This is a genomic window from Mycolicibacterium doricum (assembly GCF_010728155.1).
Classification (GTDB): domain Bacteria; phylum Actinomycetota; class Actinomycetes; order Mycobacteriales; family Mycobacteriaceae; genus Mycobacterium; species Mycobacterium doricum.
Genome location: NZ_AP022605.1, coordinates 510828 through 626170, shown reverse-complemented (window position 1 = coordinate 626170; position 115343 = coordinate 510828). Strand labels below are relative to the sequence as shown.

Annotated in this window: 110 protein-coding genes and 4 pseudogenes (2 of these 114 cut by a window edge); 51 read left to right on the top strand and 63 right to left on the bottom strand. The window is 65.8% G+C overall.

The window, feature by feature from the left end:
- The 6 genes from mftF to mftA form a co-directional block, all read right to left on the bottom strand.
- Positions 1 to 353, bottom strand: partial view of a mycofactocin biosynthesis glycosyltransferase MftF gene (gene mftF / locus G6N07_RS03145; RefSeq protein WP_085192416.1) — the 5' end (the start) only. Its footprint begins 1057 nt before the window's first position; the window shows 353 of its 1410 coding nt (coding positions 1-353); its start codon is at positions 351 to 353; its stop codon lies beyond the left edge, outside the window.
- Positions 350 to 1081: a mycofactocin biosynthesis peptidyl-dipeptidase MftE gene (gene mftE, locus G6N07_RS03140; protein ID WP_165756776.1), complete on the bottom strand. Its 732-nt coding sequence runs from the start codon at positions 1079 to 1081 to the stop codon at positions 350 to 352. Before mftE ends, mftF begins: the two co-directional genes overlap by 4 nt.
- 93 nt (positions 1082 to 1174) lie before the next feature.
- Positions 1175 to 2368, bottom strand: a complete 1194-nt coding sequence (gene mftD / locus G6N07_RS03135) for a pre-mycofactocin synthase MftD (RefSeq protein WP_085192417.1) — start codon at positions 2366 to 2368, stop codon at positions 1175 to 1177.
- Between the two features lie 2 nt (positions 2369 to 2370).
- On the bottom strand, positions 2371 to 3576 hold the full coding sequence (gene mftC, locus G6N07_RS03130) for a mycofactocin radical SAM maturase (protein ID WP_085192418.1): 1206 nt from the start codon (positions 3574 to 3576) through the stop codon (positions 2371 to 2373).
- Entirely contained in the window at positions 3573 to 3866 is a 294-nt protein-coding gene (gene mftB, locus G6N07_RS03125) for a mycofactocin biosynthesis chaperone MftB (protein ID WP_085192419.1), read from the bottom strand. Before mftB ends, mftC begins: the two co-directional genes overlap by 4 nt.
- 2 nt (positions 3867 to 3868) lie before the next feature.
- Positions 3869 to 4027, bottom strand: coding sequence for a mycofactocin precursor MftA (gene mftA / locus G6N07_RS21140; protein ID WP_085192420.1), 159 nt, complete (start codon positions 4025 to 4027; stop codon positions 3869 to 3871).
- 92 nt (positions 4028 to 4119) lie between these two features.
- On the opposite strand from mftA, the gene mftR reads away from it, so the two are divergent.
- The 3 genes from mftR to G6N07_RS03105 are packed head-to-tail and all read left to right on the top strand — an operon-like array spanning position 4120 to position 6551.
- Complete coding sequence (gene mftR / locus G6N07_RS03115; protein ID WP_085192421.1) at positions 4120 to 4719, top strand: mycofactocin system transcriptional regulator MftR; 600 nt, start codon at positions 4120 to 4122, stop codon at positions 4717 to 4719.
- Between the two features lie 45 nt (positions 4720 to 4764).
- Complete coding sequence (locus G6N07_RS03110) at positions 4765 to 5283, top strand: RNA polymerase sigma factor (protein WP_179959942.1); 519 nt, start codon at positions 4765 to 4767, stop codon at positions 5281 to 5283.
- Positions 5280 to 6551 (top strand): VOC family protein, encoded by a 1272-nt coding sequence (locus G6N07_RS03105; protein WP_085192423.1) that lies wholly within the window; start codon positions 5280 to 5282, stop codon positions 6549 to 6551. Before G6N07_RS03110 ends, G6N07_RS03105 begins: the two co-directional genes overlap by 4 nt.
- 29 nt (positions 6552 to 6580) lie before the next feature.
- On the opposite strand, the gene G6N07_RS03100 is transcribed toward G6N07_RS03105, so the two are convergent.
- Positions 6581 to 7801, bottom strand: coding sequence for an NAD(P)/FAD-dependent oxidoreductase (locus tag G6N07_RS03100; protein ID WP_179959941.1), 1221 nt, complete (start codon positions 7799 to 7801; stop codon positions 6581 to 6583).
- Between the two features lie 232 nt (positions 7802 to 8033).
- On the opposite strand from G6N07_RS03100, the gene G6N07_RS03095 reads away from it, so the two are divergent.
- Positions 8034 to 8867, top strand: a complete 834-nt coding sequence (locus tag G6N07_RS03095) for a universal stress protein (RefSeq protein WP_085192425.1) — start codon at positions 8034 to 8036, stop codon at positions 8865 to 8867.
- A 191-nt stretch (positions 8868 to 9058) separates the two neighbouring features.
- Here the strand turns inward: G6N07_RS03095 and tuf are convergent, their stop codons facing one another.
- From tuf to rpsL, 4 genes are all read right to left on the bottom strand, one after another.
- Positions 9059 to 10249: an elongation factor Tu gene (gene tuf / locus G6N07_RS03090; protein WP_011558404.1), complete on the bottom strand. Its 1191-nt coding sequence runs from the start codon at positions 10247 to 10249 to the stop codon at positions 9059 to 9061.
- 178 nt (positions 10250 to 10427) lie between these two features.
- The gene (gene fusA / locus G6N07_RS03085; protein ID WP_085192426.1) at positions 10428 to 12542 is read right to left on the bottom strand and encodes an elongation factor G; all 2115 of its coding nucleotides are present in this window, start codon (positions 12540 to 12542) and stop codon (positions 10428 to 10430) included.
- Between the two features lie 86 nt (positions 12543 to 12628).
- Positions 12629 to 13099 (bottom strand): 30S ribosomal protein S7, encoded by a 471-nt coding sequence (rpsG, locus tag G6N07_RS03080; RefSeq protein ID WP_011558402.1) that lies wholly within the window; start codon positions 13097 to 13099, stop codon positions 12629 to 12631.
- Positions 13099 to 13473, bottom strand: a complete 375-nt coding sequence (rpsL, locus tag G6N07_RS03075; protein WP_011558401.1) for a 30S ribosomal protein S12 — start codon at positions 13471 to 13473, stop codon at positions 13099 to 13101. Before rpsL ends, rpsG begins: the two co-directional genes overlap by 1 nt.
- A gap of 677 nt (positions 13474 to 14150) precedes the next feature.
- Between rpsL and G6N07_RS03070 the strand changes: the two genes are divergently transcribed.
- Complete coding sequence (locus G6N07_RS03070; protein ID WP_085192427.1) at positions 14151 to 14567, top strand: DUF3060 domain-containing protein; 417 nt, start codon at positions 14151 to 14153, stop codon at positions 14565 to 14567.
- A gap of 12 nt (positions 14568 to 14579) precedes the next feature.
- Here the strand turns inward: G6N07_RS03070 and G6N07_RS03065 are convergent, their stop codons facing one another.
- The 16 genes from G6N07_RS03065 to G6N07_RS02995 all read right to left on the bottom strand — a co-directional run bounded on the left by G6N07_RS03065 (position 14580) and on the right by G6N07_RS02995 (position 35432).
- A complete protein-coding gene (locus G6N07_RS03065) occupies positions 14580 to 15746 on the bottom strand; it encodes an iron-containing alcohol dehydrogenase (RefSeq protein WP_085192428.1) in 1167 nt (388 codons plus the stop codon).
- 88 nt (positions 15747 to 15834) lie between these two features.
- Complete coding sequence (locus G6N07_RS03060) at positions 15835 to 16599, bottom strand: crotonase/enoyl-CoA hydratase family protein (protein ID WP_085192429.1); 765 nt, start codon at positions 16597 to 16599, stop codon at positions 15835 to 15837.
- Positions 16596 to 17342: a PaaX family transcriptional regulator C-terminal domain-containing protein gene (locus G6N07_RS03055; protein WP_085192430.1), complete on the bottom strand. Its 747-nt coding sequence runs from the start codon at positions 17340 to 17342 to the stop codon at positions 16596 to 16598. Before G6N07_RS03055 ends, G6N07_RS03060 begins: the two co-directional genes overlap by 4 nt.
- 2 nt (positions 17343 to 17344) lie before the next feature.
- Entirely contained in the window at positions 17345 to 18283 is a 939-nt protein-coding gene (locus tag G6N07_RS03050) for a crotonase/enoyl-CoA hydratase family protein (RefSeq protein ID WP_085192431.1), read from the bottom strand.
- A 45-nt stretch (positions 18284 to 18328) separates the two neighbouring features.
- A complete protein-coding gene (locus G6N07_RS03045) occupies positions 18329 to 19957 on the bottom strand; it encodes an acyl-CoA dehydrogenase family protein (protein ID WP_085192432.1) in 1629 nt (542 codons plus the stop codon).
- 103 nt (positions 19958 to 20060) lie between these two features.
- Positions 20061 to 20897: a CE1 family esterase gene (locus G6N07_RS03040; protein ID WP_085192433.1), complete on the bottom strand. Its 837-nt coding sequence runs from the start codon at positions 20895 to 20897 to the stop codon at positions 20061 to 20063.
- A complete protein-coding gene (locus G6N07_RS03035) occupies positions 20873 to 21970 on the bottom strand; it encodes a phosphatase PAP2 family protein (RefSeq protein WP_085192434.1) in 1098 nt (365 codons plus the stop codon). Before G6N07_RS03035 ends, G6N07_RS03040 begins: the two co-directional genes overlap by 25 nt.
- 96 nt (positions 21971 to 22066) lie before the next feature.
- On the bottom strand, positions 22067 to 22816 hold the full coding sequence (locus G6N07_RS03030; RefSeq protein ID WP_085192435.1) for a deoxyribonuclease IV: 750 nt from the start codon (positions 22814 to 22816) through the stop codon (positions 22067 to 22069).
- A 141-nt stretch (positions 22817 to 22957) separates the two neighbouring features.
- Positions 22958 to 23776, bottom strand: a complete 819-nt coding sequence (locus G6N07_RS03025; protein WP_235849922.1) for a type IV toxin-antitoxin system AbiEi family antitoxin — start codon at positions 23774 to 23776, stop codon at positions 22958 to 22960.
- A 203-nt stretch (positions 23777 to 23979) separates the two neighbouring features.
- Positions 23980 to 27957: a DNA-directed RNA polymerase subunit beta' gene (locus tag G6N07_RS03020; RefSeq protein WP_085192436.1), complete on the bottom strand. Its 3978-nt coding sequence runs from the start codon at positions 27955 to 27957 to the stop codon at positions 23980 to 23982.
- 84 nt (positions 27958 to 28041) lie between these two features.
- Entirely contained in the window at positions 28042 to 31575 is a 3534-nt protein-coding gene (gene rpoB / locus G6N07_RS03015; protein WP_085192437.1) for a DNA-directed RNA polymerase subunit beta, read from the bottom strand.
- Between the two features lie 385 nt (positions 31576 to 31960).
- A complete protein-coding gene (locus G6N07_RS03010; protein ID WP_085192438.1) occupies positions 31961 to 33043 on the bottom strand; it encodes an ABC transporter ATP-binding protein in 1083 nt (360 codons plus the stop codon).
- A 172-nt stretch (positions 33044 to 33215) separates the two neighbouring features.
- The gene (gene rplL, locus G6N07_RS03005; RefSeq protein WP_085192439.1) at positions 33216 to 33605 is read right to left on the bottom strand and encodes a 50S ribosomal protein L7/L12; all 390 of its coding nucleotides are present in this window, start codon (positions 33603 to 33605) and stop codon (positions 33216 to 33218) included.
- 50 nt (positions 33606 to 33655) lie between these two features.
- Complete coding sequence (gene rplJ / locus G6N07_RS03000) at positions 33656 to 34183, bottom strand: 50S ribosomal protein L10 (RefSeq protein ID WP_085192467.1); 528 nt, start codon at positions 34181 to 34183, stop codon at positions 33656 to 33658.
- 277 nt (positions 34184 to 34460) lie between these two features.
- On the bottom strand, positions 34461 to 34601 hold the full coding sequence (locus G6N07_RS19675; RefSeq protein WP_165756777.1) for a hypothetical protein: 141 nt from the start codon (positions 34599 to 34601) through the stop codon (positions 34461 to 34463).
- A gap of 63 nt (positions 34602 to 34664) precedes the next feature.
- Positions 34665 to 35432, bottom strand: coding sequence for an endonuclease/exonuclease/phosphatase family protein (locus G6N07_RS02995; protein WP_085192440.1), 768 nt, complete (start codon positions 35430 to 35432; stop codon positions 34665 to 34667).
- Positions 35433 to 35485: 53 nt separating this feature from the next.
- Between G6N07_RS02995 and G6N07_RS02990 the strand changes: the two genes are divergently transcribed.
- The 14 genes from G6N07_RS02990 (at position 35486) to G6N07_RS02930 (ending at position 44829) form a co-directional block, all read left to right on the top strand.
- Positions 35486 to 36037: a nucleotidyltransferase family protein gene (locus tag G6N07_RS02990; RefSeq protein WP_085192441.1), complete on the top strand. Its 552-nt coding sequence runs from the start codon at positions 35486 to 35488 to the stop codon at positions 36035 to 36037.
- A gap of 62 nt (positions 36038 to 36099) precedes the next feature.
- Positions 36100 to 36699, top strand: coding sequence for a DinB family protein (locus G6N07_RS02985; RefSeq protein ID WP_085192468.1), 600 nt, complete (start codon positions 36100 to 36102; stop codon positions 36697 to 36699).
- Between the two features lie 199 nt (positions 36700 to 36898).
- On the top strand, positions 36899 to 37891 hold the full coding sequence (locus G6N07_RS02975) for an oxygenase MpaB family protein (RefSeq protein WP_085192442.1): 993 nt from the start codon (positions 36899 to 36901) through the stop codon (positions 37889 to 37891).
- A 124-nt stretch (positions 37892 to 38015) separates the two neighbouring features.
- Complete coding sequence (locus G6N07_RS02970; RefSeq protein ID WP_085192443.1) at positions 38016 to 38321, top strand: WXG100 family type VII secretion target; 306 nt, start codon at positions 38016 to 38018, stop codon at positions 38319 to 38321.
- Positions 38322 to 38343: 22 nt separating this feature from the next.
- The gene (locus G6N07_RS02965) at positions 38344 to 38895 is read left to right on the top strand and encodes an Rv0964c family protein (RefSeq protein ID WP_133055569.1); all 552 of its coding nucleotides are present in this window, start codon (positions 38344 to 38346) and stop codon (positions 38893 to 38895) included.
- 387 nt (positions 38896 to 39282) lie between these two features.
- Positions 39283 to 39783 (top strand): lantibiotic dehydratase, encoded by a 501-nt coding sequence (locus tag G6N07_RS02960; protein WP_109749326.1) that lies wholly within the window; start codon positions 39283 to 39285, stop codon positions 39781 to 39783.
- A 275-nt stretch (positions 39784 to 40058) separates the two neighbouring features.
- Entirely contained in the window at positions 40059 to 40181 is a 123-nt protein-coding gene (locus G6N07_RS20650) for a hypothetical protein (protein ID WP_263858019.1), read from the top strand.
- Between the two features lie 6 nt (positions 40182 to 40187).
- On the top strand, positions 40188 to 40841 hold the full coding sequence (locus G6N07_RS02955; protein ID WP_133055570.1) for a hypothetical protein: 654 nt from the start codon (positions 40188 to 40190) through the stop codon (positions 40839 to 40841).
- A complete protein-coding gene (locus G6N07_RS02950; protein WP_197913008.1) occupies positions 40838 to 41476 on the top strand; it encodes a DUF6973 domain-containing protein in 639 nt (212 codons plus the stop codon). The genes G6N07_RS02955 and G6N07_RS02950 overlap by 4 nt, the downstream gene beginning before the upstream one ends.
- A gap of 290 nt (positions 41477 to 41766) precedes the next feature.
- Positions 41767 to 41925 carry a helix-turn-helix domain-containing protein gene (locus tag G6N07_RS02945; RefSeq protein WP_163784073.1) on the top strand — a complete coding sequence of 53 codons (159 nt, stop codon included), beginning with the start codon at positions 41767 to 41769 and terminating at the stop codon, positions 41923 to 41925.
- Entirely contained in the window at positions 41906 to 42208 is a 303-nt protein-coding gene (locus tag G6N07_RS20085) for a hypothetical protein (RefSeq protein WP_244949038.1), read from the top strand. The genes G6N07_RS02945 and G6N07_RS20085 overlap by 20 nt, the downstream gene beginning before the upstream one ends.
- Positions 42205 to 43797, top strand: coding sequence for an IS21 family transposase (istA, locus tag G6N07_RS02940; RefSeq protein WP_244949037.1), 1593 nt, complete (start codon positions 42205 to 42207; stop codon positions 43795 to 43797). The genes G6N07_RS20085 and istA overlap by 4 nt, the downstream gene beginning before the upstream one ends.
- Positions 43785 to 44045 carry an ATP-binding protein gene (locus G6N07_RS02935; protein ID WP_163784069.1) on the top strand — a complete coding sequence of 87 codons (261 nt, stop codon included), beginning with the start codon at positions 43785 to 43787 and terminating at the stop codon, positions 44043 to 44045. Before istA ends, G6N07_RS02935 begins: the two co-directional genes overlap by 13 nt.
- A gap of 199 nt (positions 44046 to 44244) precedes the next feature.
- Complete coding sequence (locus G6N07_RS02930; protein WP_133055565.1) at positions 44245 to 44829, top strand: hypothetical protein; 585 nt, start codon at positions 44245 to 44247, stop codon at positions 44827 to 44829.
- Positions 44830 to 44850: 21 nt separating this feature from the next.
- Here the strand turns inward: G6N07_RS02930 and G6N07_RS02925 are convergent.
- Positions 44851 to 45168 (bottom strand): annotated as a pseudogene (locus tag G6N07_RS02925) (transposase); the annotation flags it as partial.
- Positions 45169 to 45349: 181 nt separating this feature from the next.
- Positions 45350 to 45670, bottom strand: a complete 321-nt coding sequence (locus G6N07_RS02920) for a hypothetical protein (RefSeq protein ID WP_085192229.1) — start codon at positions 45668 to 45670, stop codon at positions 45350 to 45352.
- A 242-nt stretch (positions 45671 to 45912) separates the two neighbouring features.
- Between G6N07_RS02920 and G6N07_RS02915 the strand changes: the two genes are divergently transcribed.
- The 5 genes from G6N07_RS02915 to G6N07_RS02895 all read left to right on the top strand — a co-directional run bounded on the left by G6N07_RS02915 (position 45913) and on the right by G6N07_RS02895 (position 51599).
- Positions 45913 to 47139 carry an acyltransferase family protein gene (locus G6N07_RS02915; RefSeq protein ID WP_085192228.1) on the top strand — a complete coding sequence of 409 codons (1227 nt, stop codon included), beginning with the start codon at positions 45913 to 45915 and terminating at the stop codon, positions 47137 to 47139.
- A 52-nt stretch (positions 47140 to 47191) separates the two neighbouring features.
- Positions 47192 to 48580, top strand: a complete 1389-nt coding sequence (locus tag G6N07_RS02910; RefSeq protein WP_085192227.1) for an ABC1 kinase family protein — start codon at positions 47192 to 47194, stop codon at positions 48578 to 48580.
- Between the two features lies 1 nt (position 48581).
- On the top strand, positions 48582 to 49523 hold the full coding sequence (locus G6N07_RS02905) for an alpha/beta fold hydrolase (RefSeq protein ID WP_085192226.1): 942 nt from the start codon (positions 48582 to 48584) through the stop codon (positions 49521 to 49523).
- 133 nt (positions 49524 to 49656) lie between these two features.
- Complete coding sequence (locus G6N07_RS02900; RefSeq protein WP_085192231.1) at positions 49657 to 50526, top strand: cyclopropane mycolic acid synthase family methyltransferase; 870 nt, start codon at positions 49657 to 49659, stop codon at positions 50524 to 50526.
- Between the two features lie 173 nt (positions 50527 to 50699).
- On the top strand, positions 50700 to 51599 hold the full coding sequence (locus G6N07_RS02895) for a cyclopropane mycolic acid synthase family methyltransferase (protein ID WP_085192225.1): 900 nt from the start codon (positions 50700 to 50702) through the stop codon (positions 51597 to 51599).
- 67 nt (positions 51600 to 51666) lie between these two features.
- Here G6N07_RS02895 and G6N07_RS20080 read toward each other — a convergent pair whose 3' ends face one another.
- The gene (locus G6N07_RS20080; protein WP_263858052.1) at positions 51667 to 51888 is read right to left on the bottom strand and encodes a PASTA domain-containing protein; all 222 of its coding nucleotides are present in this window, start codon (positions 51886 to 51888) and stop codon (positions 51667 to 51669) included.
- Between the two features lie 250 nt (positions 51889 to 52138).
- Between G6N07_RS20080 and G6N07_RS02885 the strand changes: the two genes are divergently transcribed.
- On the top strand, positions 52139 to 53461 hold the full coding sequence (locus G6N07_RS02885) for a DUF1800 domain-containing protein (RefSeq protein ID WP_085192223.1): 1323 nt from the start codon (positions 52139 to 52141) through the stop codon (positions 53459 to 53461).
- Between the two features lie 14 nt (positions 53462 to 53475).
- A complete protein-coding gene (locus G6N07_RS02880) occupies positions 53476 to 54696 on the top strand; it encodes a DUF1501 domain-containing protein (protein ID WP_085192222.1) in 1221 nt (406 codons plus the stop codon).
- Positions 54697 to 54724: 28 nt separating this feature from the next.
- Here the strand turns inward: G6N07_RS02880 and G6N07_RS02875 are convergent, their stop codons facing one another.
- Positions 54725 to 54964, bottom strand: coding sequence for a hypothetical protein (locus G6N07_RS02875; protein WP_235849897.1), 240 nt, complete (start codon positions 54962 to 54964; stop codon positions 54725 to 54727).
- A gap of 313 nt (positions 54965 to 55277) precedes the next feature.
- Here G6N07_RS02875 and G6N07_RS02870 point away from each other — a divergent pair, with 313 nt between their 5' ends.
- Entirely contained in the window at positions 55278 to 56024 is a 747-nt protein-coding gene (locus G6N07_RS02870; protein WP_197913007.1) for an integrase core domain-containing protein, read from the top strand.
- Positions 56025 to 56038: 14 nt separating this feature from the next.
- On the opposite strand, the gene G6N07_RS02865 is transcribed toward G6N07_RS02870, so the two are convergent.
- Positions 56039 to 57355: an O-antigen ligase family protein gene (locus tag G6N07_RS02865; protein WP_085186970.1), complete on the bottom strand. Its 1317-nt coding sequence runs from the start codon at positions 57353 to 57355 to the stop codon at positions 56039 to 56041.
- Between the two features lie 569 nt (positions 57356 to 57924).
- Here G6N07_RS02865 and G6N07_RS20855 point away from each other — a divergent pair.
- From G6N07_RS20855 to G6N07_RS20845, 5 genes and pseudogenes are all read left to right on the top strand, one after another.
- Positions 57925 to 58692, top strand: coding sequence for a WecB/TagA/CpsF family glycosyltransferase (locus G6N07_RS20855; RefSeq protein WP_085186974.1), 768 nt, complete (start codon positions 57925 to 57927; stop codon positions 58690 to 58692).
- Between the two features lie 274 nt (positions 58693 to 58966).
- Entirely contained in the window at positions 58967 to 59230 is a 264-nt protein-coding gene (locus tag G6N07_RS02855) for a hypothetical protein (protein ID WP_099050095.1), read from the top strand.
- On the top strand, positions 59227 to 59961 hold the full coding sequence (locus tag G6N07_RS02850) for a DDE-type integrase/transposase/recombinase (RefSeq protein WP_099050096.1): 735 nt from the start codon (positions 59227 to 59229) through the stop codon (positions 59959 to 59961). Before G6N07_RS02855 ends, G6N07_RS02850 begins: the two co-directional genes overlap by 4 nt.
- Positions 59936 to 60421 (top strand): hypothetical protein, encoded by a 486-nt coding sequence (locus G6N07_RS20850; protein WP_372507541.1) that lies wholly within the window; start codon positions 59936 to 59938, stop codon positions 60419 to 60421. Before G6N07_RS02850 ends, G6N07_RS20850 begins: the two co-directional genes overlap by 26 nt.
- Before the next feature lie 51 nt (positions 60422 to 60472).
- A pseudogene (locus G6N07_RS20845) lies at positions 60473 to 61661 on the top strand (IS3 family transposase).
- Positions 61662 to 61903: 242 nt separating this feature from the next.
- Here G6N07_RS20845 and G6N07_RS02825 read toward each other — a convergent pair.
- From G6N07_RS02825 to G6N07_RS21135, 8 genes and pseudogenes are all read right to left on the bottom strand, one after another.
- Positions 61904 to 62872, bottom strand: coding sequence for a transposase (locus tag G6N07_RS02825; protein WP_263858018.1), 969 nt, complete (start codon positions 62870 to 62872; stop codon positions 61904 to 61906).
- The gene (locus G6N07_RS20645; protein ID WP_263858017.1) at positions 62869 to 63300 is read right to left on the bottom strand and encodes a transposase; all 432 of its coding nucleotides are present in this window, start codon (positions 63298 to 63300) and stop codon (positions 62869 to 62871) included. The genes G6N07_RS02825 and G6N07_RS20645 overlap by 4 nt, the downstream gene beginning before the upstream one ends.
- Before the next feature lie 155 nt (positions 63301 to 63455).
- Entirely contained in the window at positions 63456 to 64448 is a 993-nt protein-coding gene (locus G6N07_RS02820; protein ID WP_085192581.1) for a glycosyltransferase family 2 protein, read from the bottom strand.
- Positions 64445 to 65542 (bottom strand): polysaccharide pyruvyl transferase family protein, encoded by a 1098-nt coding sequence (locus G6N07_RS02815; RefSeq protein ID WP_163784060.1) that lies wholly within the window; start codon positions 65540 to 65542, stop codon positions 64445 to 64447. Before G6N07_RS02815 ends, G6N07_RS02820 begins: the two co-directional genes overlap by 4 nt.
- Positions 65539 to 66678, bottom strand: coding sequence for a hypothetical protein (locus tag G6N07_RS02810; RefSeq protein WP_133055579.1), 1140 nt, complete (start codon positions 66676 to 66678; stop codon positions 65539 to 65541). Before G6N07_RS02810 ends, G6N07_RS02815 begins: the two co-directional genes overlap by 4 nt.
- Positions 66679 to 66856: 178 nt before the next feature.
- Positions 66857 to 68257, bottom strand: a complete 1401-nt coding sequence (locus tag G6N07_RS02805; protein WP_133055578.1) for a lipopolysaccharide biosynthesis protein — start codon at positions 68255 to 68257, stop codon at positions 66857 to 66859.
- A 504-nt stretch (positions 68258 to 68761) separates the two neighbouring features.
- Positions 68762 to 69208, bottom strand: coding sequence for a hypothetical protein (locus G6N07_RS02800; RefSeq protein WP_133055577.1), 447 nt, complete (start codon positions 69206 to 69208; stop codon positions 68762 to 68764).
- Positions 69209 to 69453: 245 nt separating this feature from the next.
- Positions 69454 to 69605: pseudogene (locus G6N07_RS21135) on the bottom strand (IS1380 family transposase); the annotation flags it as partial.
- Positions 69606 to 69959: 354 nt separating this feature from the next.
- On the opposite strand from G6N07_RS21135, the gene G6N07_RS02795 reads away from it, so the two are divergent.
- Positions 69960 to 70892: a class I SAM-dependent methyltransferase gene (locus G6N07_RS02795; protein WP_085192578.1), complete on the top strand. Its 933-nt coding sequence runs from the start codon at positions 69960 to 69962 to the stop codon at positions 70890 to 70892.
- 174 nt (positions 70893 to 71066) lie between these two features.
- On the opposite strand, the pseudogene G6N07_RS02790 reads toward G6N07_RS02795, so the two are convergent.
- Both G6N07_RS02790 and G6N07_RS02780 read right to left on the bottom strand, forming a co-directional pair.
- A pseudogene (locus G6N07_RS02790) lies at positions 71067 to 71366 on the bottom strand (integrase core domain-containing protein); the annotation flags it as partial.
- 710 nt (positions 71367 to 72076) lie between these two features.
- Positions 72077 to 73384: an ISL3 family transposase gene (locus tag G6N07_RS02780; RefSeq protein ID WP_085192575.1), complete on the bottom strand. Its 1308-nt coding sequence runs from the start codon at positions 73382 to 73384 to the stop codon at positions 72077 to 72079.
- 210 nt (positions 73385 to 73594) lie between these two features.
- On the opposite strand from G6N07_RS02780, the gene G6N07_RS02775 reads away from it, so the two are divergent.
- Positions 73595 to 75016 carry a tyrosine-protein kinase domain-containing protein gene (locus tag G6N07_RS02775; protein WP_085190442.1) on the top strand — a complete coding sequence of 474 codons (1422 nt, stop codon included), beginning with the start codon at positions 73595 to 73597 and terminating at the stop codon, positions 75014 to 75016.
- A 132-nt stretch (positions 75017 to 75148) separates the two neighbouring features.
- On the top strand, positions 75149 to 75664 hold the full coding sequence (locus tag G6N07_RS02770) for an arsenate reductase/protein-tyrosine-phosphatase family protein (protein ID WP_085190323.1): 516 nt from the start codon (positions 75149 to 75151) through the stop codon (positions 75662 to 75664).
- A gap of 51 nt (positions 75665 to 75715) precedes the next feature.
- On the opposite strand, the gene G6N07_RS02765 is transcribed toward G6N07_RS02770, so the two are convergent.
- Entirely contained in the window at positions 75716 to 77482 is a 1767-nt protein-coding gene (locus tag G6N07_RS02765) for a DUF4012 domain-containing protein (protein WP_085190444.1), read from the bottom strand.
- A 460-nt stretch (positions 77483 to 77942) separates the two neighbouring features.
- On the opposite strand from G6N07_RS02765, the gene G6N07_RS02760 reads away from it, so the two are divergent.
- The gene (locus tag G6N07_RS02760) at positions 77943 to 78128 is read left to right on the top strand and encodes a hypothetical protein (protein ID WP_165756761.1); all 186 of its coding nucleotides are present in this window, start codon (positions 77943 to 77945) and stop codon (positions 78126 to 78128) included.
- A gap of 19 nt (positions 78129 to 78147) precedes the next feature.
- Here G6N07_RS02760 and G6N07_RS02755 read toward each other — a convergent pair whose 3' ends face one another.
- From G6N07_RS02755 to G6N07_RS02715, 9 genes are all read right to left on the bottom strand, one after another.
- Positions 78148 to 78609, bottom strand: coding sequence for an Hsp20/alpha crystallin family protein (locus G6N07_RS02755; protein ID WP_085190446.1), 462 nt, complete (start codon positions 78607 to 78609; stop codon positions 78148 to 78150).
- A 51-nt stretch (positions 78610 to 78660) separates the two neighbouring features.
- Positions 78661 to 81285, bottom strand: coding sequence for an ATP-dependent chaperone ClpB (gene clpB / locus G6N07_RS02750; protein ID WP_085190327.1), 2625 nt, complete (start codon positions 81283 to 81285; stop codon positions 78661 to 78663).
- The gene (locus G6N07_RS02745) at positions 81267 to 81599 is read right to left on the bottom strand and encodes a chaperone modulator CbpM (RefSeq protein WP_085190329.1); all 333 of its coding nucleotides are present in this window, start codon (positions 81597 to 81599) and stop codon (positions 81267 to 81269) included. Before G6N07_RS02745 ends, clpB begins: the two co-directional genes overlap by 19 nt.
- Positions 81596 to 82513, bottom strand: coding sequence for a DnaJ C-terminal domain-containing protein (locus tag G6N07_RS02740; RefSeq protein WP_085190331.1), 918 nt, complete (start codon positions 82511 to 82513; stop codon positions 81596 to 81598). The genes G6N07_RS02745 and G6N07_RS02740 overlap by 4 nt, the downstream gene beginning before the upstream one ends.
- Before the next feature lie 6 nt (positions 82514 to 82519).
- Positions 82520 to 83089, bottom strand: coding sequence for a nucleotide exchange factor GrpE (locus G6N07_RS02735; protein WP_085190333.1), 570 nt, complete (start codon positions 83087 to 83089; stop codon positions 82520 to 82522).
- Positions 83090 to 83092: 3 nt separating this feature from the next.
- Positions 83093 to 84970 (bottom strand): molecular chaperone DnaK, encoded by a 1878-nt coding sequence (dnaK, locus tag G6N07_RS02730; RefSeq protein WP_085190335.1) that lies wholly within the window; start codon positions 84968 to 84970, stop codon positions 83093 to 83095.
- A gap of 2 nt (positions 84971 to 84972) precedes the next feature.
- Positions 84973 to 85419 (bottom strand): YflT domain-containing protein, encoded by a 447-nt coding sequence (locus tag G6N07_RS02725; RefSeq protein WP_179960015.1) that lies wholly within the window; start codon positions 85417 to 85419, stop codon positions 84973 to 84975.
- A gap of 80 nt (positions 85420 to 85499) precedes the next feature.
- Complete coding sequence (locus tag G6N07_RS02720; protein WP_085190339.1) at positions 85500 to 85910, bottom strand: Hsp20/alpha crystallin family protein; 411 nt, start codon at positions 85908 to 85910, stop codon at positions 85500 to 85502.
- Positions 85911 to 86106: 196 nt separating this feature from the next.
- Entirely contained in the window at positions 86107 to 86829 is a 723-nt protein-coding gene (locus G6N07_RS02715; protein WP_085190448.1) for a GAF and ANTAR domain-containing protein, read from the bottom strand.
- Between the two features lie 161 nt (positions 86830 to 86990).
- Here G6N07_RS02715 and G6N07_RS02710 point away from each other — a divergent pair, with 161 nt between their 5' ends.
- From G6N07_RS02710 to G6N07_RS02680, 7 genes are all read left to right on the top strand, one after another.
- Complete coding sequence (locus G6N07_RS02710; RefSeq protein ID WP_085190341.1) at positions 86991 to 87215, top strand: DUF2905 domain-containing protein; 225 nt, start codon at positions 86991 to 86993, stop codon at positions 87213 to 87215.
- A gap of 407 nt (positions 87216 to 87622) precedes the next feature.
- Complete coding sequence (locus G6N07_RS02705; protein WP_085190450.1) at positions 87623 to 88960, top strand: PucR family transcriptional regulator; 1338 nt, start codon at positions 87623 to 87625, stop codon at positions 88958 to 88960.
- Positions 88961 to 89122: 162 nt separating this feature from the next.
- The gene (locus G6N07_RS02700) at positions 89123 to 89503 is read left to right on the top strand and encodes a hypothetical protein (protein ID WP_085190343.1); all 381 of its coding nucleotides are present in this window, start codon (positions 89123 to 89125) and stop codon (positions 89501 to 89503) included.
- Positions 89493 to 89765, top strand: coding sequence for a cold-shock protein (locus tag G6N07_RS02695; RefSeq protein ID WP_085190344.1), 273 nt, complete (start codon positions 89493 to 89495; stop codon positions 89763 to 89765). The genes G6N07_RS02700 and G6N07_RS02695 overlap by 11 nt, the downstream gene beginning before the upstream one ends.
- Positions 89762 to 90850, top strand: a complete 1089-nt coding sequence (locus G6N07_RS02690; protein WP_235849713.1) for a glycosyltransferase family 4 protein — start codon at positions 89762 to 89764, stop codon at positions 90848 to 90850. Before G6N07_RS02695 ends, G6N07_RS02690 begins: the two co-directional genes overlap by 4 nt.
- 145 nt (positions 90851 to 90995) lie before the next feature.
- Complete coding sequence (locus tag G6N07_RS02685; protein ID WP_085190454.1) at positions 90996 to 91718, top strand: peroxiredoxin; 723 nt, start codon at positions 90996 to 90998, stop codon at positions 91716 to 91718.
- A 16-nt stretch (positions 91719 to 91734) separates the two neighbouring features.
- A complete protein-coding gene (locus G6N07_RS02680; protein ID WP_197913005.1) occupies positions 91735 to 92034 on the top strand; it encodes a glutaredoxin family protein in 300 nt (99 codons plus the stop codon).
- A gap of 110 nt (positions 92035 to 92144) precedes the next feature.
- On the opposite strand, the gene G6N07_RS02675 is transcribed toward G6N07_RS02680, so the two are convergent.
- From G6N07_RS02675 to G6N07_RS02660, 4 genes are all read right to left on the bottom strand, one after another.
- Complete coding sequence (locus G6N07_RS02675; protein ID WP_099050204.1) at positions 92145 to 92522, bottom strand: STAS domain-containing protein; 378 nt, start codon at positions 92520 to 92522, stop codon at positions 92145 to 92147.
- Positions 92523 to 92698: 176 nt separating this feature from the next.
- Positions 92699 to 93442: a GAF and ANTAR domain-containing protein gene (locus G6N07_RS02670; protein WP_085190345.1), complete on the bottom strand. Its 744-nt coding sequence runs from the start codon at positions 93440 to 93442 to the stop codon at positions 92699 to 92701.
- A 128-nt stretch (positions 93443 to 93570) separates the two neighbouring features.
- Entirely contained in the window at positions 93571 to 93870 is a 300-nt protein-coding gene (locus G6N07_RS02665; RefSeq protein ID WP_085190347.1) for a DUF4193 domain-containing protein, read from the bottom strand.
- Positions 93871 to 93942: 72 nt separating this feature from the next.
- A complete protein-coding gene (locus G6N07_RS02660; RefSeq protein ID WP_085190350.1) occupies positions 93943 to 94206 on the bottom strand; it encodes a YbbN family protein in 264 nt (87 codons plus the stop codon).
- Positions 94207 to 94645: 439 nt separating this feature from the next.
- Here G6N07_RS02660 and ftsH point away from each other — a divergent pair, with 439 nt between their 5' ends.
- Positions 94646 to 96616: an ATP-dependent zinc metalloprotease FtsH gene (gene ftsH / locus G6N07_RS02655; RefSeq protein WP_085190352.1), complete on the top strand. Its 1971-nt coding sequence runs from the start codon at positions 94646 to 94648 to the stop codon at positions 96614 to 96616.
- Between the two features lie 85 nt (positions 96617 to 96701).
- Here ftsH and G6N07_RS02650 read toward each other — a convergent pair whose 3' ends face one another.
- The gene (locus tag G6N07_RS02650) at positions 96702 to 97688 is read right to left on the bottom strand and encodes an endonuclease/exonuclease/phosphatase family protein (RefSeq protein ID WP_235849715.1); all 987 of its coding nucleotides are present in this window, start codon (positions 97686 to 97688) and stop codon (positions 96702 to 96704) included.
- Positions 97689 to 97887: 199 nt separating this feature from the next.
- Here G6N07_RS02650 and vapB point away from each other — a divergent pair, with 199 nt between their 5' ends.
- The 6 genes from vapB to G6N07_RS02620 all read left to right on the top strand — a co-directional run bounded on the left by vapB (position 97888) and on the right by G6N07_RS02620 (position 102658).
- A complete protein-coding gene (gene vapB, locus G6N07_RS02645) occupies positions 97888 to 98112 on the top strand; it encodes a type II toxin-antitoxin system VapB family antitoxin (RefSeq protein ID WP_085190354.1) in 225 nt (74 codons plus the stop codon).
- Positions 98109 to 98540, top strand: a complete 432-nt coding sequence (locus tag G6N07_RS02640; RefSeq protein WP_085190356.1) for a PIN domain nuclease — start codon at positions 98109 to 98111, stop codon at positions 98538 to 98540. The genes vapB and G6N07_RS02640 overlap by 4 nt, the downstream gene beginning before the upstream one ends.
- Before the next feature lie 219 nt (positions 98541 to 98759).
- On the top strand, positions 98760 to 99380 hold the full coding sequence (locus G6N07_RS02635; RefSeq protein ID WP_235849716.1) for a Uma2 family endonuclease: 621 nt from the start codon (positions 98760 to 98762) through the stop codon (positions 99378 to 99380).
- 277 nt (positions 99381 to 99657) lie between these two features.
- Positions 99658 to 100191: a hypothetical protein gene (locus G6N07_RS02630; protein ID WP_085190359.1), complete on the top strand. Its 534-nt coding sequence runs from the start codon at positions 99658 to 99660 to the stop codon at positions 100189 to 100191.
- A gap of 595 nt (positions 100192 to 100786) precedes the next feature.
- Positions 100787 to 102148: a hypothetical protein gene (locus tag G6N07_RS02625; RefSeq protein ID WP_085190361.1), complete on the top strand. Its 1362-nt coding sequence runs from the start codon at positions 100787 to 100789 to the stop codon at positions 102146 to 102148.
- Between the two features lie 123 nt (positions 102149 to 102271).
- The gene (locus G6N07_RS02620) at positions 102272 to 102658 is read left to right on the top strand and encodes a hypothetical protein (protein WP_235849721.1); all 387 of its coding nucleotides are present in this window, start codon (positions 102272 to 102274) and stop codon (positions 102656 to 102658) included.
- A gap of 103 nt (positions 102659 to 102761) precedes the next feature.
- Here G6N07_RS02620 and car read toward each other — a convergent pair whose 3' ends face one another.
- On the bottom strand, positions 102762 to 106247 hold the full coding sequence (car, locus tag G6N07_RS02615; RefSeq protein ID WP_085190463.1) for a carboxylic acid reductase: 3486 nt from the start codon (positions 106245 to 106247) through the stop codon (positions 102762 to 102764).
- 179 nt (positions 106248 to 106426) lie between these two features.
- Here car and G6N07_RS02610 point away from each other — a divergent pair, with 179 nt between their 5' ends.
- Positions 106427 to 109027, top strand: coding sequence for an SEC-C metal-binding domain-containing protein (locus G6N07_RS02610; RefSeq protein ID WP_085190365.1), 2601 nt, complete (start codon positions 106427 to 106429; stop codon positions 109025 to 109027).
- 17 nt (positions 109028 to 109044) lie between these two features.
- On the opposite strand, the gene G6N07_RS02605 is transcribed toward G6N07_RS02610, so the two are convergent.
- From G6N07_RS02605 to rplK, 5 genes are all read right to left on the bottom strand, one after another.
- Complete coding sequence (locus G6N07_RS02605; protein WP_085190366.1) at positions 109045 to 110949, bottom strand: hypothetical protein; 1905 nt, start codon at positions 110947 to 110949, stop codon at positions 109045 to 109047.
- Positions 110946 to 112655 carry a DEAD/DEAH box helicase gene (locus G6N07_RS02600; protein ID WP_133055531.1) on the bottom strand — a complete coding sequence of 570 codons (1710 nt, stop codon included), beginning with the start codon at positions 112653 to 112655 and terminating at the stop codon, positions 110946 to 110948. The genes G6N07_RS02605 and G6N07_RS02600 overlap by 4 nt, the downstream gene beginning before the upstream one ends.
- Positions 112656 to 112920: 265 nt before the next feature.
- On the bottom strand, positions 112921 to 114249 hold the full coding sequence (locus G6N07_RS02595) for a UDP-glucose dehydrogenase family protein (RefSeq protein ID WP_085190370.1): 1329 nt from the start codon (positions 114247 to 114249) through the stop codon (positions 112921 to 112923).
- A 64-nt stretch (positions 114250 to 114313) separates the two neighbouring features.
- Positions 114314 to 115021, bottom strand: coding sequence for a 50S ribosomal protein L1 (rplA, locus tag G6N07_RS02590; RefSeq protein WP_085190372.1), 708 nt, complete (start codon positions 115019 to 115021; stop codon positions 114314 to 114316).
- Between the two features lie 137 nt (positions 115022 to 115158).
- Positions 115159 to 115343 carry the 3' portion of a 50S ribosomal protein L11 gene (gene rplK, locus G6N07_RS02585; protein WP_085190374.1) on the bottom strand. It continues 244 nt past the right edge of the window, so the window shows 185 of its 429 coding nt (coding positions 245-429); its start codon lies beyond the right edge, outside the window; it ends in the stop codon at positions 115159 to 115161.

Below are 115343 nucleotides of genomic sequence, written 5' to 3'. Positions count from 1 at the left end.
ACCGCAGATCCGTCGTCGACGACGATGACGCGCAGACCACGCAACGAACCGAGAAGGCGCCGCAAACCGAATAGGTTGTCGCGCACCGGGACCACGACCGTGACGTCACGGTGTGAGGGTCCGCTCGCGGGGCGCGGGTGCGCGACGGTGGCATCGAGGAGTGTGCGCGCCAACTGGGCGCTCTTGGCGTCGCGCACCTCGAGCCGGCCGCCGCTGAGCATCGTCTGGGCGGCAGGCGCCAGCCGCAGCAGCCGGGTGGGTGAACCGCCCAGCAGCGCCGCGCCCTCAGCGAGCACCCTGACCCGCCGGTCCACCTGCACGGCAAACCCGTCGGGCAGCCGGGGCCCGGTCATCGCAGCATCCCGTGGTGGTCGGGCACCCAGCGCGTGATCCGGTCGGCGCAGTGCCGGACCATCCGGCCGAACAACTCGGCGCCGTCGACCCCGGTGGCCGTCGTGGGGTCGCCGAGCACACCGACCTCGCTGACCGCCGCGACGCCACCCTGACGCAGTTGCGGCATCAGGTCGCGCAGTGCTGTGGTGTTGCCGCGCTGCCAGTGGTCGGCGTGCACGTCGTCGGGCGAGATGTGCAGCAGTACAGACGTTTCGGTATGGCCGGCGTGCGCGTCTGCATCTTCGGTGAGGCACGGACACCAGGCGACGTCGCGCTCCTCGTATCGCAGCAGCGCGGTTGCACCGGCGAGGGCCTCGGTGTTGCCGCCGTGGCCGTTGACGAACACCACCCGAGATGCCCAGTTGGTGGCCGACCTGCCGAACTCGACCAGCAGCAGGCGTAGCGCGGCGGTGCCGATGGAGATGGTGCCGGGGAAGCTCTCGTGTTCACCGCTGGCGCCGTAACCGACGGCAGGTGCCAGAGACCAGTACGGCCCCAGCGTGGCCGCCACCTCTCGGGCCACCGCCGTGGCGATGCGGGTGTCGGTGTCCAGCGGAAGGTGAGGTCCATGCTGCTCGGTGGAGCCTACCGGAACGATCAACGCCGCAGACATGCTGCGCAGCTGCCTCGACGTCGAGTTCCCAAGCTCGCTGGGAAACGCCACCCCGCGATCGTAAGCCGCATTCACCTGGCGTGCACCGGTCGTTGTGCAGCGAATTCGATTGATTTCATCCCGGAAGCACCGTATGCCCCGTGCGTCACAGCAAGTGGTTGTTGCCGATCACGTCTGGTCGGCGGTCGGCACGCCGAGCGCGCGGGTGAAGCCGTCGGGCACGAGGATGTCGTCGGGCCCCAGGTCGTGGATCGAGGCGCGTCCGAGTCCCATGAGCGCGGAGTCGATGCCGCCTCGGAGGATGTCGAGGACGTTCTCGACGCCGGCCTGGCCGTTGGCGGCCAGACCCCACAGGTAGGCCCGGCCGATCATCACCGCGCGGGCGCCAAGCGCCAGTGCCTTGACGACATCGCTGCCGCGGCGGATACCACCGTCGAGCAGGACCTCGACCTGGTCGCCGACCGCATCGGCCACCGCGGGCAGGCATCGGATGGTGGCCGGAGTGCCGTCGAGGTTGTTGCCGCCGTGATTGGACACCGAGATGGCCGAAACACCGGCGTCGACAGCGCGTCGGGCGTCGTCCACCCGCACAATGCCCTTGAGCATGAAGGGGCCGTCCCACCGCTCGCGCAACCACGCGATGTCCTCCCAGGTCGGCGGCGGCGTGTTCATCCACTCGCCGTAGACCTGGAAGAACGCCGGTCCCGGTTCACCGCGGCGGGCCTGGTTGGGGACCCGCAGGTCGGGCGGGCTGAGCGTCTTGCCGAAACCCCACAGCCAGCGCGGCTTGGTGATCACCTCCGGCGACATTCTGAACATCGTCCTGAGGTTCATCTGTTCGGGGATCTTCGGGCTGCCCCAGTCCCGGCCGTGCGAGAAGCTCCAGTCGGTTGTGACAATCAACCCCACCGCACCGGCCTCCTTGGCCCGCTGCACCCTCTCCAGGATCGTCTCGCGGCCGCCCAGCCAGTAGATCTGGAAGAAAACCTTCGGGTTGGCAGCGACCACCTCTTCGATGGGCTTGCTCGCGAACGAGGACAATCCCATCGCGGTGCCGCGGGCCGCCGCCGCGCGGGCGACCGCGACCTCGCCGTCGGGGTCGACGGCCTGCACGCCGGTCGGCGAGATCATGACCGGCATCGAAAGCTCTTGTCCCATCACGGTTGTCGACAGGTCACGCTTCTCGGGGGCACCGACGACATGCGGGGCGAAGCCGAGTTCGGAGAAGGACTCCACGTTGTCGGAGACCGTCAGTCCCTTCTCGCTGGCGGAGATCAGCGAGGAGTACACGGATTTGGGCAGCCGCTTCTTCGCCCGCTGCTGGGCGATGGCGACGGTTTCGAACCACTTGTCGCGGGCCACGTCTACACCGGACTTTCGTCACACAGCCGAGCGGGCGGCTTGGTCAGCAGTTTCAAGGGGATCGGGCCCTGCTGCCCGGTCCCCCGGGAGTGGTCGCCGCTGGGCTTGGGCTTGACCCGATCGAGTTCCAGGGCGGGCGCGCCGTAACCCTGCACGCATTCGGGGTCGGGCCCGTCGAGCGGGAGGCCGGTGAAGAACTTGGCGGCCATGCAGCCGCCGCGGCAGGCGTCGTAGTGCCCGCAGCCACTGCAGGCTCCCGCCGACTGCGGCTCGCGCAGTTCGCGGAACAGTGCAGAATTCTGCCACACGCTCTTGAAGCCGTTGTCCGACAGGATGTTCCCGGCGAGGAACTTGTCATGGATGGCGAACGGGCAGGCGTACACGTCGCCCACCGGGTCGATCAGGCAAACCACGCGTCCGGCACCGCACAGGTTGAGCCCGGCCAGCGCCCCCGGCTCCCCGAGCCCCGAGAGGTGGAAGAACGAATCGCCGGTCAGCACCCGCTCACCCTTGGCGACGAGCCAGTCGTAGAGCTCGACCTGCTGCTCGGCGGTGGGGTGCAGGTCGTCCCACACGTCGGCGCCGCGGCCGGAGGGGCGCAGCCGCGTGATGCGCAGGGTGGCGCCGTAACGGCTCGCCAACGCAGCGAAGTCGTCGAGTTGTCCGACGTTGTGCCGGGTCACGACGACGGAGATCTTGGCGTCGGTGAACCCCGCGGCGGCGAGGTTTTCCAGGGCGCGCTCGGCCATCGCGAAGGATCCGGGGCCGCGGACCGCGTCGTTGATCTCAGCGGTCGCGCCGTCTAGCGAGATCTGCACGTCGACGTAATCACTGGCGGCGAGTTTGGCCGCCACCTCTCCGGTGATGCGCACGCCGTTGGTGGAGAACTTCACCCCGACGTGGTGGGCGGTCGCGTAGTCGACCAGCTCCCAGAAGTCCGGGCGCACAGTGGGTTCGCCGCCACCGATGTTGACATAGAACACCTGCATGCGTTCGAGCTCGTCAATGATGTCCTTGCACTGCTGCGTGGACAGTTCGCGTGGATCGCGCTTGCCCGACGAGGACAGGCAGTGCACGCACGCCAGGTTGCAGGCGTAGGTGAGTTCCCACGTCAGACAGATCGGCGCGTCCAGGCCGTGCTCGAACTGCTCGACCAAGCGCGGCACGGGCGCCCCGCCCGGCGCGGGCGCCGGAACGACGGAAGTCATGATGCGGGTTCCTCCTCGCAGACAAGCATCTTGGATTGGACGAGTACGCCGAGGGCGTGCAGGTACGGCGCCTGTTGCCGGTCGTCGATACCCGCTGCGCGGCAAGCAGAGCGGGCGTCGCGATGATCAGCCAGGGAGTTCACCACGTCGACGATCGTGGTGTTCTTCAGGAAGGACAGCTTGCGCGTCCCGAAGTGGTACAGCAGCGCCCCGAACGGTTCGGGCCGCACCGCCACCTGGTGGTGCAGCCGCCAGCGCAGATCCGGGTCGAACGCAACAGGCGCCGCCACGGTCAGTAGACCCCGCACATCCCGTCGATCGAGACCTCTTCGACCAGCGTCTCGGTGACCAGTTCATTCTCCGATGTCGCCGCGTCCGATGTCGCCGCGTCCGATGTCGCTGCCTGGGCGGCTCCGGCGGCGCCTTCGATGACGTGCTGATTGGGCTCCATGACCACTGCCTTTCGTCGCGTAGGGTCACTGAGTGTGACCCAGGTCGCTTAGGATATTGCATCGAGTGCCAGAACGGAAGGGGTGGGTTCTCATGCGTCAGGATTCCGCGCCTCGCGTGGGCCGGCGTCGCTCCACCACCCGCGACCACATCACCGACGTCGCTCTCGAACTGTTCGCCGCCCGCGGTTTCGACGAGGTCAGCGTCGACGACGTGGCCGCCGCCGCAGGTATCGCCCGCCGCACGCTGTTCCGCTACTACTCGTCCAAGAGCGCGATCCCGTGGGGGCACTTCGACGCACACCTCGATCACATGCGGCACCTGTTCGACGACCTCGACCCCACCGTTCCCGTCGACGAGGCGCTGCGGGGCGCCCTGCTGGCGTTCAACCACTTCGGCCCCGAGGAGACGACCAGACACCGCCAGCGCATGCGTGTCATCCTGGAAACCGACGCGCTGCAGGCCTATTCGATGACGATGTATGCCGGGTGGCGGGCCGTGATCGCGCAGTTCGTGGCCGCCCGGACCGGGGTCAAGGCCCAAGACCTCGTGCCGCAGACGGTGGCGTGGACGATGCTCGGGGTGGCGCTGTCGGCCTACGAGCAGTGGCTGGCCGACGAGGCGGTGTCGCTGGCCCAGGCGCTCGGCGACGCCTTCGACACCGTACGCGACGGTCTGCGCGCCGTGCATTAGCAATATCGGCGTCGGAGTTCGGGCCGCAACGGCGACGATATGGGTGTGAGCGCCGAACCGGATGGTGAAGACGCTTCGCGGGCTCTGCTGGCGCTCTACGACGACGCCCTGCCGACGGTGTACGGCTACTTCGTCAGGCGCTGTCCGGACCGCGGAACCGCCGAGGACCTGACGTCAGAGACCTTCCTGGCGGCGATGGACGCTGCCCGGCGGGGCGCATCCGTGCCGATCAGCGTGCCGTGGCTGATCGGGGTGGCCCGACACAAACTGGCCGACCACTACCGCCGTGGATCCCACCGGCACGCCGTTGCGGTCGCCGACCTGCCCGAACCCGGTGAGCCCGTCGACGGCTGGGACGCCGAACTGGACCGGATCGTCGCCGAAAGCGTGCTGGCACAACTGCCCGAACACCACCGGACCGTGCTCGCGCTGCGCTACCTCGACGGCTGTTCGGTCCCCGAATGCGCCGAGCTCATCGGCCGGACAGTGCACGCCACCGAGGCGCTGCTGACGCGGGCCCGTCGCGCATTTCGCTCGCACTACCCGGAAGGAGGCAGGCCGTGAACGACCACACGGATCCGCTGTGGGTGCTGCACGGTGACGACCTTCCGGTCCCTCCCGACCCGGCGTTCGCTGCACGGTTGCGCGCTCGCCTGCAGTCGGCGCTCAGGTTGCCCGATCACACCGAACCCGATCACACCGAAGGAGTCGAGATGAGCCGAACCGATACCGCACTGGCCGCCGTGGTTGCGCGCCCCGCGGCGCTGCCGTACCTTGCCGTCGCAGACGCGCGCGCGGCCATCGACTGGTACGTCGACGCACTGGGCGCGACGCCGGCCGGTGAACCGATGATGATGGACGACGGCCGCATCGGCCACGCCGAACTCACCCTGTCCGGCGGCGTGCTGTACCTGGCCGACGAGTTCCCCGAACTCGGACTGAAAGCGCCTGCCCCCGAACATGTCTCGGTCAGCCTGCTGCTTCAGGTGGCCGACACCGACGCGGCGTTGCGGCGGGCCCACGACCACGGCGCCCACGTCCAGCGCGAACCGTACGACGCCCACGGGTCACGCACCGCGGCGATCATCGACCCGTTCGGGCACCGCTGGATGTTGTCGGGCCCCGTCACCGGTGCCGGCACACCGATCCGGCACGGCGACGTCGGTTACGTGTCGCTGTGGACCCGCGACACCGAGCGGGCCGCCGCGTTCTACGGCCACGTCCTGGGCTGGACCTACGATGCGGCCACCCACGAGGTCACCAACACCGCCCTGCCCACCGGGATCTTCGCCGGCGACGGACCCGCCACGCTGTTCTGCTGCTACGCCGTTGACGACCTCGACCGCGCACGGCAGTCGATCGTCGCCGCGGGCGGAACCCTGGGCGAGACAACCGGACACGACTTCGGGACGACACAGGACGCCACCGATCCGCTGGGCAACCGGTTCGCGGTGTTCACGCCGTCACGGCCGACGCCGCGCCCCGCGCTCAACGGCACCGGACCAGGTGCCCTGTCCTACATCACCTACGAGGTGGGCGACTCCGCACTGTTCCGGGAGTTCTACGGCCGGGTGCTGTCCTGGACCTTCGACCCGGGTCGCATCGCCGACGGCTGGCAGGTGAACGAGAGCCATCCCATGGCCGGGGTGGCGGGCGGCAGCGCGCGCTCGGCGACCGTGCCGATGTGGACCGTGGCCGATGTCGACGATGCGGTGCGACGGGTCCGGGAGGCTGGCGGTTCGGTTTTGCAGCAACCGCACCGCCAGCCCTACGGGTTGATGGCCGAATGCGTCGACGACCAGGGCGCCCGCTTCTACCTCGGCCAGTTCTGATATCTCGGCCAGTTCTGATATTTGGGGACTCAGCCGAGAACCTCGGCGATCGGCGCGCTGTTGGCGATCTTGCTACGGGTCTTCATGACCTTGGCGGGCATGCCACCGCCGACCACGCCGGCCACCACGCCGTCGCGTTCGTAGTACGCCAGGAACTTGCGGCCGTCGTCCTCGACGATGTGCACGGTGTCGTCGGCCTCCGGCTTGCCGAGGCACTGGATCTTCACGTCGTACTGGTCGCTCCAGAAGTACGGCACCGAGACGACGCCGGGGACCCCCTGGCCGAGCATCGCGGGCACCAGCACCCGCGCCTGGTCGGCGACGTTGCTCCAGTGTTCCACGCGCACTTGGTTCCCGACGGTGTCGCGCCACGACGCCACGTCGCCGATGGCCCAGACGTGCGGTGCGCTCGAGCGTCCCTCGGCGTCACACACCACACCGTTGTCCAGCGCGATACCGCTGCCCTCGAGCCAGTCGGTGGCTGGGCGGGAGCCGATGCCGACCACCACGATGTCGGCCTGGACCTCGGTGCCGTCGGACAGCACCACCGACCGCACCTTCTGTTGCCCGTCGACGTCCTGCCCCTTGACCTCGGCGACACCGACACCGCAGCGCACGTCGACGCCTTCGGCGCGGTGGAGCCGGGCGACGAGTCCACCGATCTGCCGGCCGAGCACCGACGCCAGCGGAGCAGGCTGCGGTTCGACCAGGACCACCTCGACGCCGAGTTTGCGCAGGCTCGCCGCGACCTCGCAGCCGATGAACCCAGCGCCGATCACCACCGCCCGCCGCGCGGATCCGGCCTCTTGCCGTAGCTTCAAGCTCTGGTCGAAGTTGCGCAGGACGTGGATGCCGGTGAGGTCGGGGAAGGACGGAATCCGCTTGGGCACGAGTCCGGTCGCGATCACCAGTTCGTCGTAGCCGATCTCGCGGCCGTCGGTCAGCGTGATCTTTCGGCCTGCGGTGTCGACGGTGGCCGCACCGGTGCCGAGCAGCACGGTGATGTCCTTCTCCCGGTAGAACTCCGCAGGCTTGAGCGTGACGTCGTCGGTCTCACTGCGCAGCACTTCCTTCGACAGGGGCGGCCGGTCGTACGGCAGGTGGTCCTCCTCGCTGACGATGGTGACCGGTCCCGGATAATTCGAACGCCGCAGCTGCTCGGCCGTGCGGGCCGCTGCGAGACCGCCGCCGACGATGACGATGCCTCCTGAAGTGCTCACCTGGTGGTTGTACACGATGGGTCGCCGCATCGGTACGCCACCCTGTGATTCGGCTGACTCAGGGCAGCGCCCGCTCCGATGAGGTTCGACAGCGACGCCAACCCGGCTCCACCGGCCAGCGGGCCGTCAACTGCGCTGACCGGCGCTGCTTTCGATCGCCACTGCGAAAGGCCGACAGCGGAACTGCAACGCGTTCCGGCAACCTTGCGTGACGGCTGGGCCCGTGGCGCATACGATCGGTCGGAATCAAGGGAGGTTCCCCATGCCGCTCGGCGTGCTGATCGGATACGACGGTTCACCCGCCGCCACCGCGGCGATCGAGGTGGGCGGACGCCTGCTGCCTCGGGCGCACGCCTGGGTGGCGCAGCTGTGGACGCCACCGTTCGCCAGCGAGCCGCTGCGCCGACGCCTGCGAGCCGTCGTGGGTAGCGCCAGCGAACTGGTCGAGCGCACGGAGCTGGAGGGTGAACGCGAGGCCCAGCGCATCGCGGCGGCCGGCACCACCCTCGCCCGGGCCGCCGGCCTGGACGCCGAACCGCTGGTGAAGAGGTCCTGGGGCGGTGAGGGTTTGGTGCTCGCGCAGCTGGCCGAGCAGGTCTCGGCCGATCTGGTCCTGGTCGGTTCACGCGGGCTCGGCGGTGCGCAGGCTCTGATGGGCAGTGTGTCGGACATGGCCGTGCACTACGCCTCACGGCCGACGCTAGTGGCGCCGGCACCCATGCTGACCCAGGAGTACGACGCGCTGACCGAAGGGCCCGTGGTCGTCGGGTGGGACGGATCCGGTGGGGCCCGCACCGCGCTGGCGGCCGCCCAACACCTTTTCCCCGACCGCGAGATCGTCGTGGTGTCCGTCGGGCAGGGCATCACCGAGACGCCGCCCGAAGGCTTGGCGGCCGAACACGTCGACGCACCGGCGGGTGCCGGGGAGCACCTCGTCGCCGACGCGTTGACCGGCTTGGCCGCGCACCGTAGGGCGTCGGCGATCGTGGTGGGTTCGCGCGGCCAGTCCGCGATGTGCCAGGTGCTGCTCGGCAGCGTCGCCCGGGCGACGTTGCGCGCGGCGCACCGTCCGGTGCTGGTGGTTCCCGGGCCCTGACTACGGGGCTTCGATGATCTGCTGAGGTTTCGCGGTGCACTCGGCGTCGGTGATCGCGCCCGTACGCCGAGATCGACGAAATGGCGACATCCACTCGTACTTCCGCGCCCATTTGTTCGTTTGGGCGCGCCCCGCAGACAACGCGAAGCGGCGCCCACCAAACAGGTGAGCGCCGCTTCGGCGTACTGGTCTTACTTGTGGATCTTCGTCACGCGGCCGGCGCCGACGGTGCGGCCACCCTCACGGATGGCGAACCGCAGGCCCTCGTCCATGGCGACGGGCTGGATCAGCTTGACGGAGATGTCGGTGTTGTCACCGGGCATCACCATCTCGGTGCCCTCGGGCAGGGTCACCACGCCGGTCACGTCGGTGGTCCGGAAGTAGAACTGCGGACGGTAGTTGTTGAAGAACGGCGTGTGGCGGCCACCCTCGTCCTTGGACAGGATGTAGACCTGGCCGTCGAACTCGGTGTGCGGGGTGGTGGTGCCGGGCTTGACCACGACCTGGCCGCGCTCGACGTCCTCACGCTTGATACCGCGCAGCAGCAGACCGACGTTGTCGCCGGCCTGACCCTGGTCGAGCAGCTTGCGGAACATCTCGACACCGGTGACCGTGGTCTTGGTGGTGCCGGGGCGGATGCCGACGATCTCGACTTCCTCGTTCACGTTGACCACGCCGCGCTCCACACGACCGGTGACCACGGTGCCGCGGCCGGTGATCGTGAAGACGTCCTCGACGGGCATCAGGAACGGACGGTCGGTGTCGCGCACCGGGTCCGGGATCGACTCGTCGACCGCGTCCATGAGCTCCTCGACGGACTTGACCCATTTCTCGTCGCCCTCGAGCGCCTTGAGCGCCGAGACACGCACCACCGGGGCGTCCTCGTCGAAGTCCTGGGCGGCCAGCAGTTCGCGGACCTCCATCTCGACGAGCTCGATGAGCTCCTCGTCGTCGACCGCGTCGGCCTTGTTCAGCGCCACCAGGATGTAGGGGACGCCGACCTGGCGGGCCAGCAGCACGTGCTCACGGGTCTGCGGCATCGGGCCGTCGGTGGCGGCGACCACCAGGATCGCGCCGTCCATCTGGGCGGCACCGGTGATCATGTTCTTGATGTAGTCAGCGTGACCGGGGGCGTCGACGTGCGCGTAGTGACGCTTCTCGGTCTGGTACTCCACGTGGGAGATGTTGATCGTGATGCCGCGCTGACGCTCCTCAGGCGCATTGTCGATCTGGTCGAATGCGCGCGACTCGTTCAACTCGGGGTACTTGTCGTGCAGAACCTTGGTGATTGCTGCGGTCAGCGTGGTCTTGCCGTGGTCAACGTGACCGATGGTCCCGATGTTGACGTGCGGCTTCGTCCGCTCGAACTTCGCCTTCGCCACTTCTGTGTCCTCCTGGACTTGTTGGTGCTCTGTTACTGCAGGTATGTAGAGCAAGGATGGTTTGTTCAGTTGTGCGGCCCGAAGGCCCCGGTCAGGCTACTGGCCCGTCGCCTTCGCGATGCTCATTGCTCGGCTTCGGCTCAGTGGCGCGCCTCGGCCGCAAGCGGCCGTCGGAGCTCTACTGACCCGTCGCCTTCGCGATGATCTCCTTCGACACATTCGCCGGAACCTCGGCGTACGAGTCGAACACCATGGAGTAGTTCGCCCGGCCCTGGGTCTTCGACCGAAGGTCGCCGACGTAGCCGAACATCTCCGACAACGGCACTTGCGCCCTGACGACGCGCGCACCGGCCCGCTCCTCCATGGCCTGGATCTGACCACGGCGGGAGTTCAAATCGCCGATCACTTCACCCATGTAGTCCTCGGGTGTGGTCACCTCGACGGCCATGATCGGCTCCAGGATCACCGGCTGAGCCGCCTGCGCCGCCTTCTTCAAGGCCTGCGAACCGGCGACCTTGAACGCCATCTCCGACGAGTCCACCTCGTGGTAGGCGCCGTCGAGCAGGGTGACCTTGATGTTCACCAGCGGGTAGCCGGCGAGCACGCCGTACTGCATGGCGTCCTGCGCACCGGCATCCACCGACGGGATGTACTCGCGCGGGATGCGGCCACCGGTGACCTTGTTCTCGAACTCGTAGGTGGCACCGTCCTCGCCGTGGAACGGCTCGAGGTTGATGATGACCTTCGCGAACTGGCCCGAGCCACCCGTCTGCTTCTTGTGGGTGAACTCGACCTTCTCCACCGGACGGCGGATGGTCTCGCGGTAGGCGACCTGCGGCTTGCCGACGTTGGCCTCGACCTTGAACTCCCGGCGCATCCGGTCCACCAGGATGTCGAGGTGCAGCTCGCCCATGCCGCCGATGACGGTCTGGCCGGTCTCGTCGTCCTGGTGCACCTTGAACGTCGGGTCCTCTTCGGCGAGCTTCTGGATCGCCGTGCCGAGCTTCTCCTGGTCGCTCTTGGTCTTGGGCTCGATGGCCACCTCGATCACCGGGTCGGGGAAGGTCATCGACTCGAGCACGATCTGCTGGTTCGGATCGCTCAGGGTGTCACCGGTGGTGGTGTCCTTGAGCCCGATCACGGCGTAGATGTGGCCGGCCGAGGCCCGCTCCACCGGGTTCTCCTTGTTGGAGTGCATCTGGAACAGCTTGCCCAGCCGCTCCTTCTTGCCCTTGGTGGCGTTGATGACCTGGCTGCCGGACTCGACGGTGCCGGAGTACACCCGGACGTAGGTCAGCTTGCCGAAGAACGGGTGCGTGGCGACCTTGAACGCCAGCGCCGAGAACGGCTCGTCGACCGACGGGTTACGCGTGATCACCTCGTCCTCCTTGCCGGGCGGGTGGCCTTCGGCAGGCGGGACGTCCAGCGGGGAGGGCAGGTAGTCGATGACCGCGTCCAGCATCGGCTGCACGCCCTTGTTCTTAAACGCGCTACCGCACAGCACCAGGTAGGCCTCGGAGCTGATCGTCAGCTTGCGCAGCGCACCCTTGATCTCCTCGACGGTGAGTTCCTCGCCGCCCAGGTATTTCTCCAGCAGCGCCTCGTCGGTCTCGGCGGCGGCCTCGATCAGCTTCAGCCGGTACTCCTCGGCACGCTCCTGCAGGTCCGAGGGGAGGCTCGACAGTTCCAGGACGTCGTACTTCTCCCCGAGCTTGGCCTCGGCGCTCCATACCTTGGCCTTCATCTCGACCAGGTCGACGACGCCGGCGAAGTCGCCTTCGGAGCCGATCGGCAGCTGGATCGGGATGACGTTGGCGCCCAGGCGCTCCTCCATGGTGCGCACGGAGAAGTAGAAGTCCGCGCCCAGCTTGTCCATCTTGTTGACGAAGCAGATACGCGGGACGTTGTACTTGTCGGCCTGGCGCCAGACCTGCTCGGACTGCGGCTCCACGCCTTCCTTGCCGTCGAAGACGGCGACGGCGCCGTCGAGCACCCGCAGGCTGCGCTCCACCTCGACGGTGAAGTCGACGTGCCCGGGGGTGTCGATCAGGTTGATCTGGTTGTCGTTCCAGAAGCACGTCGTGGCCGCGGAGGTGATGGTGATCCCCCGCTCCTGCTCCTGCTCCATCCAGTCCATGGTGGCGGCGCCATCGTGGACCTCACCGATCTTGTAGCTGATACCGGTGTAGTAGAGGATGCGCTCGGTCGTCGTTGTCTTACCGGCGTCGATGTGCGCCATGATGCCGATGTTGCGGACCTTGTTCAGGTCGGTCAACACGTCCTTCTGTGCCACAGAAGTCTTCCCACTCTCGCTTGCTCGATTGCTGTTGTCAGCCGCTACCGCACGCGCCGCCCGCTACTCTGCCGCCGGCGCGGTGATCACCAGCGGTAGTGCGCGAAGGCGCGGTTGGCCTCGGCCATCTTGTGGGTGTCCTCGCGCCGTTTGACCGCGGCACCCAGGCCATTGCTGGCATCGAGGATCTCGTTGGCCAGCCGCTCGACCATGGTCTTCTCCCGACGCGCCTTCGAGAAGCTCACCAGCCACCGCAGGGCGAGCGTCACGGAACGGTCGGGGCGAACCTCGACCGGCACCTGATAGGTGGCGCCACCGACGCGGCGGCTGCGCACCTCCAGGGCGGGCTTGACGTTGTCGAGAGCGCGCTTGAGGGTGACCACCGGATCGGTGCCCGTCTTGTCGCGGGCCTGTTCGAGCGCACCATAGACAATGCGTTCGGCCAGCGATTTCTTCCCGTCCAGCAGCACTTTGTTGACCAACTGGGTGACCAGCTGCGACCCGTAGACCGGATCGTTGACCAGCGGACGCTTGGGTGCGGGGCCCTTGCGCGGCATCAGCTCTTCTCCTTCTTGGCGCCGTAGCGGCTGCGCGCCTGCTTGCGGTTCTTCACACCCTGGGTGTCGAGCGAACCGCGGATGATCTTGTAACGCACACCGGGGAGGTCTTTCACACGACCACCGCGCACCAGCACCATCGAGTGCTCCTGCAGGTTGTGGCCCTCACCGGGGATGTATGCGGTGACCTCGACCTGGCTGGTCAGCTTCACGCGCGCGACCTTGCGAAGCGCCGAGTTCGGCTTCTTCGGGGTGGTGGTGTACACGCGGGTGCACACGCCACGGCGCTGCGGGCTGCCCTTGAGGGCCGCGGTCTTCACCTTGGCGATCTTGTCGCGGCGACCCTTGCGGACCAGCTGGTTGATGGTTGGCATGTACCGGCTTCCTGTGTTTCTTGAACTGTGTTGCTCTTGAACTGTGTTGCTCTTGAACTGTGTTGCTCTTGAACTGTGTTGCTTGACGTTGCTTGACGTTGGTGCTTCTCGTCTGTGGTGCTTGTCTGTACTGCTTCTTCGGTGCTACTCAAGTCTCTGTACTGCTGTTACGGCCCGGCCGCGTCCCCCGCGTCCGGGCGTGTCGCACGCGCGCCCCTCGAAGCGATTCCGCTGCGTGGTAGACATGCGAATTTGCCCGGCATGTGGGCATGCTGTCTGGTTGTCACCCCGTCGCATGCGCCTCGACGGCCAGGCACGATCCCCCACAATACCAGGATGGCCCCGTCGCTCCAAAAGTCGTCGCACCCGGGACGCGCAGTGCCCTGACCGGCGCTCAGCGCAGGTCAGCACCCACGCCGGCGAAGCGGCGTTCGTAGTCGCGGTCCGGGTCCGGGGACCGCGCCGTGCTGCGCGGACAGGCCGACGCATTGCCACCCACGGCACCCAGCGGCCGGCGGGTTCAGCCACCGGAGCGCACCACGCCCCAGTCGCCGAACCCGCAGAAGGCCCCGCGGCCTTGCCGGGCCACGTACGCTGCTTCCATCAGGTGAGCGCGACGAAGGGATGCGACGGTGCGATCTATCGCGGTAACCCGCTGCCTGACGGCCGAAGCCGCCGTGGTGCCGGCCCATCCCCCGGTCCGTACCGCGTTCGCGGCCCTCGCCGCGGCGGCCGCATTCACACTCGCCGGTTGCGGTGCGGAAAGCGACGACACCAATACCCCGACCGCGACGGCGGGCTCGTCGGGCGCGCAGGTGGAAATCGGCAACACGATCAACTACGGCTCGGTCGGGACCACCGCCGAGGTGGACTGCGCCGACGGCAAGTCGCTCAACGTCGGCGGCTCCAACAACACGATCACGGTGACCGGGACGTGCGCGAACGTCAACATCGGCGGCACCGACAACACGATCACCTTCGACCGGGTCGACAAGGAGATCTCGGTCGTCGGGTTGAACAACACGATCACCTACGCCGACGGCGATCCGAACATCGAAGACCTCGGCTCCAACAACACGATCACCAAGGGCTGACGCCTCGCCGAGTCAGGGGCGTTCGAAGATCTCGCGGTACAGGGTCACGATCTCGCCGTGCGTCGGGACGCGCGGATTGTTGGCCGGCGACCCGGACGCCAACGCCTGGTCGGCCATGGTGACCAACCGGTCCTCCCACTGCGCCCGGTCGATCCCGTAGGAACCCGGTGTCGGCACCTCCACGTCGGCGCACAGCTGCGTCAGCTCGTCCACCAGAGCGTCGGCCGCCGCGCGACTGGCGGTGGTGTCGTCGACCACCCCCATCGCCTTGGCGCAGTCGGCGTACCTGTCGACCGCCGCGTCGACGGAGAATTTCGTGACCGCGGGCAGCAGCATGGCGTTGGACAGCCCGTGGGCGACGTGGAAGTGTCCGCCGATCGGCCGGCTCATCCCGTGCACCAGGGCCACGCTCGAGTTCGAGAACGCCATCCCGGCCTGCGTCGCCGCCAGCATCATCGATTCGCGGGCCTCCCGGTCGGCACCGTCGGCGTAGGCGCGGCGCAGATGACGCGAGATCGCCGTCATGGCCGCCAACGCGAGCGCATCGGAGAACGGGCTGGCGCGCCGGCTCACATACGCCTCGATGGCATGGGTGAGCGCGTCGACGCCCGTGTCGGCGGTGAGCCGGGGCGGCATGGACAGCGTCAGCTCGAAGTCCACCACGATCGCGATCGGCAGGAACGACAGGCCGGGGCACAGCATCTTCTCGTCGGTCTCGTCGTCGGTGATGACGGTGAACTGCGTCGAGTCCGAACCGCTTCCGGCGGTGGTGGGGACGGCGACAACCGGCAGCGCGGGACCGGCGTAGCTGCCGGGCGCCCTGTACTCGCTGATCGATCCCCCGTTGGCCGACAGCACCGCCAACGCCTTGGCGGTGTCCATCGGGCTGCCGCCGCCGAAGCCGATGACACCGTCGGCGTCGTGTCCCCGGACGACGTCGAGGCCGGCGGTCAGCGACGAGGCGGTCGGATCGGGCACCGCGCCGGAGAACACGGCGGTATCGGCGCCCTCGGCCTGCAGGATCTTGACCAGCCGTTCGGCCTGACCGGTCTCGTCCAGGTACCGGTCGGTGACCAGCACCGGCCTGCGGATACCGAGCTGCGCGACCACCGATCCCAGCTCGGTGATCGCGCCGGCGCCGATCTTGGCCAGGCGTGGCAGTGCGATGTCGGCGACCATTGGTTCGTCCTCACATGTCGGCGGAAAGTTCGGGTTACCTGCCCACCAGCGTCGCGGTCATCACCGCGACGGTCAACAGCGCACCCGATCAGGCACTCGCCCCGTGTCGACCCGCTCCGGCGGCGAAGCGCCCCGCACCCTCGAGCGCCTCGTGTTTGACCCGCGAGATGCTGGCGAACTCCTGATCGATCGCCTCGGCCTCGGGCAGCCCCCACTGGCCCAGCGCCGCGAGCCGGTCGCTGCGCAAGCACTGCTGCGGGAAGCGGGCGATCTCGGCCGCCAACTCCTCGGCCTGCTGGCGCGCCCGGCCTTTCGGCACCACACGGTTGGCCAGGCCGATCGCGTGGGCTTCGGCGGCGTCGACGGCTCGGCCGGTGAGGATCAGGTCCATCGCCCGGCTCTGCCCGATCAGTCGGGGCAGCCGCACGGTGCCGCCGTCGATCAACGGCACGCCCCAGCGACGGCAGAACACCCCGAGCACCGCGTCCTGCTCGACGACCCGCAGATCGCACCACAGCGCGAGTTCGAGTCCGCCCGCGACGGCGTAACCACTGATCGCGGCGATCACCGGTTTGGACAGCACCATGCGTGTCGGCCCCATCGGCCCCGGCCCGCTGCGGTGTACGGCGTTGGCGTCGGGGGTGCCGAACGCCTTGAGGTCGGCGCCGGCGCAGAAGGTGCCGTGGTCACCCCACAGGACGGCCACCGATGCCGAGTCGTCGCGGTCGAAGTCGTCGAAGGCCTCGTGGAGCGCCTCGGCGGTGGGGCGGTTGACGGCGTTGCGGGCGTCGGGCCGGTCGATGATCACGGTGGTCACCGTGCCGGTGCGCTCGACGCGGACGGGTCCTGTCATGTCGCCTCCATCAGTTGAGCATCGCTGAGTCGGGCATCGCTCAGTCGGGCATCGCGCCGCTCGACGAGTTCGGCGGCGAAACCGGTGTAGGCCGTGCGCAGTTCGTCGCCGGGCCACCTTTCGGGCAGCAGTTCGGCGGGGAGCACCGGGTCGGTGAGCAGGTGCCGGACGATCGCCGCGGCGGTGACGAACCGTGCCGGGATGTCGCGCGCCGCCTCCATGTCGTCGAGGAGTCGGCGGCCGCGGTCGGCCCAGCCGGTCAGGTCCCAGAGGTGGGCGGCCAGCCCGTGCGGGTCGTCGTCGCGCGCGTGCAGGACCCGTGCGCGGTCGGCGACGTCGTCGGGCAACCCCGCGTCGAGGTTGTCCGGGCGCAACCACACCCCTTCGCGCAGTTCGGCGAAACGCTTGTCCTGCAGCGCGTTTCGCAGGGCGGCACGGGTGCGGGCGTCGGTGCCGACACTGGTGATCACCAGCATGGTCCAGGTGCCGTCCCACGGGCGCAGCCGCGGGTTGATCGCCTCGTCCTGGCGGCGCTGCCGGGAAAGCAGCCGCTCGGAGAGCCGGTAGCCGTCGGCGGAGCGCACCAGGTCACCGGCGCCCACCATGCGCGTCAGCGCCACCCGCACGGTCGGTTCCCGGATGCCGAAATCAGCGGTGAGACTGAACAGTTCGCTCGCGGTCGCCCAGGCCGGATGTGCGCCCAGCAGTACCGACAACACCACCGAACGCGCCGTCAACCGCACGGCTACACCCCGGAGGCTCGTCGGCCGTGGTCGCCGAACGGCTCGTCGCGCTGCCGCACCGCCTCCCGGAAGCCATGTTCGCGTGACTGTGCGACGAACGCGTGACCTTCCGGGGTATGCCGGGCGATGCCGTCGAACACCGTGCTCACCATCCGGCTGGTCGCCACACCCTGCTGCAGCAGCGCGGAGTTCATCGCGAGTTTGACCATGATCAGCTGGTTGACCGGAACGGCGGCGATGCGCTCGACGAGGCGTTCGGTGCGTTCGTCGAGGTCCTCGGGTTCGGGCGCCTCCACGGCCAGACCCCATTCGGCGGCCTGCCTGCCGGTGAGGCAGTCCCCGGTCAGCAGAAGGCGCTTGGCGCGCTGATCGCCGAGCCGGTGGGCCCACATGCCCGCCGCCGGAACCCCCCACACGCGGGTGGGCGGATAGCCGATCTTCGCGTCGGCGGCGGCGATCACCTGGTCGGCGTGCAGGGCGATGTCGGTGCCACCGGCCACGCAGTAGCCGTGGATCTTCACCACCGTCGGCTTGTCGCAGTGCAGCAGGCTGGAGAACCCGCGCACGAAGCGGCTCATCATCTGGTAGTCGACCATCGGGTCCCACGGTCGGTCGGGCAGATGGTTGATCGCCTGCGTCCTGCCCGACAGCACGGTGTCGCGGTACGGGCTGCCGCCCCCGGCCGACGACGACCCTTCGGCGTAGGCGCTCAGGTCGAATCCGGCGCAGAATCCCTCGCCCCTTCCGGACAGCAGGATCACGTGCACGTCGGGGTCGAGGTCGGCCCGTTCGACGAGCGCGGACAGTTCCAGCGGGGTGTCGGCGACAATCGCGTTGCCCTTCTCGGGCCGGTTGAAGGTGATCCGGGCCACCCGGCCGGTGACCTCGTACGTCATGGTCTTGAGGTCGTCGAAGTCGACCGGCCGGATCGCGTGCGTCACCGGATCACCTCGGTCCGCCAGAACTGCATTGGCGCCGGAAACCCGTCACACCGCGACCAGCGCGCGCTCGAGGATCGGGTCGAGGTCCAGCCCGGCCGGCAGCGTGCCGAACGCCCCGCCCCACCGGCGGTCCAACCGCGTCGCCAGGAACGCCTCGGCCACCGCCGGATGTCCATGGCGCACCAGCAGCGCCCCCTGCAGTGCCAGGCAGATGTCCTCGGCGACCTTGCGAGCCCGGTACTGGATGGTCTCGACGTCGCCCAGCGCCTGCTTGAGCCCGTCGACGTGCACGCCGAGGCGCGGGTCTGCACCGGAGACCTGCGCAAGTTCGTCGAACAGCACCTCGACACTGTCCGGGCGAGTCATCATGGCGCGCAACGTATCGAGCGCGCTGACGTTGCCCGAACCCTCCCAGATGCCCATCAGCGGCGCCTCGCGGTACAGCCGCGGCATCCCCGAGTCCTCGACATAGCCGTTGCCGCCCAGGCATTCCATCGCCTCGGCCGCATGCGGGGTGGCGCGTTTGCACACCCAGTACTTCGCCGACGCCAGGCCGATCCGGCGCAGCAGCGCTTCGCGGGAGTCGCCGCGCACGGCGCGGTCGGTGGCGCCGGCCATCCGCATCGCGACCATCGTGGCGGCCTCGCCCTCGACGGCCAGGTCGGCCAAGACGTTGCGCATCAGCGGCTGGTCGATCAGGTACTCGCCGAAGGCCTTGCGGTGCTGCGCGTGGTGGATGGCCCGGGTGAGCCCGCTGCGCATGCTGGTCGCCGATCCCAGCGTGCAGTCCAGCCGGGTCAGGTTGACCATCTCGATGATGGTCGGCACGCCGCGGCCCTCCTCGCCGACCAGCCAGGCGGTGGCACCGTCGTACTCCACTTCCGAAGAGGCGTTGGCGTGGTTGCCGAGCTTGTCCTTGAGGCGCTGCAGCAACATTCGGTTCCGCGCGCCGTCGGGCAGGATGCGCGGCAGCAAGAAGCACGACAGGCCACCGGGCGCCTGGGCGAGCACCAGGAAGATGTCGCACATCGGCGCCGAGGTGAACCACTTGTGACCGGTCAGCGAGTAGCTGCCGTCGCCGTTCGGCACTGCCTGTGTGGTGCCGGCGCGCACGTCGGAGCCGCCCTGCTTTTCCGTCATCGACATCCCCGCGGTGATGCCGGCCTTCGTGGCGGGCACCTTGAGCTCGGGGTCGTACACCCGGCTGGTCAGCAGCGGTTCGTAGACGGCCGCCAGGTCGGGGTTGAACCGCAGCGCGGGCACGACGGCATAGGTCATCGAGATCGGGCAGATGTGCCCGGGTTCCGGCGTCCACACCGACGTCTTGGCGGCGCGCACGACATGTGCCCCGGCGCGGTCGTCGGCCCACGGCGCGGCGTGCAGCCCGTGGCCGATCGCGGTGCGCATCAACTCGTGGTAGGCGGGGTCGTACTCCACTTCGTCGATGCGGTGGCCGACGCGGTCGTGGGTGTGCAGGACGGGCCGGTTGCGGTCGGCGAGCTCACCCCACCGCTGCGCCTGCGCGCTGCCGGAGAGTGCGCCCAGCTCGGTGACCTCGCCGAGGCCCCACTCCCCGCCCTCGCGGATCAGCGCCTCGGTGAGCACCGGCGAGGCCGCCGGGTTGTGGTCCACGAGCGGTGGGACCTGGTTGGTGACGACGTGCGTGTCCGGCATACCTGCAGTGTTACACCTCACCAGACAGCCGCACAAGAGTCGTAATACTGCGCTAGCCCGGAGACGTGGCACGATTCTCTACAACGCTCGCGGGGAATGGTCGTCAGTGGGCCGCGAAGAACTCCCAGATCGTCCCCGTGGCGAACGGCGGCCACTCGTGTCCACCGCCGTCGACGGTGACCAGTGTGACACCGCGGCCGTCCGGACAGGAGGCGATCGACGTCGTGACCGGCCCGTCCGCCGTGGTCTCGGGCGTTGCGCAGTGGTCGACGTTGCGCCAGAACGCGTTGAGATCCGCAACGGCCGGGCCGTCGATGCGCGCCACCCCCGCCCCCGGCTGGCCGTCATAGCGGATCAGCTGGTCGTCCGTGCCGTGGATGTGGATCACCGACGTGGGCCGAGGAGCGGGGCACGGGTCGAGTTGCGTGGCTGCGTCCGGACCGATGGCCGCGAACACAGCCGTATTGCACGCCAACGCGTACGACATCATCCCGCCGTTGCTGATGCCGGTGGCGAAGACGCGTTCGGCATCGACGCTGATGTTGGCACTGATGTCGTTGACGACCGCTGTGATGAACCCGACGTCGTCGATGCCCTGCCTGGCGGGAAGCCCACAGCACCCGCCGTTGGCGTTCCAGGCGTGGGTGATGCCGTCGGGATAGGCGACGACGAACTTCGCGCTGTCCGCCAGTTGATTCCAGCCATAGGCTCTTTCGGCCTGCGCGGCGCTGCCGAAGCCACCGTGCAGCATCACCACCAACGGTGCAGGCGATGCCACGCCGTCAGGAATGTAGAGACTGTAGGCGCGGTCCAGCCCGGCGAACCCCATCGTGTGCACGGTGCTTCCGACGGAGAAACCCTGCGGTTGAGCCGAACCCGCTGCGACACATCCGGCCGCGACCAGCAACACGCCGATCAGCGCCAGGAGCCGAGCAACCACTGCACCATACTAAGCGTTCCGTTGTTGGGCGACTGTTGGGCGACCGCCTCGTAGCGGTTCACCGCGAAGACCGCGACCGCGGCGAACGCCCACCCCAGCAGGATGTCGACGACGTAGTGCTCGGCGGTGTACACCAGCGTGAACGCCATCACGAGTACGTAGGCGACCAGCACCGGGCGCCATCCGCGGTGCACGCGGTGCCACAGGAACGCCGCCATCGCCGCGGTCATCCCGGCGTGCAGCGACGGGATGGCCGCCACCAGGTTCACGCTCGCCTGTCCGGCGTCGAGCAACGCCGTCGCCGAGTGCAGGTTCAACTTGCCCCACCCGCGCCCGACGATCCGCTCGATCCACTGGTTCGCGCCGTCCTGACTGAACTGCATCGAGCCGAGCACCCCGCCGTCGGGCACCCCGCGGGCAGACCGGAACATGCACCGCGGACCGGACGGGCCGCCCTCCACATCGGCAGCACTACACCGGGCCGCCGCCCACGGCGGCGCGGCGGGGAACAACGCGTAGACCATCAGCGCGGCCACGTTCAGGCCGACGAACAACCGCACGAACGCCTTCCACTCCTCGCGGTTGCGCAGCCACAGCACGCCGGCGATCGCGTACGGCAGGACGAAGAACGACATGTAGACGCTGCTGATGCCGATCTCCCACCACGGCGGAGTCGGCTGTTTGAGCCGTTCCTGCAGCCACACGGTCGGCATCGCCCCGAAGAAGAGCCAGCGGTCGGCGTCGGCCTGCCAGTGCCACAGGGTGGGCCGGCCGATCAGCGTGGCCGCACCGCGGCTCAGGTCGTAGGCCAGCAGGACCAGCGCGAACGGCAGCCAGTCGCGGATCACGAAGAGCATCCGGCGGCCGCGACCGATGCTGGCGGCCATCAGTCCGGTGGCGATATAGAGCAGCACGAGTTCGCGGTTGAACGCGAAACCGTCGGTGGCCGTGCGGTACACCACGACCACGGCCCATAGTGCGATCGCCGCCCAGCGCACCAAGGTCAGCCGACGCCTCCCCGACATCACGTCAGGTGGCGTCAGCGCAATCGACGACTGGTCAACCGCGGACACATCGGCCTTTCGAAGTCGGTGCTGGCCCGACTCAGCCTAGTTAACCACTTGGCAACCCGCCGTTCGACGTCCGTTTGCGATCGATCTGTGACCCGCTCAGACGTGTTCGCGCAGGAACGCGATGTCGTCCTTGCGGCCGTCGTCGGACGTCTCGCAGATGACCGGCGCGTCGGCGGCCTGCACCACCGCGACGAGCAGCTGAGGGTCGATCTGACCAGTGCCGACGTTGGCGTGCCGGTCGGCACCCGAACCCGCCGCATCGCGGGAGTCGTTGCAGTGCACGAGGTCGATTCGGCCGGTGATGCGCTTGATCCGCGACACCGCGTCCACCAGCGCCTCGCCGGCCGCCCACGCGTGGCAGGTGTCGAGGCAGAAACCGATGCCGTGGTCGCCGATGTGGTCCCACAGCCGGCCGATGGTGTCGAAGTGGCGTGCCATGGCGTGCACACCACCGGCGGTGTTCTCCAGGTAGACGGGCACCGTCGTCTCGAGCCGGTCGAGCGCCTTGACCCACCGCTGGAAACCGGCCTCCATGTCCTGGTCGTCGGCGTGCCCGCCGTGCACGATCACGGCGGTGGCGCCCACCTCGGCCGCCGCATCGCAGGTGTCCTGCAGGATCTTGCGCGACGGGATGCGCACGCGGTTGTTGGCCGACGCCACGTTGATCAGGTACGGCGCGTGGACATAGCGCGGAATGCTGGAGGCCTTCAGCGCTTCGGCGTCCTCGCGGGGCTTGGGTTTCTTCCAGCTCTGCGGGTCGCCGAGGAAGAACTGCACCACGTCGGCGCCGTCGGCTTCGGCAGCGGCCAGGGGGTCGTCGTTGCGGACGTGTGAACCGATGAGCACGCCGTCGAGTCTAGGGCGCACTTTTGTGTCCCTCACCAGCTCGCCGTGCCCCCACCACCAGCTCGGCGAGCAGACGCAAATGTCCCCGACACGCCGGGCGCGTGGGGACATATGTGTCTGCTCGCGGTCGGAGCCGACACCTCACCCGGCCATATCCGCGCGCTCGAGGTATGCGGCGATTCGCGCGACCAGATCGAGTGGATATCGGCGCACGTCGTCGACGACGAGCGGAATGACGGTCCACCCACACTCCTGCAACCGCGCGGTTTTCATGCGGTCGTGGCGCAGCGCGACAGCATTCGCATGCCACTCCATGGAGTCGTACTCGGCGAGAACCCTGGCTTCCGGCCAGGCGAAGTCGGCCCGCCACAGCTGGCCGCAGCGGTCGACGATCTCGTACTGCAGTTCCGGCTTCGGTAGCCCACCGTCGATGAACACCAGCCGTGCCTCACTTTCCATGGGGGATTCGGCGCGACTGTCGATATGAGTGAGCAGGGCACGCACGTTGACGATGCCGCGACGGCCCTTCTGCTCGTCAACGGCCCGCGCGACGTCGGCGGGCCCACACGCCTGGACATGCAGTGCGGCGTCGAGCGTGGCAAGCGCACGGGGCCGGCTCAGCGTCCGGGCAATCTCGACCGCCGTCCACGCCGGTGTCGTCACCAGTCGACCGGCCGCCACACGTTGCAGCGGGGCGCCGACGCGTTGATGCACCATCAGACCGACCGTGGGACGCATGCGGATGCCGGGGTCGAGGATGTGCACAGGGCCGGAAGCCTCGGTGCGAAAGCCGTGAAGGTCGGCCGCGGTGTGCAGGCACGCGACGACAGGGCGGCCCACCAGGACGTCCAGGGCCGCCAATTTGGTCAGAGTGTCGGGCGGCCCGAGCGAGTAGACGCCGTGCCACACGCGGACGATCGCGCCCGCCCGCAGCTGAGCCGCCAAAGTCTTGCGCGACATGACTGCACTCAGCGCTCGGGCAGTGGCGACTCCTCCGTGCGCCGCGAAAATCTCGTCGATGAACACGCCACCATGCTGGCGTCGCAGCGCGCCTACGCCCACTGCGTAACGGCCGCGCCTGGGGATAACCCGCCCACCAGACGCAAATGTCCCCGACACGCCGGGCGTGTGGGGACATTTGCGTCTGCTCGCGCAGAGAACAGTTAGCGGTAGTCGCTGTACCCGTAGTCGTCCAGCGGCACCGCAGCGCCGGTCGCCTGGCCGAAGTCGGGGCTGTAGTACTGATCCTCGTACGACGGGATCGTGTACGCCGCGGCCCGCGCCTCTTCGGTGGGCTGCACCTGGATGTTGCGGTAGCGGTTGATACCGGTACCGGCCGGGATCAGCTTGCCGATGATCACGTTCTCCTTCAGACCCTGCAGCTTGTCGCTGCGGCAGTTGATCGCCGCATCGGTCAGCACGCGGGTGGTCTCCTGGAACGACGCCGCCGACAGCCACGAATCGGTGGCCAGCGACGCCTTCGTGATACCCATCAGCACCGGGCGGCCGGCGGCGGGCTCGCCACCTTCCGCGACGACGCGACGGTTCTCCGACTCGAACTCCGCACGCTCGGTCAGCGAGCCGGGCAGGAACTCCGTCGCACCCGAATCGATGATCGTGACGCGACGCAGCATCTGCCGGACGATGACCTCGATGTGCTTGTCGTGGATCGACACACCCTGGGCCCGGTAGACCTCCTGGACCTCGTGGACCAGGTGGATCTGCACCTCACGCGGACCCTGCACCCGCAGGACCTCGTGCGGATCGGCCGAACCCTCCATGAGCTGGTCGCCGACCTCGACGTGATCGCCGTCGGACAGCACGCCTTCGGTGCCGTCCTCGTGCTTGATCACGCGCAGCCGCTGACGCTTGGAGAGCTTGTCGTAGACCACTTCCTCGCCACCGTCGTCCGGGACGATGGTGATCTTGTAGAAGCGCTCACCCTCCTCGAGCTGCACCCGGCCGGAGACGTCGGCGATCGGCGCCTTGTTACGCGGCACGCGGGCCTCGAACAGCTCCTGCACGCGGGGCAGACCACCGGTGATGTCCTCACCCACACCACCCTGGTGGAAGGTGCGCATGGTCAGCTGGGTGCCTGGCTCGCCGATGGACTGCGCGGCCACGATGCCTACGGCCTCGCCGATGTCGACCAGCTTGCCGGTCGCCATCGAACGGCCGTAGCACATGGCGCACACGCCGGAGGCCGACGCACAGGTCAGCACCGAACGCACCTTGACGTGGTCGATACCGGACGCCAACAGCTTGTCGATGGCCGGGTCGCCCAGGTCGTGCCCACGCTGGATGACGACGTTGCCGTCGGCGTCCACCGCGTCGGTGGCCAGGGTGCGGGCGAACGCCGAGGTCTCGACGTGCGGATCGCGGATCAGCGCCGCCCCACCATCGAGCGTGGCAGCCCGCTCGGCCAGCGTGACGTTGATGCCACGCTCGGTCTCGCAGTCGTGCTCGCGGACGATGACGTCCTGGCTGACGTCGACCAGACGACGGGTCAGGTAACCCGAGTCGGCGGTGCGAAGAGCGGTGTCCGCCAAACCCTTACGGGCGCCGTGGGTGTTGATGAAGTACTCCAGCACCGTCAGGCCCTCGCGGAACGAGGACTTGATCGGCCGCGGGATGAACTCACCCTTCGGGTTGGTCACCAGACCCTTCATGCCGGCCAGCGTCCTGGTCTGGGTGAAGTTACCCGTGGCGCCCGACTTCACGATCGTGATGATCGGGTTGTCCGATGGGTAGTGCTCCTCCAAGGCCTTACCGACCTCTTCGGTGGCGTCCTGCCAGATCTTGACCAGCGAGTCGTTGCGCTCCTTGTGGTTGAGGGCGCCACGCTGGTACTTGCGCTCGATCCCGTCGGCTTCCTTCTCGTACCGGTCGAGGATCTCCTGCTTCTGCGGTGGAACCAACACATCAGCCATCGACACGGTGACACCCGAACGGGTGGCCCAGTAGAAGCCGGCGTCCTTGAGCTTGTCCACGGTCTGCGCGACGACGATCATCGGGAAGCGCTCGGCCAGGTCGTTGATGATCCGGGCCTGCACCTTCTTGTGCATCTGCTCGTTGATGAACGGATACGAGATCGGCAGCAGCTCGTTGAACATCACCCGACCGAGCGTGGTTTCGGCGGTCCAGGCGTCGCCCGGGCGCCACCCGCCCGCCGATTCCCCGTCGCTGGGGAACAGCTGGGCCTCCAGGGCGGCCGGCGGCCGCAGCTGGGTCAGCCGCACCTTGATCTTCGCGCGCACGCTCAACGCACCGCGGTCCATCGCCATGATCGCCTCGGCGGGCGAGCTGTACACGCCCGACTCCGGCTGATCGGTGGACGGGGCCCGGTACTCGCCCTTGTCGCCCTCGATCATCGTCGTCAGGAAGTAGAGCCCGGTGACCATGTCCAGACGCGGCATGGCCAGCGGCTTACCCGACGCGGGCGACAGGATGTTGTTCGAGGACAGCATCAGGATGCGGGCCTCGGCCTGCGCCTCCGCGCTCAGCGGAAGGTGCACGGCCATCTGGTCGCCGTCGAAGTCGGCGTTGAACGCCTCACAGACCAGCGGGTGCAGCTGGATGGCCTTGCCCTCCACCAGCTGGGGCTCGAAGGCCTGGATACCGAGGCGGTGCAGCGTTGGTGCGCGGTTCAGCAGCACCGGGTGCTCGGAGATGACCTCTTCGAGGACGTCCCACACCTGCGGACGCTGACGCTCGACCATGCGCTTGGCGCTCTTGATGTTCTGCGCGTGGTTCAGGTCGACCAGTCGCTTCATCACGAACGGCTTGAACAGCTCGAGCGCCATCAGTTTCGGCAGACCGCACTGGTGCAGCTTGAGCTGCGGGCCGACGACGATGACGGAGCGGCCCGAGTAGTCGACGCGCTTACCGAGCAGGTTCTGACGGAACCGGCCCTGCTTGCCCTTGAGCAGGTCGCTCAGCGACTTCAGCGGACGGTTGCCGGGCCCGGTGACGGGCCGGCCGCGACGGCCGTTGTCGAACAGCGCGTCCACCGACTCCTGGAGCATGCGCTTCTCGTTGTTGACGATGATCTCGGGCGCGCCGAGGTCGATCAGTCGCTTCAACCGGTTGTTGCGGTTGATGACGCGGCGGTACAGGTCGTTGAGGTCGGAGGTGGCGAACCGGCCACCGTCGAGCTGAACCATCGGGCGCAGTTCCGGCGGGATCACCGGAACGGCGTCGAGCACCATGCCCATGGGCGAGTTGGCGTTGCTCTGGAACGCCGCGACGACCTTGAGCCGCTTGAGCGCGCGGAGCTTCTTCTGACCCTTGCCACTGCGGATGGTCTCGCGCAGGTTCTCGGCCTCGGCCTCGATGTCGAAGTTCTCGATGAGCTTCTTGATCGACTCCGCGCCCATGGCGCCGGTGAAGTACTCGCCGTAGCGGTCGACGAGTTCGCGGTAGAGCACCTCGTCGACGATGAGCTGCTTGGGGGCCAGCTTGGTGAAGGTTGTCCAGATCTCGTCGAGCCGGTCCAGCTCACGCTGGGCCCGGTCGCGGAGCTGGCGCATCTCCCGCTCGCCGCCGTCGCGCACCTTGCGGCGCACGTCGCTCTTGGCGCCTTCGGCCTCGAGCTCGGCCAGGTCGGCTTCGAGCTTCTGGGCCCGGGCCTCCAGGTCGGCGTCGCGCTGATCCTCGACGGCCTTGCGCTCGACGACCATCTCGGCCTCCAGCGTCGAGAGCTCGTTGTGGCGCATCTCGTCGTTGACGTCGGTGATGACGTAGGCCGCGAAGTAGATGATCTTCTCGAGATCCTTCGGGGCCAGGTCGAGCAGGTAGCCCAAGCGCGACGGGACACCCTTGAAGTACCAGATATGCGTGACGGGTGCGGCCAGCTCGATGTGGCCCATCCGCTCACGGCGCACCTTGGCGCGGGTCACCTCGACGCCGCAGCGCTCACAGATGATGCCCTTGAAGCGGACGCGCTTGTACTTGCCGCAGTAGCACTCCCAGTCGCGAGTCGGTCCGAAGATCTTCTCGCAGAACAGGCCATCCTTCTCCGGCTTGAGCGTGCGGTAGTTGATGGTCTCCGGCTTCTTGACCTCGCCGTAGGACCACTGACGAATGTCGTCGGCGGTGGCGAGGCCGATCCGGAGCTCATCGAAGAAGTTGACGTCTAGCACGTAACTCCCTTTCCCCTTTCGGGATTAGTGACTATCTGGTGGCTGCTGACTGCGCAGCCGGTCAGCGCCGCGGCTCCGCCGCGATCACGCCAAGTCCTCGACGGATGCGGATTCGTTGCGGGACAGGTTGATCCCGAGGTTGGCAGCGGCACGCTCCAGGTCCTCGTCGTCACTGTCCCGCATCTCGATCGCGGCACCGTCAGAAGACAACACCTCGACGTTGAGGCACAGCGACTGCAGTTCCTTGAGAAGCACCTTGAACGACTCCGGGATGCCCGGTTCGGGGATGTTCTCGCCCTTGACGATGGCCTCGTACACCTTGACGCGACCGACGGTGTCGTCGGACTTGATGGTCAGCAACTCCTGCAGCGTGTAGGCGGCGCCGTAGGCCTGCATGGCCCAGCACTCCATCTCGCCGAACCGCTGACCACCGAACTGCGCCTTACCGCCCAGCGGCTGCTGGGTGATCATCGAGTACGGACCGGTCGAGCGGGCGTGGATCTTGTCGTCCACCAGGTGGTGCAGTTTCAGGATGTACATGTAGCCGACCGTCACCGGGTAGGGGAACGGTTCGCCACTGCGTCCGTCGAACAACTCGGCCTTGCCGTCCTCGTTGACCATGACGTCGCCGTCGCGGTTGGGCAGCGTGGAGCCGAGCAGCCCCGACAGCTCGTTTTCGCGGGCACCGTCGAACACCGGGGTGGCGACGATGCTGTCCGACGGCGCCGAGTACAGCTCCTCGGGGAGCTTCTCGGCCCAGTCGGGCACTGTCGAAGCTGTGGAAGCCCCGCCGTTCGCCAGCTGGATGTTCCAGCCGGCCTTGGCCACCCACCCGAGGTGCGTCTCCAGGATCTGGCCGATGTTCATCCGGCGCGGCACACCGTGGGTGTTGAGGATGATGTCCACGGGCGTGCCGTCCGGCAGGAACGGCATGTCCTCGATGGGCAGGATCTTGCCGATGACGCCCTTGTTGCCGTGGCGTCCGGCGAGCTTGTCGCCGTCGGAGATCTTGCGTTTCTGGGCGACGTACACCCGGACCAGCTCGTTGACGCCGGCGGGTAGCTCGTCGTCGTCCTCGCGGGAGAACACCCGGATGCCGATGACCTTGCCGGACTCACCGTGCGGCACCTTGAGCGACGTGTCGCGGACCTCGCGCGCCTTCTCGCCGAAGATCGCGCGGAGCAGCCGCTCCTCCGGGGTCAGCTCGGTCTCGCCCTTCGGGGTGACCTTGCCGACCAGGATGTCGCCGTCGCGGACCTCGGCGCCGATGCGGACGATGCCGCGCTCGTCGAGGTCAGCGAGCACCTCGTCGGAGACGTTCGGGATGTCCCGGGTGATCTCCTCGGCGCCCAGTTTGGTGTCGCGGGCATCGATTTCGTGCTCTTCGATGTGGATCGAGGTGAGCACGTCCTCTTCGACCAGGCGGTTGGAGAGGATGATCGCGTCCTCGTAGTTGTGACCCTCCCACGGCATGATCGCCACCAGCAGGTTCTTGCCCAGGGCCATTTCACCGTTCTCGGTGCAGGGGCCGTCGGCGACCACCTGACCCGCCTCGACCCGCTGGCCGGCGTCCACGATCGGACGCTGGTTGGCACAGGTGCCGTGGTTGGAGCGGGCGAACTTGCGCATCCGGTAGGTGTGCCGGGTGCCGTCGTCGGCCATCACGGTGATGTAGTCGGCGCTGACCTCTTCGACCACGCCCGCCTTCTCGCTGACGACGACGTCGCCGGCGTCGATCGCGGCGCGCAGCTCCATCCCGGTGCCGACCAGCGGGGCCTCGCTGCGGACCAGCGGAACCGCCTGGCGCTGCATGTTGGCACCCATGAGGGCACGGTTGGCGTCGTCGTGCTCGAGGAACGGGATCATCGCCGTCGCGACCGACACCATCTGGCGCGGCGAGACGTCCATGTAGTCCACGTCGTTCGCGGAGACGAACTCGACTTCGCCGCCCTTGCGGCGGACCAGGATGCGGTTCTCGACGAACCGGCCGTCGTCGTCGATCGGCGAGTTGGCCTGCGCCACGACGTGGCGGTCCTCCTCGTCGGCGGTGAGGTAGTCGATCTGGTCGGTGACCACACCGTTGACGACCTTGCGGTACGGCGTCTCGATGAAGCCGAACGGGTTGACCCGCGCGTACACCGACAGCGAACCGATCAGGCCGATGTTGGGACCCTCAGGGGTCTCGATCGGGCACATGCGGCCGTAGTGGCTGGAGTGCACGTCGCGGACCTCGAGGCCGGCGCGCTCACGGGACAGACCGCCGGGGCCCAGCGCCGACAGCCGGCGCTTATGGGTCAGACCCGACAGCGGGTTGTTCTGGTCCATGAACTGCGACAGCTGCGACGTGCCGAAGAACTCCTTGATCGCCGCCACGACGGGCCGGATGTTGATCAGGGTCTGCGGCGTGATCGCCTCGACGTCCTGGGTGGTCATCCGCTCGCGGACGACACGTTCCATCCGCGAGAGGCCGACCCGGATCTGGTTCTGGATCAGCTCGCCCACGGTGCGCAGACGACGGTTGCCGAAGTGGTCGATGTCGTCTACTTCGACAGGGACCTCGACTCCCCCGGGAACCGTCATCACCGTGTCGCCCTGGTGCAGGCGCACCAGGTACTCGATGGTGGCGACGACGTCCTCTTCGGTCAGCGTCGAGCTGGTGATCGGCTGGCCGGTGTTGAGGCCGAGCTTCTTGTTCACCTTGTAGCGGCCGACGCGGGCCAGGTCGTAGCGCTTCTCCTTGAAGAACAGGTTCTCCAGCAGGGTCTGCGCGGACTCCTTGGTCGGCGGCTCGCCCGGACGCAGTTTCCGGTAGATGTCGAGCAGCGCCTCGTCGGTGCCTGCGGTGTTGTCCTTCTCCAGCGTGCTCATCATGATCTCGCTGAAGCCGAACCGCTCGGCGATCTGCTCGCTGGTCCAGCCCAGGGCCTTGAGCAGCACGGTGACCGGCTGACGGCGCTTGCGGTCGATGCGGACGCCGACGGTGTCGCGCTTGTCGACGTCGAACTCCAGCCATGCACCGCGGCCGGGGATCACCTTGACGCTGTGCAGCGTCTTCTCGGTGGACTTGTCGATGCTCTCGTCGAAGTACACACCCGGCGAGCGGACCAGCTGGCTCACCACGACCCGCTCGGTGCCGTTGATGATGAAGGTGCCCTTCTCGGTCATCATCGGGAAGTCACCCATGAAGACCGTCTGGCTCTTGATCTCACCGGTGTTGTTGTTGATGAACTCGGCGGTGACGAACAGCGGGGCCGCGTACGTCATGTCCTTGTCTTTGCACTCGTCGACGGGTGCCTTGACCTCGTCGAAGCGCGGATCGGAGAAGGACAGCGACATCGAGCCGGAGAAGTCCTCGATCGGTGAGAGCTCGGTCAGCACCTCTTCGAGGCCACCGGTCGGGTTCACGTCGCCGCGGGCGACGGCCCGCTGGCGCCAGCTGTCGGCGCCGATCAGCCAGTCGAACGATTCCGTCTGCACGTCGAGCAGCCCCGGAACCTCGAGAGGCTCGCGAAGCTTGGCGAAGGAGATGCGATTTGGTGCTCCGGGAACGGAGTTATTGGTGATAGTTTTTGCTGACTTGCTCTGGCTAGAGACTGCCAAGATGCATCCTTCCAGCACCTCAAGCGACTGTGGGGGCCGGGGAACCGGACCTTGCGCCGCGTATCTGCGTCGGTTCGGCTGGCATAGCAGCCTGTCCGGTCTCTCCGAAGCGGCACACGCCTAGATCACTGAGCAGAGTTCGGGCTCAGGCTAGGACCACGGTGTCGGGTGCAGGTGAGGTGGGCAGGACGCAGCCAGCGCAACGTCCAACAATAGCGCACGTCCGCCTAATTCTCAATCAGCGTCCTCGGCAGCCATACATCGGCCGTACGACACGACCGGTCAGGCGCTGGCTGGCGTCCTCAATCGGTGCATACATGCTGCCCAACAGACTGGCCCGTCAAACGGTGTCCGTCAAGAGATAACGTGATCTTGTCTGTGGAAATCTCAGGATCGACGGGGGTCAGACTTCGCGTCCCACGGGGATCGACGCCGTAGGCGCGTCCTCCTCGTGGTGGCGCTGATGGGTCGTCGACTCGTCCGGATAGTCGGCGCTCTGGTAGCCGCTCGTGTTCTCGAGGTCTTCGCGGATCGCCTGCTGCGCCGCGGGCGGCAGGGTGTGCAGGATCTCGCGGACGCGGGCCTGGCGTCGCGCGACCGCACGACGCTCGGGCATACCCGGGGTTGCCTGGATCTGCGGCGGCACACCCTCGATCTCCTCGACACCACCATCGTGGTGACCGGCATCGACCATGGCCTGCTCTTCGGCCATCGTCGACTCGTCCTTCTCCTCCGACATACCGATCGGCCCGATACGACGGCCATTGAGGAATTGGCGCACCACCGGCTCATCGGAGGTCAGCAGCACCTCGCGCGGCCCGAACATGACCAGGTGCTTGCGGAACAGCATCCCCATGTTGTCGGGGACCGTACGGGCGATGTTGATGTTGTGCGTCACGATCAGGATCGTGCAGTCGATTTGGGCGTTGATGTCGATCAACAGCTGCGAGAGGTACGCGGTACGCACGGGATCCAGACCGGAGTCGGGCTCGTCGCAGAGGATGATCTGCGGATCCAGCACCAGCGACCGGGCCAGGCCGGCACGCTTGCGCATACCGCCGGAGATCTCGCCGGGGAACTTGTTCTCGTCGCCGCCGAGGCCGACGAGTTCCAACTTCTCCATGACGATCTTGCGGATCTCGCTTTCCTTCTTCTTGGTGTGCTCACGCAAAGGGAAAGCGGTGTTGTCGTACAGGCTCATCGAGCCGAACAGCGCACCGTCCTGGAACATGACACCGAACAGGGTGCGGATCTCGTAGAGCTCTTTGGCCGAGCACTCGATGATGTTGGTGCCGTCGACGATGATCTTGCCGCGCTCGGGACGAAGCAGCCCGATCAGCGACTTCAGGAACACCGATTTGCCGGTGCCGGACGGGCCAAGCAGCACGCTGACCTCGCCGGGGGGCACCTCAAGGGTGACGTCTTCCCAGATTCGCGCCGACCCGAAGGACTTGGTCAGCCCCTCGACCTCAATGCCAATGCCCACGCGCGGTCCTTCCCAGAGTGCTTTTGCCACCTCTGCCTGCCCTGTGGCTTGTGTCACTGTATCGCACACCGCGTGGAGCTTTGGCGTCTGTGCCGAACCCGGCGGCAGGGTGGCCAATACGACGCAACCGCCCGGGATCGGTAGATCCCGGGCGGTTGCGTGTAGTCGTGGACTACTTGACGGTGACCGTCGCGCCGGCGGCTTCGAGCTTGGCCTTGGCGGCGTCGGCGGCGTCCTTGGCAGCCTTCTCCAGGATCGGCTTCGGCGCGCTGTCGACCAGGTCCTTGGCCTCCTTGAGGCCCAGGCCGGAGACGATCTCGCGGACCACCTTGATGACGCCGATCTTCTTCTCGCCGGCGCTCTCGAGGATGACGTCGAACTCCGACTGCTCTTCGGCAGCCTCGGCGGGGGCGCCACCGGCGGGGCCGGCAGCGGCGACCGCGACCGGCGCGGCGGCGGTGACCTCGAAGGTCTCCTCGAACTGCTTGACGAACTCGGAGAGCTCCAGCAGCGTCATTTCCTTGAACGCGTCGAGCAATTCGTCAGTGGACAGCTTGGCCATGATTTGGTCCTTCCTAGTTTTCTTCTGCTTGCGGGGTGGTGATGAAGCTTCTACGCAGCTTCCTCAGCGGACTTCTTCTCCTGCAGCGCCGCGGCGAGGCGGGCGACCTGCGAAGCGGGGGCGTTGAACAGCCCGGCGGCCTTGGCGAGGTTGCCCTTCATCGCGCCGGCCAGCTTGGCGAGCAGCACTTCGCGCGACTCCAGGTCGGCGATCCGGTTGACCTCGTCCAAGGAGAGCGCGCGGCCCTCCATGTAGCCGCCCTTGATGACGAGCGCCTTGTGGTCCTTGGCGAAGGTCTTGATCGCCTTGGCGGCGTCGACCGGCTCACCCTTGACGAACGCGATCGCGGTGGGGCCGGTGAACAGCTCGTCGAGGCCGTCGATGCCGGCTTCGGCGGCGGCGCGCTTGACCAGCGTGTTCTTTGCGACGGTGTAGGTGGCGGACTCCCCGAGCGATCGACGCAGCTGCGCGAGGTTGGCCACCGTGAGGCCGCGGTACTCGGTGACGACGGTGGCCGTCGCCTCCTTGAACTGCTCGGCGATGTCGGCAACCGCCGTGGCCTTGTCAGCCTTGGCCATGCAGACCTCCCTGTGGTCGGTGTTGGGAATGGTGGAAATCGGATGCACCACCGAAGCGAAGGAAAGGCCGAAACGACGAACGCCCCGACGCAGACAGGTCGGGGCGCAAACAGATCACGTGCCTCGTCCTCCTGCGTGGGCCGCCCGGACTGATCCGGGACCTTCAACCGAGTTGCTCTCGCTACGTGCTCTTCGCGCAAGCGCTCATCGGTGACCGACGGTCTTCGGTGGAACGAGACAAAGAATAGCGGACGAAGCCGCGATCAGCCAAAACGCGCTATTCGGGCGAGAGCCGCTCGGGGGCCTCGTCGGGTGTCAGCCGCTCGGGCGTCTCGGCGGGGGTGAGTCGTTCGGGGGTTTCGCTCGGCGTGCCGGGGTTGGGTGTCTGGTCGGGCTGGGGTTCGGACGGAGCGGTCATGCCGGTGGCGTACCCGGTGCGCTCGTCGGGCAACCGCGAGCGCCGCGGCGCCCGGGTCGGTCATCAGTCGCGGGTGATGTCGACGACGAGCGCGCGGTGATCGGAGATCGGCAGGCTCACCGCCTCACAGTGTTCGACGCGTAACCGCGAATCGTCGGTGAGCACGTGGTCGAGTTGGCGGTCGGGCGCGTCGGCGGGGAACGTCAGCGCCTCGCCGAGCGGGCGCATCCGCGCCCACCGGGCCGGGGTCGGCGGGCTCATGTTCAGGTCGCCGACGAGCATCCGCGGCCCGCCAAACCCACGCAGGTCCCGTACGAGGTGGCGCAGCTGCACGCGGTTCCAGCCGGGCACGAAGGACAGGTGGGTGTTGGCGACGGTTAGCGGTCCCAGCGGGGTGCCGAAGCTGCCGACCATCGCGGCGCGGGGTTCCTCGTTGACGACCTGCACGCGGTTCGGTCCGGGCAGGTACATCGGAAAGCGCACCGGGATCCGGGGTAACCGCACCACCTGCCAGGTCTCGGCCGGGAAACGGGACAGCAGCGCGATGCCGTAGGCCGCGGTCCCGGGCTGCTCGCGGCCGGTCGCGGCCATCCAGGTCGCCCCCGGCGTCCCGGAGATCGCGGCGACGAACCGGTGGCTGACCGCACGCATCGCCTCGGCCGCGACGGCGGTCAGGTCGGCCTGGCCGGAGCGCGGTTGGTCGAGGTCCACCTCCTGCAGCGCGAGGATGTCCGCGTCGAGCTCGCCGATGGACTCGGCCAACCGGTCGAGGTTGACGTCGCCGTCGTGCATGCTGCGCCCGTGCAGAATGTTGAATGTCGCGACCCGCATGGGGTAACGGGTACCCGCCCCGACGACGTACCGACACGTGTGAAAGGAGGCCGATGTCCGCCCGTAACGACGCGCTGCGCGATGCGCTGCGCCGCTCGGCCTCCGCGCTGCGCGCGCACGGCCCCGACTTCGCGCTGGCCGGCAGCTATGCGCTGTGGGCGTACGGGGGTCCCGAACCGGTGCACGACGTGGACTTCGTCGTCGCCGAGGAGGACGCCGAGTCCGCGGCGCTGACGCTGGAGAAAGCCGGGTTCCGTATCGAGCGCACCCCGGAAGACTGGCTGTTCAAGGCGTGCGTGGGTGAGGACTTCGTGATCGACGTGCTGCACGCGCTCAACGGCACACCGGTGACGGCGCAGGACGTGGCCGCCGCCAACGAACTCGACGTGCTGGCAATCCGGATGCGGGTGCTGCCGCCCACCCACGTCATGACCGAGAAGCTCAACTCGCTCAACGAGCACCAGTGTGACTATTCGGCGCTGCTGCCCGCCGCGCGGGCCGTGCGGGAGTGCGTCGACTGGGCGAAAGTGCGCGCCGACACCGCCGAAAACCCCTTTGCCAGTACGTTTTTGGTGCTCACCGACCGGCTCGGCATCACGGCCTGACGGCGATTGTGGCCGACGAACCATGTGGTAAACGTTCACACCACCTCGAAGGAGAACCGCTGATGCCCGGTATGCCCCCGCCCGCCGCCGACGAACGCCAGAGTCTGGTCGAATTCCTCGCGTTCAACCAGAACGCGTTCTTCTCCGTCGCCTATGGGTTGACCGACGAGCAGGCCCGTTCGGCGCCGTCGGTCAGCGCACTGTCGATCGGCGGGTTGGTCAAACACGCCGCCGGTGTGCAGCAGGGGTGGACGCAGCGGGCGGCCAGCGCGCCGGAGTTCCCGCCGCCGGACCCGCGGCCGGTCGAGGAGCAGATGCGCGACTACCAGGACCAGTACGTCATGCGGGACGACGAGACGCTCGAGGAACTGCTCGATGCTCTGCGCGTACAGAACGCCGAGACGTTGCGGGTGTTCGGCGGGGCCGACCTCGACACCCCGGTCCCGGTGCCGCACGAGGTGCCGTGGTTCCCGAAGGACGTCGACCACTGGTCGGTGCGCTGGGTGGCGCTGCACCTCGTCGAGGAGTTGACGCGTCACGCCGGGCACGCCGACATCATCCGCGAGTCGATCGACCAAGCGACGATGTACGAGTTGATGGCCGCCAACGAAGGGTGGCCTGAGACGGACTTCGTCCGGCGCTGGCGGCCGACAACGGTGTAACGGGCGCCTTTTCCCCGCGAGCAGACGCAAATGTACCCGAATTGCGGGTTTTGCAGCACATTTGCGTCTGCTCGGCACAGGGAATCAGCGGTCGAACAGCCGCAACGCCGCGTCGATCAACAGCGCGCGGCGTTCGGCGCGCCGGTCGCCAAGCGGTACGGTGGATACAGCCGTCGCCACACCGGACCCGGAGGCCACCGTGGACATGCCGCACGAGATCCTCACCGAGTGGTTGCGCGGACGCATCGACTACGGCGGTATGCGGCGCAACTACTTCCGCGGCATGGAGTTCGCAACCCCGGCCGGCGACCCGGGCTGGTTCGGCCCGAAAAGCGCTGTGTGGCGGGTTCATTCGCATATGGAGGCGCTGATCTTCGGCCTGCAGTGCGCGGCGTACATGGAGCGCCTGGACCCGAGCATCTTCTGGATGGGCATGCACCATTCCCGCCTGGTCGAGCGCGACGAGAGCGGCACCGCCACCGGCCGCCTCGACCCCGCCGGCGCGATGGCGCGGCTCGGGCATTCGGTGGCGTTCTTCATCGGCACGGCCTACGGGTCGACGGACACCGCCGAGCGGCTGGCCACCACCGTCAGGTCCATGCACCACACCGTCAAGGGGGTGCGCCCCGACGGGCTGCGCTATGACGCCGATGATCCCGACTGGCTGCGCTGGAACTACGCCACCGTCGTGTGGGGTATCGCGACCGCGCACGAGCTTTACCACCCCAACCCGTTGAGCGGCAGAGAGATCGACCGCTACTACGGCGAGTTCGTCCGCATCGGTCACGCGCTCGGCGGTACCGACCTGCCCGCCACCAAGGCCGACACCGCCGAGTGCCTCAAGTCGTACCTGCCCAGGCTCGCGGTCACCCACGGCACGGCGATGGCCACCGGCCCGAACGTCGCGCTGCCGCACAGCATCCTCGACTGGGCGATCCGCGACACCATGCCGAAGTGGGCCAAGCAGCTGATCCAGCACAGCGACCCCAACATCGTCGAGCGCACCGCCCGGCGCGCCGCGGTGTGGGGTGTGATCAACGGCCTGCACGCCGCGGCCGGACCGGCGCCCGAATTCCAGCAGGCGCACGCTCGGGTCAAGGGCGGCACCACCGTCCCGCACACCGTGCCGACGTATGTCCTCGGGTCAGATCCGAAGCTCAGCCGCGACGAGATCGAGCGCAGCTTCGCCTGAGCGGCCCACTCGCAGCCGTTGAGCCGCGAGCCCGATGGTTGGTGCCGGTCGGGTGCGTTTGCCGCGGGTAAGGTGAACGAATCGAAGGACGCCGACAGGGTGTACGGGCGCTGGAGGGTGATGCATGGGTGAGCTGAGGGTAAACCCGTCGGAGGTTCACCGGTCGGCCGTCGAGGTCGGTGACATCGCCACGACCGTGAAGTCCGCTCTCTCTGACAGCGACACCCACATTGCTTCGGCTCAGTCCGGTTGGGTGGGCAAGTCGGCCGATGCGTTGGCGTCGATGGCAGCCGAATGGCAAGAGGCGACGAATACTCTGGCCGAGATTCTCATCGAGCACGGAAACAACTTCACCGCGGCGGCAAATCAGTACGGTTTGGTCGACGAGTCGGGCGCGGATTCGGTGCGTCAAGCCGCCGAGAACATGTGATAAGGGCGATTATTCGGTGGGCTTGTCAATATCGGATATCGATCAGTGGAGTCCCGAGTCGATCAGTGCAGTCAGTGCGGCGCTCGCAGATCGCGCGGGGGCAGCCGAGCAGGCCAGTTCGCGGTTGAAGGGTTTATCGGCGTTCGACAGCTGGCAAGGTGCCGGCGCCGATGCCGCGCAGGCGCGTACGCAGGTGCTGGCAGTTGGTATTGATCAGCACGGTCAGGCTGTGGCGACGGTCAGCAAGGCCGCCACGATTGCGGCTGATGAGGTTCGGCAGATCAAGGCCCACCTTGCGCGGCTGAGGTCGACACTCGGGCAGTACGGCATCATCGTCGACGCCGCCAACAGCCGTGTGGTGCCGCCGCCGAACGTGTCGTCGCTGTCACCGGCCCACCGCAAGTTGGTGGAGGACGTCGCCCTCATAGGGCAGCACAGCGTGGACAAGATCCGGCATGCGGCCGATCTGGCCGATGGACACCTCGCAAACGCCATGCAGGGCAAGCGCGACGATTTCGACTTGGATACGCAATACGCGCGCCCACAGGGATCGAAAGGCAAGCATTGCAAATAGGAGTCGATCAAGAACTTGCGCACTGCGACGAGTACAGGTGGGACGACGAGTACAGGTAGGACGGAGCCATGTTCGAGGATATGGGTGACTACTGGTGGATCCTGGCGTTACTGGCGTATTGCGTGCTGCTCGTGTTTTTGACCCGTCGTGGGACGTGGGTATGACATGGACCCAAAATCGTATTGGCGATCGATTGCGCCATTATTCTGAGCATTCCATTCATGGACCGCCCCTATAGCTACGTCGCGTCGGTAACCATCGTGCTCAGTCTGGTGATTTTGTTCAGGAGTTCTTTCAAGGCTGAGGCGCCTTCGGGACCCGTACATCGATGACGCAGGCAAGGTCCCCGCCTTGATTTCGATTTCGCTTTGTCATGAATGTGCGTGAATGACCGCAATACCCGGGCAACATCCTCACCCGGACTCGGCGGCATTATCCGACACCGTGGTCGTGCGGTGTTCGCTGGGGAAGGTCGCCGACTATCCCGATGATCCCGTCGAGTGTGGTGACCTCGACGCCATCGCGCGGCTGTGGTCGGGCGATGGGATCCGTGAGGCGGTGCTGCTCGCCAGCCCGGTGCTGGCGGCCCAGGTCGAAAAGCTCCTGGCGCCCTCGGGTACCGACACGCCCGTGAAGAAGCGCAAGCGCCTGCACAAGGCACTGCTGAAGTACGCGATACGCCTGAGCACCAGGCGCACGCGGTTCGGCATGTGCGCCGAAAACCGGGGACGGTTCAATGCAATCATCGGACTATCGGTTGGCCCTCCAGTCGTGGAATGGGTTCGGGATCTCTGCTTGCGCGTCGGCGCCGGCGACATAAGCGCCGACGCGGCCGTGGATACCGTCGTCGATTACTACCGGAGCTCATACCCCGATGCGTTCGCCTAGCGCTGCTGCGGCGCGCACCGAGGCCGCACGTTGTCATGGGATCCGTCCATACGCCGCGCAGGTGCCGCAGGCGACCACGAATTCAACCTCTAGAATGCTCGCTATGGGTTTGCTGGGGGTCAACACCGACGAGCTTGGTGTGCTCGCCGCTGAGAGCGATTCGATGGCTGGTCAGCTCGTCGGCTTGGCCGCACCTGCCGGTATCGGGTCGGCGGTTCAGGCCACCAGCGCTGCGGTGAGTGCGGGTTCACTCGGACGCTGCCGTGATCACGTCTATGGCTGTGGCACGGGTACACGCGACGGCCTCGAAGCTCGCTTCCGCCGGCACCGTCTACAACGACCGGGACGCGAGCGCGGCAGAGGATCTGCACATCGCCGGACAGGCCCTGGAGGCGTAGGTGGCCTTGGCAGTGGCCTCATCTGTGCCGACCCTGTCGCAGATCGAAGCCTGGGATGTCACCCACCTACACGAAGCCGCGGAACACTGGACCACCGTCGCCGATGCGTGGCTGCAGACTTTCACCGGGGTTCGCGAGCAACTCGCAGCCTCTGGGTGGGAGGGGCAAGCGCGCGATGCCGCGGTGGATCGAGCCGACGGCGATCTTATGCAGATGCGCGGGGCGGCCTGGCGGTTGCGGGACGCGGCTACGGTTGCCCGTGCCGGAGCAAGCGACCTGACCGCCGCCAAGCAGCGGGTCCTCAGTGCCGTTGATGACGCGCGCGCGGCGGGATTCGAGGTACGCGAAGACCTCACAGTGAATGCTTACGTGCGGGGAAGGCCGGTCGCGCAAGCGATGGCCCTACAGCCTCAGGCGAATGCGCTCACTGCCGAGATCCGCGCCGCCGCTGCCGGTTTGGCCGAACTTGACCAACAAGTCGCCACCAAGATCACCAGCGCCACCGCTGGCGTGCATGGCTTCACGTTCCCACCAGAGGCACCCGACCACGCCCCATATCCCGAGGAGCCCGACGTAATCCAGGCAGTCGACTTCAAGCAATCACCAGAAGATGGAGATCGGAAACCGACCCTGGAGGGATCCTCGAGCGGTATCAGGTGACAGAAGATCCCGATGGCATGGTCGACTGGGAGCCGCCATGGCCGGCGAGCATTTTCACAGATGCGCAAAGCGTCACCGCCGGCGAGGCGCGGATGCTCGACGATCTCGGATTATTGGGGCAGCGCGACATGCAGCAGATCAAGGAGGCCGCGCGGGCCGAGGCCAACTCGCGGTTTGCTCCACCCAGCGGTAACGAGGTCAACAACCACAACGACGCCTTTCGACACGCCTACTGGAACGCCCTGATGACCCAGCGGTTCGGGGAAGAGTGGACGGGCCAATTCACGACAGCGCACGAGCGACTCCCTGACAACAACGCCTCCAACGAGGCGATGGACTTATGGAATAACGAGGTCGGGCGTCGAATCGCGGCCGCCAATCCAGATGCCTCTCCTGAGCAGCTCGCCGGCATGGTCGAGCAGGCGGTGCGCAATGGCGAGACGGTCGTGATCCGCCCCGATGGACAAGGCGTGATTTGGAGCAATGAAATCCCAGTGGGTGGCCCCACAGGTGATTCCAGCGGCAGCGTTCCGGTTGCGGGCAATGCACCCGGTCCAGTGCCGATCCCCCATCCGCGAGGAGGCTACGACCCCGGACAACCGGGTGGATACGGCACGACGGCAGGGGGATACTGACCATTCCGACGAACACGGACATCAATCGGTCATCGGTCTGCGTTGCCGCGCGTTCGGGGTTGCGTCCTGTGAACGCCGAGCATGCGACTTGCTGAATGCGAAGACGGTGAGTTACTGGATATTACGGCTGGTTAGGGCCATTGTTCCGGGGTTGGGTGAGCCATCGTTCCGTTGCGGGGTGAGCCACTATGCCGGTGGCGGATGAGCCGTGGTGCCGCTGATGTTGTGGGTGCGACCGTTCGTCGGTCCGCGTCATTGGGACGCGGACGTGACGAAAGGGGTCGCCTTCGATGGTCGACTACAAACAGATCCTGCGGCTACGTGCAGAAGGGGTGAGTCAGCGCGGTATCGCCGATGTGCTGGGCTGCTCGCGCAACACCGTGGCGTCGGTGTTCGCAGCCGCAACTGCGGCCGGCGTGGGCTTGGGAGGTGGCGGACCTCGCTGCTGACGAGGTCCGCCACCGGTTGTTGCCCGCACCGATCAGGCCGGACTCAGACCGTGTGGCGCCGGATTTCGAGCATGTGCACCGCGAACTCGGGCGCCCGTCGGTGACGCTGTTGCTGTTGTGGAATGAGTACGTCGCGGCGTGCCGGGCCAGCGGTGGAGTGCCGTATCGGTACTCGTTCTTCAACGAACAGTACCGCCGCTGGGTGGCCGCGACGGGGGCATCGATGCGCATCGTGCGCACCCGGGCGAATCCATCGAGGTCGACTGGGCCGGTGATGCGATGAGCTTCGCCGACCCGCTGACCGGTGCGGCGACCGAGGCGTGGCTGTTCGTGGCCGCGCTGTCGTTTTCGGCTTTCACGTATGTGGAGGCGTTCACCGATATGACGCTGGTGTCGTGGATCGATGCGCATGTGCACGCATTCGAGGCTTTTGGCGGCACGGCCCGACTGCTGGTCCCGGACAACCTTCGCACCGGCGTATCGCGGGCCGACCGCTACGAACCGGCGCTGAACCCGGCTTATGCCGGGCTGGCCGAGCATTACGGCACCGCGATCATCCCGGCCAGGGTCAAGCGGCCGCGCGACAAGCCGGTCGTGGAAGGCAGCGTGCGGTTCGTCGCCAACCAGGTCGCCGCGGTGCTGCGTGATCGCAGGTTCGTGGGCCTGGCCGAGTTGAACGAGGCCCTCTTCGATGTGGTCGAGGCGATCAATGCGCGGCCATTTCAGAAGCGGGAGGACTCCAGGCAGATCGTATTCCTACGAGACGAGCAGCCACTGCTGCATCCCTTGCCGCCGGTGCGGTTCGAGTTAGCGGATCTACGAAAAGCCAAGGCAGGACCGAACTATCACATTCAAGTGGACCGCAATTTCTACTCAGTGCCATCGACGCTGATCGGGCAGAGTCTGGATGTGCGCCTGACCTCAGGCACCGTGGAGGTCTTCGTCGGCACCGAACGCGTGGCCTGCCATGTCCGGTTCAAAGGTGTTCGCGGCCGGTATGCCACCGTGGCCGAGCACATGCCTGCCGGGCATCGACACCGACTGGCCGACTGGAGCCCGGCCCGCTTCGAGCAGTGGGCGGCAACCATCGGCCCGAACACCATGGCGTCGATCCAGACGATCCTGGCCTCCCGCACGATCGTCGAGCAGTCCTACCGGTCGTGTTTGGGGGTGATGGCATTGGCCAAACGCCAAGGCGGTGCGGCTCGGCTCGAAGACACCTGTGGCCGGGCGCTGGGCGCGACACCGGCACCGTCCTACACGCTGATCAGAAGCTATGGGCCACGTGGGAACCTGCCGATCCACCACCGGTGGCGTCCCTCGGTGACGCCGGCTTCGTGCGCGGCGCCGACTACTACGGCCAGGGCGGGGCCAATCATGATCGACGTGCAGACCTTGGACAGGCTCAAGGCGATGCGCCTGTCAGGCATGGCCGAGTACTTCGAGAACCTCGCCGCCGTCACCGGTGCGCAACCGCCCACCGGCCCGGAGATGGTCAAGATGGCCGTCGACTGGGAATACGAACGCCGCCGCAACAGCAAGCTGCACCGACTGCGCCGACACGCAGCACTGGCCCAACCCGCCGCCGACATCGCTGACATCAAAGCCATGCCCGGCCGCAACGTGGATGCCGAGCTGATCGCCCGCCTCGCCGTCGGCAACTACCTGCAAAACCGTCAGGACGTCATCCTGCAGGGCCCGACCGGCGCCGGGAAGACCTATGTAGCCTGCGCGCTGGGCAACAAGGCCTGCCAGCAATACCGCAGTGTGCTGTACTTGCCGGCCGGTGAACTGTTCGACCGGCTCACCATCGCCGAACGCACCGGGGGCGCAAACGCTGCCTGGACACCCTGGTCAAGGTGGAGTTGTTGATCATCGATGACTGGTTCCTCACCACGCCGAGCCGCCAGCAGATTCAGCAGCTGCACACCTTGATCGATCGACGGCATAAGACGGCATCGACGATCTACTGCACCCAGCTGCCGCCCGGCCAGTGGCACGACCGCATGGAGGAGAAGATCCTCGCCGACGCGATTATCGATCGCATCACCACCAACGCCCATGCCACCGTGCTGACCTGCGACGAATCAATGCGCAAGCACTTCGGCCTGCCCGGCTGACCAGCCGCCGGTGGGGCGGACCACCAGCTGGCCCGTCCCACCGGCACTACCCCAAGCCCAAGACGCACGCGGCTCGCCCCACACCGGAGCAGCGGCCCACCAATCAGCGGCGCGATGGCTCACCGACCAACGGAACAGTGGCCTTCACTGAGCGTGATATCCAGTTACCAGGGAAACCGATGAGGATGTGAGGCAGAACTTGGCGAGCGATACCGTGAGCTATCGGTTCCGTACAGCTGCGGTTGTTGTGGCAGTGCTCGGTGTGCTGCTGTGGGTGCTAGCGGTTGCCGGGCTGTTGGTGAACGACTACTACCAGTTGCGCCCTTGGCTGCACCATCCATTCATCTTCGGTACAGCCGGCTGTGCCTCGCTTGCGATCGCGTGGGGGGTGGGCATCCGGCATCGGGTGCTCAAGCCCGTCGGCATGGTCCTGTTCGTGATGGCGGGCGTTGTTGTGGTCGGCCTGGCATACCTCGCCATGGCCTTTGGCGAGAACCCTGACGAGCTGTCGCGTCACCCCTCACCTGACGGCAGCATGGAAGTGATCGTTTACGAGGGCCAGAACATTATCGACCCCACGCGGGAGTTGAGTGTTCGTACCCAGAACGGACTGTTGTCGCGCGGGAAAGATCTTGGCTGCGTCAACCTCGACAGCAACAGGCTCGAAGGGATCGAATGGGTCGGGCCGAGGACTGTGCGCGTGCATCTAGGCCGTGGCGAGCGGATAGACGTCACCGTGGACGAAAGCGGCCGCCCCGACCAGACGATTCACTTGGGCTGTTAGTTAGACGGTATGAGGGGCTGGGGCCCCGAAGAAACTCGCTGCCCGCTTCAGAATCTCGTTGGCACGCTTGAGTTCTCGGTTCTCTTGCTCGAGTTCCTTGACCCGGGCCGACTCTGCGGTCGATACCCCTGGAGCTAATCCTTCATCGATATCTGCCTGGCGCACCCACATCCGTACCGACTCGACACCGTAGCCCAGCTGGCGGGCTACCCGTTGCACGGTTCCCTGCTCGGTACCCAACTCGGTCCGCAACGCCCGCACCATCCGAACCGCGGCGGCCTTCTCCTCCGAGCTGTATCTACGTGTCGTCGGCTTCCCAGGCGACTGTTCCTTCGGCATGACTCCATCCTCGTTTCCAAGGTCAGGAGCCTCCAGCATTTCCAGGGCGATTCACTGCAGAGCGCCAGCCACCTGCTGTGCATTCGGCTGGGCCTGCAGCGGCACGAGGAGTTCGCCGCCATGTGGCTGATCAAGACTGAATGGAACCGACTCGAGCGGTGCAACACCCGATCGGGCGTCGCTAGCAGCCGTTGAGGCGCGCGACCTCGAGTTCCGGCGGCTCCTCGGCGGAGAACTCGTCGCCTTCTGACGGCGACTGCTCGCACACCACCCAGTTCGTCAGGTTGATTTGCTCATAGGGCGTCCCGTCGGCGGCGGCGGTATCGGGAACCACAGCCCCGTCGGTCGTCGACACGATCTCGTCCCAGGCTTCCTGGAGGATCATCCCTTCGACGTCCGGCATCTCCCACGACGATGCCGCTGCCGCCGGGGCAGCCAACCCGATGGTGCCGGCGATCAGCAAGGTCGCTGCGCCGACGGTTCCTGCTACACGCTTCGTCATCTCGACACCTGATCTTTCTTCGGAGAGCCGGGACACCGGCCACCCGGGGGAACCCGGGCTACCCCTCAACCTGGTGGGTTTCTCCGACACGGCGGTGAACCTTTCCCCAGCTGTGCATGAACAGCTACCGCACGTCACACCGCAGATGCATAACCGTCTCGGCTCTGCGATGATCTTTCCGGCGGTCAAAGTCGCCCTGTGATCTGCGGCCACGCTTTGCGGCAATCGTTCAGGGGGGTTTCATGGCGACGATCGTGGACCGGTACCGCGATGCCGCGCGGCGGCGGCGGCGCCGCGCTGAGCGCGCGAACCAGCGCCTCGACATCCAGGGACTCCGGATGGTCGCGGTGCTCGCGGTGTTCGCCCATCACCTCTGGGACTGGCCGCGGTCAGGGTTCGTCGGCATCGACGTCTTCTTCGTGGTCTCCGGCTTCCTGGTCACCACCAGCCTGCTGACCTCCGACACGCCCGCCACACTGACGTCGTTCTACTGGAACCGGCTGCGCCGCATCGTGCCGGTCGCGGCCGTCGTCCTGCTGGCCACCTACGTCGCCTCGGCGCTCGTTCTCACGCCGGCCCAAGCGCGGGCCACCGGCACCGACGCCGTGTTCGCGTTCTTCGGGGTGGCGAACTGGCGCTTCGCGGTCGACGGCACCGGCGCGTCACCGGTCGCGCACTTCTGGGCCCTGTCGGTCGCCGAACAGTTCTGGCTTGTCTGGCCGCTGCTGCTCCTGGCGGTCGGCGTGCTCGCCGCCCGGAAGGCCCACATCACCACGGCGGCCGTCCTCACCGTCGCCTCCTTCGGCTGGGCGCTGTACCAAACGGCGAGCGATCCCGCCCTCGCCTACCTCGACACCTTCGCCCGCCTATGGGAACTCGGCGTCGGCGCGCTGCTTGCCATGGCGGCCGCGCAGCTCGCCAGGGTTCCGCCCGCCGTGAAGCCGCTGCTGTCCTGGGCGGGCCTGCTGCTGGTCGGCGCCAGCGTGTTCGTCGTGCCCGCCGCGGGCTTCCCGGCGCCGTGGGCGCTGCTGCCGGTTGCCGGCGCCGCGCTGGTCCTCGCGGCCGGGGTCGGGGGTGAACCGCGGTTCCAGCCGCTGCTCGACAACCGGGTGAGCACCTACGTCGGCGACCTGTCCTACGCGTTGTTCCTGGTGCACTGGCCGGTGATCGTCATCCTCGCGGCGCTGATGGACCGCGGCCCGTACTTCGACATCTGCGTGCTGGCGTTCGCGTTCGGTCTCGCCGTCGCCTGTCACCACTTCGTCGAAACGCCCTTGCGGCGCGCGAGCAAGGAAGCCTTCCGCCAGGCGCGCAAAGACCTGCAGCATGGGGTGTTCCAGGTGGAGCACCGAACGAAGGCCGCGGCCGTCGGCGCGCTGGTCCTGATCGCGGTCGGGTTGTGCGCCTTCGCGGCCCGCCCCGACGCCTACGCACCGCACACCACCACCGTCGTCTCCGAGGGATTGTGACGCGGGGCACACCTTTTCTCGCCGCCCCGTGCACTTTGCCACACTGGAAACCATGAGTGCCACGCGAAAGACCCAGCACCGAGAGGTGCCCAGGCTGGACCGGGTGCCGCTACCGCTCGAAGCCGCCCGCATCGGCGTGACGGGGTGGCAGGTCACCCGCACCGGCGCCCGCGTCCTGACCACGCTCGGCGGACGCGGCAACCTGGCGCAGAAGGTCGTCAAACAGGTCCCGCAGACCTTCGCCGATCTCGGACCCACCTACGTCAAGTTCGGGCAGATCATCGCGTCGAGTCCGGGTGCGTTCGGCGAATCGCTGTCCCGGGAGTTCCGCAGCCTCCTCGACCGGGTGCCGCCGGCCGACCCCAAAGCTGTTCACCAACTGTTCAAAGACGAGCTCGGCGACGATCCGGAGAGCCTCTACAAGTCCTTCGACGACAAGCCGTTCGCCTCGGCGTCCATCGCGCAGGTGCACTACGCGACCCTGCACAGCGGTGAAGAGGTCGTCGTCAAGATCCAGCGCCCGGGCATCCGCCGCCGCGTCGCCGCCGATCTGCAGATCCTCAAGCGCGGCGCCCGCATCGTCGAGTTCGCCAAGCTCGGTCAGCGCCTCTCGGCCCAGGACGTGGTGGCCGACTTCGCCGACAACCTCGCCGAGGAGCTCGACTTCCGCCTCGAGGCGCAGTCGATGGATGCGTGGGTGTCGCACATGCACGCCTCGCCGCTGGGCCGCAACATCCGGGTGCCGCAGGTGTACTGGGACTTGACGAGCGAGAAGGTGCTCACCATGGAGCGGGTGTCGGGCGTGCGCATCGACGACGCCGCCGCGCTCCGCAAGAAGGGCTTCGACGGCACCGAGCTGGTCAAGGCGCTGCTGTTCAGCCTGTTCGAAGGGGGGCTGCGGCACGGGTTGTTCCACGGTGACCTGCACGCCGGCAACCTCTACGTCGACGACGACGGCAAGATCGTGTTCTTCGACTTCGGCATCATGGGCCGCATCGACCCGCGCACCCGCTGGCTGCTGCGCGAGCTGGTGTACGCGCTGCTGGTGACCAAGGACCACGCCGCGGCGGGCAAGATCGTGGTGATGATGGGCGCGGTCGGCACGGTCAAGCCGGAGGCCGAGGCCGCCAGGGACCTGGAGAAGTTCACCACCCCGCTGACCATGTCGACGCTGGGCGACATGAGCTACGCCCAGATCGGCAGGCAGCTCTCGGCGCTGGCCGACGCCTACGACGTGAAGTTGCCCCGCGAGCTGGTGCTGATCGGCAAGCAGTTCCTCTACGTCGAGCGGTACATGAAGCTGCTGGCGCCGAAGTGGCAGATGATGAGTGACCCGCAGCTGACCGGGTATTTCGCGAACTTCATGGTCGACATCAGCCGTGAGCACAAGGAACACGAATACAAGGAACACGCCGACGAAGACGAAGAGCTGGAGGTCTAGGGTGCAGGTCCGGGAAGGCAAGGCCTCCGTCGGAGGGCAGGAGCGCAGCGACCGGGGAAATGGCCCCGGTGAGCTGCAGATCCACTACGAGGACATGGGTGATCCCAGCGACCCGGCCGTGCTGCTCATCATGGGCCTCGGCGCGCAGCTGACGTTCTGGCGCGAAGGCTTCTGCCGCAAGCTCGTCGACCAGGGGCTGCGGGTGATCCGCTTCGACAACCGCGACGTCGGGCTGTCCACCCATCTGGACGGGCAGCACACCTTGGGCTCGCAGGTCGGCAACATGGTGCGCTCGCTGCTGGGCCTCAAGAGCCCGGCGGTGTACACGCTGGAGGACATGGCCGACGACGCCGTCGCGGTGCTCGACCATCTCGGTGTCGACAAGGCGCACATCGTGGGCGGTTCGATGGGCGGGATGATCGCGCAGATTGTCGCGGCGCGCCACGCCGAGCGCACGAAGACCCTGGGGGTGATTTTCTCGTCGAACAACCAGCCGTTGCTGCCGCCGCCGGGGCCGCGTCAGCTGCTGGCGGTCATCAGGGGCCCGTCGCCGGACGCCCCGCGCGAGGTGATCATCGAGAACTCGATCCGCGTCAGCAAGATCATCGGCAGCCCCGGCTATCCGTTGAGCGACGAGGCGCTGCGCGCCGACGCGGTCGCGTTCTACGAGCGGTCGTATTACCCGCAGGGCATCGCGCGGCAGTTCAACGCGATCACCGGCAGCGGCAGCCTGCGCCACTACAACAAGCAGACCACGGCGCCGACGGTCGTGATCCACGGCAAGGCCGACAAGCTGATGCGACCGTCGGGCGGCAAGGCGATCGCCAAGGCGATCCCGAACGCCCGGCTGGTGCTGTACGACGGGATGGGTCACGAGTTGCCCGAGCCGCTGTGGGACGACGTCGTCGGAGAACTCAAGACCACGTTCGCCGAACGGCCCTGACCCGGGGAAAGATTTTCGTAATTGGGCTGTGGCGCCTGATCGGCTAGCATCCCCAGTCGAGTGCAGGTGGGCCGATGTGGGCAGTCGACCGGTGACGCCGACGCGAGCCTCACTCGCCGGGAAGGGCATCACCATGGCACGATCGGGCAAGCTGAAGCCGCATTTCGAAGACGTCCAGGCCCATTACGACCTGTCCGACGACTTCTTCCGGCTGTTCCTCGACCCGTCGCAGATGTACAGCTGCGCGTACTTCGAGCGCGACGACATGACGCTGGAGGAGGCCCAGCGGGCCAAGGTCGACCTCGCGTTGGGCAAGCTGGGCCTGCAGCCCGGGATGACGCTGCTCGACGTCGGCTGCGGCTGGGGCTACACCATGATGCGGGCGGTGGAGAAGTACGACGTCAACGTCATGGGACTGACGCTGAGCAAGAATCAGCACGCCCATGTCGAGAGGGTGTTCGCCGCGTCGGACAGCCCGCGCAGCAAGCAGGTGCTGCTGCAGGGTTGGGAGGACTTCGACCAGCCCGTCGACCGGATCGTGTCGATCGGCGCGTTCGAGCACTTCGGCCGCGACCGTTGGGACGACTTCTTCACCACCGCCTACCGGGTGCTGCCGGACGACGGGGTGATGCTGCTGCACACCATCACGGCGCTGACCATCCCGCAGATGATCGACAAGGGCCTGCCGCTGACGTTCTCGGTCGCGCGGTTCATCAAGTTCATCCTCACCGAGATCTTTCCCGGTGGTTACCTGCCGACGATCGAACTGGTGGGCGAGCACGCCGGCAAGGCTGGGTTCACGTTGACGCGCGAGCAGTCGCTGCAGCCGCACTACGCCAAGACGCTCGACCACTGGGCGGCGGCGCTGGAGGCCAATAAGGACGAGGCCATCAAGGTGCAGTCCCAGGAGGTCTATGACCGCTACATGCACTACCTGACCGGGTGCGCCGACGCGTTCCGCACGGGCTACACCGACGTCAACCAGTTCACCCTGGTGAAGTAGCCGCAGCGGGCAGCAAAGCTCCGAACTTTCGCGGGCGTCAAACAGCCGGCGGCCGGGTTGACCGACACGTGCCGCGGTGGCCTTGAGGCCACCCGGCGGCGGGTAGGGTGCGGGCAACGAAACAATGGGAGAACGACGATTTGACGTGTCGCGAGGAAGGCGAACTGCGGACTATGTCTGACAAGACAACCGGTGCCGAGGAGTTGCGGCCGCACTTCGAGGAGATCCAGGCGCACTACGACCTGTCGGACGATTTCTTCGGGCTCTTCCAGGATTCGACGCGGAAGTACAGCTGCGCGTACTTCACGGGGCCGAATGTCACGCTGTCCGAAGCGCAGGTCGCCAACGTCGACCAGCACCTGGACCGCCTGGACCTCAAGCCGGGGATGACGCTGCTGGAGGTGGGATGCGGGTGGGGGCTGACCCTGCAGCGGGCCATGGAGAAATACGACGTCAACGTCATCGGGCTGACGCTGAGCAGGAACCAGCAGGCCTACTGCAATCAGCTGCTGTCGCAGGTGGAGACCGGGCGCACCTTCGATGTGCGGCTGGAGGGCTGGGAGCAGTTCCACTCCCCCGTCGACCGGATCGTGTCGATCGAGGCGTTCGAGCACTTCGGTTTCGAGCGCTACGACGACTTCTTCAAGACGTGCTTCGAGATCATGCCCGACGACGGCCGCATGACGATCCAGAGCAGCTGCGCGTACCACCCGGATAATCTGCAGGCCCGCGGCAAGAAGATCACCTTCGAACTCGCGCGTTTCGCGAAGTTCATCATGGACGAGATCTTTCCGGGCGGGCGGCTGCCGAGCACCGAGATGATGGTCGAGCGCGGCGAGAAAGCCGGTTTCGTGGTGCCCGAGACGCTGTCGCTGCGCAACCACTACATCAAGACCTTGGGCATCTGGGCGGCTCGGCTGGAGAATCACAAGGACGAGGCGATCGCCGCCGCGGGCGAGGAGAACTACAACCGCTACATGAAGTACCTGACCGGCTGCCAGTACTACTTCGTCGACGAGGCGCTCGACGTGAGCCTGGTGACCTACCTGAAGCCGGGCGCTGCCGCGGCGTAGGGCTTACTGGCGAAGTCGCCCCGCCACTCTCGCCGTGGCGGGGTAACTTTTCGCTGTGGTGCTGCGGTCAGCAGTTGTTCGGGCGGTTGACGCCGACGGCTGGCTTCGACTTCGCCGTCAGCTTCCCGTCCGCCTTCGGTGACTGCGAGCAGACGGTCCAGTTGGTCAGATTGATGACCTCCCCAGGTCCGGATCGATTCACGGGCGTGAGCACCAGTCCACTGCCTTCTGTCGCCGCATTGAAGGCCTCCGCCGCTGCGTCGAGGTTCATCCCACGGACGTCCGGCATTTCCCACGTTGTCGGCGCCGCGATGGCCGGCGGAGCGCTGAGCGCCAGTGACGTTGCAAATACGACCGCGCCGACAGCAATGCGATATTTCATTCAATCCCCTCTACGAGTGCCTGCGGACAGGGTAGCTGATGGTCGTTTGATCGCCGGCGAGAATGGTGGACTGTGTCCGGGGTGGCTCGTTGGATCAGGGAAGCAATGAGCTCTACCCTTACAAAGGGCGCGTTCGTGCGTGGGAGGAGAATCGCCGGTGTCTACACAATCGACCGAGTGGATCGATGCAGCACGAGTCCTGCGCCGCAGCGGCTTTGGCACGACCGGTGCGGCTGTCGACACGGTTCTGAAGACCAAAGACCTCGCAACCTACATCGACGAGGCGCTGAGCATCGACGCAAGTAAAGATCCCGGTTGGGCTGCCACTCCCCTTCCAGATCTTGAGATCAAGGCAGCCAAGCCCGAAAAGAAGACCACGACAGCGATCCGCAAGGCCTACAACAAGGACATCGCAGAACGCCGTACGGACCTCATGGGTTGGTGGCTGCAGCGGCTGGTCAGCGTCGAGCAGCCTCTCGTCGAAAAGCTGACCTTGTTGTGGCACAACCACTTTGCTACGTCGCTCGACAAAGTCCGATATCCAGCGTTCATGGCGGCTCAGAACGAGAAGATTCGGTCGCTGTGCCTCGGCGACTTCCGCGACTTGGCGCTCGCGATGTTGACCGACGGCGCCATGGTGCGGTGGCTGGACGGGCAGACGAACCGCGTGGGATCGCCAAACGAAAATCTCGCCCGCGAATTTTTAGAACTGTTCGCGTTAGGGCACGGTAACGGGTATTCGGAGAAGGACGTTCGTGAGGGCGCACGTGCCCTCACGGGTTGGACGGTCGATGATGACGGCACCACGGCTCTGGTGGCTGAACGACAAGACGTCAAATTAAAGACGGTCCTGGGCACGAAGGGGAGTCTCGACACGGTCAAGTTCTGTGACGCAGTGCTTTCTCACCCGAACTCCCCGCGTTTCATCGCCGGCAGGCTGTGGCAACAACTGGCGTCCGACTCGAAGCCGAAGAGCGCGACGCTGAAGCGCCTGATGGCTGCGTACGGTCCTGACCGCAACCTGCGGACGCTCACCAAGGCGGTACTGACCGATCCTGCATTCTTCGACCGCGACACTACGGTGGTCATCGGTCCGGTGGAGTGGCTTATCGGGCTGCACCGCGCGTTGAACGCGCCGATCGATGATTCGAAACGGGTGAAGAGGGCCACCAAGACTCTGAAGTCGTTGGGGCAGCTACCCTTCTATCCACCGAGCGTCGGCGGGTGGGCCGGGGGGCAAAGTTGGTTGTCCGCCGCGGCGGCCGGCATCAGATTGCGTTCCGCCGCCGAAGTAGTTCGAGACGGCGACATCAGCGTCGTTGAGAATGCGTCAGCCAGCGATCGACTCGATGCTGTCGGATATCTCCTCGGTATCGGGGCGTGGTCGAACGGCACCGCCGAAGCGTTGAAGCCGCTGCGTGCGAATGCCCCCGCACTGGTTGCCTCCGCGGCCAATACGCCCGAGTACTTGGTGTCTTAACTTAAGGAGTCCCATTGGCCAACTTCAGTCGCAGGAGCTTCTTAGCCGGCTGCGCGGGCGTCGGCGCCGCAGGCGTGCTCACCGCGACGACGAGCTTCACGTGGCCAGAACTGCTGCAAGCCGCCAGGGCGGACCCCCTGCCTCATGGCAGCGGCATCCTCGTCTTGGTCACCCTGTACGGCGGAAACGACGGCATCAACACACTGGTTCCGCTGACCGACGATGCCTATCACGACGCCCGCCCGGAACTTGCATACTCGCCGGACGAGTTGGTCTCGCTGGACGAGGATTACGGCCTCAATCCCGAGATGACCGGCATGGCCGAGATGTTCAAGTCCAAGTCGCTGGCGATCATCCGTGGGGTCGGTTATCCGGAGCCGGACCGGAGCCACTTTCGCTCCATGGACATCTGGCAGAGCGGGTCCATCGACAACGCCGTCACCACCGGCTGGATCGGCCGTTGGCTCGACGCGGGTGACGGCGACCCATTGCGCGCACTGAACATCGGTACGGTGCTGCCGAGACTCACTGTGGGAGAGAAGAGTAGCGCCGCGGCCTTCTCGCCGCAAGTAATTCCGCCGAAGAACTCTGCCAAGTTCATTAGGGCGCTCGGAAGGAGAGATCCCGATGACACCCCGGCGATGGCGCTGGTTCGGGATTCCTACCGCGCGGTGCCCACCGTCGCCGACACACTGTCACCATTGTTCGCGGACACCGACGACGGTGCGCCGGTCAGCGAGACGGGCGAAGGCAGCAATGGCCTCGACGTCCAACTCAACGCCGTCGCGCAGTGCATTTCAGAAGGCCTGCCGACGAGGGTCTACAGCGTATCCCTCGGTGGGTTTGATACGCATTCCGAACAGCGCGACGATCATCGTCGGCTGATTGGTATTCTGGATAAGGCCGTCGCACGCTTCGTGAAGAGAATGCGCGACGACCGGTACGGGAAGAATGTCGTCGTCATCGCGTACTCAGAGTTTGGCCGACGGGTTGAGGCCAATGCTTCCGACGGGACGGACCACGGCACAGCCGGCCCGGTTTTCATAGCAGGCAGAAATGTGCGCGGTGGGTTCTACGGCGACGAGCCGAGCCTCACAGATCTTGATGACGGAAACCTCAAGATCACGACCGACTTCCGCGACATCTACGGCGAACTCCTGTCGAAAACGCTCGAGTCCGATCCCGAACCTGTAATCGGGTCAAGCAAGAAGGACATGGGCTTCCTCAAGAGCTAAGCCGTCTCGCCCGTAAGTCCGTCGGGGGTCAGGTCCAGGCGGTCGGATCGCCGAGATAGAGACCGCAGGCGGTGTCGAGCGCGTCCTCCGGTGTGCCAGCGAACTGGCCGGTGGATAGAACAGAATCCTGGTACCGTCCTTGCTGGCCAGGTACATGGGCGAACCCCCAGCGTGCGGCGGATCCGCCGAAGCGCCGCCGCATCAGCGGCATGGTCTCGCCGTCGGGCAGGCGTCCGGTGCCATAAGCGAACGCACCGCGAAAGCGCACGTCGACGCCGTCGAGTTTGGGGCCATCGTTGGTGGGCGCGGGCGGTCAGCCGTTGCTGTAGTGAGGTTTTCGTCGATGCGGGCGGGGCGGCCATGGTCTGTGATCGTGCCCGACGGCGTGTCGCTGAGCAACAAACCAGGCGTGAGGAGTGAGGCTGAAGTGACCACTGTGAGCTTCGCCTTCTTGGAGTAGACGCCGATGCATGGGCTGCTCGACGCCGAAGCTGCCGAGATCCTGGCCCTGTTCGACGAGTGGGGCGAGACCGACCGCAGCCATCGTAAGCTGGCCCACCGCGGCTCCTATCCTGCACCCGGTGTGGGTGTCGCCGTCGAGTGTGCGCCGTGTTCTGTTCCTGGCGGACAAGCATTTCCGGCCGCTGCCCAGACCGGGCCGCTCGCAGCGCAAACCGTTTCCGGACTGGGTGGACTACAAGCCCAACTCGATCTGGATCTACGACACGACCCATTTCACCAGGGCGGGGATGGCGGTGCTGATCATCCAGGACCTCGTCTCGCGCAAGTGGATCACCGAGGTCGTCTCCGTCGAGGAAACCTCCACCCAGGTAGAGGTCGGGTTCACCGACGCACTCGACGCCGAGGGACTGCTGGAAGCCATCGAGCGACGCCAAGACGGGCTCGTCGACATTGCTGCCGACGACGAGCCTCGGCCGATCCTGCTTGCGGTGTCCGATAACGGCCCGCAGATGACGTCGGGCTCCACCCGGGAGTTCATGGCGCTGTGCGCGATCGCCCAGCACTTCGGGCGGCCCGCAACGCCGACCGATCAGGCCTGGATCGAGAGCTTCAACGGGCACCTCAAAGCCGAGTTCCCGCACCTGCTCGCCATCGAGGACCCCGCCACCCTGCGCGCCGAACTGGCCGTCACCCGCGAGTTCTGGAATTCGGTCCGACTGCACGCCGGCATCGGATACGTCACACCCAACGACGAACACGAAGGACGAGGAGGCCCCTGGTATGACCGCGGTGAGGGTCTGCGCCGGTGGACTACACAAGGCAAGGTCCCCCTCCAATCTTCGGGTCGCGCGAAAAAATTGAGGTAGGCGACTCAACTATGTCAAGCTGCCGACCCGATGCGACGCTTTCTCCTGGCCGTTCGACTCGAGCCGTGAGGTTTCAGGACATACGACGGCGCACCACTAACGTCGCCTTCTCTACGTAGTCGATTGACGCGCCTAAGGGAAAAGAACAAGAGCATTAGAAGGAAGGTACCGAAATGGTTATAGTTGAAGAAAATGAACATCGCCATCGCAGCAATAATCATCAGAATTGTAACGGCAAAACTGAAGGCACCTACCGACGTATTGACGGTCACGCCGTACCGATAAGACGCAATGAGCGTATACATGAGCAGCCCCACGAGAACTGCCGCCCCGACGGCACCCAAATCTACCGCCGTTTGGATGAATGACTGATGGAAATGGGGAATATCCCACTCTCCATATGGATTGAACAGGCGGGTCGCCGATCCGGAGAATGACGACTCTAGATAAGCGTTGAATCCCCATCCCAGCAATGGTCGTTCAAGCCACGCATCGATGCCAATATTCCACAGCGTCGTGCGCCCTGTGAGCGTGCTGTCGCGCGCCAACACGCCGAGCAACTGTTGCCAGTACATCACCGCCGCAGATAGCACAATAAAAGCGGCCGCGCCGCCGCCGACGAGCATTCCTGTTTTCCCGACTCGTCTAGCGAAGGCATACCTGACAGCGACATAAACGGGAGTCGCCAGCAGGAACAAGACGATGCCGATCACCGAACTCGTCAATGCGACGCAGAGCGCGAGTACGGACATACATGCGACTCTCGCCACGCCACGCATTGTCGCTAGAATAGCTACCACACCGAGCGAAGCGTAAAGCCCCGCCAATATTTTGTGCGCAGTGAAGCCCCGAAAGGGCTGCCCACCGAAGATATTGGGACGCTGATGGACATCAAAGTAATAGACCGGTCCAAACTTCAGGAAGTAAGCGATGACGCCTAACAAGCTCGTGACAAATAAGACGCGTGCGAGGAAGGAAACTATTTCCTCTAAGGAGAGTTCACTCGCCATCAGGTGTGCCACCAAGACGTTCCCAACCATCATGCTGCCGTACAGGAGGGTGTATGTCGGCGCCACCGACCAGATCGCAGAGACGAGGATGAAAGTACCTACCAACACGACGAACATCAGGTTGCGGGAATCTTGCCGTCTCAGCAGCGACAAGAGAACCAACAGAGAAAGTATGTGGAGCGCCACCCAACTCACAGAGAAAAGTCGGTTGCTTTCGACATGGCCCATGGCCGTCCGTGGGATCAAGATCGACGCGTTGGCACCAATGATGCACGCTACGTACACGTAGTAGAACACCAGCCGGAAGGAACGACCGTTCATTGGCCGCTCATCTGAAGACGCTCCCCGAGAACGACCTGTCACAGTGGACAATCTGAAGACTCCTCGAGGGGAAGACGGCAGCAACGCTGCAACTGGGGTTTGAGACAGACTATCGACGGACTGGCGCGCGATTGCAGTCGCCCCGTGGATTCGACCATACCGGCTCTCCGCATCGAGGCGCGGCCCGTGAAACGTCCGAGTGTCATAGCGAACAGAACTGTCCGATAGGCACTCGGCCTGAGCCTATTGATGTGCCACGGCAAGTTGAACCACTACGCGGCAGTACACTAACTGCAGTTTCCGCCAGAGCCAGACAGCCGTTGGGAGTTGTACCAATACCGCTGAAACGAGCTAGAGTCGGGTGCGGACAGAGTCATCTTCGGGACGTCCAAACGGGTTGGCCTCGCGGTTCTGCGTGGGGCCTGACAAGGTTTGTATGCACCAACCGGTGCCTAACTGATTCTGAAGGAGGAGGCTGTGCACAAATACAGTGTAGGGAGCGCCATCTCCGACCGGGATCGCGGCGAAGCGCCCCCCAGGAGCTTCGTCAGCATGAGCAGCCGGTAGCTATGAGCGCGGACGGAGAATTCGCGTGTGGCACAAAGCCTCAAGAGCGCGTAGAGATCCGCTTTCTGAGGATCGCGGTGACACCGCTCACCGCGTCAGAGGTCGCTACCGCGGCAGCAAGAGCCGATGGTAAGCGACTTCTCCTCAACCACAATCTGCACAGTGCTTACTTTCACGACACTGATGAAGCGTTTCGCGAGCTGTATCGACGGGCGGACTGGATTGTCGTAGACGGAACACCCGTGCGCTGGCTCGCCGCGCTTAGCGCGGGAAGAAAGTTAACATCCAACTACCGCATTGGGTCGACAGATTGGATAGGAGCACTACCACAGCTAAACGTAGCCCGAAGGCTATTTGTATATGGAGCCAGTGTCGAATCGAATGCGCGAGCGGTCGAAAGTCTGCGCGCCATGCTCCCCCAATGGACAGTCTCAGGTGTCGACGGCTACGTGTCGAGCGACATAGCCTTAACTCGAATTATCGATTTTGACCCCGACCTTGTGCTCGTCGGCCTCGGCATGCCTCGTCAAGAACTCTTTCTCCTATCTCACCTAGCCCAGCTACCGGACGCCACATACGCCACCGTAGGTGGCGCGATCGATTACCTTGCCGGCACCACACGCCTCGCCCCGAGGTGGCTTGGACGATTCGGACTCGAGTGGGTCTGGAGGCTTGTCAACCAGCCGAGACGGCTCGCTCACCGCTATCTAGTTGAACCACTCCTTCTCCTCATTAGGGTGCTCTGCGCTTCTTTTCGTGAACGCGGCTAACCCGCCGGGTGGCCCCGGTGGGCTCTGCGTGTCAGGGTGAGTTGAGTCCAGTGGTTCATAGCAAATCGGCCTGACGCAGGGCGAGATATGGATCGGCACATCATGACGAGCTCCACGATTATCCCGGTGAACGACAATGAACGGATGGATCCGACTCACCCGAGAGCTGACGGGCCGCGGCGGCGTCGCGTGTTCACAGCGTCCGAGAAGCTGGCCCATTTGCAGGGCTACGAGCAGGCGTGCGAGCACGGCGACGGCGGTGCCTATTTGCGGCGTGAGGGGTTGGTATTCGTCGTTGATCTGCGCGTGGCGCAAGCAGCGCGACGCCGGGGTGCTGGCAGGCAAGAAGCCCGGTGAAAAGGTCGGCAGACTCACCGCCGAGCAGGCCGAGATGGCTCGGCTGCGGCGGGAGAACGCCCGAATGAGCAAGCGGTTGAGCACCACCGAAGCCGCCCTGGACATCATGGGAAAAGCGCACGCTCTCTTGGAGACTCTCTCCGAGAGAGCGGATTCCGACGAGCAGCGCAAGAAGCGATGACCGAAACCTACGTGTTGCTGATCGCCGGCGGTGTGCCCACGAGACGGGCAGCGGGGTTGACCGGGATGGTGCGTTCGACGGCGCACCGGCGGCGCACCGCCGCTACCGCGCCCACTCCCGCGGTGGCGGCCCAACCAGCGCCCGATCCGGTCAACAAGCTGACCGAGCTGGAACGGCGGCGGGTCCTTGAGGTGCTCACCAGCGACCGGTTCGTCGATCTCGCGCCGTTGCAGATCTACGCCCAGCTGCTCGACGAGGGCACCTACCTGTGTTCGGTGTCCACGATGTACCGGGTACTACGCGAGAACAAGCAAGTCGCTGAACGCCGCCGGCTGGCGCGGCACCCGGCCAAGGTGTGCCCGGAGCTGGTCGCGACCGCTCCGTGGCAGGTGTACAGCTGGGACATCACCAAACTCGCTGGGCCGGTGAAGGGCACCTACTTCGATGCCTACGTGATGATCGACATCTACTCCCGCTACATCGTCGGTGTCGATGTTCATGCCCACGAATCCGGGGTGCTGGCCAAGGAACTGATGGAGCAGATCTTCACGGGGCATGGTGTACCGCAGATCGTGCACGCCGACCGGGGAACGTCGATGACCAGCAAGACCGTCGCCGCGCTGCTCGCCGATCTGGAGGTCATCCGGTCGCATTCGCGGCCACGGGTCCAACGACAACCCGTACTCGGAGTCGCTGTTCAAGACATTGAAGTACGGGCCGCAATTTCCTGAACGCTTCGGGTCAGTCAGTGGGGCAAGGCGATTCATGAACACCTTCACCAACTGGTACAACCACGAGCATCGGCACACCGGCGTCGTCCTCGACGATCGCCGCAGCCGCGCCGACCGGGCGGGCATTCCGCGGCGTCAGCGGAAGCGGCGGCTGCGCGGTCATCACGGCCATCGTCCACCAACCCCAGATCGCCAGCAACAGCTATCCATTATTTCGCACGAGGCCCGGGACCACGACACGACACAGCCGGAAACTCGCAGATCAAACCACAAAAATACCGACCGGGACCCGGACTCCATGTCGGGAGTCCTGGGCATCGGAAGACCTCCACCCCTACCCCCGCAGCGACTTGTCGACCACCTCTACACCCTCAACTGCGAAAAGCCATACCGGCAAACCAGGTGGTCCCATGACGGTGCAAACCACCTCAAACGGTCCCATGATGGGGTTGACCCCTGAAGGTGGACATCTGATCGCGGGACTGCTGGTCCTGCGGGGGAGGATGTTCCCGTGTCGGGAAACCGCAAGAAGTACACCCCGGAGTGTCGCGAGCAGGCCGTGCGTCTGGTCGTCGATACCGGACGCCCGATCGCGCACGTCGCCGCGAAGATCGGCGTTGGAGAACAATTGCTCGGCCGGTGGGTCGCGGCGGCCAAAGCGCGCTTGGCAGCCGATAATCCCGAGGTGCTCGATGACGATGAACGCGCAGAGCTGCACCGCTTGCGCAAGGAGAATGCTGAATTACGTTTGGACAGGGCGTTTTTGAAAAAAGCCGCGGCCTTCTTCGCCTCCGAACAGAACCGGTAGAGATGTACCGGCTGATCGAGGCGGAGAAGGCCGAGTTCACGGTGATCGGCATGACTGCACTGTTGGAGGTGTCGCGGTCGGGCTTCTACAAGTGGCGCGCGGCGCAGGTGGCGGGGCCCTCGCCGGCCCAGCAGCGCCGTGAGGTCATCGACGCGAAGGTCAAGGGGTTCCACGACGCCTCCGATCAGGTGTACGGCTCACCGCGGATCCTGGCCGATCTGCGCGACGACGGAGAAGTGATCTCACGCAAGACGGTGGCGGCCTCGATGCGCCGCGCCAGCAGATCGCCGGGATCACCCCCGCGGCAGTTCACCCCGGTCACCACGGTCGTCGACCTGGACGCGCATCGACCCAAGGACCTGGTGGATCGCCGATTCGACCGCGGTGAGCTCGACAAGGTCTGGACGTCGGACATCACCTACCTGGCCGCCGATGAGGGCTGGCTGTTCTGTGCGCGGTCCGCGACGGGTGCTCGCGGCGGGTCCTGGGCTGGGCGGTGGAGGATCACCTGCGCACCGATCTGGTGGAGTCCGCGCTGTCAATGGCGGTCACCATGCGCGGGCACTTACCAGGGCAGGTCATCTTCCATGCCGATCGCGGCACCCAGTACACCTCCGGGCAGCTCGCCCGGTTCGCCCGCGCTCACGACATCGCCCAATAGGTCGGCCGGACCGGGGTGTGTTGGGACAACGCTCAGGCCGAATCTTTCTGGAGCACAATGAAATCAGAGTTCTACAACCGCTACACCTGGCCGACCAAGGCTGCTGCTAGGCTGGCGGTCGGCGACTGGATCGAACGGGTCTACAACCGCCGACGACGGCACTCGAAGATCGGCATGATCAGCCCAGTCGAGTTCGAGGACCGCCACAATCAGACGGCACAAGCCGCCTGACCCCGTGTCCACCATCAGGGGTCAACCTCAATGAACGCGGCAATCGACCTCAGAATTTCACGGTAGGCCGGGTTGGACGGTGGCGGTTGCTGACCGGCCGTCTTGATCTTGATTTCATGGTTCCGGGTATGTCTCGGCGCCGCGTGTCGTGCGGTGGCGCCGGGTTCCACGGTCCCGGTGGGTGGTTCGCTCCTTACTTTGGGGTCGTCACTTTGGGGTCGTCGTGACAACGGCGCGGTGCGTCAGGGGATGGCCAGGACGCGGTTGAACGCGTCGGCGAATTCCTGCGCCCAGGGCCAGGTTTCGGGGATCCGCAGGATCAGTTTGCGGGAGTGGGAGACGAGCCGGGCGGCGGCGTGCAGTAGCCGGTAACGCAGCGTGTGCGGCTCGGCCTTGACCAGCGGCCCGTCGAGGAGCAGCAGCCGGGTCCAGCACAGCAGGTCGATCACGATGGCGGCGGCGGTGACCCAGGCGGTGTTGATGGCGAATGACGCCGACGGCCACCTGGCGAGACCGGTCGCCTTGCCGTTGCGGATGAACCCCTCGACGCGGGCGTGCACCCGGTGGCGGGCCTGCAACCGCTGCACCTGCCCGCCGCGGGTGGCCGTGGCAGTCACCTGGTAGCGGTATCCGTTGAGTTGTTCGAACAGCGACAGTTGGGTGCCGTGCTCGATCTTCTCCCGCCGCACCAGGATCCGCATGTCGGTGGGCCAGCCATCCAACCGGTCCCCGCCGGCGGAGTCCCGCAGCAGCCCGGTCAGCTCGGCCACCTGAGCGTCCTCGCGCGGATCGCCGGCCGGGTCGAGCGCCGGTGAGCACACATCCTCGGGGGTGTGGCCGATCGCGGTGCGGGCCCGCTCGTCCAGATCGAACCCGACCGAATAGGCCACCGACCAGCCCGGCCGGTTGTTCAGCGCGGTGAGGTGCTCGATGACGGCGTGGCTGGACCCGGCGCCGTCGATGGTGACCAGCAGGTTGGGCCGCCACCGCGCCGGGATTGCCGCGACCGCGGCGTCGATGATCGCGACGTGGTCTTCGGCGGTGTTCGACCCGGCGTTTCCCTTCCGCGCGATGATCGCCAGCAGTTCCCCGGTGTTGTCACACCACGCCGTCAACGGGTGGAAACCGTAGCCACCCTTGAAGTTCCCGGCCGCGCACTCCTTGTCCGAGTGCGCGGTGACCAGGGTGGCGTCGATGCGGATCACGATCACCGGCCCCAGATCCCCGTAGCAGGTGCGCGGGCGGGATCCGGCCGTGCCGTGCCGCGATCAGCTCCACACCCGTTCCGGGTCTTGTTGCGCGCCGTCGCGATCCGCGCCAGCGCCGCGTGGTCGAGTTCGTTCAGCGACCGCCACATCGTCGGGATCGACGCGACCGGCCCGAACAGTCGCCCCTGATCCCGCAGCACCGCGGACCCGGCCAGGTTCTCCGCGCCGCCGGCGATCGCGACCGCCACGTCGCGCCACACCGCGCCCCGGTCGTGGGTCACCTCCGGCCGCGACACCGCCGCCGACAACGCCTCGGTAAGTCCGGTCGCGTCGGCGAGCATCCGCGGAATCACGTTCCCGGCATGCCCGACCACATCGCCGCCGCGCACCTCCACACGCAGACTCTTCGACCAATCACTGTTATCGTGCATCTGTCAGGTGCGCTCCCTTCTCGGATAGCTACGGCATGGAAACCATGATTATCCTTGAGGCAGCGCACCTTTCACATTCACGACACCCATCGACTGCCAATTACGTGAAAGATCCAGGTCGACAAGCAGACTCGCCGAATCCGCCGCGCCGTGACTCAACAAGACTGCGCCGACCGTCTGTTCAGGATCGGTGAAACGGAGTGGTCGTCGAGGGCCCTGCCGCGAAGCCTGACGACAAGGTCGACCAGTCGTCGGTATACCGATCGCGGTAGAGCAAAGCGAAGTGATTGGCGCAAAGTCACTCGGATCGGAACCCTCGCGATCAACATGCCGAGAATCAAGTCTCGAGCGACGACTGGAAACTGCCATTTAGGACGGAACACTGCTACGACAGTCGCGCGGTACCCAAGAAAGGCTTTTCGAGTGAGTAGCGACTGATTTTTGTCCAGCCAGACAAGGAGCCCGGAGGCGCCGGAATGCCGTGAGGTTCGCCCGATCTCCGTAGCGTCACGCCAGATAATAAGTGGCTCATCAATCATGGTGAAGCGCACATTCGCTGCATGCGCACGTACGCAGAAGTCGAGATCCTGACCTTTGCGCAGAGTCGGATCAAACATGACTCTCCTCGCAACCTCCGTCGTTACTACGATCGTCGATGTCTGTACAACTTGGTTGGAGACGAAGAGATACTCACCCATATCCTCGTTGGAGCGTATGCCTCGGTCGGGCTTGAGCCATAGGCTTCCCGGAACACCGCGATCGACATAGGCGAGGGAGTACGCGGCTTCACATCCGGTTTCTTCCAGGAAACTTCGAACGCGCTCGAGTTTCTGAGGAAGAAAAACGTCGTCTGAATCCAGGAAGGCAATGTAGCGCCCTCGAGCTAGCTTGATGCCGGTATTTCGCGCGGCACCGCCGCCCTGGTTGGATTGGCGAACATACCGGAAGCGAGAGTCATCTAGGGACTTCACCGTGTCCCACAACTGTTGCGCATCGGTCGAACCGTCATCGACGACTATGCACTCGAAGCTTTCTTCGATGGTCTGCGCACGTATCGAGTGCAGGGTATGTTTCACTTCGGCTGATCTATTGAAGCAAGGAACAACCACTGAGAACAAGGGAAGAATCACGTCAGCATCTCCGGTCATACAGCCTCCGATACGTTGTTGCAGAAGACGGCCGAGAAAGCCTTGTGCAGAGCTCTCTCCTGTGACGCCACGATTGAAGAAATTTGCACGCTTCCTAGATTGCCTGCTTGAGAGAGGCTACGTCCCAAACCTTCAGGGATATCCGTACTTCGAACAGGCCGAATGCCTAATAGATCAAAGATGCCAACTACCTTCCGATTCACCGTCTCGTCGACGCATGGGATGGGCTCACACCCAGCAATCATGCCAAATAAAAGTACGTGAAGGCGGTTGGACAAAACGTACTTGCAGCCTGCGTATGCGTCCAACGCTTCGTCAGCGTCGGAGAAAGTAGCGCGGAATGACGAAGACCTTCCTGATGGATACTTGCGCATAGCGAGCTCATGCATGAAGGGTGCATCCCGTTGAACCTGCGCAATGAACTTGAAATCAGCCGACTTTGGCAGGATCTCGTCGAGATGTCGAATAAGAAGTTCGGCGTCTGAACGTTGCGAATCCATTTGGTCGACGCGAAAAGACAGTGCCACACCTTCGTTGCCCGAGATGTCGCATCGGTAACTAACTGCGCCGAACGCGAGGTCAGGTATGAGGCCATCGATCCTGATTCCCAAAGACTCTGCATATGCGCGGCTACTGGCATCCCTGGCGAGGAGACAGTGCATGAGGCGAGATCTCAACGCCAGTATTCGTGCGTGCCGGGAACCGAGTCGTTCGTACGACACTCCCACGTGGCACACGCGCACGCCGAGGAGCTTCATGCCAGCGAGAATGGCGGTGTTCGCTATCAAGCTAAGTAGTTGTATACCGTGTTTCTCGCCGACATAGCCTCCAGGAATCAGGAAGTAGTAACCGGGTCTTCTGAGGACACGTTGGAGTACAAGTGTGAAGAATAGCGACGCGGACCGCGCTTTTTTGACATGCGGAGAATATTCTTCGAGGTGCATCGATGCTAGAAAGGCGTCAGGGCACCGACTCGTGTCGACAACGACGTCCGAGAATCGGGAGCAGATCCGCACCAACTCGCGGTTTATGAGTGCGTCACCAGCGTTCTCGAACTGCGTTTTTACGCTGAGGAACGACGTCGGGCGGTTCACGAGTCCGATTGGAGGTTGTCGATGAAGGGGCTTAGATCTGCGAGGAACACCGACCGACACCCGTCCTTCGATCCGTTGAAGGTTATTATCTTGCCGCTCCGATCCCAAGCGGGGTGAGGGTCGATCCGATACTCATTATTGCGACCCACGAATTGCGGTCGCGTGTTGACGCGGAGCAGGCATGTTTCTACATCGGCGGCAATATCGATGGCACGGATAGGGACTGTGCCGTCCTCGAATGCGACTTCTTCGCTCGGGTATGCGTCCGTTATGAGGAGCTTTCCGGAAGGATCGACGGTGGGATGCCCGGATCCGACGCTGGAGGGGGCAAGGATACGAGTCTCTCTGCCGCGGTGATCAATCCTCACGAAGGACAGTCGGCGAGCTCGGGGAAAGTAGCGAAATCCCAGCCGGCGTGCTATTCGGCCCGCAAGAGTCGACGAGCTCATCCGCCACCCTGCGGGACGTGGGAAGATGAGGTTCATTACTATTGACCGCCCGTCGGGGCACCAGTTGGGGTGATGACCACCTTCCCACTCATCAGGCCCGAGCGCTAACGCCACGTCCCGTCCATCAGGGGCGAGGGTGAAGAGATAGTTCTCGGTCTTTCCGACTCGTGCGGAATCGGGTGCGAACCGCACTATGAACATCACCCTGTCGCCCTGTGGGTTCCATTTCGTGTGAAAGCCGTAAAAAGCACCGGATGAATGGCTCTGCCCCTGCCGGATGCCTGCCTGGCTAATCAAATCGGCGAAGCTGATCAATAGCCGAGAGCGGCCAGATGCTGTATCGGTCGAGTAGAGTCCATCCTCTGCGGATGCGCCACGGTTAGTTTTGATTCGATCGGTCGGCACGACTACGCCATAGCCTGGCTGCGTGATCCCGATTCGTCGGAGACATGGGCTCAGTGCCGCGCTGCCGTCCGGGGAAACCATGTACACGGTGGTATCGAGCCGATCCTCTCGACGTGCGATGAAGTCGACTTTAACGCCATATGGACTCCAGTCTGCGGAGTCTAAACGGTTGAAGTAGAGTGCATCGTCGGTGTCACCCCATTGCGCGTGTGCGCCTACCTGGGTATCCCACGCCGACGTGAGGGTGGAATACACCTCTTCGGCGGTCTCGAGGTCAAGCACGAAAACGCGTGCTTGGTCGCCTGGGACCGGAAGTCGGTCGTCATATGGAAATTCTGTGAGAGCGATGTAGCGACCCGATGGGCTGACCGGTGACGTGTCGTAGAAGCGATGTATCGTTGGACGGTTGCCATCCGTGAGTCGGTACACCTTGATCGAAGTAGACGGTTCAGTGTTCGTTTCAAATTTTGTGCTTATCATTCACAATTCTCGCTAACCGGTTGCAAAGTTCGCGTAAACTCTCTCTACAATTCAAGGCGCCGAATCCGAACACGCCGAAGCAGGACGGATCAATCCCTGCGTGTTTGCGGCATGACAAGACAGCGGCGAAATTCCACGCCAACTTCGATAGCGTGTAACAGTATGCTGCACCTACAAGACCAGCGTGGTCTACTGCGACCGGAAGTAAGGTAAGTGCAGCCAGGAGGCTGCCGCCCTGCAGCACGACCTGACGCCAGTGTAAATCTACGAGCTGTAGCATGAGTACTGTTGGGCCAGCGAGGGCGTTGATTAATACGCCCGCGGTCAAAATGTACAGAACATCGGCATGCTGCGCGAATATAGGATCGAATAATCCCAGAAGCTGTTGCGCGAAGTAGATAACTGCGATGCAGGCGAACACAGAAGGTAGACCTTGAACCACGATTGCTGTATTGCATTCTGCTTGAGCACGTCGTAAGTCCTTGGCTGCGATAGCACGGGCTATGTGTGGGCCCATCACTAGAGCGACCGACATAAGAAGTAGATTGATGACCTCAACGGTTTTCATCGCCGCGAAGAATGGACCGACCTCCGCCGGAGGAACTAATACTCCTAGTGCAATGGAAAAGATATAGAGGTCGGCGCTCGAAATGACGGCAACCAGTGTCAGGCCAGCCGTCAATTGCAGCCATTGTCGGGATAGGATCCCGCGAGTAGATATCCTTACCTTGAATTTCCGCGAGAGAATAATGGCATGCCACAGGACGATGACGAGAAGCGTTGCCCCCATTACAACCAGGGCTGAACCGGCGTCTACAGCGTGTGTTGGCATCAACCAGGGGACGCAGGCGATAACGATTGCTGTAGCAATGCGCCAAATCACGTCGCGACTTGCGACCGCCAAGACCACCCGATTCTGTATCCTCAGGGCGCCTAGGGTCGTTTGTGAAACGGCGAAGGTGATTGATAGCAGCGCGCCCCCTATAGCGACCGAGGCTGCGGCGTCAGGATAAAAAATCGTGGCGCCCGCATAAAATGCGATCCCGGCGATTGCCGACCCAATCACTGTCGATACAAACGAGAAAGCATAGGTTCGCATCTCCAAACGCGAGTCTTCGGCGTGCTGTGCCTTCGGGATCTCCTTGACGAGGAAGACTTGCTGGCCCATCGAACCTGCCATGCCGGCCATCATGGCCGCACTGAAAAGTACGCTGAACATACCGAACTGTTCCACGCCGGACTGACGGGCTATCAGTGCGAATAACAGGTATCCAGAAAGACCGCCGGCAGCCTTCAGGGCGAACACCACCAATGCCTGAAAGGAGCTTCCAGTTGCTAGCCCTCTGACAGGCGCGACGAGCTTAGTGCTGATGCGCGGCATCTTTTTCCCTCCGTTTAGCGGGACCCAATACGCACGACGCGTAACGGCGCGACGGGGAAGTTACGCTGAGCTACTTCGACTGGCAGATCACTATGTGAGTTGAAGGAGATCGCTCGGCGGCGAGCTAATTTCGCGCAGCCTTGTGCCAAAGTGCCCCGAGTGCCCCCGCGCATGCTAATTCGCTGTTCTTGCGGTTTCGCCCGCACAGGTGCTTCTCCAGTCTGAGACACGGTGCGTGGTGCACTGCCTTCCATAGAGTCGACGGCTTTGACTGCGCTGAGGCTTGTCGGCACCACGCTCGTCCCGGCCGCTTCGTTATGCCTAGGTTCGCGCACGGAGGTGGGATCGCGGACCCATGCCCGTAAACATAACCCAGAGTTCGGCCGTCGACCACACGTGTGTAGTTGTGGACCACACGTGTGTACTTGCGGTGTAGGGAGAGGATTTTTCGCGGTGCGCTCGTTTGATGTTGAGTTGCTCCGATGTTGGGAATTGCCCGTTCTCCTAAAGGGGACGCAATGGCCTGCACCGAACACCGGAAGCGAAGCGAGCGAATTCGCGACGCCCACCTAAAGCGTCCAGCACAGCAGGTCGATGGCCAGGGCGACCGCGGTGACCCAGGCGGTGTTGATCGCGAACGAGTGCGAGGGCCAGCGGGCCAGGCCGGTGTCCTTGCCGCAGCCGATGAACCCCTCCAACCGGTGCATGCACCCGGTGGCGGGCCTCCAGCCGCTGGGCCTGTCCACCGCGGGTGTTGGTCACGATCAGCTGGTAGCGGTAGCCGTTGAGCTGCTCGAACAGTGACAGCTGGCGGCCTTCTTCGATCTTCTCCCGCCGCACGAGGACGCGCATGTCGGGCGGCCAGCCGGCCAGCCGGCCGTCGGCGCCCTCGCGCAGCAGCCCGGTCAGCTCGGCCACGGCCGCGTCGTCGCGGGCGTTGCCCGGCCGCATCCAGCGCCGCCTCCCACCCGGCGGCGGGCATCTGCCCGATCGCGACCGAGGCCCGCTCGTCGAGGTCGAACCCCACCGAGCAGCCCACCGACCAGACCGGGCGGGTGTTCAGCTTCTCCAGGTGCTCGACCACCGCGTGGCTGGAACCCGCCCCCTCGATGGTGACCAGCAGGTTGCGCCGCCACCGCGGCGCGGCCGCCGCGTCGATGATCACGATGTGATGGGTCGCGGTGTTCGACCCGGGCGTTACCCGGGCGGGCGATCACCGCCAGCAGTTCACCGGTATTGTCGCACCACGCGGTCAGCGGGGAAACCCGTAGCCACCCTTGAAGTTGCCCGCAGCGTGCTGCTTGTCGCTGTGCGAGGCAACCAGCGAGGCGTCAATGCGGATGACCACCACACCACCCAGGTCCCCATAACAGGTCCGCGAGGGCGGGACCGCGCCATGCGAGCCTCGATCAACTCCCACACCCGCTCCCGGACCCGGTTGCGCACCAGCTCTGTTGCCGGCCGTGAGATCTCTGAGTAGGACGGTTTTCGCGGGTTACGGTGCTCACAGCGTGACGTGCGTGGGCGCCCAACTGTTCGCCCGTCAGGATCCACAGTTGACCTAGTCTAGGGGCCCGCGCAATTCGGTCTTCGCGTCTACGCGAAGCCCTAGATTGGTGTAGGTTTGGCGGTACTCTGCATCCTCTGCTCAGGCAGATGCTGCAATCTTCATGTTGTGTCGCCTCGCTCAGAAAGGTACCCAATGGGCTCGCCGCACCCGTCTGACGGCACGCTGAAATCTTATGCCTCGTTGAACAGCGGAAGCGTGGGCACACTGTCAGAATTCTGGCGTGTGTACCGACATAAAACATCCGACGTCGCGGGCAATGTCGCTAACGTAGTGGAAACATGCGAAGATATGGAGAGAGCAGCCTCCGAGCACTTCGGACTGTCGCTTGAGGGCGTGGCGATGTTAGAAGTTGGCGCGGGCCAGCAATTGTTGAGATTGAAGTACTTCAGTCGCCATAACACAGTGACAGCTCTCGACTATGACCTTATCGTTCAAGGCTTCGATCTAGCTGCCTACTTCCGCGTGTTCCGCCGCAACGGCCCGAAACGGACACTAAAGACTGTGCTTCGAAAAGTTGCCGGAATCGACCGGTCCTACTGGAATGAGCTGGAGAAGCACATCGGTCGGGTGCGATGCCGCCTTAACGTGGTACAAGGTGATGCGCATGCGATGCCATGGCCCGATGCTTCTTTCGACTTCGTTTATTCGTTTTCGGTATTCGAGCATGTCAACGACCCCGAGAAGTGCCTCGACGAGGTCATCCGCGTTCTGAGACCGGGCGGCGTCTTTTGTATCAGCACACATATGTACACAAGCGACAGCGGCGCGCACGACCCGCGCTCCTTTCTGCCGCACCATGGTGACCTCGCGCCGTGGGCGCACCTACGTCCAGCGCATCGGGGCTCCGTCAAGCCGAACGCATACTGCAATGCTTGGCGAAACGAACAATGGGAGAGACTATTTCGCGAGCGCTGTTCCGGCGTTGTATTGCAGAACATCATGAGTCCTGATTGGTTGGTTCCAGAACTCGCAACTTTGCGCCCCGCCGGCGAACTGGCTGAGTACTCGGATGAGGAGTTGCTGACATGTGATCTTTGGGCTCTATGGCAGAAGCCTTCACGCTGACTGAAGGGCTGCCTGAAAAGACCACCTGCCGTACGTCGTGACTCTCGGTCACACATGAAATTCGTTGGAGCTCGGTTCGTTTCGTCTGGTGCGTTGACGTCTACTAGAGAGCTAGCCTCAGAATTTCACAGTCGCCCGAGTTGTCCCTTGGCGGCCGCTGAACCATCCTGGGTTTCATGCACCCTCGGGATTCTGTGAGCCGGCCGGTTGGCTGGCGTCCGATTGATCGTAGTATTCGGCTTCTGCTTCGGCGGGTGGGGTGCGTCCGAGGCGGTGCATGAGGCGCTGCTGGTTGTACCAGCTGACGTAGTCGGCGGTGACGAGTTCGACGTCGCTCAGGTTGCGCAGCGGGCCCCGCCGGAACGGTGAATCGGCGCGGATGCATTCGGTCTTGCAGAGCCCGATGGTCGTCTCGGCCAAGGCGTTATCGTAGGCATCACCGACACTTCCGATCGACGGGCGCAGCCCCGATAAGAACCAGGGCGATTCACACCGCTAGCGCGAGCTGGGTTTGGACCGGGTTGAGGTGATCGTGCCCCAGACCCACGCCCCGGCGCTGAGGCCGAGGTCGACTTCGGCGAGTTTTACGCCACCATCGCCGGGGTGTTGATCAAGGTGTGGATGTTCGTGATGCGCCTGTCGCACTCGGTAAGGCTTCCATGTGGCTTTTGCCACCCAGGCCCAAGAAGCGTTCCTGGAAGGAGACGTGCTTGCCTTCGAGAGTTTCGGCGCGGTGCCGGCACGATCCGCTACGACAACCTCAAGCCCGCGGTGGTGCGGGTGCTGCGTGGCCGGGACCGGGCGGAGTCAGAACGATTCATCCCCCTCCGCAGCCATTACGGTTTCGACGGCTGTTGAGCGTCTCTCGAAGTGACGAGTACGGGCTGGGTGATCAGCGAGGACCCGGGACGGCGTTCCTGCTCGTGCCTACGCCCGTTTGGCCGCGACGGCTCGTTGCTGACCCGTAGGCTATGTTCAGGGGCTGAGTCGAATTGGGGGGTTGATGAGATCGTCGCTGCGGGGGTGTGGGCGCAAGCGGCCTACCGCGTGGGGCGAGAACGATGGTGCCGAATTGGAACCATAGTGTCCAAAGCTTATTTTTTTCACAGAGGCATAGTGCGGTACTGCAGTCGCAGCCACTTGCTCGGCTCGGGTCGCTGCGGCGAAATCAGTAAAGGGGCTCTTCATGAATGACGGTGTAGTTGGGGTTTGAATCCGCCGGTTTCCAGCAGTGATCTGGCGATGTAGTTGGTGAGGTTGCGGAATCCGAGGGCCGATCCGCGGAGGTGCTCGAGACGGCCGTTGATCGCTTCGGTGGGCCCGTTGGAGGTGCCGGGCCGGTCGAAGTAGGCCAAGACGTCGGCGGCCCGCTTTTTGAGTGTGCGTCCGAGGGTGATCACCTCCTGCAGGGCTTGGGGGACGCCGGTGCTCAGCGTGGTGATCAGCGCGGCCATCATGGTGCGGCCGGTCTTGCGGTCGGGGTGTCGGTAGGCGGCCACGGTGCGCTGATACATCGTCCAGGTGGCCTCGACCTCGGCATGAGCGTCGACGGCGAACACGGCGTCGAGCCGGGCCTTCTGTTTGTCGGTGAGCAGATCGGCCCCGGTCTGCAGGGTGCGCCGGCACGCATAGAGCGGGTCGGTCTTGCGGCCCCGGTGCCCACAGGTGGCCAGCTGGACACGGCGCCGGCATTCATCGAGGGCGTTGCCGGCCATCCGGACCACATGGAAGGGGTCCATCACCGTGGCTGCCTCGGGCAGCTCTTCAGCGGTGGCGGTCTTGAACCCGGAAAATCCGTCCATGGCAACGACTTCCACTCGGTCACGCCATTCTTGTGGCCGCTCAGCCAGCCATTGTTGGAACGCTTTCTTGGACCGCCCTTCGACCATGTCGAGCAGCCGTGCCGGGCCGGAGCCGTCACGCACTGGGGTCAGGTCGATGATGACGGTGACGTACTTGTCGCCGCGACGGGTGTGACGCCACACGTGCTCGTCGACGCCGATCACCCGCACACCGTCGAAGCGGGCCGGATCGGCGATGAGTACCCGCTGGCCTTCGGCCAGCACCGCGTTATTGGCGGTGTTCCACGACACCGCCAGTGCTTCAGCGACCCGCGCCACGCTCAAGTGCTGGCAGACAAGGGCTTCCAGCGCCCACTGCACAGCGCGCCGAGACAGCTTGGCCCGCGGTTCGGCGGCCTTGCTGGTGTCTTGGCGCCACACATGCGCGCAGCCGGCACACCGGTAGCGGCGCACAGTGACCAGCAAGGTCGTGGGCCGCCACCCGAACGGTTCGTGCGCAAGCTCGCGGGTGACGCTGTCACGCGGGACGCCTTGCTCGCCGCAACGGCGACACCACGAGTCGTCGTCGGTGATCCGGCACGCCAGAAACGCCCGATCGGGTGCCACGCGTTGTCCGGTCACCTGCAGCCCGAGCTCATCGAGGCGGCAGAACGTCGTCAGATCAGGGCACGCGAAGGTAGCGTCAGGCACGTCGAGGTCTTCCAGCTGGGCGGTGTGAGAACTCCCATCATCGGAAGACCTCGACCCCTACCCCGGTAACGACGCGCCGACCACCTCTACACCCTCAACTGCGAAGAGCCAGTAAAGGTAGACTTCGGCGACGATTTGCTGCCTGAACAGGGTAAGCGTGGAGCAGTAGACGCCGTGCAGCAGTAGACACTCAGCGATCAGGGGGCGATGATGACGATCCAAGAGCTTTTGAAAGTGCTGCGTGCGCGGTGGATCCTCATCGCGGCGACTATTGTCGTCGCTGTATTGGCAGCCGTCGCGGTCAACCTGCTTACCACCCCGCTCTACGAGGCATCGACGAGACTTTTTGTCGCCACCTCATCGGGCGACTCAGTAACCGAGATGTACCAAGGCAATCTCTATTCCCAACAACGCGTTGTCTCTTATACCGAGCTCGTTATGGGCGAGACTCTCGCGCAACGCACTGTCGACAAGCTCGGCCTAGACATGACCGCCGCTGAGCTGCAGGGAAACGTCAAGGCGACGTCGAAACCCGATACGGTGCTGATAGAGGTCACGGTGACTGACGAATCGCCGGTACGTGCCCGTGACATCGCCAACGCCCTGTCAGATGAATTCGTCGTTATGGTGCGTGAATTGGAAACCCCGCCCGGCGGGTTGGAGCCAGATGCACGAGTCGTCGTCGAGCAGCAGGCGTCAATTCCAGACGCACCGGTGGTTCCGAAAACCGCTCGCAATATCGCCATCGGCCTTGCGCTCGGGGTACTGTTGGGCGTTGGTCTTGCGGTTCTCCGCGATATGCTCGACAACACCGTTAAGGATCGAGAGACTCTCGAGGAGGTCGCGGGCGTCGGGGTTGTGGGAAGCATCCCGCTCGACAAGGAGCGCCGCAAGGAACCGGCGATTTCGTTCGAGACCGACAACTCAGGAATCGCCGAAGCATTCCGGAAACTCCGGACCAACCTGAAGTTCCTTGCGGTCGACGACCCGCCCCGGGTCATCGTCGTCACCAGTTCGATGCCTAATGAAGGCAAATCGACTACTGCAGTAAATCTTGCGTTGGCTTTGGCGGAGGATCAACACGACGTTGTCATTGTCGATGGAGACCTGCGACGCCCAAGGCTGAACACCTACTTGGATCTAGTCGGGTCCGTAGGGTTCAGTACGGTGCTGGCCGGGAGTGTATCCCTCGATGAGGCGATACAAAAGACTCGGTTCGACAGGCTCGCCTGCCTCACGTCGGGGCCAATCCCGCCCAACCCCAGCGAGCTGCTCGGTTCGATGGCAGCCAAGAAAGTCTTGGACGAACTTCGTTCTCTTTTCGACTATGTGATCGTGGATTCGTCCCCCCTCTTGGCGGTGACCGACGCCGCAATTCTGGCGGCCAATGCCGACGGAGTGCTGATCATGGCGAGGTTCGGGCAGACAAAACGTGAGCATTTGATGCACGCGGTGGGAAACCTTCAAGATGTAGGTGCCCGACCACTTGGTGCCGTACTCACGTTGACACCGGCGCGTGGTGGTTCGTCGTACAGTTACAGCTACTACGGAGATGGCGGCTTACCATCATCGCGGCCGAACCGCTGGCCACACGGTCGTAACACCACAAGAACGGCACCTGACAGCCAGTGATAGTTCGTTGAACCTACCGGCAAAGACGCGTCCGAACACCATCTGTCGAACGCGCAAGCCGAGGTATAGGTTCGACAGCGGGCAGCACTGGCTCACGGACATCCCATCCATGCAACAAGGCTAGGAGGCGCTCTGCACGTCCTCTTCGTGTGCACAGGGAACATCTGTCGGTCGCCAACGGCTGAACGGCTCGCCACGATGCACAGCGCTCAACCGCCGATCGAAGATTTCCGCGCATCGAGCGCCGGCACTCGTGCAGTCGTCGGGCACCCGATGCACCCCGACGCAGCCGCCGTACTCGAGAGCCTGCGCGGCGATTCATCTCAATTCGCAGCTCGGAAGGTCACGCGCAGACTCATAGCAGAAGCCGATCTCGTCGTCACCATGACGAGAGCTCACCGCGACGCCGTGCTGGAGCTGGCCCCCAGGCAATTACACAGGACCTTCACTCTCCATGAGGTCGCGCGGCTCGTGAACGACTGCGGAGCAACAACCGTCGAGAACCTTGCAGCGCTGCGTCCGCGACTGGCAGCACACGACATCCCCGACGTTCCCGACCCCATCGGGCAGAGCCCGGATTTCCACGCCATGGTCGGCCGACAGATAGCGAACCTGATTCCCGCAGTCCTCAAACTGCGGACGGCTTAAACCGCCGAAGCCCCTGGGGGGATCATCGCCTAATCCTCCCCGGCAGTCGGCTTATTCCGAACATTCGGGCACCGATACCTTGGGTTCGACGGTGTCGATCAGTGGTTGCACCGGCACTCGCGCTGCGCCCGCTGACGTCGGTTCCGAAAGCCGGAAGCTCAGCGAGCCGGATTGACCGGGCGGTATGCCAAGCTGCACTTCGAAGGTCGGGTGGCCACGTTCCGTCCCGCTGAACACGGGTACCTGTTGGCCCTCCACCAAAGCGCTGACCAACGTCGCACCCTTCGTCGCCAGCAGACGAACCGAAGTGACCATCGCGCCCTTCGGAACGTCGAGCGGAATATCCGGGCGAATTCCGGGCGCTGCGGCGACGTAATCCGGCAGTCCGGTTTCGGGCGCTTCATTCGCCAGCCGTACCGTCACCGTGGAGTTCCTGGTCTCAGCGTTACAGCCATCGGCGACATACTCGATTTGCCTTCTCAAGTAGTAGTCGAGCTTGTTACCGCCGAGATTGTTGATGACCACCTCGGCGTACGGTGCAGGATCGTCGGGAACCACATGCGCTAACGGAGTCTGTTCGAGCAACTGTTCTTCGGCTGGCACCGAACTCCACACCGCGATCCTGCGTTCGCCCGCTGCCTGCCCCAAGGCGTCGAGCAACTCTTGCGGCGATTCCACCCGTCCGGTGATTTTTCGGACCACTTCGCTGGCGATGTCCTGAAGATACGTTTTGCGCGCTGTCTGATCCGTCGGGAAACGGCTGTAGGCGGTGGATTCGGTGAGTTCGACGACGTTGTCTTTGGTGATCACTTCGCCGTCAGGCATCCTCACGGAGCCTACTGCGCCGAGCACATAGCTCAGCGCCACCGGGTCGAGGGCAATCACCCCGTCGACGTTCATTCCGGTCTGCTCTGCCCACATCGACTTCCAAATCTGGGCAGCGTAGGGGAAGTGAGAACTCAGGTTGCTGTTACGAAAGTCCGTCATCGGGTTGGTGAATCCGTACATCTCCGTGAACTCAGGGCCGAGATCCACCGAGGCCGAGGCTCCAGTCAGTTCTCGGTTTGATGCCAACGTGTCAACCGTTGCGGTGCCGTTGTCGAATCTGAGCAGGCCGAAGCCCCCGAGTAACCCTCCGGTGCCGCGCGCCTCGGCATTCGTCTGGAACGCCATGAAGTATGTACGGGGGCCGTCGGCTCCCATCATCGAGGGCGCGAGACGGGCGGCCAACGCCGTGTTGTCCAGCAACGCAGCGACGTTGGCGGTTTGTTCCTGCAGTTGTGACCGAGCGTCGGCCAGGAGTGATACGTACTTGGGGTCCGCTATGGCTTCCGCATCCTCTTCGAGTGCGGTGGCGGTCCCGGCGAGAGCGGTCAGCTCGGACTCGCGCTCACGGAGCGCTTGAACGTCGACACGGTTTCCTTGCATCAGCTGATCGGGTGAAAGTACGGCGCCGACCGTTGCTGCTGGCTGCAGCACGTCAGCTGCCAGACCAAGCACGACGTCCGATATTTCCTGACCAGTGGTGAAGGGATCACCCAACCACGGAACTGCCGAAGCAATCCCCCACGGCACTGAATGAGTCGCGTCACGCGCTTGTTGCGCATGAGAACGTGCGTCATCAGCATGTTGGGCGGCACCGTCGGTGTCCCCGTCCAGTAGCGCATCTTTTGCCAGTTGGGCGCTATCTCGCGCCGCCTCAAGGTTGGATTTCGCGTCGAAGGCTCGTAGGGCGAGCCAGCCGCCGAAACCGACCACCAGGATCAAGACAACGAGCCCGGCGAAAGCCACGTGACGGCGCCGAAGACGTTGCAGCATCTTCGGCCGCGCCTCTGGCTCGTCCAGTCCCGAAGAATCGTCTAGCGCGTCGCCGCCGCCGCTTGTTTCAGGCATCAGCGACCAACGCGCGAATATGTGGACTCAATGATGACCCGCATTCACATGAAGCTTCGATTGGCATAGCCGGACCGGACGTGTCGACAAGGGCAGATCTCTAGCCGCGGCCCGTTGAGGCAGCGACGGTACCGGCTGAACGGGCTGCGGTGCCTAGCTGCAGCCGATTAGCCGATCCACGAAAACGTGTCGCCATAGTCGGCATTGCCCCCCTATTTGTCCTTGCACGACATTCAGCGAGGGAAGCTTCGCAGCCTGTAGTGGCCATGTCAACTTCGCGCGCCTGCTGCAAGACGTCAGATCACCACGGCGACCCGCGTAAGCCGAGCAAACGAAGATGCCGATTCTCACCCCGCGGACCATTTGCTGTCGCTACCCTGGCGTGATGAACGGTCCGCAGGCGTTCCTGGTGGTTTCCTGGCTTGGAAACCGAGCACAGTGCCAATGTGGTTATCAAGGCAAACGCCGCTGGTTTTGCGGTAATGCCCTCCTCGATGTCATCGAGCACTGCCAAGTCGCCAAACATAAGCCGGTCGGCCTACCCGCCACCAGGCAGATGCAGGCGCTCTGACGGTCTCGAGCCGGTGCGCTCAGCTTGTCTCGGCGCCGGAGTCGATGACTTTGATCTTGGTCGACTGCGAGCGCGCTTTGGGTACGTTGACGGTCAACACGCCGTGGGCCAGTGACGCGGTGACGTCGCTGTCACGGATCTCGCCGGGAAGGGTGACGCGGTAGTCGAAACTGCCGACCCGCCGCGTACGCCGCCGGAACAGCCCTTCGCGGGTGCGTTCCTTGAATTCGCCGGTGACGGCCAATTCATTGCCGATCAGCTCGACGTCGATGTCTTCGCGGCGCACACCCGGGAGTTCGATCTCCACTTCGTAGCCGTCCTTGGTTTCGACCACGTCGGCCGACGGCATCACCGCCCCATCGGGTGTGGCGCCCAGTGCAGACTGCATGAGCCGGTCCAATTCCGAATAGAGGTCGTCGAGTTCGCGGAACGGGCGCCACCTGTCGGTCTGGCTGCTCGAACGTCGCACGGGCAGGGTCATCGTATTGCTCTCCTTGTTGTTCTTCTGGATTGTTCTCTGGAGTGACATGGGTCAGGCCGCGAATGCCGGGGCCGAATAGCTGACTGCCAGCTCGCCGTTCTCGACGGTGACCTGGATCCGCCCGCCGGCGGCGATGTCGCCGCGCAGCAAGGCCCGTCCGATTCTGGTTTCGACTTCGTGCGCGATGTAGCGGCGCAGCGGTCGCGCACCGTACACCGGGTCGTAGCCGTGCTCCCCGATCAGCCGACGAGCCTCGGCGGTGATGTCGAAGTCGATCTGCCGCTCGGCCAGCCGCGACTGCAGCTCCCCGAGTTGCAGCTCCACGATCCGTTCGATCTGCGGCATCGACAGCGGGGTGAACAACACGATGTCGTCGATCCGGTTGAGGAACTCGGGCCGGAAGTGCCCGCGCAGTTCGGCCAGCACCCGCTCCCGGACGTCGGGCTTGATCTCCCCGTCCGGGGTCACCCCGTCGAACAGATAATGCGAGCCGATGTTGGAGGTCATGATGACCACCGTGTTGCGGAAATCCACCTGGCGGCCCTGCGCGTCGGTCAGCCGCCCGTCGTCGAGCACCTGCAGCAGGGTGTTGAAGACATCGGCATGGGCTTTCTCGATCTCGTCCAGCAGCACCACCGAATAGGGCTTGCGGCGTACCGCCTCGGTGAGCTGACCGCCCTCCTCGTAACCGACGTATCCCGGTGGTGCGCCGACCAACCGGCTGACCGTGTGCCGCTCCTGATACTCGCTCATGTCCAGGCGCACCATGTTGTCTTCGCTGTCGAACAGCGCGGCCGCCAACGTCTTCGCCAGTTCGGTCTTTCCGACGCCGGTCGGCCCCAGGAAGATGAACGAGCCGATCGGCCGGCGGGGGTCGCGGATGCCGGAGCGGGCCCGGATGACGGCGTCGGCGACCAGTTGCACCGCCTCGTCTTGACCCACCACCCGCTCATGCAGGATCTCGTCGAGCCGCAGCAGCTTCTCGCGTTCGCCTTCCTGCAGCCTGGCCACCGGGATACCGGTCCACGCGGCGACGATCTCGGCGATCTCATCTTCGGTGACGACTTCCCGCAGCAACGGGAGCTTGCCCTGCTTGGACTTCAGTTGCTCTTCGGCCGCCTGCAGTTTGCGTTCCAACTCGGTGATCTGGCCGTAGCGCAGCTCGGCGGCACGGTTGAGGTCGTAGTTGCGTTCGGCCTCTTCGGCCTGGTGGCGCAGCTGTTCGAGTTGTCCGCGCAGCTCCTGCACACGCCGGATGGCTTGGCGTTCGGCCTCCCACTGCGCGTGGCGGGCATCGGCGTCCGCCCGCAGGTCGGCGAGCTCCTTGCGCAGTTCGTCCAGGCGCGACTTGCTGGCCGCGTCGGTCTCCTTGGCCAGCGCCGCTTCTTCGATCTCCAGGCGGGTGACGCGGCGGGTGATCTCGTCGAGTTCCGCCGGCATCGAGTCGATTTCGGTGCGCAGGCGGGCACACGCCTCGTCCACCAGGTCGATCGCCTTGTCGGGCAGGAACCGGTCGGTGATGTAGCGGTGCGACAGGCTCGCCGCGGCCACCAGCGCCCCGTCCTGGACCTTCACGCCGTGAAAGACCTCGAGACGTTCACGCAGCCCGCGCAGGATCGAGATGGTGTCCTCCACGTCGGGTTCGTCGACCAGCACGGTCTGGAATCGGCGTTCCAGCGCGGCGTCGTTCTCGATGTGTTTGCGGTACTCGTCGAGTGTGGTGGCGCCGATCATGTGCAGCTCACCGCGCGCCAGCATGGGTTTGAGCATGTTGCCGGCATCGAGGGAGCCTTCGGCCGCGCCGGCGCCGACCACGGTGTGCAGCTCGTCGACGAACAACAGGATCCGGCCCTCGCCGGCCTTCACCTCCGACAGCACGGCCTGCAGCCGCTCCTCGAACTCGCCGCGGTACTTGGCGCCGGCGACGAGTGACCCCATGTCGAGCGAGAAGATCGTCTTGTCGCGCAGGCCTTCGGGCACGTCGCCCCGCACGATTCGTTGGGCCAGGCCCTCGACGATCGCGGTCTTGCCGACACCGGGATCGCCGATGAGCACCGGATTGTTCTTGGTTTTGCGACTCAGGATCTGGATCACCCGCCGGATCTCGGCGTCGCGCCCGATCACCGGATCCAGCTTGCCGGCCCGGCCCTCGGCGACCAGGTCGCGCCCGTACTTCTCCAGCGCCTCGTAGGCGGCTTCCGGGGTGGCCGAGGTGACCCGCTGATTACCCCGCACCTTGGTCAGCGCGGCGAGGAAGGAGTCCTTGGTGACGCCGTGGCGGGCAAGGACACGTCCGGCGGCGCTGCTGGACCCCTCGTCGGCCAACGCCATCACCAGGTGCTCGACCGAGACGTAGGAATCCTTGAGCCGCTGCGCTTCCCGGGAAGCGGCGTCCAGCAGACCGGCCAATCGGGCGGTGACCATCACCTGGCCCGGCGCGGCGCCGGGGCCGCTCACCTTCGGCCGGCGGTCCAGTTCGGTGTGCAGGTCGGCGCGCAACGCGTCCACGTCGGCGCCGGCCTGGCTCAGTAACCGCGGCACCAGACCGTCGGGCTGCTCGATCAACGCGAGCAGCAGGTGCTCACCGTCGACCTCGGTATGGCGCAGCCGGGTGGCGATGCTCTGCGCGTCCTGCAGGGCCTCCTGGGATTTCTGGGTCAGATCGCTTGCGTCCATCGCGGTGTCCTCCTTGTGCCGTAGGCGGCGGCTTCCAGTTCGTCAATGCGGTCCAGCAGATCGAGCACCAGCCCGATCGCGGCGTAGTTCAGTCCCAGGCCGGCCCGCAGGCGCTGGATGCGGGCGACGGTGAGCAGCGCTGACGGGGCGAACCACAGGTCCCCGTGAGCATCCGGTTGGCACGGGATCAGCCCGAGCGCCACGAAACGCCGCACCGTGTCGGGGTGCAGGCCGCTGCGGGTGGCGAAGGTGTCCAGGCGCAGCTCGTGGCGTCGGGCCAGGGCCGAGCGGGGGGTCGCAGCCGATGGGTTCACGTCGTGGTCCTCGGGTCGAAGGTGGACTCGGCCGCCAATTGTTCGAACAGCTGGCGTTCTCGGGCAGTGGGTTTGGGCGGCACCATCACCTTGATCTCCGCATAGAGGTCGCCGGGGGTGCCGCGGCGGTTGGGCATTCCCTCGCCGCGCAGCCGCAGCCGCCGCCCCGTCGACGAGCCGGGCGGCACCTTCACTTTCGCCTCCCCGCCCGGCGTCCGGACCGCGACGGTGGCGCCCAGCACCGCTTCCCACGGCGTGACCGGAAGGTCGACGGTGATGTCGCGCCCGTCGAGCCGAAACCGGGGGTCCGGCTTGACGCGCACCACCAGGTACAGGTCGCCGCGCGGCGCGTCGCCGCTGCCCTTGCCGCCCTGCCCGGCGAGCCGGATGCGTTGCCCGTCGGTGACACCGGCCGGGATGTTGACCGTGTAGCTACGGCCGCCGACGTTGATCTGCCGTTTCCCGCCTCGGTAGGCGTCCTCGACGGTCAGCTCCAGCTCAGCCTGCTGGTCCGCGCCCGGAATCGGCCCGAACCCGCCTGCGCCGCCGAAGAAGTCGCCGAACAGATCGTCGAAGTTGATCCCGCCGCCGTCGCCGCCGCCCGGCCCGTAGCGGATGCGGGTGCCGGTGGGTCCGCCGAACCCGCCGAAACCGCCCGCCGCAGCACCCGCCCGCTCGTCGTAATCCTCGGGTATGTGCCGGAAGTCCTCACCGAAGCGGTCGTAACGTTTGCGGGTCTCGGGGTCCGAGAGGACGTGGTAGGCCTCGTTGACCTCCTTGAACCGGTCCTCGGCGCCGGGATCCTTGTTCACATCCGGGTGGTACTTGCGGGCCAGCTTGCGGTAGGCCTGCTGAACCTGCTCGGTGGTCGCGTCCCGCGGAATTCCCAGGACGTCGTAGAAGTCACGTGCCACCGCGGCTCACTCCCTGCCACGGCTGACCACCACGGACGCCGGCCGAAGCTGTCGCGCGCCCTGCCCGTACCCGGGCCGCACCACCTCGAGCACCGTGCCGGGCGCGCTGTCGCTGCGCTCCACCACGCCGACCACCTCGTGGCGTTGCGGATCGAACGGGATACCGGCTTCGGTGTCGCGTGCGTAGCCCAACCGCTCCAGCACCTGCACGGCCTGGTCGAGGATGGCCCGCACGCCGGCCACGACGGCCTCGCTCTGGTCACCCGCATGGGCGATGGCGCGCTCCAGGTCGTCGACGACGGGCAGCCAGGCGCCGGCCACCTTGGACCGTTCGGAGTCGCGTTCGCGTTCCAGCTCACGCGCATACCGCTTACGCAGGTTGTCCAAGTCAGCCAGCGCCCGCCGCCAACGGTCCTCCAGCTTGGCCCTTTCAGCTGCCCACTGCGACTCCTGCGCACCTTCTTGCGGCTCGGCGGCTTGCGGCTCGCCGGCTTCGTCGAGGGCGGCGTCATTAAGGGCAGCGTCGCCGGCCGGCCGGTCAGCGGTCGGCGACTGCGGTTCTGCCGGACTGCTCATGGCCTAACTCCGGTCGAACTCGGCGTCGATGACGTCCTCACCGCCGGCGCCGGCCGGCTGGCCGCCGGGCTGGCCGTTGCCGGCGCCGCCCGGTGCGGGCGCCAGCCCGTAGAGCACCTGCTGCAGTTCAGAGGTCAGCGACTGCACCCGCTCCATCGGTGCGTCCTCTTTGACCGCTTGGCGCGCGTCGGCGATCAGCATCTCGGCGCGGGCCCGCTCGTGCGGCGGCGCCCCGTCGCCCAGCTCGTTCAGCCGCCGCTCCACCTGGTAGGCCACCGAGTCGAGTTCGTTGCGCGCCTCGACGACCCTGCGCAGCTGCTCGTCCTCGCGGCGGTGCGTTTCGGCCTCGGCCACCATGCGCTCCACCTCGCCTTGGTCGAGGTTGGACTGGCCGCTGATGGTGATGGTCTGCTCCGAGCCGGTGTCCTTGTCCCGCGCGGTGACGTTGAGGATGCCATTGGCGTCGATGTCGAAGGTCACCTCGACCTGCGGTTCACCCCGCGGGGCAGGCCGGATGTTCTGCAGGCTGAACCGCCCCAATACCCGGTTGTCGCGGGCCAGTTCACGCTCACCCTGCAGCACCACCACCTCCACCGAGGGCTGGTTGTCTTCGGCGGTGGTGAACACCTCGCTGCGGCGAGCCGGGATGGTGGTGTTGCGCTCGATGATCCTGGTCATCACACCGCCGCGGGTCTCCACCCCCAGCGACAGCGGCGTGACGTCGAGCAGCAGGACGTCGGAGACCTCACCTTTGAGGACCCCGGCCTGCACGGCCGCGCCGAGGGCGACCACCTCGTCGGGGTTGACGCTCATGTTGGGGTCCTTGCCGCCGGTGAGCCGGCGCACCAGGGCCTGCACCGCCGGGATCCGGGTGGAGCCGCCGACCAGGATGACCTCGTCGATGTCGTTGGCGGTCACCTTCGCGTCCCCCATGGCCTGCTTGACCGGGCCCATGCAGCGTTCGACCAAGTCGGCGGTGAGGTCTTCGAACTTCGAGCGCATGATCGTGGTCGTCAGGTGCTTGGGACCGCCGGCGTCGGCGGTGATGAACGGCAGGTTGATCTGGGTCTGCGTCACCGAGGACAGCTCGACCTTGGCTTTCTCGGCCGCCTCGAACAGCCGCTGCAGCGCCTGCGGATCCTTACGCAGATCGATGTTCTGCTCGCGCTGGAAATCGTCGGCCAGGTAGTCGACGATGCGACGGTCGAAGTCGTCGCCGCCGAGGTGCGAATCGCCGGCGGTGGACCGCACTTCCACCACACCGTCGCCGACGTCGAGCAGGCTCACGTCGAAGGTCCCCCCGCCCAGATCGAAGACCAGCACGGTTTCGTGGGTCTTCTTGTCCAGGCCGTAGGCCAGCGCGGCGGCGGTGGGCTCGTTGATGATGCGCAGCACGTCGAGCCCGGCGATGCGCCCGGCGTCCTTGGTGGCGTTGCGCTGGGCGTCGTTGAAGTACGCCGGAACGGTGATGACGGCTTCCTTGACCCGCTCGCCGAGGAACTTGCCGGCGTCGTCGACGAGCTTGCGCAGCACCTGCGCGCTGATCTCCTCCGGCGCGTATTTCTTGCCGCGCACCTCGAAGCGGGCCGCGCCGTTCTCGTCGGCGACGACGTCGAAGCTGACCGCCTTGGCCTCCTCGGAGATCTCGTTCAAGCGGCGGCCGATGAACCGTTTCGCCGAGTAGATGGTGCCTTTGGGATTCATGATCGCTTGGCGGCGGGCCAACTGACCCACCAACCGTTCGCCACTCTCGGTGAACGCCACCACCGACGGGGTGGTCCGCGCACCCTCGGCGTTGGCGATCACCACCGGCTCACCGCCCTGCCAGGCGGCGATCACCGAGTTGGTGGTGCCCAGGTCGATACCCACTGCTGTTGCCATCGTCAACTCCCGTTCCGTTGTTCATCGTCGAGTAACCGTGCGGCCTGGTCGGCGACCTCCACGTCGGCCATCACGTCGTAGTACCGGGGAACCAGGCCACTCACGGCGTGGAAATCGCGGCGGCCGCGCTGCATGGCGTGCTCCACCAGCCCGACCAGCGCCCCCACGAGTGCCCCGAAAATCAGTCCGTAAAAGCCCAACAGCAGCCCGGCGACCAGCGGCTCGACCCAGGACAGAACGCCGAAAACCCAGCCGATCAGCGCACCCACCAGCGCGCCGGGCACCGCACCCCGCAGCGCGGCCCAGCCGTAGTTCATCCGCCCCAGAACCTGTTCGACCAACTGCAGGTCCCGGCCCACGATGGCCACCCGGTCCACTTCGAACCGGCGATCGGAGAGCCGATCGACTGCTTGCTCGGCAGCGGCGTAGGTGTCGAACGTGGCGATCACCTGTCTGGCGCCGGCACGCACGCCGGAGGCCTCCACGGTGGATCGGACCGAATCGTCAACCATTGCCGGACTCCCTCCTGCTAGGCGTTGACGGCCTGCTTGCCGGCGCGGACCTGCACCCGGTGCGGTTTGGCCTGATCGGCCAGCGGGATCACCAGGCGCAGCACCCCGTCGGTGTAGGTGGCTTCGATCTTGGTGGTGTCGAGGTTCTTGCCCAGCATCAGCTGGCGGCTGAACACGCCGTGCGGGCGTTCGGTGGTCAGCCACTGCTTACCCGAGTCGTCGTCGGTGCGCTCGGCGCGCAGGGTGAGCACGTCGTGGTCGATGTCGAGATCCAGCGACTCCGGTTTGATCCCGGGCACGTCGAACTCGACGACGTAGCGGTCCTCTTCGCGCCAGGCGTCCATCGGAACCACCGCCGGACGTGTCGCCGTGCCCACCCGTTGGGTGACACGGTTGAAGTCCTGAAACGGATCGAGCATAAGAGTCACGGCCCCTCCTGTGAAGTGACATTTCCATTCTGCTACAACGCATTCTGTGACAACGCATTCTCTGACAAGGGAATCCACCAGCGCAGCCGCGCCGTGCCGACCCCGTGTACCCAGTCTGGCGTGGGCGGCTACCGCAGCGCGTGCCTCTGAGGGGGCGAAAAACTCCGTCGCCGCTCGTCCTGAGAGCACAAGTCGGCTACTGGCCCTTTCCCTGGCTGCTGTTGTCTTCGCTAGTGTTGTCTTGGCTGCTGTCCACGATGCGCCGGGCGATCTCTACCAGTCGGATCTGAGTGCTTTGCGACAGCTGACGTAGCGGTTCGAAAGCGCTATCCGCGTCGATGTGGAAGCGCTCCATGATGATGCCCTTCGCCTGACCGATGACGTCTCGGGAGATGATCGCAGCCTGCAGATCCTTTTCCCGGCGGCTGGCCACGATCGCAGCGGCAGCATGCGCCGCCAGCACCGAGCCGACAGCCTCGTCCTCGGCGTCGAAAGCATGCGGCCGATAAGAGAACACGTCCAATGCGCCGGCAGTCTTGGAAGTGGTGTAGAGCTTGAATGCCAACCCGCTGTGCACGCCCATGTCCGCGACAGCCTTGCTGTACCGGGGCCACCGGGTTTCCGTCCGGAAGTCATCAGTGCGCACCACCGGCTCATTGACCGCCGCCTCGAAGCACGGCCCCTCTTGAAGCTGCTCCTGCAACACGTCGAGTTGGTGGGGCAACTCGGAGGTGATGGCGTGTGACTCGAACTTTCCGCCTTTGATCAACAGCACGCCCGCCGCATCAGCGCCGGAAATGAGCTCCATCACCGTCGCGGTGACCCGTTTGAGCACGACGTCGATCTTGGTCGGCGCAGCCACCTCCCGGGCCAGTTCGGCCATCCGCCTGGCCAAGTCCCGATGAGCCGGCACGCTCATACTCCTAAATCTGCCCTCCCCGCGGGTAAACCTGCCCCGAGAAGTACCGCCGTGGAGCTGCCGCCGCGCCTCGGGCCACCGGCGAGCCTCGGGCCACCGGAGAGCCTCGGGCCACCGGAGAATGGAAGTCACCGGTCGAAGATGCGAAAGGAGCGGATCTGGTGTCCAGGGAGTGGGGGCCGTGGCTGGTGGGTGGTGGGTTGCTGTTGCTGGCATTCGGGGTGCTCGCGTGGACGGGGACGCTGTCGTGGCTGGGCAACTTGCCCGGCGATCTCCGGATCCGTAGCGGTGACGCGCGGATCTACATCCCCGTCACGTCCATGCTGGTCGTTTCGCTGGTGCTCAACGTGCTGCTGTGGGTGGTGCTGTCGCTGTTTCGCCGCTGAGCAGCGAACAGACAGGTGGCGCAGCATCCGGACGGACGTGCATAATGTTGTCGACCCTGTCCAGCGGTTGAACATGGAGCCGCATCAGCGGAACGACCGTACGGTCGACGAGGTTGTGGCGCAGCCCTTTACCGGGTTGTGGGCCAGCCCTTAACCGGCGCCACGCCGGGTTGTCGGCCAAGCTAGGTCCGCCGCTCAGCGACGCGTCCGGGCTGTCCAGGGTGCGCGCTGCAAAGCACCCCGAAGCGCGATCGTGCACCGTCTGACCGCAGGGCAACTGCCGGTGATCACCTTCCGACCAGTCACCCCGCGGCAGGCAGCCAGCAGGACAACAATCGGCCGATCCGAAGATTCGGCCGGTGAATCCTCCGGTGCTGGCCCCGGCCGCCTTCGCCGATGGGTTGCCCATGAGAACTGAAACACACCCAGCCACCAGCGTGGCCCAACAGGAACCTCGCCCTGCCGAACCCGCCGTCTTCGAGCGGCTGGAACAAACCAATGCCCGGCTGCAGGACGTCGTGGACCGCCTGCAGGCCCGCACAGCCATGCAACATGCGCTGGCTCAGGCCCTCGCCGCAGGCGGGGACGAGCAAGGCATTGCCGAGGCCCTCCACCAGGCGACCGGACTTGCGGTCTGCGCCGAGGACAGCTTCGGGCATCTGCGCGCGTGGGCGGGCCCCGGACGGCCGCAACCGTATCCGGCGCCGGATCCGAGCCGGCAGGAACAGTTGCTTCACCTGCTCGGGACCCACAGCGGAGCGCTGCGGGTCAAGGACCGAGTGGCGAATCTGATGAGGTCGCGCGGCCGCATCCTGGGGGTGTTGTCGCTCGTCGACCCGGCCCGGCAGGCCGGCGACGACGCGATCTGGGCCCTGGACTACGCCGCCACCATTCTCGGTATCGAACTGCGCCATCGGCTCGACCTCGTCGAGACCGAGCAGAGACTGCGCCGCGAGCTCGTCGACGACCTGCTTGCCGGGGCGGAGGAATCGGCCGCCTACGCGCGGGCCGCGGCGCTCGGCCATGACCTGCGGGGCACCCACTACGTGCTACTCGTGCAGCACCCCCACGCCTCCGAGCGCGCGTTGACCGCCGCCGCCTTGCAGGCCGCTTCGGATCTGCGGCTGAAGTGCCTGCACGGCAGCACCGAAGGCGCGGTGGTGCTGATCGTCGACGGGCGGCCGCAATCCGAGTGCCTGCACAGAGCCATCAGCGAACGCCTCGACAGTTCCGCAGCCGTCATCGGGATCGGGTCGGCATCGGTGACGCCTGCCGGGCTTCCCGAGTCGTTCGCCAGGGCACGACGCATGCTCAACATTCGGCTGCGCTGCCCAGAACCGGCCGGCGCATCGGGCTACGACGAACTCGGGTTCTACCGACTCATCGACGCCGCCCACGGCGCCGGGGCCGTCGAGGACTACGTGGCGGAGTGGCTGGGCGTTCTGCTGCAGTACGACGAGAACAAGAAATCCACCCTCGTGCAGAGCCTGAGCCACTACCTGGAGTGCGGCGGCAACTACGACGACACCGCAGCGGTGCTACATATCCATCGCAGCACGTTGCGCTACCGCCTCACCCGTATCGCCGAGCTCACCGGATACGACCTGCACGACGTCGACACCCGATTCAATCTGCAAGCCGCCACCCGGGCATGGCGCTTCCTGGAGGCCGCCGGCGCCACTGAGCCATCCCCGGCCACGGGTGCACTGGCCACCGGCGCGCCTCAAAGCCCACCCCGCCAGTAGACCGGGCGGCGACGCCGCGTGGAGGTTTCACCCGACAGGACGAGGCCCGGCTTCACTTTTGGCCCTTCCGGGAGGACGCGACCAAGCAACGCGAGAGCCAAACTGGTGACATCTTGCCAAGCCGTGGCGCACACGGCAGTTTGATTTGACCCGAGGAGACCCATGGCGATTCGAGGCGCACCCCACAACGATCCGCGCCGAGCCGGCGCGCGGATACTCGACTGCGCTGAGGGCGTGATCGTCGCCCTGTGTGGGGGCACTCTGGACCAGGCGTTCGTGTCTCTGGTGCAGACGGCCAAAGGACACAATGTCGCTCCGCTGAGCCTGGCCGACGCGCTCGTCGCCGTCGCGCAAGGCCATCCCGGCAAGGATGTGGACGCTACCGCGGTGCGGATCGTGCGCGAGACGTGGGGTCCGTTGCTGGACGCCAGCTGGCGCGGCCGGCCTCACGGGTGCGCCGACCCGGAACGCCGTCGCGATCCTGTGCGGCTCACTGCACTAGCTGACGGTGCGTCACCCTCCCGGCATTCCCATGCCTACTAGCTGGCAATCGGGCCGGGTCAGCTGGTTCAACATGGAGAAGGGCTACGGCTTCATCGAGCCTGACGACGGGCGCGCCGAGGTGTTCCTCGACTACAGCAGCATTCAGATGCCTGGCCTGCGGCGGGTCTGGGCCGGGCAGCTGGTGACCTACACCTGTCGCGACGGGCGCAGCGGCCCGGAGGCCACCGCGGTGCGACCGCTGCCCGACACCGGCGAGGTCGAGTCGGCGGCGCCCACCTCGGGGAGCGGGGAATCACAGTGAGTGCCGTGCGGCGATTGCGGGTGGTCGTCGTTGCACCACCGTACTTCGCCGTGCCGCCTCGCGCCTACGGCGGTGTGGAAGCGGTCATGGCCGATCTGGTTGACGGGCTGATCGACCGTGGCCACGACGTCACGCTGATAGGCGCAGGGCAGCATGGGACCTCGGCGCAGTTCCTGCCGGTGTGGGACCGGGCGATTCCCGAGTTGCTCGGCAACCCCATGCCGGAGGCCGCCCACGCGGCGAAGGTCCGTCGCGCTGTGGAGCGCCTGGCCGCTGAGGGCGCCGTGGACATCGTGCATGACCACACCCTCTCGGGCGCCCTCAATGCTCCGATCTACCGTGGGCTTGGCCTGCCGACCGTGGTCACGGTGCACGGGCCGGTCCATGCCGACCTGCACGGGTATTACCGTGACCTGGGCGACGACGTGAAGTTGGTGGCCATCAGCGAGCGCCAGCGCGTCCTCGCACCGGGCCTCAACTGGGTCGGAATGGTGCACAACGCGATTCGACTCGACGACTGGCCGTTTCAGGAGAGCAAGGATGACTACGCACTGTTCCTCGGGCGCTTCGCTCCCGAGAAGGCGCCGCACCTAGCGTTGCGGGCGGCCCACGACGCCGGCATCCCGCTCGTGCTGGCGGGCAAGTGCTCCGAGCCTGCGGAGAAGTCCTACTTCACCACGTCGGTGCAACCGCAGCTGAGCGACAACGACTCCCTGTTCGGACAGGCCGACGCACGGGCCAAGCGCAGCCTGCTGGCACGTGCCCGATGCCTGGTGTTCCCTTCGCAATGGGAGGAGCCGTTCGGCATGGTGATGATCGAGGCCATGGCGTGTGGTACCCCCGTGGTCGCTTTACGGTGTGGCGCCGTCCCCGAGATCGTCGCCGACGGCGTGACGGGCTTCATTTGCGACGACCCGGGCGCGCTCGCCGGCGCGATCCAACGGACGCACCTGCTCGACCCAGCGGCGTGTCGACGACATGTCAAAGACCACTTCACCGCCGAGAAACTGGCGTTGCGTTACGAAGAGATCTATCTCCGCGTGCTCGACGCGCAATGGCGGCTGGGAGCGAGCCGGTCAGCATGATCATCCGTTTGTGACGTACATCACGACCATGGCAGGGAATCGGCGGACGCGCGCAGTCGTCGTAATGTACGCCGTTGGCACTCTCGACGCGGGAGTGCTAGGTCGAATCAGTTCGTCATAGCTGGCTTCGCAAGGAGTGATGAGCATGGGCGGCAAAGAGTTTCCCCGCGCGTTACACGATCTTGAGCAGCAGTTCGTCCAGTTGGCGTCCGAGATTCCCGAGGGGGCCCAGAAGGAGGCACTGTCTGTCCTGCACGGCATCGTCATGGAGGTGTGGCGCAGCCTCGAGCGCGACCACGCGCCGGCCGCCGGTGTGACCACCCGCGACATCGCCGACCTGTGGCAGGCGGCACCGGCGATGGAAGGGCAGGCGCTCAATTCACCGCTGCCGGTCGGCACCCCGGCGCCGGACTTCGCGTTGCCGGATGCGTCGGGAAACATGGTGAATCTGAGCGACTTCCGTGGTCGCCCGGTGGTCCTGGTGTTCTATCCGCTGGACTGGAGCCCCGGATGCAGCCAGCAACTCGACCTCTACGAACAAGAGAGCGACGAGTTCGCCTCCCGCGACGCGCAGGTGCTCGCCATCTCGGTCGACAGCATCTACAGCCACGGCGCGTGGGCGGCGGTGCGCGGGCTGTCCATCCCGCTGCTGTCGGACTTCAACCCCAAAGGTGAAGTGGCGCGCCGCTACCAGGTCTGGCGGGACGACGACGGGTTCTCCGAGCGGGCGCTGTATGTGATCGACCCGCAGGGGCAGATCAGCTACAGCCACGTCTCGCCCTACCTGCACCACATTCCCGACGTCTACGAGCTGCTCGATGCGGTTGACGCCGCAGCCCAGAACAAGGCGCCCAGGCTGACGGCGTGAAAGGAGGTCACCGGCCATGTCGATGTTTTCCACGCTGTCCCCGTACGGTCGTCTCTCAGCGCCGCCGGTGGTGCCCGTCGTGGTCTACGGCAGGCGCTGGTGTGGACTGACCCAGATGGTCCGGCGCTACCTCGACCGAAACGGCATCCCTTACGAATACGTGGATCTGGATGCGCACCCCGAGGCGAGATCCCGGCTGGCGTGGATGACGGGCGGACGCGTCTACAACCCGGTCGTCTACGTCGGCGGCGAGGTCCTCGTACAGCCGACCATCGGTGAACTGCAATGGGCTCTGAGCCGCAGCGGGCAGCGATGAGCGGAAGCCACACCACCACGGCGAGCGCCCGGGCGCGGTCCGTGCCGAGCCCGGGCCCGTCGTCCTGACGGGGTGAGGTCACCCACGGCCGGGCAACCGGCGCCATACCATCACAACAGCGGGCTATCAGGCCATGGGCGCGGAATCGGCGTGGCGATGTCATCAAGGGTTGGCACGATTTCGAACAACTCAGTGAGTCTGGCCGCACTCAGCGCGGACGCGACAGGACCCCGGTGGGCACCGACGAGGCAGAAACCGATATCACTCTCCCCGGCCTGAGTCGCCGCCGCTGTGAGAGCGTCGATTCCGGCACTGTCGATATCGGTTACTCCAGCGAGGTTGACTGCCAACGACTCCGGCCCGCGGAGCAGTTCAGCGTCGAGCACATGCCGCATCGGCGCGGTGGTGTCGGATAACAACGGGCCGCCGACATGGACCACGCTGGCGTTGCCGGGGAAACGCTGCACCTGCAACCTGACCGGGTCCATCGGCCTTCGGGTCACCTCGTTTGTCATGTCGCTGCCGTCGCGGGTTCCGGCGCTGGGGACGCCGCGTGAGTTGACAGTGGATCCAGTATGGCAGCACAGCCCACCGACACGCCGTGCCGCCGGGCCGAAACCGAGCCTGCCGAACTGACCTGTCGGGTCGAGAAGTCGGCGCGTCGTCACCGACGGTTCGTGGTCAACGAGGCCATCAGTTCGCGGGCGATGTCGTGCACCTTGATATTTCGCCGCTGAGATTCCTCGACCAACCGCCCGAACGCCTGCTCGGCGGTGCAGCCATGGACCGCCATCAAGGCCCCCTTGGCCTGGTCGATCACCGCGCGCGAGGTCAGGGCACGCTCCAGGTGGGCGATGGTGTCGCGGCTTTGTTGCCAACGACGCGCATTGGTGATCGCCTGGCCCGCGGAGGCCGTGTACAGACGCATCAGGCCTTCGTCGAAGGGGTCGAACGCCGGGGCGGTGTAGCTGTACACGTTCAGTGAACCGACGATCTCCGGCTGGTCGTCGCCGACCAACAGCGGCACCGACAGCGACGCCCGAATGCCGCTGCGCCTGGCCGCTTCGGCGAACTCCGGCCACGGTGTGGTGCCGTCGCCGATCTCGACGTGTACCGGTCGTTGATGCCGCGCCGACTCGATACACGGTCCGCGCCCGGATTCGTACTGGCTGCGGTCCAGCTCCAGGATCCGCTCGTCGGTGTAGGCCGCAGTCCGCGGCGAGTCGCCGGTGAGCACAGTGATACTGACGGCGTCGGCGTCCGGAATCGCTCTGGCCGCGGTGCCCGCCACCCGTGCCAGCACGTCGTCCAGCGGTTCTTCGGCGGCGAAAATATCCCGCAGCGCGGCGACTGCCTCAGCCGTGGCGTCGAGCCGCGCCAGAGGATCTGGGCGTCCCCCGTCAGACATGGATCGGCGCTTCTCTTGGGCAGCACCTTCGCGAACAAAGCACAGCGCATCGTATCGCGCGGGTCACGGTCGCGGACGCCACCTGGCCGCTGGGAAGACGATGCCGGGTGCCGTGGTGGTTCGGCCGGTTATTCGGCGCAGTCGCGGCAGACCGGCGTCCCGTCGAGTGAACTGGCCAGTCGGCTCCGGTGATATACGAGAAAACACCTCTTGCACCAGAACTCGTCTGGCTGCATGGGCACCACATGGACCGAGAGTTCCTCACCTGACAGATCGGCGCCCGGCAACTCGAACGATTCGGCAAGCTCGTCTTCGTCGACGTCGAGTTCGCCGAGCTGCAGTTCAGCACCCCGTTCGCGGAGTTCGGGCAACATGCCCTCGTCGTCGTCGACGACCGTGCGACGTGGCGTGTCGTAGTCGGTGGTCATATCCACTCCCGTCGTACCGGTGGACAGCGGAAAAGCCAGCCCCAGGCTGGCAATGGTCGGGCGTTGCAGCCCTCAGACGGCATCATCGAGCCAGCGGCGCAGCGTCGCGATCGAGGACGCCCCGCAATGCTGTGCCAGCACGGTTCCGCCGTTCATCACCAGCAGTCGCGGCCCGGAGCCGTCGTCGAACCGCTGAGCCAGCATGTGACCTGGGTCGACCTCGAGTTCGACCAGCTTGAGCGCACCGGCGCGCTCGATGGCCAACTGAATCGGAGCCGAGTTGGCGGGGCCGCGCGTTGAGCTATCGCGGACCCGCATGTCCACCAAGACCGGCACTGGGCAGTTCTTCACTATGCCGGCAAAGTCCCGGTCGTCGGCTGCGACGATCCACGGCAGCCAACATCGGCACCGCGCACAGCGAGGCGATGCGCTCGCAGAGTCGGTTACGGCGTTGCAGAACGCGCAACTGGGGCAGGCCACGGTGTTGGTGTGCATCGCTTCGTCAGGCTGTCGTTGGTGTAGACGGATTCATCGAGAGACTCCCCGGGGCTACTATCGATGCTCTACCGTGCACGAGACCGGGTCGGCTCGGCATGGGCCCGGCGCGCCGAAAAGCCGTGCGGCGGTTCGTCCTACCAGGACCAAAGCCCTTGCCGCCGGCAGCACCTCGGCGTTCCGGCGCCAACGCGACAGCGTGGAATTCTCGACTACGATGACCTTCTACTTGGTCGGCCCGATGATGTTCCTTCGATCCAGTGGTGGGTAACACGACGCCATGACAGCAGACGACCGCGCGCCGTCGAGCGGCAGCGGCACGCCGCCGTCCGCACCACCGTCAGACGGGCTGGCCAAACCCTGGCGCGCTGAAGGGCTACCCGCGCCTGACGACGGGCGCGGACCCAAGCCGAAGTGGTGGCGGGTGGTGGGCTACCTGGCACTGGGCTATCTGGTGGTGTTCATCCTGCTGTCGATCCAGGACGGTCTTGACGGACCGACCAAGGTGCCCTACACCGAGTTCACCGCGCAGGTTCAGCAGCACAATGTGGCAGAGGTGTTCTCTCGAGGCCACACCATCGAGGGCACGCTGCGTGAGCCCAAACCCATACCGGGCGAGAATGCATCCGCACCGGAGGCACGCACTTATCAGCGGTTCACCACCGAGCGGCCCACGTTTGCCCAGGACGACCTGCTGGCCCAGCTTCAGCAGGGCGGCGCCACCGTGTCGGCGACCCCGCTGACCCAGGACCGCGGCATCCTGGTGAACCTGCTGATCTCCGTCGCGCCGATCCTGCTGTTGTTCGCCTTCTGGTATTGGCTGTTTCGGCGTAGCCAGAGCGCGATGGGCGGCATGTTCGGCGGTGTCGGCGCCGGTAAGCGCAAGCCCGTGGATCCCGAGTCGGTGCGCGTGACGTTCGACGACGTCGCCGGCATCGACGAAGTCGAAGGCGAGATCAACGACGTCGTCGACTATCTGCGCGACCCCGACAAGTACCGCAGGCTGGGCGCCCGCGCGCCGAAGGGTGTGCTGCTCAGCGGCCCTCCGGGCACCGGCAAGACCCTGCTGGCCCGCGCGACCGCGGGGGAAGCGAACGTGCCGTTCTTCTCCGCCAGCGGCTCGGAGTTCATCGAGATGATCGTCGGGGTCGGGGCATCGCGGGTACGCGAATTGTTCGAAGAGGCCCGTAAGGTTGCCCCGGCGATCATCTTCATCGACGAGATCGACACCATCGGCCGGTCGCGCAGCAGCGCGCTGGCGGTCGGCGGCCACGACGAACGCGAACAGACCCTCAACCAGATCCTCACCGAGATGGACGGGTTCTCCGGCTCCGAGGGCGTCGTCGTACTCGCCGCCACCAACCGCCCCGACGTCCTCGATCCCGCGCTGCTGCGGCCCGGCCGGTTCGACCGCACCATCACGGTCAATCCGCCCGACCGCAAGGGCCGCGCCGACATTCTGCGGGTCCACACCCGAAGCGTCCCGCTGGCTGACGACGTGGATCTGGAACGGCTCGCCGCGTCCACCCCGGGCATGACCGGCGCGGATCTGGCCAACCTCGTCAACGAGGCGGCCCTGGCGGCGGCTCGGCGCGGCCAGACCCACGTCACCCACCGCGATTTGACCGACGCGCTGGAGAAGGTGCAACTCGGCACCGCCCGCAATGTGGTGTTGCCGCCCGAGGAGCGCCGCCGCACCGCCTACCACGAGGCCGGCCATGCGTTACTCGGCGTGCTGCAACCCGGCGCCGATCCCGTGCGCAAGGTGTCGATCATCCCGCGCGGTCACGCGTTGGGTGTCACGCTGTCCACCCCCGAGGACGACCGCTACGGCTACGGCGCCGACTACCTCCGTGGCCGCATCGTGGGAGCCCTCGGCGGCATGGCAGCCGAAGAGGAGGTCTTCGGTGTGGTCACCACCGGTTCCGAGAACGACCTCGAGAACTGCACCAACATCGCGCGGGCGATGGTCGGCCGGTGGGGCATGTCGGATGCCATCGGGCCCGTCTCGGTCCTCCCGAAAGAGGGCGACCCGCACATGGCCGGCGTCTCGGATTCCATGCTGGGCGCCGTCGACGACGAGGTCCGCCGCATCATCGACGACTGCTACGGCGAAGCACGCCGGCTGCTGCGCGAGAACCGCGACAAACTGGACAACATCGTCGCAGAACTTCTCGCCCACGAGACACTCGACGAACTCGAGGTCTACGCCGCCGCCGGCATCTCCAGGGAAGCCGCCGTCCACCAGTGACCTTTTGCTGCCGAGCAGACACATATGTCCCCGACACGCCGGGTGTGCGGGGACATTTGTGTCTGCTCGCGGAAGGAAGGGCGGGTCAGGCGCCTTGTTTCGGGATGTGCACGGTTGTCAGCAGCGCGAGATGGTCGGAGCCGGCGACCGTTTCCGTGCGCAGCGACGCGGCGGTCGCGCCCCGGGTCAGCACGTGGTCGATGGCCAACACCGGTGGCAGTGACCTATTGGCCGGAAACGTCGGCACGAACCCCGCCCCGGTCTGGTCCGCCGCGTCGCGGTAACCGTCGGTCAGCAGATCACGGAACTGCCGCATGTCCGGTGTGCTGTTGAAGTCGCCTGCGACGACCACTGCGCCCCGCCCGGCGATGTCGGCGAAATCGTCCAACACCGACTTCGTCGCCGCGATACCGCTCTGCCATTGGTCGACGGTGTCCGTCTCGTTCGCCACCGGCGACATGACATGCACACTGGCCACCAGCGGGTCGACATCGACGCTGGGAATCTGCAGCCGCGCCGCGGTGATCGCCACGTTGCGGGGTCGCTCGCGTGGCGATACCGCAGTGAGCGCAAACCTGCTCCACAGGCCGATTCCCCCGGCGCCCGACGCCGGGATGAGCACCCGATAGGGAAAGTCGTCGCCGATTCCCGCTTGTGAAAAGCGGTCGACCTCCCCCGGCGTCAGCTCCGACACGGTGATCACATCCGCGTTCTGCTTGGCCAGATCGACGAACGACGACGCGTCCGCTTCCCCCTTGCGCAGGTTCGACGACAATATCCGGACCGCCGCGTATTCACCACCATCCGCAGGCCTTCCGAGCTGCAGCGGCAACTGCACGACGAATGCCGCCGCGACAACCAACACCGCGACGATCGACAGGAGTTTTCGGCCGGCCAGCAGGGACAGCCCCAAGCCGGCCAGGGCGACGAACGGGGCGTACGGCGATCCGACGGCTATCACCAGGGCGAAGACATTCGACAGTGGCCGGGCTCGCACCACGAGCATGAAGACGGCGAAAAGCAGCGCGCCGACCGCGAACCCCGTCAGGCGTGCACGGACTTTGCGCGACACATGCAGCTTTCCCGACACCCGACGGCCACGCCTCCCCCCCTATGCGCCAGCAATTGACGGCAGGCTACCAGCGCCAGGCTGGGTTCGTGAGGATGGCAAATCCGCACCGGTGAGGCGCCGAGGCGCTCTGATCGCTCCCGTACCAGGCGAGCGTGAAGGATGTCGTCAGGCCGGTGATATCAGGCGCTATCATAGGCGTATGAGTGACGTCTTGATCCGGAACATTCCAGACGACGTGCTGGCCGGCCTGGATGCGCGAGCGGCTGAGTTGGGCTTGTCGCGCGTCGAGTACATCCGCCGCCGCCTTGCTCAGGATGCCCGGACGATGCGCGTTCGGGTCACCAGTGATGACCTTCGCCGGCTCGGACAGGTTGCGGCTGGCCTCGCTGATGAGGAGCTCATGCGCGAGGCTTGGGGTCGGTGACCGAACAGGAGTGGCTGATCGACAAGTCCGCCCTCGTCCGGCTTGCACAGAGTCCGGATCGGGACCTCTGGGCGAACCGCATTGAGCGGGGAATGATCCACATCAGCACTTTGACTCGCCTGGAAATTGGCTATTCGGCGCAATCCGGTGATGTCGCCCGCCGTGAGTTCCGCGAGCCGCCCTTGGCGGCAATGCCAGTCGAGTATTTGACGCCGAAGATAGAGGACCGCGCGTTGGAAGTGCTGATTCTGCTGGCCGATCGGGGTCAGCACCGCGGTCCATCAATTCCCGACCTCGTCATCGCGGCCACCGCCGAGCTTGCCGGGTTGACAGTCCTGCACGTCGACAAAGACTTCGACATCATCACCGCGCTGACCGGACAGCCGGCAAATCGCCTGGCCTACAGCGGCACCGCCAAGGCGGAATGACAAGATGGCGAGTGTGCACCCACTACGAGGGTGCGCTGCCGTCGAACGCGCCGCTCGACTTGCCGAGTGCCCCCGACGATCGCGACGGTACTCGGTCCGAATCCCGGACGGTACGGCCACAGCGAATACGTCCCCGGGAGAGTCGCAGGATGCGAACCGCTGGGCCATCGCCCGCAAGTTGTTGTCGGTGGGATTCACCAGACTATGACGTGACCGCCGTTGCGCGTAATCTTCACGTATTCGAGTTCCAAGCCGGAAGGAGGCGCGGTGTCGGATCTTGCAGACTTGCCCCGTGGTCTGCTGAGCCTCGAACAGTGGGATGCGCTGGAACTCGACCCGACGCGACGGTGGGAACTCAGCGAGGGGACCCTCATCATGTCGCCGCGTCCGCAGCTATGGCATCAGCGCATTTCCAGAAGGCTCACCCGCCTTCTCGAAGATCACCTGCCGGATGGACTCGAGGCGGTTCCCGAGATAGAAGTGATAACCAGTGCGTCGTTCCCGCCGAGTGTGCGGGACCCTGACATCGTCGTGGTTGCAGAGCATCTGTTCGAGGGGCGCGCTGCCCGGGTCCCGGCGGCGGATGTGGTGCTCGTCGTCGAGGTCGTATCGCCAGGCTCACGTGGGACAGACCACGTCATGAAGTTGTACGAGTACGCCAAGGCCGGCATCGAGAACTACTGGATCGTCGATCCGGATGCACCGGCTGATGACCGATTCCTGGCCTATCGCCTCGACGGCGGAATCTATCGACGAGTTACGGCGCTCGATGGAGACAGCGTCCGTGTGACCGAGCCGACAAATGTGGAGTTCACGATGGACGAGTTGACCGGCCGCTGACTCCTCCAACCCGGCGCCGCCGTGCCAATCCGCGCCAATCTCGGCAGTGAATTCGCGAAAGCCTTTGTGCATCGCCAAGACGTTCAAGGGGGCACGCAGCCTTGCAGGGAATCGGCTTCGCGCAACTGCATAGTGCGTCAAGGACGCCGCAATGCGTGGGGGGCGACGGCGTCGCGATGGTCGGCGAAGCCGGCGATGACTTTGCTGGGGCTGCGCCTGCGTAGGGGCTGTCGCGACGGGTCTCGCCTTCTACCCGGATTGGGAAAAGGGATTGGGGATGGCCGGCTTTTACTTGGGCGCGATGACCGTGGCTGCGTATGCGTACACGCCCTACATCAAGATCGGCGGCAAGATATACGCGCTCACGGTCCAAGACAGCCAACCTGACGCCCATGATCGATCCGTCAAGACGCACGCGAGTGCCTCGATGGAGGCAGAGCACGATCCCGCTCCGGATGCATACAGCGGACTCCTTTCCGCGACGAAAATGTGGTGGGTCCTCATACCCGTGCTAGTTATCTCATCGGGCAACCTGTATGCATTTGCGACGGTTGAAGGCGAGGCCTGGGTTGCCCTCATCGGGATAGCATTCCTGGTGTTTCTTGCCGTTGCCACTGGCTACGGCGACGCCAGTTGGGGCTATGGAATCGCGCGCGGACAGCATATTCAGTTCGGCCTAGCGGCAATTGCCACCGTAGGCGTTTTCGCGATGCTCTATCTGGCGGCTTACCACACCGGCAAACGCTTGCCACTGCGGCCGAAACAATCGATGGATTACCGCGCCCACCCCGGTCACGGGAAAGTCGATTAGCACGAACACGACGGAATCCTTGCGGAGCGGACGCCGACCGCGCCGCCGGATCGAGGTCTACGCCGTCGCCGGCCTCCCGAAGGCAGCTGCCGCGCACCAGTGACATCTGGGCTTGGCTCGGTGGCCGCGTCCCCCGCGACGAACACCGCGACGCACGGTCACTCGGTGCGGCAGCTGCACAACAGTTGTACGAGGCGCAGAACGCCGAACCCGCGCGTGCCCGTGGGCGAGCATTGGACCCTACAATGTTCCTGTAGTCACGTTCCTGTAGTCACCAACGCGACCCGGGGTAACACGTGCCAGATCCTTTTTCTGCAAGCCCAGATGGGTTACGCGCCGCATCCGCGGAATTGATTGGACGAGGACGTCACGTAGCGTCTGCCGACTCATCCGCAGCCGTTGGCTCGAGGGCTTCCAGGGTTGGCGCCGCGGCCATGTCTGCAGCTATCGCGGCCTTCAACCAGGCATACGGGAACCGCCTAGCGAATCATGGGAAATCGATCGGGGTGGCGGCGGGCAGCTACCGCGTCACTGACGAAGGCGCGGCCGCCGACGTTGTGAAGGTGTCGGTGTGAGCGGGTTACTCCGGACTCCCATGACATCCGGCGCAGCGTCGGGCCCTGGTGCCGGTGTCCCCACGCGCTCAGAGATCGAAGGCTGGATTGACGCCATCAATGACCTGTCCTCCTCGGCGGCGGCATATCGGGCCGCCGCGGAGAAAATCGAGATCACAGCCGACAGTCATTCGCAGCAGCTGTCCGCCCCCGGCGGCGCGGAATGGACCGGGGATGCTGCCGATACCGCACAGGAGGCTGGCTACGCCGACCGAGCAGTGGTCTACCGGGCGGGCGGCCACAAGCGGGAGATGGCGAGGGCAGCTGATCTCGGCGCAGGAAACCTGTACCAGGTGCGACAACGGGCCCTGGATACGATCTCTGAGGCGGAAGCTGATGACTTCAAGGTCGGCGATGATTTGACGGTCACCGACCTGCGCCGGTACACCAGCCGCGAGCTGCACGCGTATGCGGAGCGCAAGGCCAGAGCCGAAGAACATCACGCCGACATCGCGAAGTGGGCCGGCATCCTGGCCTCCGAGGACGCCCAGATCGGCGCAAAGCTGCAAGCCGGAGCCGCCGCTCTCGACGGCATGATTCCGGCGGAATGGACCACGCGCAACGACGGGACCGTCCATGCCGTCGACTTCAAGCAAGGACCCACTACGGATGGCGAGGCTCACACGCCGAACATCCCGGGACCGAAGCCGCCGCCACCTACCGATAGCGGACAAGCGCCCCACGGTTCACAGCCGTGGTACAGCCGCGGCGATGACATCCTATTCGAGGAGGTCGCCGAGAAAGCTGCCGACGCGGCCGAGGCGCAAGGATGGACACAAGCAGCACGAAATCTGCGGCACTATCTCGAGAACTCGGGCGAGGACTTCACCGTAAATCCTGACGAGATCATGCGCGATGTTCCGAAGACCCAACAGATGACGAACGAGATCGCGAACAGCGAGGTCGAACGGATTGCGGCCGAGGCGGCCGCTACCGGCAACTATGGGACGCCAGTTCAGTTCCAGTCCGACTGGAATGGACCGTACATCGGACCCGAAGACAGCAAGGACTGGTTCTACGCCATGGGCGGCATACAGCAGTCGGTAACCGGCGTCGTTACGGTGCATCCCCCTACGGAACCGGGAGGGGAGCCCACCGTGACCGTCGACTACCAGACGCACGTATTCGACCGATACAACTGGAACGGAAGGCGTAACGATCAGCGACGAAAGAATGGGCGCTCTCCACACCGCCGGGCTTGCAAAGGAATACAACATTTCCGGATCGGGGAGTGTGCACCACTACGAGGGTGCACTACCGTCAAACACGCCGCTCGACTTGCCGAGTGCCCCCGACAATCGCGACGGTACACGGTCCGATCCCGGACGGTACGGCCACAGTGAATACGTCCCCGGGAGAGTCGCAGGATGATCCGAGCGAGGCGCTCACTGCTGCCTGGTGTCGCGATGCTTCTCCTATTGATAGTGGGTTCCTGCTCGAAGCATGACGATCCAGTGGGCCAAGCGGTGGGCGCACGCAACGAGACGTCGACAAGCCCCGACCTGATCAGAGAAGCTTCGGCCTTCGGCGGTCTCGAGTTGCCGCCGAATGCCGAGGTGCTACAGGCACGCGTGGACAGTGCGCTCGACACCAGATACCAGCTGGCGCTTCGGACCGATCCCGGCGGATTGACGACGTTGCTCGCTGACTCCCATTTCGACAAGCCGCTCATAAGGGCGTATCCGCCATTCGACGAGCTGCTTGCCGGCCCCAGCCTGGCAGGCTCCCCCACTGTGTTAAAGGCCCAAGACCGCTACGAAAACGCCGAAGGCAGATCGGTCTACCGCACACTCATTGTCGATGAGCGAGATCCAAACATCCGGTTCGTCCACATCAGCTTGAACAACACCTGACCTAGAGAATTCACTCCGGATCCGCACCGGCCCTAATCGTTCTGCGGCGCCCGAAGTACGGTCGTTGCTCTCGGCAGGTTCAGTCGGCGAGCGAGCGACCGGCTCAGAGCAGGCCGAGCAGCTGAAGGTCGGTGACGTACTTGACGATGACCTCCCGCCTCACGTGTGGAATGTCTTTGCTGGGGCCAATTTTCGCTTCCTGCACCGCGGCGCGGAAACGGTCGGTCGGGGCCATGGCGCCGCGCAGCGGCCGGCTCGGGTGGCGGTAGTTGTGCAGCAGCGGTAGCAACGAGGCCTGGCGCTGCCGTTCGGGCAGTGCGCGGATCGCGGTCTCGAACCGTGCCAGCCACTGGTCATAGTCGCCGACCCGCTCGATCGGGTACCCGGCCTCGATCAGCCAGTCGACGAACTCGTCCTGCCCGATGCCGTCGTCGTACGGGTTCATCACGTGATAGGTCTCGAACCCGTCGACGACCCGCTCACCGAGCGTGGAGATCGACTCGGCGATGAACTCGACGGGCAGGCCGTCGTAGTGGGCGCGTTGCCGGTTGCCGTCGGCGTCGAGCTCGTAGAACGACGCGGGCGCGGTGCCGGTGGCGACGAGGCTGAGGATCAACCGGGTGAACATGTCGGGCAGGTTGAGCTGGCCCGCGTAGGTGGTGTCGGCCAGGATCATGTCGCAGCGGAACACCGAGACCGGCAGGCCGCATAGATCGTGGGCCTCGCGCAGCAGCACCTCCCCGGCCCACTTGCTGTTCGCATAGCCGTTGGCGTAGTCGTCGTCGACCCTGCGGGTCGCGCTGATCTCGCGGATGTCGGCGTCCTCGGTGAACTCAGCCGGCTCGACGCCCGCGCCGACGCCGATGGTCGACACGTACACCAACGGCTTCTGCTTGGTGGTGAGCGCGATGCGGATCAACTCCGCGGTGCCGAGGGCGTTGGGCCCGAACAGCTCTCGGTAGGGCAGGACGTGGTTGACCAGTGCCGCGGGATCGACGATCAGGTCGACGGTGTCGGCCAATCGCTGCCAGGTCTGTCGGTCGAGGCCCAGATCGGCCTCGCCCTTGTCGCCGGCGATGACCTCGAGGTGATCGGTGGCCAGGTCGCGGTAGTGCCGCAGCAGTTCGGGGTCGCCCGAGTCGAACGTCTTGTCCAGCCGTGCGCGCGCGGCGGCGTCGTCCTTGGCGCGCACCAGGCAGATCAGCTTGCCGTCGACCAGGTCCATCCGCTCGAGCCACTCCAAAGCCAGGTAGCGGCCGAGGAATCCGGTCGCCCCGGTCAACAGCACCGTGCGGACCTGCGTGCTCGCACCCGGCAGGGACGGCGCGTTCGCGAGGGTCTGCGCGTCGATGAACTTGTCCAGTGCGAGGTCGCCGGCGTGGACCTCGGTGGCGTCGCGGCCGTGCACCGACGCGAAGGTCGGACGCTTGGCACCGGGCCGCCGCTCGGCCTCGATGTAGGCGGCGACGGCCTGCAGGTCGGTGGCCGGGCTGACGATCACCCCGACGGGCACGTCGACGTCGAAGATCTCACGCAGCAGGTTGGCGAACGTCAACGCCGACAGCGAATCACCACCGAGGTCGGTGAAGTGCACATCGGGCTGCAGGTCACCCGCGGCGGCGCCGAGCAGCGCGCCCGCGGCCCGGCTGACGGTCTGCAGCACCGGAGCGTCGGCACCGCGGTGACGCAGGGCGTGAAGCTCGCCGGCCTGCCCCTCGGCCAGTTCGGTGTAGAGCCGCTCGAGCTGATCGCCGTAGCGCTCCTTGAGCTTTGGCCGTGCGAGTTTGCGAATGCCGGTGAGCAGGCCGTTCTCCAGGGTGAACGGTGCGGTCTCGACGATGAAGTCGCGGGGGATTTCGTAGGACTGCAACGCGGCCGCCTTGGCCACATCGTGCAGCGATTCGGCTACAAGGGCTTTCACGTCCGGGTGGGCCAGTGCCTCGTCGGTCGGCACGACGACGGCGAGCAGGTAGGGGCGGGCACTGTTGCCGTACACGTAAATCTGCCGGATCACCGGGCTGTCACCGAAGATCGCTTCGAGCTTGGACGCCGCGACGAACTCGCCCTGCGAGAGCTTGAGCACGTTGTTGCGCCGGTCGAGATAGGCCAGCTGGTCGGGTCCGGTCTCGGCGACGATGTCCCCGGTGCGGTAGTAGCCGTCCTCGTCGAACATCTCGGCGGTGACCTCGGGGCGCTTGTAGTAGCCGGGGAACAGGGTGTGCGACTTGACCAGCAGCTCGCCCCGCGGATGCGGCCGGTCGCTGTTGAAATAGCCGAGCTCGGGGACGTCGGCGAGCTTGTAGTCGATCACCGGCGGCCGTTTCACCTGCCCGTCGATGAACACCAGGCCCGCTTCGGTGGAGGCATAGCCGTCGATCAGGTGCATGTCGAGCAGGGTCTCGACGAACGTCTTCATCTCCGGGGAGATGGGCGCCGAGCCGGTCATCGCCATGATGTAGCGTCCGCCGAGCAGACTCTGCCGCAGCTCGGCCAGCACGTCGGCCTCCTCGGCGCCGCGGCGGTCGATCTCGCTGCGGACCTCGTCGAAGATCATGTCCCAGATGCGTGGGACGAAGGTCAGCTGGGTGGGCCGGACCAGCGCGAGATCCGCCAGGAATGTCGAAAGATCGCTCTTGGCGGCGAAGTATGCGGTCCCGCCGGCCCCGAGCGTGCCGTAGAGCAGGCCGCGACCCATCATGTGGCTCATCGGCAGGAAGTTGAGCGTGATGGACGGATAGACAGCCCCGTCGCCCCAGCCGCCGCGGGCGGACTGGCGCCACGAATTGGCCACCATCCGCTCGGGATACATGGCGCCCTTCGGTGTTCCGGTGCTTCCGGAGGTGTAGATCAGCAGCGACAGCGCCTCGTCGCTGTCGGAGCTCACCGGCTGCACCGCCGGAAGCGACGTCCCGCGGTCGATCACGTCGACGAGCGTCTCGACGGGGAAGTCTTCGGGCAATCCGGCCCTGGCGGCGTCGAGGGCCTCGCGGTGGTCGTCGGCCTCGGGCCGGTAGTCGAATACCACGAGGCGCGACGGCCGGTGGCCGGTGCGGATCAACTCGACCGCGTCAGCGAGGAAGTCGATGCTGGAGGCGACGACGGTGGGTTCGGTCTCGGCGACGATGGGGAGAAGTTGAGCGGCCGGCGCGCTGGTCTGAAGCGGCACCGACACTGCACCGAGCATGATCAGCGCGATGTCGACGGTGGTGTAGTCGACACTGGCGAAGCCGACAATGGCGACACGGTCGCCCGGGCTGACCGTGTCGGCGAGTGCACCGTGAACGGCGCCGACGCGCCGGGACAGCCCGCCGTAGCTGATGGTGTCGAACCGGGGCAGCAGGTGGATCGATGTCCGGCCCGTGGCGTCGGTCACAAAGTCGACGGCGCGCTGCCCGAGAGCGGGGCGATCGGCATAACCGTCGAACACGGCCTGCACCACCTGCGGCAGGCCCAAGGCAGGGTTTTCGATCGCAGCGGACACCGCTTCGTCGGGTGCCGCGGCGGCGAACTGCTGGTCAGCGGCGTACAGGTCGGCGACAAGCTCGGCGACGGGGCGCACGGGCCGCTCGCCACGGGTATCGGTAGGCATCACAAATCCTCGATCAGATCAGGGCAATCACGGGAAACCAGACGGGGCGCCACCCTGCGCCCGCTGTTAAACGACGTTAGCACAGCTAACTTATCTGGCTCCGCGCAACTTATCTGGCTCCGCGCCGGGCTCGAGCGAGAGACTTCCCGCTCACCCCGCCGGGACATAGTGTGGTCGCCGTGGTGGACACGGTGGACTGGGAGCGAACCCTTGAACAGATTCTGGGCGAGCACGGCCCGTTGCACGAGGACGACATCGCACAACGGCTGCGCGACATCGGCGTGGCCGATCCGGACACCTTGCTGGACCGCCTTCTCGATGAAATTGCTTGTCCGGCACGGAAACTAGTCGACGACCGATGGGTGTGGCTGCCGGCAATCCTCGCCGGGCGAGTGTTCACGCACCGGCTCGACGCCGACGAACTGGCCCACGACCTCCTCACCGTGACGCCGGACCTGGACCCGATCACAACGCTGTGTGAGCACGAGCCGTACCGGCAGTTCACCGACGGGTCGGCGGCGCACGTCGTGCTGGCCGGCTTCGACGACGATCTGCTCGAACAACGTGGCATTGCGGAGGAGGCGATCGACCCGCTCGGCGCGCTGCTGCTGGCGCCCGGCACGCTGGCGGCACTGGGCGTCGCCGAGGGCGACCTGGTGGGGGTGCGCCTGACCGAGCAGGGCCTCGTAGTCGAACGGGTGACCCGCCCCGGCATCCCCGCGCCCGCAGCTGCCGCGGTGGGCCAGCGGCTGGCCGCGATGGTCGACGGCGAAGAGCCGCAGCACTTCGACGTGCCGGTATGGACGGCGTGCGCCGAGGACCCGGCGCTGTTCACCCAGCCGCTGCCGCCGCTGTGCGAGATCGCCGACGACGCCGGCCTGGCGAGCGAGGGCGAGTGGCTCGCACCCAGCGGATTCGACTTCGAGCGCTGGCGTCTCGACCGCGGATGCGCGCGGCTGGCCGAGCGACACGGCCTCGACCCCGACGACGCGTTCGCGCTCTATATGCTCGTCCACATCTACGGGCAGATGTCGCGGCTCACGATGGAGGCGGCCGACGAGGACGCACTGCCGGAGGTGGCGCTCGCCGCTGCCGGCGCGGACGCGACGACCCCCGAACCCGCGGAAAAGCCGGCGGCCCAAGACCTCTCCGATCTGGTCGGCGAGCTCGGGGCCGCGCTCGCCGACCCGCTGCTGGCCGAGCTGCTGGTGGCCGAGACGGTCGGCACCGGGCGCGCCGGAGCCTCCGGACTGGGCTTGTTGGCGGAGGTGCTGGAGCCGAAGGTGCCGCGCGCGGCCAAGGTGGCGTGTCGGTGGCTACGCGCAGTGGCGCTCGAGCGGCTCGACGACATCGAGCAGGCCGAGCGCGAGCTGCTCGCGGCCGAGTCGATGGATCCGGACTGGCCGCTGCCGCTGTTCGATCTGGCCCGCATCGCCTCCGATCGCGGCGACGCCGAGCGGGGGCTGTCGCTGCTGCGCCGCGCCGGGGCCGCCCCGGACCATCCGCTCGTGGAGCTGCTGGAGCAGCATCGGGTGCAGCAGCGCCGAGACCTCGGCCGCAACGAGCCGTGCTGGTGCGGGTCCGGCCGCAAGTACAAAAAGTGTCATCTCCGGCGCGAGGAGTTGCCCCTGCCCGAGCGGACGGGCTGGCTGTACACGAAAGCCGCGCAGTACGCGCTGCTGGACGGCTGGCACGACGAGCTGGCCGCAGCGGGCGACGAACGGTTCCGCTACGGCCACCTGGATCCCGACGCACTGTTCGAGGCGCTGGCGGATCCGTTGGTGATGGACGCGGTGCTGTTCGAGGGCGGCGCGTTCGCGGAGTTCCTCGATGTGCGCGGTTCGCTGCTGCCCGACGACGAGCGGTTGCTGGCCGAGCAATGGCAGCTGGCAGGGCGGTCGGTGTTCGAGGTGGAGCAGGTGCACAGTGGCCACAGCGTCACGGTGCGCGACCTGCGCACCGGCGACACCCATGAGGTGCACGAGCGGGCGGCCAGCCGCCAACTCAAGGTCGGGCAGCTGATCTGCGCACACCCGCTGCCCACCGGGGACACCATGAACTTCTTCGGCGGGATAGAACCGGTCGAACTGCACCAACGCGACCGGTTGATCGACCTTCTCGACACCGAACCCGACCCGGTGACGCTGGTAGGGCATCTGAGCCGACGGTTCGCACCGCCGGCGCTGGCCAACACCGAGGGCGACCCATTGGCGATCTGCGAGGCCACCGTGCGCGTCGGCGACCCAGCCGAGATGGAGGCCGCCTTGGACGACATCTACCACCGCGACGACGAAGAGGATGCGACGCGGTGGTTCGAACACGTCACCACCGACGGCATGCCGCGCATCCGGGCGGTGCTGACCCTCGACGGCGACGAGCTGCGGGTCGAGACCAACAGCGAGAAGCGAATGGATCGGGTGCTGGCGACACTGGCACGCTGCGACCCCGCGATGGAGGTGCTCGACGACTCGCGCCGGCCCCTGCGCAACGCCCGCGACGTCGCGGAGCTGGCCAAGCAGCTGCCCGCTGCAAACGACGACGCAATCGATCCCGACGACCCCGAGCTGGCCGCGTTTCTCGACGAGTTCGTCCGCGACTACGAAACCACGTGGCTCGACCAGCCCCTTCCCGCGCTCGACGGCCACACCCCGCGGCAAGCCGCCGACGACCCCACCCGCCGCGCCGACCTCATCAGACTCCTCGACACGTTTCCCGCCGTCGTCCCGGGCACGGCCGGTATGGACCCCGACCGGCTCCGCGCCGCGCTCGGCCTCGGGTAAGCGGTGCAGCCGGAGGGCTACCACCACCTCTGCGGCCCAAGTTGTAGGCACTTCTGCAGGTCGGCGTCGGCGGCCCGCACCGCGGCTTCCTCGACGCCGTAAGCCACCGCGACGTCAGCGAAACGGCCCGTTGTGAGGTTCGCACGCCGGCACACCAGTCGTTCGATGCCCGCGGCGAGCACCGCCGGGCCGTGCACGTCGACAAACCCTTCCTCGTCGGGCAACCGCCACAGCGCCGCGAGGCAACGCAGCACCGTGGGCAGGCCGAATAGGGGAATCGCGTTCCGCCACAGCGATTCGCCGACCGGGCCGAGCGGGACTCGGGGTGGCGGCGGCGCCTGCACACCCGCGCGGCCAGGTCCGTTCACCCATCGGCGCAAGTACGCCGACTCGAAGGGCCAGTCGTAGGGCAGGACCTCGTCGATCTGTCCAGCGCCCCCTTCCGCTTGCCAGCGAAGCAGGAAGGGGAACCGCTTCCCCGCGGCGGTCTCCACGTAACCCATGGACGCATGGTGCACGCCCGACGATGACGTTGTCGTCTGCGCGGCGACGGCGACCATGTCCTCGGTCGGCGGGAGCCCGATGGCCCAGGCCGCACCCGACGGGCCGTACAGCCGGATCGCCGCCGCCGCCGGTGAATTGGGCGCACAGTGCCGCGCGAGCCGCCGGTCGCGGCGAACCACCGCGTCCCACACGTATCGGGTGAGTTTGTCGCCGACTTTGTCGGGGTTGGCTGACCTCGGCCCGGGATCGGGGCGCACCACCGGCCGGTGCGGCCTCGGTGTAGGCGGTGGCGTAGGCGGTGGTGTGACAACCTGTTGGGCCTTCGCAGCCGGCTTTGCCGACGGTCTGGCGGGCTCAGGTACGAGCCGAACCGTGGGCCGGGGAACGCATGCGGTGCAGCCGAGCCTCGTCTTGGTGGCGACGAGTCGTTCATCGGCACCGCAGTGTGGACACGCGATGTCGGCGAACCGGGCGAGCGGAATCAGCCAATCGATCATCAGCGGGTAACGTCGGTCGCCGCGACGAACGTCGACCGGCAACCGCCATACCGGTATCTCGTAGATGTGCAGCCGATAGGGTCGGATCTCCTGGCTGGCTCGGTATTTCTGCCGAGTCTCCTCGATCCGCCGGGCACGCTCGCTCCGTACACTTTCGGCGCGTGCGTCCAGCAGCTCCCGGCGGTCGGCAGGTGCTTGCTCGCGCCGACGCTCCAGGGTCGCGAGCGCATCCCGATAGTAGGCCTCGACGCGGTCGAGCTCCGCGTCGCGCGCCTTGCCGATGTCGTCACCCAGTTCGGATCGCCGCCGCTCGGCGCACTGCTCGATGACCCGGTCCGCATACCGAATCGCCGCGCTCAAGTCCTCAGGCAGCGGTGCGTCGTCTTTCGGCACCGCTGACAAGCCGGCAAGCTTCGTGCTGACCTGGGTGTCGAGCCGGCGTTGCGATGGCACGTCCACCCAGCATTCGGCGCATTCCTGGTAGTGGTCGTCGCTTGACAGCGTGTAGTCGACCAGCGCCCCGACGCGCAGTATGGCGCGCACCGATCGTGTCGGTGCACCGTTGGCGTCGATGCGTCCGTGCTCGACGGTGAACTGATCGCGCGCCGCCGCCTGCAGTTGCTCGGCCGGGGGTGGCGGCGTGGCGGCCACCGGAACAGTCAGCGCGCCGACGTCACCCACAGCGAGCACCTCGTCGGCGCACCGGCTCAGCGCGGGATGCCCGGCCGAGAGCAACGTCGCACCGTCCTCGCGAGCGACGTCGGGATCGGCGGTGACGTGCAGCTCCTCCGGCAGCTCCAGCGCGGTCTGCAGCGCCGACGGGAGCATCACCATCGTCGTGTCACCGACGAATTCGGTGAGCCCGCCGCTCGCCTCGACATACCGCAGCCAAAAGCCCAGCCCGACATCGGCGCTCGTCACGATGGCTCCCCCACGAGAACGTCGACGCCTTCCCTACTTTTCAGATAGCCGCGTCTGGCCTCGGCGAGCGCGTTGCCCAAGGCGTCGAGCCGTCGCTCGAACTCGTCGTCGTCGACGGCGTCGACGAACGCGTCGAAAACCTCGGTCTCGAAATCGAAGTCGTCGTCGACCCGCCCGAGGATCATGTCAAGTTCACCGACGACCAGTTCGAACAGATTGATCTTTGCCTCCAGCACGTGCATGACCCGTTGTTCGATGGTCCCCCGGCAGACCAGGTTGGTCAGCGTCACGTCTTGTTCCTGGCCGACCCGGTGAAGCCGGCCCAGCCGTTGCTCGATCTGCATCGGGTTCCATGGCAGGTCGAAGTTCACCATCACGTGGCAGAACTGGAGGTTACGACCCTCACCCGCCGACTCTGTCGAGAGCAGGACCGGCGTGTCAGCGCGGAACTGTCCGATCGCCGCCTCCTTCTGCGCGCGGGTGAGGCTGCCGTGATACACCGCCGCCGACAGCCCGGCGCGCTCGACCGCTCCGGCGAGCACATCCAGTGTCTGCCGAAACCCGGTGAATACCAAGACCTTCTCCCCTGCGGTGACGTGGCGCCGAAGGAGTTCGACCAGCACCCGAACCTTGTCCGGTTCCGGGATGGCTCGGGCGCGTTCGGCGAGGTCGTCCCAGCCGAGTTTCGCCAGCGTCGGCGCGGCGGCCGCGGGGCTGGAGCCGGCCAGCCGAGTCAGGCCGCGCAGGGCCAACCGGGTGCGTCCGGAGTCGGTCGCCGCAGCCCTGACTCGCCGGACGATGTCGGCATAGAGACCGGCCTCGTCGATGCCGGGCGCCACCAAAGTGGTCTCGGCGAGGCGCGGCGGCAGCATCACGGCGACCTCGCTGCGGCGATGCCGCACCATCACCTCCCGCGTGCGTGCCTGCAGCTCCTCGAGGTTGCGCGGTTTCGACTCCACCGACGCGGCACCATGTTTGGCGCGGAACTGCGCAGGTGTGCCGAACAGTCCGGGCGCGACGAGACTGACCAGCTGGTACAGGTCCGACAACTTGTTCTCCACCGGCGTTGCGGTCAGCATCAGCAGATAGCGGGCGCGAAGCCTGCGTGCGAGCCTGCCCGACGCGCTTCGAGGGCTACGGAGCCGGTGCGCCTCGTCGAAGATCACCAGGTCCCAGTCGGTGCCGGTCAGCCGGCCCAGCAACGGATCGCGCCGAGCGGCGGCAAGCGAGGCGATAAGGACCGGCCGGTCTATCCCGGTTTCACGCCCGGGTGCCGAACCTGATCGGGCGATTGCGGTCGGCAACCCGAACTTCCGTTCGAGCTCGTCGCGCCATTGGTCGACAAGCCCCGCCGGAACGACCACCAGCACACGGTCGGCGAGCCCGCGCATGCGTAGCTCGGACAGCACCAACCCGGCCTCGATCGTCTTGCCGAGGCCCACCTCATCGGCCAGGATGCCTCGTCCACGCATCCGCCGCAGCACGGTCCGCGCGGCCTGCAGCTGATAGTCGAACGGTTCGAACCGCAACCGCGGTAGCGCAAGGAAGGTGTCGAATCCCGGCCGTGCCCAGACCTGAACGGCGTCGTCCACCAGCGCGGACCAATCCGGTTGCAGCCGTGCGCCATTGCGCAACCGCGCGAGCAACGGCAGGTAGGCGGACAAGTCGGCTGCCGACGTCTCGGCGGCGTCGATGGTGACGGTCACTGGGCCTCCCGACAGGCTGGTGCATGCAAAGCTCTGCGCTGACCGTACCGGCGGCAACTGACACGACCGACCACCCGCGCCGATGTGTGACAAATGTGCCTGATGTGACACCGTCGGCCAGCGGGCAACTTGCCGAGCAGACGGAAATGTCCCCGACACGCCGGGTGTGCGGGGACATTTGTGTCTGTTCGCGGGGACTCGCGGAAATTCGCGGGGATTCGCGGGGATAGGTCACCTACGGGTCGACGGCACGGTCATCGCACCCTTACGGCCGACCGATCCCCCGGTATGTCCAGCCGGCGTCGCGCCACAACTGCGGGCTGAGGCAATTGCGGCCGTCGATGATGGCGCGTCGTCGCACGAGGCCGCCGAGTTCGTCGGGATCCATGGCCACGAACTGCTTCCACTCGGTCAGGATCATCGTCATGTCGGCGCCCGCACATGCCTCTTGAATGCTCGACGCGTACTGCAGTGTCGGGAACAACTGCCGCGCGTTCTGCATCGCCTCGGGGTCGTACACGCTCACCGCCGCGCCTTGGAGCTGCATCTGCCCGGCGATGTTCAACGCCGGTGAATCCCGGACGTCGTCGGAATCCGGTTTGAACGCCGCGCCCAGCACCGCCACCCGCGTCCCGATGAAGGAGCCGCCCGAAGCCTCCCGGGCCAACTCCACCACCTTGTTGCGCCGCCGCATGTTGATGCTGTCCACCTCGCGCAGCAGCGCGAACGCCTGGCCGGCCCCCAACTCACCGGCCATCGCGATGAACGCGCGAATGTCCTTCGGCAGACAACCGCCACCGAAGCCGATGCCGGCGTTGAGGAACCGCCGCCCGATCCGGGCGTCGTACCCGATTGCGTCGGCCAGCACCGACACGTCCGCGCCGGTGGCCTCGCACACCTCGGCGATGGCGTTGATGAACGAGATCTTCGTGGCCAGAAACGCATTCGCCGACGTCTTGACCAACTCGGCCGTCGCCAAATCGGTGACCATGAACGGGATGCTCTCCGCGAGCAACGGCGCGTAAACCTCACGCGCGCAAGCCTCCGCGTTACCCGGACGGTCGCGATCCACGCCCAGCACGATCCGGTCTGGGTGCAGCGTGTCCTCGACCGCGAACCCCTCCCTCAGGAATTCCGGATTCCACGCGAGTTCGGCCTGCTCACCGGCGGGCGCCAGCTCCCGCAGCCGGGTGCCCAATCGGGCCGCCGTACCCGCAGGCACCGTGGACTTCCCGAAGATCACCGCCGGGCGGGTGAGCAGCGGGGCCAGCGACTCGACCACCCCGTCGACGTAGCGCAGGTCAGCAGCGAGCTCGCCGTGCTTCTGCGGGGTGCCGACAGCGATGAAATGGACATCAGCGAACTCGGTGGCCTCCTCGTAGGAGGTGGTGAACCGCAACCGTCCCGCGTCGACGTTCGCCCGCAAGACCTCCGGTAGCCCGGGCTCGAAGAACGGGAGCTCACCGGCGGCCAGCTTGGCCAGCTTCCCCTCGTCGATATCGACACCGAGCACCTCGTGCCCTAGCTGGGCCATGCAAGCGGCATGGGTGGCACCGAGATAACCGGTGCCGAAGACTGCGATGCGGCGACCCATCGACCCCCCCTCCAGAATCTCCCGTGGGTCATCCTAGCGGGCAAGTCCGCAACACCGCTTGGTCTCACGCCTCCGCGAAGTTGCGGGTCACCTGCGGGTCGACGGGGATGCCCGGGCCCGTCGTCGTCGACACGACGATCTTCTTCAGGTAACGGCCCTTCGACGCCGAGGGCTTGGCCCGCATGATCTCGTCCAGCGCGGCGCCGTAGTTCTCGACCAGCTTCGTCTCGTCGAACGAGGCCTTCCCGATCACCAGGTGCAGGTTGGCCTGCTTGTCCACCCGGAAGTTGATCTTGCCGCCCTTGATGTCGGCCACGGCCTTGGCGACATCCGCGGTCACCGTGCCGGTCTTCGGGTTCGGCATCAGGCCACGCGGGCCGAGGATGCGGGCGATGCGCCCGACCTTGGCCATCTGGTCCGGCGTCGCGATCGCCGCGTCGAAGTCCAGCATGCCGCCCTGGATCTGCTCGATCAGGTCGTCGCTGCCGACGATGTCGGCGCCGGCCGCCTTCGCCTGCTCGGCCTTGTCGCCCACGGCGAACACCGCGACGCGCGCGGTCTTACCGGTGCCGTGCGGCAGGTTGACGGTGCCGCGCACCATCTGGTCGGCCTTACGCGGGTCCACACCCAGCCGGATCGCGACCTCGACGGTGGCGTCCTGCTTCTTCGACGACGTCTCCTTGGCCAGCTTCGCAGCCTCCAGCGGCGTGTAGAGCTTGGTCTTGTCGACCTTCTCGGCGGCTTCGCGGTATGCCTTGCTGTTCTTGCTCATTGGATTCTCCTAGTTGCTGAGTCGTGGTGCGGGCCGGAGCTGGCCCTCCCACCGATGACCGTTGTCGAGATTGCGCTCACGGTTGTGCAGGATCGAAATCCGCGACCCTCGGTGCAATCTCGACGGACAAAACGGATCTACTCGACCGTGATGCCCATCGACCGGGCGGTGCCGGCGATGATCTTGGCGGCCTGATCGATGTCGTTGGCGTTCAGGTCCGCCTTCTTGGTCTCGGCGATCTCACGCACCTGATCCCACGTCACCTTGGCGACCTTGGTCTTGTGCGGCTCACCGGAACCCTTCGGCACCCCGGCGGCCTTGA

Excerpts from the sequence above, each read along its gene's own strand:
- G6N07_RS02910 (WP_085192227.1), top strand. The coding sequence starts at position 47,192 with ATGAGTGCCACGCGAAAGACCCAGCACCGAGAGGTGCCCAGGCTGGAC.
- G6N07_RS02685 (WP_085190454.1), top strand. The coding sequence starts at position 90,996 with ATGGGCGGCAAAGAGTTTCCCCGCGCGTTACACGATCTTGAGCAGCAG.
- G6N07_RS03060 (WP_085192429.1), bottom strand. The coding sequence starts at position 16,599 with ATGACAGGACCCGTCCGCGTCGAGCGCACCGGCACGGTGACCACCGTG.
- G6N07_RS02675 (WP_099050204.1), bottom strand. The coding sequence starts at position 92,522 with ATGGACCCGGTCAGGTTGCAGGTGCAGCGTTTCCCCGGCAACGCCAGC.
- G6N07_RS02960 (WP_109749326.1), top strand. The coding sequence starts at position 39,283 with ATGACCGCAATACCCGGGCAACATCCTCACCCGGACTCGGCGGCATTA.
- G6N07_RS02915 (WP_085192228.1), top strand. The coding sequence starts at position 45,913 with ATGGCGACGATCGTGGACCGGTACCGCGATGCCGCGCGGCGGCGGCGG.
- G6N07_RS03095 (WP_085192425.1), top strand. The coding sequence starts at position 8,034 with ATGCCGCTCGGCGTGCTGATCGGATACGACGGTTCACCCGCCGCCACC.
- rplA (WP_085190372.1), bottom strand. The coding sequence starts at position 115,021 with ATGAGCAAGAACAGCAAGGCATACCGCGAAGCCGCCGAGAAGGTCGAC.
- G6N07_RS02735 (WP_085190333.1), bottom strand. The coding sequence starts at position 83,089 with ATGAGCAGTCCGGCAGAACCGCAGTCGCCGACCGCTGACCGGCCGGCC.
- clpB (WP_085190327.1), bottom strand. The coding sequence starts at position 81,285 with ATGGACGCAAGCGATCTGACCCAGAAATCCCAGGAGGCCCTGCAGGAC.
- G6N07_RS03045 (WP_085192432.1), bottom strand. The coding sequence starts at position 19,957 with ATGCCGGACACGCACGTCGTCACCAACCAGGTCCCACCGCTCGTGGAC.
- G6N07_RS02705 (WP_085190450.1), top strand. The coding sequence starts at position 87,623 with ATGAGAACTGAAACACACCCAGCCACCAGCGTGGCCCAACAGGAACCT.
- G6N07_RS02665 (WP_085190347.1), bottom strand. The coding sequence starts at position 93,870 with ATGACCACCGACTACGACACGCCACGTCGCACGGTCGTCGACGACGAC.
- G6N07_RS02945 (WP_163784073.1), top strand. The coding sequence starts at position 41,767 with ATGGTCGACTACAAACAGATCCTGCGGCTACGTGCAGAAGGGGTGAGT.
- G6N07_RS02715 (WP_085190448.1), bottom strand. The coding sequence starts at position 86,829 with ATGAGCGTGCCGGCTCATCGGGACTTGGCCAGGCGGATGGCCGAACTG.
- G6N07_RS02920 (WP_085192229.1), bottom strand. The coding sequence starts at position 45,670 with ATGACGAAGCGTGTAGCAGGAACCGTCGGCGCAGCGACCTTGCTGATC.
- G6N07_RS02775 (WP_085190442.1), top strand. The coding sequence starts at position 73,595 with ATGACGATCCAAGAGCTTTTGAAAGTGCTGCGTGCGCGGTGGATCCTC.
- G6N07_RS02630 (WP_085190359.1), top strand. The coding sequence starts at position 99,658 with ATGGCCGGCTTTTACTTGGGCGCGATGACCGTGGCTGCGTATGCGTAC.
- G6N07_RS02670 (WP_085190345.1), bottom strand. The coding sequence starts at position 93,442 with ATGTCTGACGGGGGACGCCCAGATCCTCTGGCGCGGCTCGACGCCACG.
- G6N07_RS19675 (WP_165756777.1), bottom strand. The coding sequence starts at position 34,601 with ATGACCGCTCCGTCCGAACCCCAGCCCGACCAGACACCCAACCCCGGC.
- mftC (WP_085192418.1), bottom strand. The coding sequence starts at position 3,576 with ATGACTTCCGTCGTTCCGGCGCCCGCGCCGGGCGGGGCGCCCGTGCCG.
- istA (WP_244949037.1), top strand. The coding sequence starts at position 42,205 with ATGAGCTTCGCCGACCCGCTGACCGGTGCGGCGACCGAGGCGTGGCTG.
- G6N07_RS03025 (WP_235849922.1), bottom strand. The coding sequence starts at position 23,776 with ATGTCGCGCAAGACTTTGGCGGCTCAGCTGCGGGCGGGCGCGATCGTC.
- G6N07_RS02695 (WP_085190344.1), top strand. The coding sequence starts at position 89,493 with ATGCCTACTAGCTGGCAATCGGGCCGGGTCAGCTGGTTCAACATGGAG.
- G6N07_RS02680 (WP_197913005.1), top strand. The coding sequence starts at position 91,735 with ATGTCGATGTTTTCCACGCTGTCCCCGTACGGTCGTCTCTCAGCGCCG.
- G6N07_RS02895 (WP_085192225.1), top strand. The coding sequence starts at position 50,700 with ATGTCTGACAAGACAACCGGTGCCGAGGAGTTGCGGCCGCACTTCGAG.
- rpsL (WP_011558401.1), bottom strand. The coding sequence starts at position 13,473 with ATGCCAACCATCAACCAGCTGGTCCGCAAGGGTCGCCGCGACAAGATC.
- G6N07_RS02795 (WP_085192578.1), top strand. The coding sequence starts at position 69,960 with ATGGGCTCGCCGCACCCGTCTGACGGCACGCTGAAATCTTATGCCTCG.
- G6N07_RS02970 (WP_085192443.1), top strand. The coding sequence starts at position 38,016 with ATGGGTGAGCTGAGGGTAAACCCGTCGGAGGTTCACCGGTCGGCCGTC.
- car (WP_085190463.1), bottom strand. The coding sequence starts at position 106,247 with ATGCCTACCGATACCCGTGGCGAGCGGCCCGTGCGCCCCGTCGCCGAG.
- G6N07_RS20855 (WP_085186974.1), top strand. The coding sequence starts at position 57,925 with ATGAGCGCGGACGGAGAATTCGCGTGTGGCACAAAGCCTCAAGAGCGC.
- G6N07_RS03065 (WP_085192428.1), bottom strand. The coding sequence starts at position 15,746 with ATGGTCGCCGACATCGCACTGCCACGCCTGGCCAAGATCGGCGCCGGC.
- G6N07_RS03100 (WP_179959941.1), bottom strand. The coding sequence starts at position 7,801 with ATGCGGCGACCCATCGTGTACAACCACCAGGTGAGCACTTCAGGAGGC.
- G6N07_RS02865 (WP_085186970.1), bottom strand. The coding sequence starts at position 57,355 with ATGAACGGTCGTTCCTTCCGGCTGGTGTTCTACTACGTGTACGTAGCG.
- rpsG (WP_011558402.1), bottom strand. The coding sequence starts at position 13,099 with ATGCCGCGCAAGGGCCCCGCACCCAAGCGTCCGCTGGTCAACGATCCG.
- G6N07_RS02995 (WP_085192440.1), bottom strand. The coding sequence starts at position 35,432 with ATGCGGGTCGCGACATTCAACATTCTGCACGGGCGCAGCATGCACGAC.
- mftR (WP_085192421.1), top strand. The coding sequence starts at position 4,120 with ATGCGTCAGGATTCCGCGCCTCGCGTGGGCCGGCGTCGCTCCACCACC.
- G6N07_RS20080 (WP_263858052.1), bottom strand. The coding sequence starts at position 51,888 with ATGCCGGACGTCCGTGGGATGAACCTCGACGCAGCGGCGGAGGCCTTC.
- G6N07_RS02805 (WP_133055578.1), bottom strand. The coding sequence starts at position 68,257 with ATGCCGCGCATCAGCACTAAGCTCGTCGCGCCTGTCAGAGGGCTAGCA.
- G6N07_RS02985 (WP_085192468.1), top strand. The coding sequence starts at position 36,100 with ATGCCCGGTATGCCCCCGCCCGCCGCCGACGAACGCCAGAGTCTGGTC.
- ftsH (WP_085190352.1), top strand. The coding sequence starts at position 94,646 with ATGACAGCAGACGACCGCGCGCCGTCGAGCGGCAGCGGCACGCCGCCG.
- G6N07_RS02625 (WP_085190361.1), top strand. The coding sequence starts at position 100,787 with ATGACATCCGGCGCAGCGTCGGGCCCTGGTGCCGGTGTCCCCACGCGC.
- G6N07_RS02900 (WP_085192231.1), top strand. The coding sequence starts at position 49,657 with ATGGCACGATCGGGCAAGCTGAAGCCGCATTTCGAAGACGTCCAGGCC.
- dnaK (WP_085190335.1), bottom strand. The coding sequence starts at position 84,970 with ATGGCAACAGCAGTGGGTATCGACCTGGGCACCACCAACTCGGTGATC.
- mftA (WP_085192420.1), bottom strand. The coding sequence starts at position 4,027 with ATGGAGCCCAATCAGCACGTCATCGAAGGCGCCGCCGGAGCCGCCCAG.
- G6N07_RS02595 (WP_085190370.1), bottom strand. The coding sequence starts at position 114,249 with ATGGGTCGCCGCATCGCAGTCTTCGGCACCGGTTATCTCGGTGCCACC.
- G6N07_RS02820 (WP_085192581.1), bottom strand. The coding sequence starts at position 64,448 with ATGACCGGAGATGCTGACGTGATTCTTCCCTTGTTCTCAGTGGTTGTT.
- G6N07_RS02850 (WP_099050096.1), top strand. The coding sequence starts at position 59,227 with ATGACCGAAACCTACGTGTTGCTGATCGCCGGCGGTGTGCCCACGAGA.
- G6N07_RS20650 (WP_263858019.1), top strand. The coding sequence starts at position 40,059 with ATGGCTGTGGCACGGGTACACGCGACGGCCTCGAAGCTCGCTTCCGCC.
- G6N07_RS02800 (WP_133055577.1), bottom strand. The coding sequence starts at position 69,208 with ATGCGGCCGGGCAACGCCCGCGACGACGCGGCCGTGGCCGAGCTGACC.
- G6N07_RS02990 (WP_085192441.1), top strand. The coding sequence starts at position 35,486 with ATGTCCGCCCGTAACGACGCGCTGCGCGATGCGCTGCGCCGCTCGGCC.
- rplL (WP_085192439.1), bottom strand. The coding sequence starts at position 33,605 with ATGGCCAAGCTGTCCACTGACGAATTGCTCGACGCGTTCAAGGAAATG.
- G6N07_RS02760 (WP_165756761.1), top strand. The coding sequence starts at position 77,943 with ATGAACGGTCCGCAGGCGTTCCTGGTGGTTTCCTGGCTTGGAAACCGA.
- G6N07_RS02765 (WP_085190444.1), bottom strand. The coding sequence starts at position 77,482 with ATGCTGCAACGTCTTCGGCGCCGTCACGTGGCTTTCGCCGGGCTCGTT.
- G6N07_RS02755 (WP_085190446.1), bottom strand. The coding sequence starts at position 78,609 with ATGACCCTGCCCGTGCGACGTTCGAGCAGCCAGACCGACAGGTGGCGC.
- G6N07_RS20645 (WP_263858017.1), bottom strand. The coding sequence starts at position 63,300 with ATGCACGATAACAGTGATTGGTCGAAGAGTCTGCGTGTGGAGGTGCGC.
- rplJ (WP_085192467.1), bottom strand. The coding sequence starts at position 34,183 with ATGGCCAAGGCTGACAAGGCCACGGCGGTTGCCGACATCGCCGAGCAG.
- vapB (WP_085190354.1), top strand. The coding sequence starts at position 97,888 with ATGAGTGACGTCTTGATCCGGAACATTCCAGACGACGTGCTGGCCGGC.
- G6N07_RS02700 (WP_085190343.1), top strand. The coding sequence starts at position 89,123 with ATGGCGATTCGAGGCGCACCCCACAACGATCCGCGCCGAGCCGGCGCG.